The organism is Pseudomonas sp. DC3200b2 (genome assembly GCF_049895785.1).
Lineage (GTDB): Bacteria > Pseudomonadota > Gammaproteobacteria > Pseudomonadales > Pseudomonadaceae > Aquipseudomonas > Aquipseudomonas massiliensis.
Genome location: NZ_JAFCTA010000006.1, coordinates 56,683 through 171,649, shown reverse-complemented (window position 1 = coordinate 171,649; position 114,967 = coordinate 56,683). Strand labels below are relative to the sequence as shown.

104 protein-coding genes and 1 pseudogene (1 of these 105 cut by a window edge) are annotated in these 114,967 nt (G+C 62.4%); 58 read left to right on the top strand and 47 right to left on the bottom strand.

All coding sequences use genetic code 11. From position 1 onward, the window contains the following. Positions 1–644: 644 nt before the first annotated feature. The 15 genes from ACP691_RS18015 (at position 645) to moaE (ending at position 18,490) form a co-directional block, all read left to right on the top strand. A complete protein-coding gene (locus ACP691_RS18015) occupies positions 645–1,961 on the top strand; it encodes a nucleotide sugar dehydrogenase (protein ID WP_040261267.1) in 1,317 nt (438 codons plus the stop codon). Positions 1,962–2,063: 102 nt separating this feature from the next. After that, positions 2,064–3,545: a mannuronan synthase gene (alg8, locus tag ACP691_RS18010; RefSeq protein WP_040261266.1), complete on the top strand. Its 1,482-nt coding sequence runs from the start codon at positions 2,064–2,066 to the stop codon at positions 3,543–3,545. A gap of 34 nt (positions 3,546–3,579) precedes the next feature. Continuing rightward, on the top strand, positions 3,580–4,743 hold the full coding sequence (locus ACP691_RS18005) for an HlyD family efflux transporter periplasmic adaptor subunit (RefSeq protein ID WP_426152073.1): 1,164 nt from the start codon (positions 3,580–3,582) through the stop codon (positions 4,741–4,743). 15 nt (positions 4,744–4,758) lie between these two features. After that, positions 4,759–6,228, top strand: a complete 1,470-nt coding sequence (locus ACP691_RS18000; RefSeq protein WP_426152071.1) for an alginate biosynthesis protein AlgK — start codon at positions 4,759–4,761, stop codon at positions 6,226–6,228. Next, a complete protein-coding gene (locus tag ACP691_RS17995; protein WP_040261263.1) occupies positions 6,225–7,718 on the top strand; it encodes an alginate export family protein in 1,494 nt (497 codons plus the stop codon). The genes ACP691_RS18000 and ACP691_RS17995 overlap by 4 nt, the downstream gene beginning before the upstream one ends. A gap of 27 nt (positions 7,719–7,745) precedes the next feature. Next, positions 7,746–9,365 (top strand): mannuronan 5-epimerase AlgG, encoded by a 1,620-nt coding sequence (algG, locus tag ACP691_RS17990; RefSeq protein ID WP_426152068.1) that lies wholly within the window; start codon positions 7,746–7,748, stop codon positions 9,363–9,365. Positions 9,366–9,375: 10 nt separating this feature from the next. Beyond that, a complete protein-coding gene (locus ACP691_RS17985; RefSeq protein WP_426152066.1) occupies positions 9,376–10,818 on the top strand; it encodes an alginate O-acetyltransferase in 1,443 nt (480 codons plus the stop codon). A 13-nt stretch (positions 10,819–10,831) separates the two neighbouring features. Continuing rightward, on the top strand, positions 10,832–11,983 hold the full coding sequence (locus ACP691_RS17980) for a mannuronate-specific alginate lyase (protein WP_426152064.1): 1,152 nt from the start codon (positions 10,832–10,834) through the stop codon (positions 11,981–11,983). Positions 11,984–12,125: 142 nt separating this feature from the next. Further along, entirely contained in the window at positions 12,126–13,691 is a 1,566-nt protein-coding gene (locus ACP691_RS17975) for an MBOAT family O-acyltransferase (protein WP_426152063.1), read from the top strand. 9 nt (positions 13,692–13,700) lie between these two features. Continuing rightward, positions 13,701–14,849 (top strand): alginate O-acetyltransferase, encoded by a 1,149-nt coding sequence (locus ACP691_RS17970; RefSeq protein WP_426152061.1) that lies wholly within the window; start codon positions 13,701–13,703, stop codon positions 14,847–14,849. Positions 14,850–14,899: 50 nt separating this feature from the next. After that, positions 14,900–15,559 (top strand): alginate O-acetyltransferase AlgF, encoded by a 660-nt coding sequence (locus tag ACP691_RS17965; RefSeq protein ID WP_426152059.1) that lies wholly within the window; start codon positions 14,900–14,902, stop codon positions 15,557–15,559. A 101-nt stretch (positions 15,560–15,660) separates the two neighbouring features. Further along, the gene (locus ACP691_RS17960) at positions 15,661–17,112 is read left to right on the top strand and encodes a mannose-1-phosphate guanylyltransferase/mannose-6-phosphate isomerase (RefSeq protein WP_040261259.1); all 1,452 of its coding nucleotides are present in this window, start codon (positions 15,661–15,663) and stop codon (positions 17,110–17,112) included. Between the two features lie 199 nt (positions 17,113–17,311). Next, positions 17,312–17,782 (top strand): cyclic pyranopterin monophosphate synthase MoaC, encoded by a 471-nt coding sequence (gene moaC, locus ACP691_RS17955; protein ID WP_426152056.1) that lies wholly within the window; start codon positions 17,312–17,314, stop codon positions 17,780–17,782. Continuing rightward, on the top strand, positions 17,782–18,024 hold the full coding sequence (locus ACP691_RS17950) for a MoaD/ThiS family protein (RefSeq protein ID WP_426152275.1): 243 nt from the start codon (positions 17,782–17,784) through the stop codon (positions 18,022–18,024). The genes moaC and ACP691_RS17950 overlap by 1 nt, the downstream gene beginning before the upstream one ends. A 1-nt stretch (position 18,025) precedes the next feature. After that, the gene (gene moaE, locus ACP691_RS17945; protein ID WP_426152054.1) at positions 18,026–18,490 is read left to right on the top strand and encodes a molybdopterin synthase catalytic subunit MoaE; all 465 of its coding nucleotides are present in this window, start codon (positions 18,026–18,028) and stop codon (positions 18,488–18,490) included. 127 nt (positions 18,491–18,617) lie between these two features. Here the strand turns inward: moaE and rhlB are convergent, their stop codons facing one another. Together rhlB and ACP691_RS17935 are read right to left on the bottom strand one after the other, a co-directional pair. Further along, positions 18,618–20,090, bottom strand: coding sequence for an ATP-dependent RNA helicase RhlB (gene rhlB / locus ACP691_RS17940; protein ID WP_426152052.1), 1,473 nt, complete (start codon positions 20,088–20,090; stop codon positions 18,618–18,620). Positions 20,091–20,177: 87 nt separating this feature from the next. Next, a complete protein-coding gene (locus ACP691_RS17935; RefSeq protein WP_426152050.1) occupies positions 20,178–20,834 on the bottom strand; it encodes an alpha/beta hydrolase in 657 nt (218 codons plus the stop codon). A 435-nt stretch (positions 20,835–21,269) separates the two neighbouring features. On the opposite strand from ACP691_RS17935, the gene ACP691_RS17930 reads away from it, so the two are divergent. From ACP691_RS17930 to ACP691_RS17900, 7 genes are all read left to right on the top strand, one after another. Next, positions 21,270–22,298, top strand: coding sequence for an amino acid ABC transporter substrate-binding protein (locus ACP691_RS17930; RefSeq protein ID WP_426152048.1), 1,029 nt, complete (start codon positions 21,270–21,272; stop codon positions 22,296–22,298). A 157-nt stretch (positions 22,299–22,455) separates the two neighbouring features. Further along, positions 22,456–23,646, top strand: a complete 1,191-nt coding sequence (locus ACP691_RS17925) for an amino acid ABC transporter permease (protein ID WP_426152046.1) — start codon at positions 22,456–22,458, stop codon at positions 23,644–23,646. A gap of 9 nt (positions 23,647–23,655) precedes the next feature. Further along, entirely contained in the window at positions 23,656–24,753 is a 1,098-nt protein-coding gene (locus tag ACP691_RS17920) for an amino acid ABC transporter permease (RefSeq protein WP_426152044.1), read from the top strand. Between the two features lie 15 nt (positions 24,754–24,768). After that, complete coding sequence (locus tag ACP691_RS17915) at positions 24,769–25,533, top strand: amino acid ABC transporter ATP-binding protein (protein WP_040261250.1); 765 nt, start codon at positions 24,769–24,771, stop codon at positions 25,531–25,533. Positions 25,534–25,645: 112 nt separating this feature from the next. Continuing rightward, entirely contained in the window at positions 25,646–26,884 is a 1,239-nt protein-coding gene (locus ACP691_RS17910; protein WP_426152041.1) for a CynX/NimT family MFS transporter, read from the top strand. Further along, the gene (locus ACP691_RS17905) at positions 26,877–27,155 is read left to right on the top strand and encodes a GIY-YIG nuclease family protein (protein ID WP_426152039.1); all 279 of its coding nucleotides are present in this window, start codon (positions 26,877–26,879) and stop codon (positions 27,153–27,155) included. Before ACP691_RS17910 ends, ACP691_RS17905 begins: the two co-directional genes overlap by 8 nt. A 500-nt stretch (positions 27,156–27,655) precedes the next feature. Next, positions 27,656–28,588, top strand: coding sequence for a glutathione S-transferase family protein (locus ACP691_RS17900; RefSeq protein WP_426152038.1), 933 nt, complete (start codon positions 27,656–27,658; stop codon positions 28,586–28,588). A gap of 187 nt (positions 28,589–28,775) precedes the next feature. Here the strand turns inward: ACP691_RS17900 and yejK are convergent, their stop codons facing one another. Further along, a complete protein-coding gene (gene yejK, locus ACP691_RS17895) occupies positions 28,776–29,783 on the bottom strand; it encodes a nucleoid-associated protein YejK (RefSeq protein WP_426152036.1) in 1,008 nt (335 codons plus the stop codon). Positions 29,784–29,860: 77 nt separating this feature from the next. Here yejK and ACP691_RS17890 point away from each other — a divergent pair, with 77 nt between their 5' ends. Together ACP691_RS17890 and ACP691_RS17885 are read left to right on the top strand one after the other, a co-directional pair. Continuing rightward, complete coding sequence (locus ACP691_RS17890; RefSeq protein WP_426199746.1) at positions 29,861–30,202, top strand: DUF2845 domain-containing protein; 342 nt, start codon at positions 29,861–29,863, stop codon at positions 30,200–30,202. 359 nt (positions 30,203–30,561) lie between these two features. Beyond that, positions 30,562–30,843, top strand: coding sequence for an HU family DNA-binding protein (locus ACP691_RS17885; RefSeq protein ID WP_040261245.1), 282 nt, complete (start codon positions 30,562–30,564; stop codon positions 30,841–30,843). Between the two features lie 69 nt (positions 30,844–30,912). On the opposite strand, the gene rlmF is transcribed toward ACP691_RS17885, so the two are convergent. The 7 genes from rlmF to ACP691_RS17850 all read right to left on the bottom strand — a co-directional run bounded on the left by rlmF (position 30,913) and on the right by ACP691_RS17850 (position 38,565). After that, on the bottom strand, positions 30,913–31,833 hold the full coding sequence (gene rlmF / locus ACP691_RS17880) for a 23S rRNA (adenine(1618)-N(6))-methyltransferase RlmF (RefSeq protein ID WP_426152032.1): 921 nt from the start codon (positions 31,831–31,833) through the stop codon (positions 30,913–30,915). A 70-nt stretch (positions 31,834–31,903) separates the two neighbouring features. After that, complete coding sequence (locus ACP691_RS17875; RefSeq protein ID WP_426152030.1) at positions 31,904–34,750, bottom strand: valine--tRNA ligase; 2,847 nt, start codon at positions 34,748–34,750, stop codon at positions 31,904–31,906. A 161-nt stretch (positions 34,751–34,911) separates the two neighbouring features. Further along, a complete protein-coding gene (locus ACP691_RS17870) occupies positions 34,912–35,445 on the bottom strand; it encodes a DUF5384 family protein (protein WP_426152028.1) in 534 nt (177 codons plus the stop codon). Between the two features lie 7 nt (positions 35,446–35,452). Continuing rightward, complete coding sequence (locus ACP691_RS17865) at positions 35,453–35,959, bottom strand: hypothetical protein (RefSeq protein WP_426152026.1); 507 nt, start codon at positions 35,957–35,959, stop codon at positions 35,453–35,455. A gap of 220 nt (positions 35,960–36,179) precedes the next feature. Beyond that, on the bottom strand, positions 36,180–36,596 hold the full coding sequence (locus ACP691_RS17860; protein ID WP_426152024.1) for a DNA polymerase III subunit chi: 417 nt from the start codon (positions 36,594–36,596) through the stop codon (positions 36,180–36,182). A 9-nt stretch (positions 36,597–36,605) separates the two neighbouring features. After that, positions 36,606–37,034 carry a DNA polymerase III subunit chi gene (locus ACP691_RS17855; RefSeq protein WP_426152022.1) on the bottom strand — a complete coding sequence of 143 codons (429 nt, stop codon included), beginning with the start codon at positions 37,032–37,034 and terminating at the stop codon, positions 36,606–36,608. A 43-nt stretch (positions 37,035–37,077) separates the two neighbouring features. After that, the gene (locus ACP691_RS17850) at positions 37,078–38,565 is read right to left on the bottom strand and encodes a leucyl aminopeptidase (RefSeq protein WP_426152020.1); all 1,488 of its coding nucleotides are present in this window, start codon (positions 38,563–38,565) and stop codon (positions 37,078–37,080) included. A gap of 229 nt (positions 38,566–38,794) precedes the next feature. Between ACP691_RS17850 and lptF the strand changes: the two genes are divergently transcribed. Both lptF and lptG read left to right on the top strand, forming a co-directional pair. Then, the gene (gene lptF, locus ACP691_RS17845) at positions 38,795–39,913 is read left to right on the top strand and encodes an LPS export ABC transporter permease LptF (RefSeq protein ID WP_426152018.1); all 1,119 of its coding nucleotides are present in this window, start codon (positions 38,795–38,797) and stop codon (positions 39,911–39,913) included. Continuing rightward, positions 39,910–40,971 carry an LPS export ABC transporter permease LptG gene (gene lptG / locus ACP691_RS17840; RefSeq protein WP_426152016.1) on the top strand — a complete coding sequence of 354 codons (1,062 nt, stop codon included), beginning with the start codon at positions 39,910–39,912 and terminating at the stop codon, positions 40,969–40,971. Before lptF ends, lptG begins: the two co-directional genes overlap by 4 nt. A 115-nt stretch (positions 40,972–41,086) precedes the next feature. Here lptG and ACP691_RS17835 read toward each other — a convergent pair whose 3' ends face one another. The 15 genes and pseudogenes from ACP691_RS17835 to gap form a co-directional block, all read right to left on the bottom strand. Next, positions 41,087–41,299, bottom strand: coding sequence for a cold-shock protein (locus tag ACP691_RS17835; protein ID WP_426152014.1), 213 nt, complete (start codon positions 41,297–41,299; stop codon positions 41,087–41,089). A gap of 368 nt (positions 41,300–41,667) precedes the next feature. Further along, the gene (gene gcvT, locus ACP691_RS17830) at positions 41,668–42,789 is read right to left on the bottom strand and encodes a glycine cleavage system aminomethyltransferase GcvT (RefSeq protein WP_426152012.1); all 1,122 of its coding nucleotides are present in this window, start codon (positions 42,787–42,789) and stop codon (positions 41,668–41,670) included. A 32-nt stretch (positions 42,790–42,821) separates the two neighbouring features. Next, positions 42,822–44,198 carry an L-serine ammonia-lyase gene (locus ACP691_RS17825; protein WP_426152010.1) on the bottom strand — a complete coding sequence of 459 codons (1,377 nt, stop codon included), beginning with the start codon at positions 44,196–44,198 and terminating at the stop codon, positions 42,822–42,824. A gap of 15 nt (positions 44,199–44,213) precedes the next feature. Beyond that, a complete protein-coding gene (gcvP, locus tag ACP691_RS17820; RefSeq protein ID WP_426152008.1) occupies positions 44,214–47,072 on the bottom strand; it encodes an aminomethyl-transferring glycine dehydrogenase in 2,859 nt (952 codons plus the stop codon). A 12-nt stretch (positions 47,073–47,084) separates the two neighbouring features. Beyond that, complete coding sequence (gcvH, locus tag ACP691_RS17815) at positions 47,085–47,462, bottom strand: glycine cleavage system protein GcvH (RefSeq protein WP_426152006.1); 378 nt, start codon at positions 47,460–47,462, stop codon at positions 47,085–47,087. A 254-nt stretch (positions 47,463–47,716) separates the two neighbouring features. Continuing rightward, positions 47,717–49,231 (bottom strand): sigma-54-dependent transcriptional regulator, encoded by a 1,515-nt coding sequence (locus tag ACP691_RS17810; RefSeq protein WP_426152004.1) that lies wholly within the window; start codon positions 49,229–49,231, stop codon positions 47,717–47,719. 75 nt (positions 49,232–49,306) lie between these two features. Further along, entirely contained in the window at positions 49,307–49,666 is a 360-nt protein-coding gene (locus ACP691_RS17805; RefSeq protein WP_426152002.1) for a DUF5064 family protein, read from the bottom strand. A gap of 77 nt (positions 49,667–49,743) precedes the next feature. After that, positions 49,744–50,499, bottom strand: a complete 756-nt coding sequence (locus ACP691_RS17800; protein ID WP_426152273.1) for a methyl-accepting chemotaxis protein — start codon at positions 50,497–50,499, stop codon at positions 49,744–49,746. A gap of 102 nt (positions 50,500–50,601) precedes the next feature. Continuing rightward, positions 50,602–51,627 (bottom strand): annotated as a pseudogene (locus ACP691_RS17795) (HAMP domain-containing protein); the annotation flags it as partial. A gap of 372 nt (positions 51,628–51,999) precedes the next feature. After that, complete coding sequence (locus ACP691_RS17790; protein WP_426152271.1) at positions 52,000–52,410, bottom strand: YbaN family protein; 411 nt, start codon at positions 52,408–52,410, stop codon at positions 52,000–52,002. A gap of 55 nt (positions 52,411–52,465) precedes the next feature. Then, entirely contained in the window at positions 52,466–53,077 is a 612-nt protein-coding gene (locus ACP691_RS17785) for a biliverdin-producing heme oxygenase (RefSeq protein WP_426152000.1), read from the bottom strand. Positions 53,078–53,124: 47 nt separating this feature from the next. Continuing rightward, entirely contained in the window at positions 53,125–55,614 is a 2,490-nt protein-coding gene (locus tag ACP691_RS17780; RefSeq protein WP_426151998.1) for a TonB-dependent receptor, read from the bottom strand. A 143-nt stretch (positions 55,615–55,757) separates the two neighbouring features. Beyond that, positions 55,758–56,711 (bottom strand): FecR family protein, encoded by a 954-nt coding sequence (locus ACP691_RS17775; RefSeq protein ID WP_426151996.1) that lies wholly within the window; start codon positions 56,709–56,711, stop codon positions 55,758–55,760. A 10-nt stretch (positions 56,712–56,721) separates the two neighbouring features. Continuing rightward, positions 56,722–57,255, bottom strand: a complete 534-nt coding sequence (locus ACP691_RS17770) for an RNA polymerase sigma factor (protein WP_426151994.1) — start codon at positions 57,253–57,255, stop codon at positions 56,722–56,724. Positions 57,256–57,329: 74 nt separating this feature from the next. Next, positions 57,330–58,331 carry a type I glyceraldehyde-3-phosphate dehydrogenase gene (gene gap, locus ACP691_RS17765; protein ID WP_426151992.1) on the bottom strand — a complete coding sequence of 334 codons (1,002 nt, stop codon included), beginning with the start codon at positions 58,329–58,331 and terminating at the stop codon, positions 57,330–57,332. Between the two features lie 261 nt (positions 58,332–58,592). On the opposite strand from gap, the gene edd reads away from it, so the two are divergent. The 10 genes from edd (at position 58,593) to ACP691_RS17715 (ending at position 70,762) form a co-directional block, all read left to right on the top strand. Then, positions 58,593–60,419, top strand: a complete 1,827-nt coding sequence (gene edd / locus ACP691_RS17760) for a phosphogluconate dehydratase (RefSeq protein ID WP_426151990.1) — start codon at positions 58,593–58,595, stop codon at positions 60,417–60,419. Continuing rightward, complete coding sequence (locus ACP691_RS17755; protein WP_426151988.1) at positions 60,416–61,372, top strand: glucokinase; 957 nt, start codon at positions 60,416–60,418, stop codon at positions 61,370–61,372. The genes edd and ACP691_RS17755 overlap by 4 nt, the downstream gene beginning before the upstream one ends. A gap of 54 nt (positions 61,373–61,426) precedes the next feature. Continuing rightward, positions 61,427–62,146 (top strand): response regulator, encoded by a 720-nt coding sequence (locus ACP691_RS17750; RefSeq protein WP_426151986.1) that lies wholly within the window; start codon positions 61,427–61,429, stop codon positions 62,144–62,146. A gap of 34 nt (positions 62,147–62,180) precedes the next feature. Continuing rightward, entirely contained in the window at positions 62,181–63,581 is a 1,401-nt protein-coding gene (locus ACP691_RS17745) for an ATP-binding protein (RefSeq protein ID WP_426151984.1), read from the top strand. Between the two features lie 130 nt (positions 63,582–63,711). After that, positions 63,712–64,950 (top strand): AGE family epimerase/isomerase, encoded by a 1,239-nt coding sequence (locus ACP691_RS17740; RefSeq protein ID WP_426151982.1) that lies wholly within the window; start codon positions 63,712–63,714, stop codon positions 64,948–64,950. Between the two features lie 120 nt (positions 64,951–65,070). Continuing rightward, the gene (locus tag ACP691_RS17735) at positions 65,071–66,345 is read left to right on the top strand and encodes an ABC transporter substrate-binding protein (RefSeq protein ID WP_040261217.1); all 1,275 of its coding nucleotides are present in this window, start codon (positions 65,071–65,073) and stop codon (positions 66,343–66,345) included. 71 nt (positions 66,346–66,416) lie between these two features. Continuing rightward, complete coding sequence (locus ACP691_RS17730; protein WP_040261216.1) at positions 66,417–67,331, top strand: carbohydrate ABC transporter permease; 915 nt, start codon at positions 66,417–66,419, stop codon at positions 67,329–67,331. Then, positions 67,324–68,169, top strand: a complete 846-nt coding sequence (locus ACP691_RS17725) for a carbohydrate ABC transporter permease (protein ID WP_040261215.1) — start codon at positions 67,324–67,326, stop codon at positions 68,167–68,169. The genes ACP691_RS17730 and ACP691_RS17725 overlap by 8 nt, the downstream gene beginning before the upstream one ends. 4 nt (positions 68,170–68,173) lie before the next feature. After that, positions 68,174–69,334 (top strand): ABC transporter ATP-binding protein, encoded by a 1,161-nt coding sequence (locus tag ACP691_RS17720; protein ID WP_426151977.1) that lies wholly within the window; start codon positions 68,174–68,176, stop codon positions 69,332–69,334. 69 nt (positions 69,335–69,403) lie between these two features. Then, positions 69,404–70,762 (top strand): carbohydrate porin, encoded by a 1,359-nt coding sequence (locus tag ACP691_RS17715; protein WP_426151975.1) that lies wholly within the window; start codon positions 69,404–69,406, stop codon positions 70,760–70,762. A 46-nt stretch (positions 70,763–70,808) separates the two neighbouring features. Here ACP691_RS17715 and hexR read toward each other — a convergent pair whose 3' ends face one another. Further along, positions 70,809–71,663, bottom strand: coding sequence for a DNA-binding transcriptional regulator HexR (gene hexR, locus ACP691_RS17710; RefSeq protein ID WP_187375323.1), 855 nt, complete (start codon positions 71,661–71,663; stop codon positions 70,809–70,811). Between the two features lie 214 nt (positions 71,664–71,877). On the opposite strand from hexR, the gene zwf reads away from it, so the two are divergent. Together zwf and ACP691_RS17700 are read left to right on the top strand one after the other, a co-directional pair. Beyond that, positions 71,878–73,344 carry a glucose-6-phosphate dehydrogenase gene (gene zwf, locus ACP691_RS17705; protein ID WP_040261211.1) on the top strand — a complete coding sequence of 489 codons (1,467 nt, stop codon included), beginning with the start codon at positions 71,878–71,880 and terminating at the stop codon, positions 73,342–73,344. Between the two features lie 81 nt (positions 73,345–73,425). Further along, the gene (locus tag ACP691_RS17700) at positions 73,426–74,088 is read left to right on the top strand and encodes a bifunctional 4-hydroxy-2-oxoglutarate aldolase/2-dehydro-3-deoxy-phosphogluconate aldolase (RefSeq protein WP_426151973.1); all 663 of its coding nucleotides are present in this window, start codon (positions 73,426–73,428) and stop codon (positions 74,086–74,088) included. Positions 74,089–74,154: 66 nt separating this feature from the next. Here ACP691_RS17700 and ACP691_RS17695 read toward each other — a convergent pair whose 3' ends face one another. Continuing rightward, on the bottom strand, positions 74,155–74,388 hold the full coding sequence (locus tag ACP691_RS17695; RefSeq protein ID WP_426151971.1) for a DUF3820 family protein: 234 nt from the start codon (positions 74,386–74,388) through the stop codon (positions 74,155–74,157). 196 nt (positions 74,389–74,584) lie between these two features. On the opposite strand from ACP691_RS17695, the gene ACP691_RS17690 reads away from it, so the two are divergent. Further along, a complete protein-coding gene (locus tag ACP691_RS17690) occupies positions 74,585–75,040 on the top strand; it encodes a PA2169 family four-helix-bundle protein (protein ID WP_426151969.1) in 456 nt (151 codons plus the stop codon). Positions 75,041–75,067: 27 nt separating this feature from the next. Here the strand turns inward: ACP691_RS17690 and ACP691_RS17685 are convergent, their stop codons facing one another. Further along, entirely contained in the window at positions 75,068–76,594 is a 1,527-nt protein-coding gene (locus ACP691_RS17685; protein WP_426151967.1) for a sensor domain-containing diguanylate cyclase, read from the bottom strand. Between the two features lie 341 nt (positions 76,595–76,935). Between ACP691_RS17685 and ACP691_RS17680 the strand changes: the two genes are divergently transcribed. Beyond that, entirely contained in the window at positions 76,936–77,073 is a 138-nt protein-coding gene (locus ACP691_RS17680) for a hypothetical protein (protein ID WP_426151965.1), read from the top strand. A gap of 31 nt (positions 77,074–77,104) precedes the next feature. On the opposite strand, the gene ACP691_RS17675 is transcribed toward ACP691_RS17680, so the two are convergent. Further along, positions 77,105–78,016: a chemotaxis protein gene (locus tag ACP691_RS17675; RefSeq protein ID WP_426151963.1), complete on the bottom strand. Its 912-nt coding sequence runs from the start codon at positions 78,014–78,016 to the stop codon at positions 77,105–77,107. Positions 78,017–78,092: 76 nt separating this feature from the next. Further along, positions 78,093–79,664: a nitric oxide reductase transcriptional regulator NorR gene (gene norR / locus ACP691_RS17670; protein ID WP_426151961.1), complete on the bottom strand. Its 1,572-nt coding sequence runs from the start codon at positions 79,662–79,664 to the stop codon at positions 78,093–78,095. Positions 79,665–79,813: 149 nt separating this feature from the next. On the opposite strand from norR, the gene hmpA reads away from it, so the two are divergent. The 10 genes from hmpA to hemB all read left to right on the top strand — a co-directional run bounded on the left by hmpA (position 79,814) and on the right by hemB (position 91,116). Next, positions 79,814–80,983 (top strand): NO-inducible flavohemoprotein, encoded by a 1,170-nt coding sequence (gene hmpA, locus ACP691_RS17665; RefSeq protein WP_426151959.1) that lies wholly within the window; start codon positions 79,814–79,816, stop codon positions 80,981–80,983. Between the two features lie 401 nt (positions 80,984–81,384). Beyond that, complete coding sequence (locus tag ACP691_RS17660) at positions 81,385–81,891, top strand: disulfide bond formation protein B (RefSeq protein ID WP_426151957.1); 507 nt, start codon at positions 81,385–81,387, stop codon at positions 81,889–81,891. 555 nt (positions 81,892–82,446) lie between these two features. Next, complete coding sequence (cyoA, locus tag ACP691_RS17655; protein WP_426151955.1) at positions 82,447–83,379, top strand: ubiquinol oxidase subunit II; 933 nt, start codon at positions 82,447–82,449, stop codon at positions 83,377–83,379. 3 nt (positions 83,380–83,382) lie between these two features. Continuing rightward, positions 83,383–85,407 carry a cytochrome o ubiquinol oxidase subunit I gene (gene cyoB / locus ACP691_RS17650; protein WP_426151953.1) on the top strand — a complete coding sequence of 675 codons (2,025 nt, stop codon included), beginning with the start codon at positions 83,383–83,385 and terminating at the stop codon, positions 85,405–85,407. A 3-nt stretch (positions 85,408–85,410) separates the two neighbouring features. After that, positions 85,411–86,034, top strand: a complete 624-nt coding sequence (locus ACP691_RS17645) for a cytochrome o ubiquinol oxidase subunit III (protein ID WP_426151951.1) — start codon at positions 85,411–85,413, stop codon at positions 86,032–86,034. Then, positions 86,034–86,363, top strand: a complete 330-nt coding sequence (gene cyoD / locus ACP691_RS17640; RefSeq protein ID WP_040261201.1) for a cytochrome o ubiquinol oxidase subunit IV — start codon at positions 86,034–86,036, stop codon at positions 86,361–86,363. The genes ACP691_RS17645 and cyoD overlap by 1 nt, the downstream gene beginning before the upstream one ends. A gap of 10 nt (positions 86,364–86,373) precedes the next feature. Then, complete coding sequence (gene cyoE, locus ACP691_RS17635) at positions 86,374–87,264, top strand: heme o synthase (RefSeq protein WP_040261200.1); 891 nt, start codon at positions 86,374–86,376, stop codon at positions 87,262–87,264. 159 nt (positions 87,265–87,423) lie between these two features. Then, on the top strand, positions 87,424–88,650 hold the full coding sequence (gene alaC, locus ACP691_RS17630) for an alanine transaminase (protein ID WP_426151949.1): 1,227 nt from the start codon (positions 87,424–87,426) through the stop codon (positions 88,648–88,650). A 310-nt stretch (positions 88,651–88,960) separates the two neighbouring features. Beyond that, positions 88,961–90,124 carry a cyclopropane fatty acyl phospholipid synthase gene (cfa, locus tag ACP691_RS17625; RefSeq protein WP_426151947.1) on the top strand — a complete coding sequence of 388 codons (1,164 nt, stop codon included), beginning with the start codon at positions 88,961–88,963 and terminating at the stop codon, positions 90,122–90,124. Between the two features lie 17 nt (positions 90,125–90,141). Then, the gene (gene hemB / locus ACP691_RS17620) at positions 90,142–91,116 is read left to right on the top strand and encodes a porphobilinogen synthase (protein WP_426151945.1); all 975 of its coding nucleotides are present in this window, start codon (positions 90,142–90,144) and stop codon (positions 91,114–91,116) included. 269 nt (positions 91,117–91,385) lie between these two features. On the opposite strand, the gene ACP691_RS17615 is transcribed toward hemB, so the two are convergent. From ACP691_RS17615 to pyk, 7 genes are all read right to left on the bottom strand, one after another. Beyond that, positions 91,386–92,489, bottom strand: a complete 1,104-nt coding sequence (locus tag ACP691_RS17615) for an ATP-binding response regulator (RefSeq protein WP_426151943.1) — start codon at positions 92,487–92,489, stop codon at positions 91,386–91,388. Continuing rightward, on the bottom strand, positions 92,489–94,243 hold the full coding sequence (locus ACP691_RS17610; protein WP_426199744.1) for an ATP-binding response regulator: 1,755 nt from the start codon (positions 94,241–94,243) through the stop codon (positions 92,489–92,491). The genes ACP691_RS17615 and ACP691_RS17610 overlap by 1 nt, the downstream gene beginning before the upstream one ends. Beyond that, a complete protein-coding gene (locus ACP691_RS17605; protein WP_426151939.1) occupies positions 94,236–95,216 on the bottom strand; it encodes a SpoIIE family protein phosphatase in 981 nt (326 codons plus the stop codon). Before ACP691_RS17605 ends, ACP691_RS17610 begins: the two co-directional genes overlap by 8 nt. Continuing rightward, positions 95,207–95,605 (bottom strand): anti-sigma regulatory factor, encoded by a 399-nt coding sequence (locus ACP691_RS17600; RefSeq protein WP_426151938.1) that lies wholly within the window; start codon positions 95,603–95,605, stop codon positions 95,207–95,209. Before ACP691_RS17600 ends, ACP691_RS17605 begins: the two co-directional genes overlap by 10 nt. Further along, positions 95,565–95,987 (bottom strand): STAS domain-containing protein, encoded by a 423-nt coding sequence (locus tag ACP691_RS17595; protein ID WP_426151936.1) that lies wholly within the window; start codon positions 95,985–95,987, stop codon positions 95,565–95,567. Before ACP691_RS17595 ends, ACP691_RS17600 begins: the two co-directional genes overlap by 41 nt. 8 nt (positions 95,988–95,995) lie before the next feature. Then, complete coding sequence (locus tag ACP691_RS17590; protein WP_426151934.1) at positions 95,996–96,835, bottom strand: STAS domain-containing protein; 840 nt, start codon at positions 96,833–96,835, stop codon at positions 95,996–95,998. Between the two features lie 117 nt (positions 96,836–96,952). Beyond that, the gene (gene pyk, locus ACP691_RS17585) at positions 96,953–98,404 is read right to left on the bottom strand and encodes a pyruvate kinase (protein ID WP_040261191.1); all 1,452 of its coding nucleotides are present in this window, start codon (positions 98,402–98,404) and stop codon (positions 96,953–96,955) included. 155 nt (positions 98,405–98,559) lie between these two features. Between pyk and ACP691_RS17580 the strand changes: the two genes are divergently transcribed. Both ACP691_RS17580 and ACP691_RS17575 read left to right on the top strand, forming a co-directional pair. Continuing rightward, positions 98,560–98,934 (top strand): tetratricopeptide repeat protein, encoded by a 375-nt coding sequence (locus tag ACP691_RS17580; protein ID WP_426151931.1) that lies wholly within the window; start codon positions 98,560–98,562, stop codon positions 98,932–98,934. Between the two features lie 163 nt (positions 98,935–99,097). Further along, a complete protein-coding gene (locus ACP691_RS17575; RefSeq protein WP_040261189.1) occupies positions 99,098–99,457 on the top strand; it encodes a PilZ domain-containing protein in 360 nt (119 codons plus the stop codon). Here the strand turns inward: ACP691_RS17575 and ACP691_RS17570 are convergent. Genes ACP691_RS17570 through ACP691_RS17555 form a run of 4 tightly spaced genes read right to left on the bottom strand, consistent with a single transcriptional unit; the run spans position 99,421 to position 103,271 of the window. Next, positions 99,421–100,674 (bottom strand): hypothetical protein, encoded by a 1,254-nt coding sequence (locus tag ACP691_RS17570; RefSeq protein WP_426151929.1) that lies wholly within the window; start codon positions 100,672–100,674, stop codon positions 99,421–99,423. The genes ACP691_RS17575 and ACP691_RS17570 overlap by 37 nt on opposite strands. Before the next feature lie 10 nt (positions 100,675–100,684). Next, positions 100,685–101,665, bottom strand: a complete 981-nt coding sequence (locus ACP691_RS17565; protein WP_426151927.1) for an AAA family ATPase — start codon at positions 101,663–101,665, stop codon at positions 100,685–100,687. Next, complete coding sequence (locus ACP691_RS17560) at positions 101,662–102,738, bottom strand: DUF4350 domain-containing protein (protein ID WP_426151925.1); 1,077 nt, start codon at positions 102,736–102,738, stop codon at positions 101,662–101,664. Before ACP691_RS17560 ends, ACP691_RS17565 begins: the two co-directional genes overlap by 4 nt. Next, on the bottom strand, positions 102,735–103,271 hold the full coding sequence (locus ACP691_RS17555) for a DUF4129 domain-containing protein (RefSeq protein ID WP_426151923.1): 537 nt from the start codon (positions 103,269–103,271) through the stop codon (positions 102,735–102,737). Before ACP691_RS17555 ends, ACP691_RS17560 begins: the two co-directional genes overlap by 4 nt. Before the next feature lie 200 nt (positions 103,272–103,471). Here ACP691_RS17555 and sbcB point away from each other — a divergent pair, with 200 nt between their 5' ends. After that, on the top strand, positions 103,472–104,902 hold the full coding sequence (gene sbcB / locus ACP691_RS17550; RefSeq protein WP_426151921.1) for an exodeoxyribonuclease I: 1,431 nt from the start codon (positions 103,472–103,474) through the stop codon (positions 104,900–104,902). 42 nt (positions 104,903–104,944) lie between these two features. On the opposite strand, the gene mvaT is transcribed toward sbcB, so the two are convergent. Next, the gene (gene mvaT / locus ACP691_RS17545; RefSeq protein ID WP_426151919.1) at positions 104,945–105,325 is read right to left on the bottom strand and encodes a histone-like nucleoid-structuring protein MvaT; all 381 of its coding nucleotides are present in this window, start codon (positions 105,323–105,325) and stop codon (positions 104,945–104,947) included. A 265-nt stretch (positions 105,326–105,590) separates the two neighbouring features. Here mvaT and purU point away from each other — a divergent pair, with 265 nt between their 5' ends. Next, complete coding sequence (gene purU, locus ACP691_RS17540; protein ID WP_040261182.1) at positions 105,591–106,442, top strand: formyltetrahydrofolate deformylase; 852 nt, start codon at positions 105,591–105,593, stop codon at positions 106,440–106,442. Continuing rightward, positions 106,442–106,702 (top strand): hypothetical protein, encoded by a 261-nt coding sequence (locus ACP691_RS17535; protein ID WP_426151916.1) that lies wholly within the window; start codon positions 106,442–106,444, stop codon positions 106,700–106,702. The genes purU and ACP691_RS17535 overlap by 1 nt, the downstream gene beginning before the upstream one ends. Here ACP691_RS17535 and ACP691_RS17530 read toward each other — a convergent pair. From ACP691_RS17530 to ACP691_RS17510, 5 genes are all read right to left on the bottom strand, one after another. Beyond that, positions 106,680–107,675, bottom strand: coding sequence for a lysylphosphatidylglycerol synthase transmembrane domain-containing protein (locus tag ACP691_RS17530; protein WP_426151915.1), 996 nt, complete (start codon positions 107,673–107,675; stop codon positions 106,680–106,682). The genes ACP691_RS17535 and ACP691_RS17530 overlap by 23 nt on opposite strands. Further along, on the bottom strand, positions 107,672–108,448 hold the full coding sequence (locus ACP691_RS17525) for a DUF2334 domain-containing protein (protein WP_426151913.1): 777 nt from the start codon (positions 108,446–108,448) through the stop codon (positions 107,672–107,674). The genes ACP691_RS17530 and ACP691_RS17525 overlap by 4 nt, the downstream gene beginning before the upstream one ends. Beyond that, a complete protein-coding gene (locus tag ACP691_RS17520; RefSeq protein WP_426152269.1) occupies positions 108,441–109,535 on the bottom strand; it encodes a glycosyltransferase family 4 protein in 1,095 nt (364 codons plus the stop codon). The genes ACP691_RS17525 and ACP691_RS17520 overlap by 8 nt, the downstream gene beginning before the upstream one ends. A gap of 158 nt (positions 109,536–109,693) precedes the next feature. Continuing rightward, positions 109,694–111,166 carry an inorganic phosphate transporter gene (locus ACP691_RS17515; protein ID WP_426151911.1) on the bottom strand — a complete coding sequence of 491 codons (1,473 nt, stop codon included), beginning with the start codon at positions 111,164–111,166 and terminating at the stop codon, positions 109,694–109,696. Between the two features lie 164 nt (positions 111,167–111,330). After that, positions 111,331–111,537, bottom strand: a complete 207-nt coding sequence (locus ACP691_RS17510; RefSeq protein WP_084596189.1) for a hypothetical protein — start codon at positions 111,535–111,537, stop codon at positions 111,331–111,333. 458 nt (positions 111,538–111,995) lie between these two features. On the opposite strand from ACP691_RS17510, the gene pcaR reads away from it, so the two are divergent. The 3 genes from pcaR to ACP691_RS17495 form a co-directional block, all read left to right on the top strand. Continuing rightward, positions 111,996–112,838, top strand: coding sequence for a pca regulon transcriptional regulator PcaR (gene pcaR / locus ACP691_RS17505; RefSeq protein ID WP_426151909.1), 843 nt, complete (start codon positions 111,996–111,998; stop codon positions 112,836–112,838). Between the two features lie 275 nt (positions 112,839–113,113). Beyond that, positions 113,114–114,460 carry an MFS transporter gene (locus ACP691_RS17500; RefSeq protein WP_426151907.1) on the top strand — a complete coding sequence of 449 codons (1,347 nt, stop codon included), beginning with the start codon at positions 113,114–113,116 and terminating at the stop codon, positions 114,458–114,460. A 161-nt stretch (positions 114,461–114,621) separates the two neighbouring features. Further along, on the top strand, positions 114,622–114,967 hold the 5' portion of the coding sequence (locus ACP691_RS17495) for a CoA transferase subunit A (protein WP_426151905.1). 512 nt of this gene lie beyond the right edge of the window; the window shows 346 of its 858 coding nt (coding positions 1–346); the start codon lies at positions 114,622–114,624; the stop codon falls past the right edge of the window.

Below are 114,967 nucleotides of genomic sequence, written 5' to 3'. Positions count from 1 at the left end.
GGGGTTTTGAACGTTCAAGTCATTGATTAGCAAGGAATTTTTTGTTGTTCTGTGGCTGTTGTCAGCGCCGCCTGTGGGAAAAATCTACTCAAAAATCGTATGAGCGGTTCTAGTGCTCCGGAACTTCCCGGGGTATCTGTAGCTCATACGACGCGTACCGAGGCTCTGAACGTGTGAGAGATGACGTACAAAGGAGAAGTTGGAGCGGCTGGAGGTAGCGATCCAGGCGTATGACTTGATGGGAACTGTCTGAACAGCCCGAAGGTTGATCTCAGGAGAGCGCGCACCATTACTACCCTCAACGCAAGGCCAGTTTCGAATTTGCGAGGCAAATTCATGCACACGGCTTGATGCTTGATTCGCAAGTCATAACAACAGTGCGAAGGCAAGTAGCGAAAGAAAGTGAGCCGTTTTGTAATAAAGGCTGGCTACATTCCAGGGCGAACCATTTAGTCACGGTTCAAGGGTGCCCTTGTTGAGTGCACATTCTGGGGCACTCGGACTAATTATGCCTGCATGAGGTGTGTGACAGTCGGAATGACACGTCAGTTGTCACGCATCCGAGTGCCCGAATATTGCTGGTTAATTAACCCCTAGTCGGCTCCTGAGTTGGGTCGACGTGATAAACACATGAGGTGAATGCGATGCGTATCAGCATCTTTGGTTTGGGCTATGTTGGCGCGGTATGTGCGGGTTGCTTGACCAACCGTGGTCATGATGTCATCGGAGTCGACGTTTCGCAGGTCAAGATCGACCTTATCAACCAGGGCAAATCCCCTATCGTCGAGCCCGGCTTGGAAGAGCTGCTGAGCGATGCGCGCAAGAATGGCCGCCTGAGCGGTACCGTCGATTTCAAGGCAGCCGTACGTGACACCCAGATCTCCATGCTGTGCGTCCCTACGCCGAGCAAGAAGAACGGCGACCTCGAACTGAACTACATCGAAGCCGTGTGCAAGAGCATCGGTGAAGTCCTGAAAGAAAAATCCGAGCGCCACACCGTGGTGGTTCGCAGCACCGTGCTGCCAGGCACCGTGAAGAACGTGGTCATCCCGACCCTGGAGCAGTACTCCGGCAAGAAGGCCGGCGTCGACTTCGGTGTGGCGGTCAACCCTGAATTCCTGCGTGAAAGCACCGCGATCGCTGACTACGACCACCCGCCGATGACCGTTATCGGCGAACTGGACAAGGAGTCCGGTGACCTGCTGGAGTCCCTGTACAGCGAGCTGGATGCTGAGATCATTCGCAAGCCGGTCGAAGTGGCCGAGATGATCAAGTACACCTGCAACGTATGGCACGCCACCAAGGTGACCTTCGCCAACGAGATCGGCAACATCGCCAAGGCCGTCGGCGTCGACGGTCGCGAAGTGATGGAAGTGGTCTGCAAGGACAAGGCCCTGAACCTGTCTGCCTACTACATGCGCCCAGGCTTCGCTTTCGGTGGTTCCTGCCTGCCCAAGGACGTGCGTGCCCTGACCTACCGCGCCAGCGCGCTGGACGTCAAGGCCCCGCTGCTCAACTCGCTGATGGTGAGCAACGAGCAGCAGGTCCAGAACGCCTTCGACGTGATCAGCCGCTACGGCAAGCGCAAGATCGCCCTGCTGGGCCTGAGCTTCAAGGCTGGCACCGACGACCTGCGTGAAAGCCCCCTGGTCGAGCTGGCCGAGCGCCTGATCGGCAAAGGCTTCGAGCTGAGCATCTACGACAAGAACGTAGAGCACGCTCGTATCCTGGGCGCGAACAAGGAATACATCGAATCGAAGATTCCTCACGTTTCCTCGCTGCTCAAGTCGGACTTCAACGAAGTCGTGAACGGCGCAGAAGTGTTGATCCTGGGTAACGGCAGCAAGGACTTCGCGGACCTGGCTCACAACGTACCCGAGGGCAAGCAGGTATTCGACCTGGTCGGCTTCATGAAGCAGGCCACCAAGGCGGATGTCAGCGCAGAAGGTATCTGCTGGTAACAGCTATGACCGCGGCGGGCCTTGGGCCCCCGCGGTTCTTTACGCCTGCCTTAACACTTTCGAACGCCGATCCGGGCGGTCGATGAAGAGACGGATGCGGATATGTCAGGGCTAAAGCACGGCCTGCTCCAGGCTGCTGGATGGCTGTTTTACTTGTGTCTGCTGATGGGCCTGGCGCTCGCGCTGCCCCCATCGCTATTCAATCCTGATTCCAAGGATTTCATTTTCCTGATTGGCGCCGTGGGTATCTGGCGCTACTCGATGGGTGCCATGCACTTCGTGCGCGGCATGCTGTTCCTTTATGTGGTCTACCCGTACCTGCGACGCAAGGTGCAAAAGCTGGGCGCCGACGCGGACCCGTCCCACGTCTTCCTGATGGTCACCAGCTTCCGTATCGACGCCAGCACCACGGCCGCCGTATACCAGTCGGTGATCCGCGAAGCGATCGACAGTGGTTACCCCACTACCATAGTCGCATCGCTGGTGGAAATGTCGGACGAAATGCTGATGAAGTCCCTTTGGGCCAAGATGAACCCGCCGGAGCGGGTGAGCCTGGACTTCGTGCGCATCGCCGGTACCGGCAAGCGCGACGGCCTGGCCTATGGCTTCCGCGCGATTTCCCGCCACATGCCGGACGAGAACGCGGTAGTCGCGGTGATCGACGGCGACACCGTGCTCAACGAGGGCGTGGTGCGCAAGACCGTGCCTTGGTTCGCCCTCTGGCCGAACGTCGGTGGCCTGACCACCAACGAGTTCTGCGAAGTGCGCGGCAGCTACATCATGAGCGAATGGCACAAGCTGCGCTTCGCCCAGCGCCATATCAACATGTGCTCCATGGCCTTGTCCAAGCGGGTGCTGACCATGACTGGCCGGATGTCCGTCTTCCGCGCCTCCGTGGTCACCGACCCGATGTTCATTGCCGACGTGGAAGCCGACTCGCTCAAGCACTGGCGCCTGGGAACCTTCCGCTTCCTGACCGGTGACGACAAGTCGAGCTGGTTCAGCCTGATGCGCCTGGGTTATGACACCTTCTACGTGCCCGATGCGACCATCAATACCGTGGAGCATCCGCCGGAGAAGAGCTTCGTCAAGGCCAGCCGCAAGCTGATGTACCGCTGGTACGGCAACAACCTGCGCCAGAACTCCCGTGCCCTGGGCCTGGGGATTCGTCGGCTGGGCCTGTTCACCATGGTGGTGCTGTTCGATCAGCGCGTGTCCATGTGGACGTCGTTGCTCGGCCTGACCGCCGCCCTGATCGCGACCTTCAAGTACAGCGTGGCCTTCCTGCTCGGTTACCTGCTGTGGATCGGCATTACCCGCCTGATCCTGACCATCCTGCTGTCCCTCAGTGGGCACTCGGTGGGGCCGGCCTATCCGATCATTCTCTATTACAACCAGATCGTCGGCGCGCTGATGAAGATCTACGTGTTCTTCCGCCTCGACCGACAGTCCTGGACCCGGCAGCCCACCACCAACAAACGCGATCTCGCCAGTTTTCAACAATGGTTCAACACCTGGTCGTCTCGGACCATGACCTTCTCGGCGGGCAGCATCTTCGTTGCTTTCCTGTTCGCGATCGTCTGACCAGCCCTCAATGGATTAAGTAGGAAAATTAGCCATGAATACAGCCGTCAACCCCAATGTGGTCCATGAGTCCGAAGCCCAGCGCCAGCATGCCCGGGTTCGCATGCCAGCTAAGATCCGTTTCATCGGCCCGAATCGTGAAACCCAGGAAGCCAAGGTCGAAGACCTGTCGGCCGGTGGTTTCTCCTTCATGCCCAAGAAGCCCCTGGTAGAAGGCGAGCTTTACCGCGGCCGCCTGATGTTCGTGGTCGACAACCTGGGCCTGGGCATGGACGTCGAGTTCCAGGCCCGCTCCATCGAAGGCAACGGTCGCGTCGGCGCCCAGTTCCAGAACCTGGACCAGGCCGACATCTCCACCCTGCGTCACCTGATCACTTCGCACCTGTCTGGCGAGCTGGTCACCATGGGTGATGTACTCGGTACCCTGCAGCGTGACAACTTCACCAAGGCGCGCAAGCGCAAGGCCGCCTCGAACGACATGTCGTTCTTCGGCCGCTTGCGGGCAGTGACCTTCAGCCTGGGCATCTTCCTGATTGGCCTGGTCGCCTTCGGCTATATCTTCAAGTCCGTGTACAACCTGTACTTCGTGACCCACGCTGAATCCGGTATCGTCGCCGCGCCGGGCATGAACATCACCATGCCGCGCGATGGCACCGTGTCCAGCCTGGTCGGTGCCAACGGCGTTGCGCCAAAAGGCTCGCCGCTGGCCACCTTCAGCACCAGCATGCTGGACGTGCTCAAGGGCCACCTGGAAGAGCAGGACCTGACCCCGCAGAAAGTGACCGAACTGTTCGGCAAGCAGATGACCGGCACCCTGACCTCGCCCTGCGACTGCATCGTGGCTCAGCAGCTGGTTGCCAACGGCCAGTACGCCAGCAAAGGCGACGTGATCTTCAACCTGGTACCTCGCAACGCCACTGCCAACGTCGAAGCCCGTTACACCTACCGCCAGATCGACGACGTTCGCCCAGGCACCAAGGTGGACTTCCGCGTAGCCGGCGACGATCAACTGCGTTCCGGCCAGATCGTCAACGCTACCGCCCTGAAGGTAGACGACCTCTCTACCGACATGCGTGTGACCATCAAGCCTGATCAGCCCCTGGACGTGAAATTCGCTGGCCGCCCTGTCGATGTATCGAGCACCCATGGTCCTTCCCTGGACTGGCTGATCGACAAAGCCATGGCCCACGGTTTCTAAGTGAGCGCCAGGAGAATGAGCGTGGCTGACACCTTACGACACTTGCATCGGCCGGCCCTCCTGGGCCTGGCCGTTGCTCTGGGCCTTGCCGGTTGCGCCGGGCTGCCGGACCAGCGCCTGGCCAACGAAGCCATGAAAAATGGCAACGTGGCCCTGGCGCAACAGAATTACCAGCAATTGGCGGACCTGGGGTACGCCGATGCCCAGGTCGGCCTGGCCGACATTTGGGTAGAAAGCGGTGACCCCGCGCAACTGGCCAAGGCCGAGGCGACCTACCGGGCAGCCGCCGCGACTTCCCCCCGCGCCGCGGCGCGCCTGGGCAAGTTGCTGGCAGCCAAGCCCAACAGCACCGAAGCCGAGCGCCACGAGGCCGAAGGCCTGCTCAAGAACGCCTTCGCCAGTGGCGAGGGCGGCACCCTGATGGCCCTGGCCTTGCTGTACATCCAGTACCCGCAGAGCTTCCCAGGGGTCAATGCACAGCAGAAGATCAACGAGTGGAAAGCCGCGGGCTACTCTGAAGCCGGCCTGGCCCAGATCATTCTCTATCGCGTGCAGAACACCTACGACCAGAACCTGGCCGAGGTAGAGCGCATCTGCAAGGCGGCGCTGGACACCAACGACGTCTGCTACGTCGAGTTGGCCACCGTTTACCAGAAGCAGAACCGCACTGAAGACCAGGCGGCACTGGTCAAGCGCCTGCAGGATGCCTTCGCCGCTGGCAAGGTCATCCCGGCGCGGGTAGACGCCGTGGCCCGGGTCATCGCCAACCGCGAGCTGGGCACTCCAGACCCGAAAACGGCCCAGGCCCTGCTGGAAAGCGCCACGGGCACCTACCCGGGCGCCTGGATCAGCCTGGCCCAGTTGCAATACGACAACCCGGACCTGGGCGATACCGACCAGTTGCTGGGCTACATCGAGAAGGGCCACGACGCCGACCCGAGCCGCGCCGAATTGCTGCTGGGCAAGATCTACTACGAAGGCAAGGTGGTGCTGCCCGATGCCGCCAAGGCCGAGGAGCACCTGAAGAAGGCCACCCCGGACCAGGTCAGCGCCTACTACTACCTGGGCCAGATCTACCGCCGTGGCTACCTGGGCATGGTCGAGCCGCAGAAGGCGGTCGACAACCTGCTCATCGCTGCCCGGCGCGGCCAGAACAGCGCGGACTTCGCCCTGGCGCAGTTGTATTTCAACGGCCGTGGCACCGTGCCGAACCCTGCCAATGCATACGTGTTCAGCCAACTGGCCAAGACCCAGGCGCTGGCTACTGCTCAGCCGCGCCAGGAAGTCCTGGACCTGGCTAAAACCGTCGAAGAACAACTACCGCCGCAGCTCAAGCCTCAGGCTCAGCGCCTGTTGCAGCAGGAAGTCGCCTCGCGCGGCGTGGCCCCGGCCCCTGGCATCACCTCCATGGTGCCGCAGGACGATGTCGCGCCGGAGAAGGACGACCCGCAACAGATAGCCGTCGGTGAAGGTGAAGATCTATGATCCTGAATAAATGGACCCTGGCCGGCATTGGCCTGGGCTTTGCAACACTTTGGTCGTGCCCGACCCTGGCGGCCCTGACCGCCACCGATAACTTCGGCCTGGAAGTCAAGATCACCGGTCAGTCCGAAGACGACCGTGACCTGGGCACCCGCTCCGGCGGCGACGTCACCGGTATCGGTATCGACCTGCGTCCCTGGGCTTATGGCCAGTGGGGCAACTGGAGCGCCTATTTCATGGGCCAGGCCGTGGCCGCGTCGGACACCATCCAGACCGACCCCCTGCTGCAGCCGGACGACAACGTTTCCGGATCGAGCAACAGCCGCTACTACAGCAAGGACCGCGAAGCCGACGACAGCTACCTGGCCCTGCGCGAATTCTGGGTTGGCTACAACCGTCTGCTCACGCCTTACCCTGGCGAGCAGGTCAAGTTCGGCCGTCAGCGCCTGCGCCAGGACGACGGTCAGTGGCACGACAACTACATCGAGTCCCTGACCTGGAACCTGGACACCACCCTGCTCAAGGCAGACGTGGGCGTGGGCCAGCGCTTCAGCGACTACCGTACCGACTACTCGCGCCTGTCGCCCAACGACAAGGACCGCACCCATGTCTGGGGCGATGTGTCCTACCAGTGGGCGCCAAGCCAGTGGGTAGGCCTGCGCGCGCATCACGTGCATGACGACGGTGAACTGGCCAATGCTGGCGAGGAAATCGACGACCTGGACAAGACCAGCAACGGCAACCTGACCTGGGTTGGCCTGGAAGCGACCAGCGATGCCTATAACCATCGCAACACCAACCAGCTCAACTACTGGGGCAGCCTGACCTGGCTGACCGGCAACCGCGATACCTTCAACCGTACCGACACCGACGGCATCGTCACCGCCGGGGATACCTACGGCGAGCATGTCAGCGGCTGGGCCACCGACCTGGGTGTGCGCTGGCGCCTGGACCCACAGTGGCAGGTAGGCGCCGCCTACGCCCGGGCCAGCAAGGAATACGAGCAGAACGGCCTGCAGAGCAACCGCTCCAGCTGGACCGGTACCCGCTCGCGCATCAGCCGTTTCGGCGAAGCCTTCCAGGCTGAACTGGCCAACGTGCAGACCGCCTCGGTGTTCGCTTCCTGGGAAATGCAGGAAGACTACGACGCCAGCCTGATCTACCACCGTTTCTGGCGGGTAGACGGCGACTCGGCCATTGGTGGCAGCAACATCAACGCCGCCTACGAATCTACCGACGCTACCTCCGGTGACATTTCGCTGTCCACCTTGCCGCTCAACGACGGCGAGAAGGACCTGGGCCAGGAAGTCGATCTGGTTGTAACCAAGTACTTCAAGCAGGGCCTGCTGCCGGCCAGCCTGAGTCAATCCTTCGATGAGCCTTCCGCGCTGGTTCGCCTGCGCGCCGGTGTGTTCAAGCCGGGCGACGCCTATGCCGGCAGCGTGGACAACTATATGCACCGGGCCATCGTCGACGTGATCTGGCGTTTCTGATCGGTACCGCCAAGGGAGTGCAATGAGATGAAGCATCCACATAGCAAGGCGCGGCCGCAGGTGCGCAAGCGCGCCTGGCCCGTTGCGCTGCTGGCCGCAGCCCTGCTGGTCGCCGGCGGCACCGCCCTGGCCAACACCGCGCCGGCGACCCAGGCCGCCGCGGCCAAGCCCGGTACCACCAAGGAGCTGCAGGTCGCCAAGACCTACAGCGTCGCCTCCGCGCCCACCGAGCCATTGAACCTGGCGGCGCCCAAGCTGCCCGACCTCAGCGGCTACACTGCTGCCGCCGCGCATGCCAAGGTGGACCGTAGCAAGAAGGGCAAGGTGGCCATGCGTCGCATGATGCAGGAACTGCCGCTCAAGGCCTTCATCGGCGGCGACAACAAGATGATGGCTTGGGTCGGGAAACAGCGCGGCATCCCGCAGGCGATCTTCATCGACGGCGGCTATGTCAACTTCGCTGACCTTGGCAAGGCCGTGCCCAAGCAATACCTGCGCGAGACCTCGCCTGGCGTATGGCTGGCGCGGGTGCCTATCGTGGTGTCCCATGGCGCCACCCTGGAAATCGACGGCCGCGTGAAAGACCTGCGGTTGTCCCAGGACGGCGGCTCGTTCATCGTCAACGACGGCAAGCTGTTTACCTTCGACACCAAGGTGACGGGTTGGAGCGAGGCGAAGAATGACCAGGCCTGGTTCAAGGAGAAGGACGAGTTCCGTCCCTTCCTGGTGTCCTGGGGCGGTACCGAGACCTACATCGTGAATACCGAAATGAAAAGCTTCGGTTACAACGAAAGTAAGTCGTACGGCGTGAGTATTTCCCAGTACACGCCGAGCATGAAGGCGCAGATGAATCGCACCGAGCCTACCGGCTGGATCATCGGCTCCACCTTCTCGGACATGTGGTATGGCTACTACTGCTATGAAACCCAGGGTTTCGTGGTCAAGAGCAGCACCTACCATGACAACATCATCTACGGCATCGACCCGCACGACCGTTCCCACGGCCTGATCATCGCGGACAATACCGTCTACGGGACCAAGAAAAAGCACGGGATCATCATTTCCCGTGAGGTGAACGACAGCTTCATCATCAACAACCGCAGCTACGACAACCACCTCTCGGGCGTGGTACTGGACCGTAACAGCGTGGGCAACCTGGTGGCCTACAACGAGATCTACCAGAACCACACCGACGGCATCACTTTGTACGAGAGCGGCGACAACCTCCTGTGGGGCAACAAGCTGGTAGCCAACAAGCGGCACGGTATCCGTGTGCGCAACAGCACCAATATCCGTCTCTACGAGAACGTGGCGATGGCCAACGGCCTGACCGGCGTCTACGGCCACATCAAGGACCTGAGCGATACCGACCGTGACGTGCGCCTGGACCCCTTCGACGCCGAAGTGTCGATGATCGTGGTCGGTGGCGAGCTGTCCGGCAACGGGACCAACCCGCTGGCCATCGACTCGCCCTTGAGTATCGAACTGTATCGCGTGGCAATGCTGGCACCCGCCAAGCAGGGCGGCATCAGCTTCACCGGGATCCTGGGTGAACACCAGACCGAGATCCTGGATCTGCTGGTACGCCAACAGAAAGCAGTGCTGATCGACCCCGTCGAAAAACAGACAGACATGGCGCAGGATTAAGGAACATCCCATGCATTCACATTTGATTAAGCTGCTCAGCCTGTCGGGCCTGGCCGCTGCCCTTTATGCGTCGGGCAGCGCGCAGGCCGCCGAAGTGCAGCCTCCTGTGTTCACCGCGCAGCCCTGCTGCCAGCTCTGCCCGGCCGCGGCCGATGCGAAGAACTACGTTACCCGTTACCAGCGCAACTTCACCACCCTGATAAAAGGGGAGGGCGATTGGCTGTTCCGTACCGTGGAAGACCTGCGGACCGAGTTCAAGACCTCGCCCGAAGGCTACCGCCGGATGAAACAGTTGCATGACGCCTTCAAGGCGCGCGGCGTGGAGGTGGTCATTGTGTACCAGCCCACCCGTGGCCTGGTGGATCGCGCGCACATGCTGCCCGCCGACCGCGAGCGCTTCGACTACAACACCGCGCTGAAGAACTACAAGGATATGCTCGGCCGCTTCCAGGCCATGGGCTACCACGTGCCGGACCTGTCGCCCTTGACCAATGAGCAGCAGGCCCACGACTTCTACTTCCGCGGCGACCAGCACTGGACGCCCTACGGCGCCGAGCGCACCGCCAGGATCGTTGCCGAAACCATCAAGAAGGTGCCGGGCTATTCGGACATCGCCAAGAAGGAGTTCGAAACCAAGGTCTCCGGGCGCATGGGCAAGACCGGCACCCTGCAGAACATGGCTGGGCAGCTCTGCGGGACCAGCTACGCCATCCAGTACATGGACACCTTCAGCACCGAACCCAAGGGTGCGGCCGGTGACAACGATCTGTTCGGCGATTCCGCCAGCCCGGACATCACCCTTGTCGGTACCAGTCATAGCGGCAAGAACTACAACTTCGCTGGCTTCCTGCAGCAGTACAGCAACGCCGACGTGCTCAACGTAGCCTTCCCTGGCGGTGGCTTCGAGGGTTCGATGCTGCAATACCTGGGCAGCGATGAGTTCCAGAAGAAGCCGCCGAAGATTCTCGTATGGGAGTTCTCCCCGCTGTACCCGCTGGACCAGGAAACCATCTATCGCCAGATGATGGCGCTGATGGGCGATGGCTGTGACGGCAAGACCGCCGAGCTCACCGGCAGCGGCGTGGTGAAACCCAACCAGACCACCGAGTTGCTGGTCAACGGCCAGAACGGCATCAAGGACCTGGAAAACTGGAACCATCAGGTCGATATCAAGTTCGCTGACCCGGCGGTCAAGAACATGAAAGCGACCCTTTGGTACATGAATGGACGTCACGAAGACATCAAGATCGAAAAACCCACCACGGCAGACACCGACGGGCGCTTTGCCTTCGAGCTGCGCGATGATGCGGACTGGCCGAAGATGAACCTGCTGGCCGTGGAAATCCACGGGCCGGAAGACGCTACGGTCGGGCCACAGAAAGTCGAGGCGAAGATCTGCAAACGCAACGTGTTCCCCGGTGTGACCACGCGCAACGCGCAAGCCGGACTCTGAGGGCTGAATGCTTATGTTGACTTCTCGTGTTACACCCCGGGCCGCCCGCCGTTTCCTGGCACCGGCCCTGCTGGGTCTTGCCATGTTCGGTTCCGTGGCGCATGCCGCGGGGCTGGTGCCTCCCAAAGGATATTACGAGGCGATCGAGAAGCCAGGGAAAGGCGGGGATTTCCAGTGTCCGGCCGCGCCAGCGCCTTACACTGGGTCGCTGCAGTTCCGCAGTAAGTACGAAGGATCGGACAAGGCTCGCGCGACCTTGAACGAGGTTTCGGAAAAAGCCTTCCGTGATTCCACCAAGGACATCACGACACTGGAGCGAGGCATCAGCAAGCAGGTGATGCAGTTCATGCGCGACGGCAAGGCCGCCGAGCTGGATTGCACCCTGAACTGGCTCAGTACCTGGGCTGACGCCAATGCGCTGATGTCCAAGGACTTCAACCATACCGGCAAGTCCATGCGCAAATGGGCCCTGGGCAGCATGTCGTCCTCGTACCTGCGGCTGAAATTCTCCGAATCCCATCCCCTGCAGGGCCACGAGGCTCAGGCCCAGAAAATCGAAGCCTGGTTCAGCCGCCTGGCTGACCAGGTAGTGAGCGACTGGAGCAACCTGCCGCTGGACAAGATCAACAACCACTCGTACTGGGCCGCCTGGTCGGTGATGGCCACGTCCATCGTCACCGACCGCCGTGACCTGTTCGACTGGGCGGTGAAGGAGTTCAAGGTTGGCGCCAGCCAGATCGATGACCAGGGCTTCCTGCCCAACGAGCTCAAGCGGCGCCAGCGGGCACTGGCCTACCACAACTATGCCTTGCCACCCTTGGCCATGATCGCCAGCTTCGCCCAGGCCAACGGCGTGGACCTTCGCCAGGAAAACAATGGCGCCCTCAAGCGCCTGGGCGACCGCGTGCTGGCCGGCTCGAAAGATCCCGAAGCGTTCGAGGAAAAGAACGGCGAAGAGCAGGACATGACCGATCTGAAGGTCGACAGCAAATACGCCTGGCTCGAACCCTATTGCACGCTTTATGACTGCTCGCCGGACACCATCGAGCGTAAGCGCCAGATGGAACCCTTCAAGACCTTCCGTCTGGGTGGCGATCTGACTCGTACTTTCGACCCGGACCACGAAAAGGGTGACAAGGGCGACAAGGCCGAGAAAGGGTCCTGACAGGCCCGGCTTCACAATAAACGAGCACCGCGGGTCAGTTCAGGCGTCTGGCCCGCGGTGCATTTCTCTCCAGCCCTTCGCTGGGGGGGTATGGGGGGGCTGTCTTCGGCTCCCAGTGTAGGAAAAACAAGGAGAGATCAGGATGGTTTTCTCATCCAACGTGTTCCTGTTCCTGTTCATGCCGATTTTCTTCGGCCTGTACTATCTGAGCGGAACGCGCTATCGCAACTTGCTGCTGCTGGTAGCCAGTTATGTATTCTACGCCTGGTGGCGCGTCGATTTCCTCGCGCTCTTTGCCGCCGTGACCCTGTGGAACTACTTCATCGGCCTGCGCATCGGCGCCAACGGAGTGCGCACCAAGGCGTCCCAGCGCTGGCTGTTGCTGGGCGTGGCCGTGGACCTGGCCGTGCTGGGCTACTTCAAGTACGCCAACTTCGGCGTCGATAGCCTCAACGCGATCATGACGTCGTTCGGCCTGGAGCCGTTCATCCTCACTCACATCCTGCTGCCGATCGGTATCTCGTTCTACACCTTCGAGTCCATCAGCTACATCATCGATGTGTACCGTGGCGATACCCCCGCGACCAAGAACCTGATCGACTTCGCGGCCTTCGTGGCGATCTTCCCGCACCTGATCGCCGGTCCCGTGCTGCGCTTCAAGGACCTGGTAGACCAGTTCAACCACCGCACCCATACCCTGGACAAGTTCTCCGAGGGCGCGACCCGGTTCATGCAGGGGTTCATCAAGAAGGTGTTCATCGCCGACACCATCGCGGTGGTGGCCGATCATTCCTTTGCCTTGTCCAACCCCACCACCGGCGATGCCTGGCTGGGCGCGCTGGCCTATACGGCGCAGCTGTACTTCGACTTTTCCGGTTACAGCGACATGGCCATCGGCCTGGGCCTGATGATGGGCTTCCGCTTCATGGAAAACTTCAAGCAGCCCTACATCAGCCAGTCGATCACCGAGTTCTGGCGTCGTTGGCACATCAGCCTTTCCACTTGGCTGCGGGACTACCTCTATATCACCCTGGGCGGCAACCGTGGCGGCACCTTCGCCACCTACCGCAACCTGTTCCTGACCATGCTGCTCGGCGGCCTGTGGCACGGGGCGAACTTCACCTACATTATCTGGGGCATGTGGCACGGCCTGTGGCTGGCCATCGAGCGAGCCCTGGGCACCGACGCCGCGCCGCGCCGCTTCAATCCCATCAAGTGGGCCTTCACCTTCCTGCTGGTAGTGCTGGGCTGGGTGATCTTCCGTGCCGAGAACCTGCATGTGGCCATGCGCATGTACCAGGCCATGTTCAGCTTCGGCCAGTGGGAGCTGTCCGAGCTCAACCGCGCCAGCCTCACCGGCCTGCAAGTGGCGACCCTGATCGTGGCTTATATCACCATGGCCTACTTCGGCCTGCGTGACTTCTACAAGGCGCCGATCAACGCCCGTGCCCAGAAAGCCGAAGCCAGCGACAAAGCTGTCGAGGCCAATGGCCCGGCGACCGCGCAGCCAGGGCAGATCAAGGCCGTGCCGGGTGACCAGCCTGCCATCGTTCAGGCCCACGTCCCAGGCCATCAGGTACAAGCGGCCTACTGGGTAGCCGACTGGCCGCGTTACCTCATGCGTACGCTGATTCTGCTGCTGTTCGTGGCTTCGATCCTGAAGCTGTCAGCGCAAAGCTTCTCGCCTTTCCTTTACTTCCAGTTCTGAGTGCCGACCATGACCCGTTCATTACGCATTCTCTACATCGCGATCTTCTTTGGCATCCTGGTGCTGATGGGGCTCTGGTCCCTGGTAGCGTTCACCAGCTTCGATCGAACGCCGCAAATGACCTTCCTCAACGGCAAGCTGGCCAAGGCCGTGGAAACTCACTATGACGAGGAGTTTCCCATCAAGCGGCTGGGTACCAACCTCTGGGCGGCGGTGGACTACAAAGTGTTCAACGAAGGCCGCCCAGGAGTCATCCTGGGCAAGGACCAGTGGCTGTTCACCGATGAAGAGTTCAAGCCTGTCGCTAACCGTGACCAGATCGAGCAGGAAAACCTCGCGCTCATCCGCGGCGTGCGTGATCGCCTGGAAGAAAAGGGCATCAAGTTGGTGATGGCGATCATCCCGGCCAAGGCGCGCCTGTACCCCGAATACTTCGGCGACAGGCAGCCGGCCAGCATGCATCGTGATCTGTACGAGCAATTCCATGCGCAGGCCCAGCAGGCGGGCATCTTCGCGCCGGACCTGATGGGGCCGTTGCAACAAGCCAAGCAGAGCGGCCAGGTCTTCCTGCGGACCGATACCCACTGGACCCCAATGGGAGCGGAAGTGGTGGCGCGCAATCTTGGCGCTGCCATTGCGTCGCAATCCCTGATCAATACCGCGCCAGTCAAATACGTGACCGAAGCGGAACAGGCGAAGCCGTACAAAGGCGACCTGACGACCTTCCTCCCGCTGGATCCTTTGTTCACGAATTTGCTTCCGCAGCCTGATAGTTTGCAACAAAAGACCACCCATGCTGTCGAAGGCGCAGGTGACAGCGGCGATGCGCTGTTTGGCGATGCCACTGTCCCCGTGGGGCTGGTAGGTACCAGCTACAGCGCGAACGCGCACTGGAATTTCCTTGGCGCGCTCAAAGAGGCGCTCAATAGCGACGTCGTCAACTATGCCGAGGAAGGCCACGGCCCGATCCTGCCGATGCTCAAGTATCTGCAGAGTGACGGGTTCAAGAACAACCCGCCGCAGGTTCTGGTTTGGGAGTTTCCCGAGCGCTACCTGCCTATGAAGAATGACCTCAGTGGTTTCGATCCCGCGTGGATCTCCCAACTGAAGAAGGCCCAAGATAACAATCAGAATCTGGCCGTGGGCCAGAGCCACTGATTATTTTCAATCAAACGGCACATATTTCATATCAGCCGCGAGGAATACATATGCCTGTACAGACTTTGAAAGCCGCCATTCGCACTTCCCGTATCGCCAAGGCTTGCGCCGTGGCCGTAGGCCTGGGGCTGCTGTCTACCCAGGCATTCGCCGGAGGCGATGGCGCCCTGTACAAGACTGCTCCGGCAGGGTCCGCATTTGTCCGTGTCTACAATGCCGGCGGTCAGGAAATCACCCCTAGCGTCGGTACCGCCAAGTTCAAGGGCGTATCGCCTGCATCCGCCAGCGCCTATTCATACCTGCCTGGCGGGAGCTATACCGCTCAGCTTGGCTCGCAGAGCCTGCCAGTCAACTTGGCCAGCAATAAATATTACACCGTGGTCGGTGGAACTTCTCAGCCAAAGTTGGTCGAAGAGTCCAAGTTCGACAACAAGCAGAAAGCGCGGGTGGATGTCCAGAATTTGACGGACAAACCTCTGACGCTGAAAACGGCCGATGGCAAGACTGAAGTCGTCGCCGCCGTCGCTGCTGGTGGTTCTGGCAGTCGTGAAATGAATCCTGTGAAAGTTAATCTGGCACTCTTCGATGGCGCTAACAAAGTTGTCGATCTGAAGCCTGTAGCGCTTGAGCGTGGTCAGTTCACTTCTCTGTTCGTTACCGGTTCCGGTAGTAACGTCAAGGCCGATTGGGCCCTGCCTGTTTCCGAATAATGCCTTATACGCGGCTGCTCAACGCAAGCAGCCGCTTTGAATAAGAAGACACGGCGGCACTCGCGGTCCAACTTCATTTACGAAATTCTTGGAGAAACACTATGATCCCGGTGATCTTGTCAGGTGGTAGCGGCTCTCGTCTGTGGCCGTTGTCGCGCAAGCAGTTCCCGAAGCAATTCCTGGCGTTGACGGGCGAGCACACGCTCTTCCAGCAGACCCTGGAACGTCTGGTGTTCGAAGGCATGGATAAGCCTCTTGTGGTTTGCAACAAGGACCACAAATTCATCGTCAACGAACAACTTTCGGCTCTCAAGCTGGAAACCCAGGGCATCCTGCTCGAGCCCTTCGGCCGTAATACCGCGCCGGCCGTAGCCTTGGCCGCGATGAAGCTGGTCAACGAAGGTCATGACGAGTTGATGCTGGTCCTGCCGGCCGACCACGTGATCGAAGACCAGAAAGCCCTGCAGCGCGCCCTGGCCCTGGCCACCGTAGCCGCCGAGCGTGGCGAGATGGTGCTGTTCGGCGTTCCGGCCAGCCGCCCTGAAACCGGCTACGGCTATATCAAGTCCACCAACGACGCATTGCTGCCAGAAGGCGTGAGCCGCGTTTCTCACTTCGTCGAGAAGCCGGACGAGAAGCGTGCCCAGGAATTCGTGGAGCAGGGCGGCTACTTCTGGAACAGCGGCATGTTCCTGTTCCGCGCCAGCCGCTTCCTGGAAGAGCTGAAGAAGCACGATCCGGATATCTACGACAACTGCCTGTTGACCCTGGAGCGCAGCAAGCGCGACGGCGACAACATCGAAATCGAAGAAGCCAGCTTCGCCTGCTGCCCGGACAACTCCATCGACTACGCGGTGATGGAAAAGACCCAGCGCGCCTGTGTGGTGCCGCTGAGCGCCGGCTGGAGCGACGTTGGCTGCTGGAAATCCCTGTGGGAAGTCCATGCCAAGGATGAAAATGGCAACGTCACCAAGGGCGACGTGGTCATCCAGGACAGCCGCAACTGCATGGTCCATGGCAATGGCAAGCTGGTGTCGGTGATCGGCCTGGAAAACATCGTGGTGGTGGAAACCCGCGACGCCATGATGATCGCGCACAAGGACAAGGTCCAGGGCGTGAAGAACATGGTCGCCACCTTGAACGACATGGGCCGCAGCGAAACCCAGAACCACTGCGAAGTGTACCGCCCTTGGGGCTCGTACGACTCCGTGGACCAGGGCGGTCGCTTCCAGGTCAAGCACATCACCGTCAAGCCGGGTGCCTGCCTGTCGCTGCAGATGCACCACCACCGCGCCGAGCACTGGATCGTGGTATCCGGTACCGCCGAGGTGACCTGTGACGAGAACGTGTTCCTGCTGACCGAGAACCAGTCGACCTACATCCCGATCGCTTCGGTTCACCGCCTGCGCAACCCAGGCAAGATCCCGCTCGAGCTGATCGAAGTGCAGTCCGGCAGCTACCTGGGCGAAGACGACATCGAGCGTTTCGAAGACATCTACGGCCGCTCCAACGCTGCCACCGCCGGCGTCTCGGTGAAGTCGATCACCCAGTAAAGGCCTTCTGTAGCAGCCGGCCTTGGCCGCGACCAGGCTAACCGATTCGTCGGCAAGACAGCATGGCCCGACCCGGCTGCTACCAGTGGATTCAGAAAGAGGCCCCGCGCCAAGCCCCATCGGCTTGCCGCGGGGCCTTTTTCGTTTCCGTGCACGGGGCGGCGGGCTAAACTGGGCCATGTTTTCCAGGAGCCAGCTCATGCTCACCCATCTAGATTCCCAAGGCCGCGCCAATATGGTCGATGTGACCGCCAAGGCCATCACCGAACGCGAGGCAGTGGCCGAGGCACGTGTGCGCATGCAACCGGCTACCTTGCAGATGATCGTGGAGGGCGCCCACCCCAAGGGCGACGTCTTCGCGGTCGCACGTATCGCCGGCATACAGGCGGCGAAGAAAACCAGTGACCTGATTCCCCTCTGCCATCCATTGATGCTCACCAGCGTGAAGGTGGAGCTGAGCGGGGAGGGCGCCGATGCGGTGCTGATCCGTGCCCGCTGCAAGCTGGCGGGGCAGACAGGGGTTGAAATGGAAGCCCTCACGGCCGCCAGTGTGGCTGCCTTGACGATTTATGACATGTGCAAGGCTGTGGACAAGGGGATGGTCATCGAGGCCGTGCGCTTGCTCCAGAAGCGCGGTGGCAAGAGTGGTGACTACCAGGTGCAGGCATGATGACGGTCAGGGTGCTGTATTTCGCGCGCTTTCGCGAGGCCATGGGCAAAGACGCCGAGCAGGTGCGGGGTGAGTTCATGGATATTCGCGCGCTGAGAGCCTTTTTGGTGGCGCAAGGAGGGCATGACGTACTGGCCGAAGCCAACCTGATGTGCGCCCGCAATGAAGAGCTGTGCCAGCTGGACGAGCCTGTGCTGCCCGGCGACGAGATTGCCTTTTTCCCTACCGTGACGGGAGGTTGAGATGGCCGTTCGCGTGCAGCGTATCGCCTTCGATCCCGGTGCCGAGCTCAATGGCGTTCATCAGCGGCAGCTAGGTGTTGGCGCGGTGGTAAGCTTCACCGGTTATGTACGCGACTTCAACGACGGCCAGGACGTGGCCGGCCTGTTTCTCGAGCATTACCCGGGCATGACCGAAAAGGCCCTGGAGAAGATCGTGGCCGAGGCGCAGGGCCGTTGGCCCTTGCTCAATGTGGAAGTACTGCACCGTGTCGGTGAGCTCGCCCCGGGAGAGCCCATCGTTTTCGTGGCCTGTGCCAGCGCGCATCGCCAGGCAGCCTTCCAGGCCTGCGAATTCATCATGGATTACCTCAAGACCCGCGCCCCCTTCTGGAAGAGGGAAACCACGCCCGAAGGGCCCCGGTGGGTGGAAGGGCGGCAAAGCGACCAGGATTCGGCCGAGCGCTGGCTGCCGGCGAACAAGCCCTGACGAAGTCTTCGCAGGGTAGGAGCTAGCGGTAGCTAGCGAAAGGCATTGAGCTGAACATTCGCCGACTCCGCTGGCTCCCACCGGCGCCAATGGCCCAAGTCCATTGGCCTCCCCCGACAGCTTGTGCCTATGTACGCCGCCCCACAGGCTTGAGCAGCGCTTCGGGCGGCATCTCACAGCTGATCTTGCGGCCCAGCAGCGCCTCGATGGCAGGCAGTTGGTAAGCGTCATACTCCCCAGCGAAGCTGATCGAAACCCCGCTGGTCCCCGCGCGGCCGGTGCGGCCGATCCGGTGAACGTAGTCGTCCGGGTCTTCCGGCAGGGTGAAGTTGATCACGTGGCTGATGCCTTCGATATGAATGCCCCGTCCGGCCACGTCGGTGGCTACCAAGACCTGCACCTGGCCCGCGCGGAAGGCTTCCAGCGTCTTGATCCGTTTGTGCTGGGGCACGTCACCGGACAGCTGGGCCGCATTGATGCCGTCCTTGACCAGGCGCTCCTCGATGCGACGTACTTCATCCTTGCGGTTGGCGAACACCATCACACGGTCCCAGCCCTGGCTGGTCACCAGGTTGTAGAGCAGCTTGTACTTGTCACTGCTGGCGACGGCGTAGACGTGCTGTTCAACCGTATCGCTGGCTACCTGCTCCGGCTCGATCTCGACGATCGCCGGCTCCGTAGTCCACTGGCGCGCCAGGTTCATCACGTCCTCGGTGAAGGTGGCCGAGAACAGAAGGGTCTGGCGTTCGCTCTTGGGTGGCGTCTGGCGGATGATCTGCCGCACCTGGGGGATGAAGCCCATGTCCAGCATGCGGTCCGCCTCGTCCAGCACCATCACTTCGACCATGTCCAAGTGCACTTCGCCGCGCTGGTTGAAGTCAAGCAGGCGACCCGGGGTGGCCACCAGAATGTCGCAGAAGCGCGACTCCAGTTGCTTGAGCTGCTTGTCGAAGTCCATCCCGCCGACGAAAGTCATCACGTTCAGGCCGCTGTACTTGGTGAGCTGGGCGGCATCCTTGGCGATCTGCACCACCAGTTCCCGGGTAGGCGCGATGATCAGCGCACGGGGCTCGCCCATGTAGCGTTCCGCTGGAGGAGGTGTCTGCAATAGCTGGCTGATGGTGGAAATCAGAAAGGCCGCGGTCTTGCCGGTGCCGGTCTGCGCCCGGCCGATGGCGTCACGCCCTTTGAGGGTGAAGCCCAGCACCTGGGCCTGGATCGGCGTGCAATAAGGGAAGCCCAGGTCATGGATGGCGCGCATTAGTTCAGGGCGCAGGGGGAAGTCATGGAAGCGCGTCTTGCCTTCCTGGGGCTCGACCTGGAAATCCTCGGGGTTCCATGGCTTCGCAGGCGCCTTGGCCGCTACGGTACGGGCCTTGCGGGGCCGCTCGGGAGGTGTTGCGGGTACGATAGGGGCGGTGGGTGCCGGTGCCGCTCCGGCATGGCGTTTGGCGGCGCGGGGCGCCTGCTGGGGTTCGCGAGCGGGGGCAGTCACTGCCGGTGCCGGCCGTGCTGGACGCGCCTCGGCGGGAGAAGCAGGTGCGGCGGCGAGCGGCTCAGCCTCACCCTTGCCGAACATTTTCTTGAGTGCTTTGAGCACGGTCATCTCGTCATTAATTGTAAGGAAAGGTTCGCTGGCAGTGTAATGCAAGAATCGAGCGCGGCGTAGTGCCGCGCTCCGAGCGGCTCAACCCAGGCGGGCTGTGAGCCAGGACGCGATGTCGCTGATTTCCTGTTCGATCACCGCGTGTTCCATGGGGTACTCCTGCCAGCTGACCTCTACGCCAGCGTCCTTGAGCTGGTCATGGGCGGCGCGGCCCATGCTGCGCAGGACCACACCGTCCTGGGTGCCATGCAGGCAAATGACCGGTATCGCCTGTTGGACGGCGCTAAGCGGCAAGACTTCGCCAAAGCTCGGGGCGTAGGTGGACAAGGCCATGACCCCTGCCAATGGGCGTGAGGCCTCGATATAGGCGGTATGCAGGACCACCGCGCCGCCTTGGGAGAAACCGGCCAGCACGATGCGAGTATCCGCGATGCCCTGGGCGTTCTGCTCATCCATCAGCTTCAGCACCGTGTTGGCGGACGCGTCCAATTGCTGACGATTGATGGCCCGGGCCGGTGACATGGCCATGATGTCGTACCAGCTTGGCATCAGGTAGCCGCCATTGATGGTCACCGCCTGGGTAGGCGCCTGCGGTAACACAAAACGTGTGTGGGGCAGGCTACGCTGCAGCAGCTGGGCCGCCGGTTGGAAATCGAAGCGATCGGCGCCCAGGCCGTGCAACCAGATTACACAGCTGTCGGCGGGTGCCTGAGGCTCAACGATCAGGGTTTCGGTCATATCTGCTCCTTATTGGTGCAACAGGGTTCAAGTCGGTGCGCTCTGTGGTAACGGCGCAGTGGCATTTTGCTAATAAAACGTCGCCTTGCTGCAATTTTAACGCTTGACCGCTACTGAATGTTTCCTGGTCTGGCGGCATGGTACGTCCTTTGCTAAACCTGTTGAGCGATGTAGACGCGCCCGCTACCGGTAACACTCGCGATCGGGGGAGAGGCACGGTGGCCCACGGGCCAATCGGGCCCAAGCCGCGAGAGATGGGCTCCAGTCTACACGCACTCGCACGTTGTCCCGCTCGACCCAAAACGATGCCAGCACAGGGTCGAGGGCGCCTCACAAAGGTGCGGGGCAACACTGGGCTCGGGGCCCTAGGGTTGTCGTGTTGGCGGCCCACCCCGGCCAAGCTCGGACACAACAAGAGCCTTATTGGAGGTTTAAATGCAGATGTTGAAATCCACCCTGGCTGTACTGACCACCGCCGCCCTGATCGGGGCCAGTGGTTTCGCTCAGGCGGGAGCTACCCTGGATGGCGTGAAGAAAAAGGGCTTCGTTCAGTGTGGCGTGAGCGACGGCCTTCCGGGCTTCTCCGTGCCGGACGCTCAGGGCAAGATTGTCGGCATCGATGCGGATGTGTGCCGGGCCGTGGCGGCCGCCGTTTTCGGTGACGCCAGCAAGGTCAAGTTCAGCCAGCTCAACGCCAAGGAGCGCTTCACCGCGCTGCAATCCGGCGAGATCGACGTGCTGTCGCGCAACACCACCTGGACCAGCTCCCGTGACGCGGGCATGGGCCTGATCTTCGCCGGTGTCACCTACTACGATGGCGTAGGCTTCCTGGTGAACAAGAAGCTGGGCGTGAGCAGCGCCAAGGAACTGGACGGCGCCACCATCTGCATCCAGGCCGGTACCACCACCGAGCTGAACGTGTCGGACTACTTCCGCTCCAACGGCCTTAAATATACCCCCATTACCTTCGACACCTCGGACGAATCGGCCAAGTCCCTGGAAAGCGGCCGTTGCGACGTGCTGACCTCGGACAAATCGCAGCTCTACGCACAGCGCTCCAAGCTGGCGGCCAAGACCGACTTCATCGTGCTGCCGGAAACCATCTCCAAGGAACCCCTGGGCCCGGTGGTCCGCAAGGGTGATGACGAGTGGCTGAACGTGGTCAAGTGGAGCCTGTTCGCCATGCTCAACGCCGAGGAAGCCGGCGTGAGCTCCAAGAACGTCGAAGAGCAGGCCAAGTCCACCAAGAACCCGGACGTGGCTCGCCTGCTCGGCGCTGACGGCGAATACGGCAAGGACCTGGGCCTGCCGAAGGATTGGGTCGTGCAGATCGTCAAGCAGGTCGGCAACTACGGCGAGGTCTTCGAGAAGAACCTGGGCAAGGGCACCGCGCTTGAGATAGACCGCGGCATGAACGCGCTCTGGACCAACGGCGGCATCATGTACGCACCACCGGTACGTTGATTGCCAGGTCGCCAGCACAGCCGCTGGCGTAGCGAGCAGAAAGGAAGAACAAGGCAGGCGCAGTGACGCGATCAAACGCGCATGCGCCTGCCTTGGCGTTTCCAATCCCTGCTCGCCATTCGAACCGCTGTATCGTCCGTTTCATTCGGGGCATTTCATGCAAAAACACAACGGCGCACCCAGCGCGCAATCCGGGCGGTTTTCCCTGACCGATCCACGGGTGCGCGCCTGGGTCTTCCAGATCATTACCGTGGTCGCGGTGGTATCACTGGGCTGGTACCTGTTCGATAACACCCAGACCAACCTGCAGCACCGCGGCATCACCTCTGGGTTCGACTTCCTCGAGCGCAGCGCCGGCTTCGGTATCGCCCAGCACCTGATCCCCTATGTGGAGTCGGATACCTATGCCAGGGTGTTCGTGATCGGCCTGCTCAACACCTTGCTGGTGACCTTCATCGGCATCGTGCTGGCAACCTTGCTGGGGTTCGTGATCGGCGTGGCGCGGCTGTCCAACAACTGGATGGTAAACAAGCTGGCGACCGTCTACATCGAGGTCTTCCGCAACATTCCTCCCCTGTTGCAGATCCTGTTCTGGTATTTCGCCGTCTTCCTGACCCTGCCAGGGCCACGGGGCAGCATCAACATCGCGGATCGCTTCTTCATCAGCAACCGCGGGCTGAACATGCCAGGGGCCAATCCGGCCGAAGGGTGCTGGCCATTCATTGTCAGCCTGGCGATCGCTCTGATCGCGCTGATCCTGATGGTTCGCTGGGCCAACCGGCGCTTCGAGGCCACCGGCCAGCCATTCCACAAGTTCTGGGCAGGCCTGGCCATCCTCGTTGTGATTCCCGCCCTGGCATCCTTGCTGTTCGGCGCGCCCTTCCACTGGGAGGTGCCGGCCCTGCGCGGCTTCAACTTCGTGGGCGGCTGGGTGATGATCCCCGAATTGCTCGCGCTGACCCTGGCGCTGACGGTCTATACCGCGGCCTTCATCGCCGAGATCGTGCGTTCGGGCATCAAGTCGGTCAGCCATGGGCAAACCGAGGCCGCGCGCTCCCTGGGCCTGCGCAACGGGCCTACCCTGCGCAAGGTGATCATTCCCCAGGCGCTGCGGGTGATCATTCCACCCCTGACCAGCCAATACCTGAACCTGGCGAAGAACTCCTCCCTGGCGGCCGGCATCGGCTACCCGGAAATGGTCTCGCTGTTCGCCGGTACCGTGCTGAACCAGACGGGCCAGGCCATCGAAGTCATCGCCATCACCATGAGCGTGTACCTGGCCATCAGCATCAGCATTTCCCTGCTGATGAACTGGTACAACAAGCGCATCGCGCTGATCGAGCGCTAGGATTTTCCCATGACGACACATGTGTTCAAACCCGACCAGCCGCCACCCGTCAAAGCGGTGGGCGCCTGGGCCTGGATGCGCGCCAACCTGTTCTCGGGCTGGTTCAATACCCTGCTGACGCTGCTGGCGGTATACCTTGTCTGGCTCATCGTGCCACCGGTGCTCAACTGGGCCATCTTCGACGCCAACTGGGTAGGCACGGTCCGTGCCGACTGCACCAAGGAGGGCGCCTGCTGGGTGTTCATCCAGCAACGCCTGGGCCAGTTCATGTACGGCTATTACCCCAGTGACCTGCGCTGGCGGGTAGACCTTACCGTCTGGCTGGCCATACTGGGCGCCGCGCCGCTGTTCATTCCCAAGGTGCCGAAGAAGGTCAAGTACGGCATCGCGTTCCTGGTGGTCTACCCGATCATTGCCTGGTGCCTGCTGCATGGCGGCGTGCTTGGCCTGGACACGGTGCCGACCAGCCAGTGGGGCGGCCTGATGCTGACCCTGGTGATCGCCACCGTGGGTATCGCCGGGGCCTTGCCGCTGGGAATCGTGCTGGCGCTGGGCCGGCGTTCGAAGATGCCGGCGGTGAAGGTGGTATGCGTGACCTTCATCGAGTTCTGGCGTGGAGTGCCACTGATCACCGTTCTGTTCATGTCCTCGGTGATGTTGCCGCTGTTCCTTCCCGAAGGGATGAACTTCGACAAGTTGCTGCGGGCGTTGATCGGGGTGATCCTTTTCCAGTCGGCCTATGTGGCCGAGGTGGTGCGTGGCGGCATGCAAGCCATTCCCAAGGGCCAGTACGAAGCAGCCGCGGCCATGGGCCTGGGCTACTGGCGCAGCATGGGGCTGGTGGTATTGCCGCAAGCCCTGAAGCTGGTGATTCCGGGCCTGGTCAATACCTTCATCGCCCTGTTCAAGGACACCAGCCTGGTGATCATCATTGGCCTGTTCGACCTGCTCAACAGCGTCAAGCAAGCCGCCGCCGACCCCAAATGGCTCGGCATGGCCACCGAGGGCTACGTTTTCGCCGCCCTGGTGTTCTGGATTTTCTGTTTCGGCATGTCCCGCTACTCCATTCATCTGGAGCGCAAGCTGGACACCGGTCATAAGCGCTAAGCGTCAGGAGAGAACATGAACGACCCCATCAAGCAAGTCGCCGGCGCTGAAGGCATCATTCGCATGACCGGTGTGAACAAGTGGTACGGACAGTTCCACGTGCTCAAGGACATCAACCTCAACGTTCGCCAGGGCGAGCGGATCGTGCTTTGCGGCCCGTCCGGCTCGGGCAAGTCCACTACCATTCGCTGCATCAACCGCCTCGAAGAGCATCAGCAGGGCAGCATCATCGTCGATGGCGTGGAGCTGACCAACGACCTCAAGCAGATCGAGGCCATCCGCCGTGAAGTCGGCATGGTGTTCCAGCACTTCAACCTGTTCCCTCATCTGACCATCCTGCAGAACTGCACCCTGGCACCCATGTGGGTGCGCAAGATGCCGAAGCGCCAGGCCGAGGAGATCGCCATGCACTACCTGGAGCGGGTTCGCATCCCGGAGCAGGCGCACAAGTTCCCTGGGCAGCTTTCCGGCGGCCAGCAGCAGCGCGTGGCCATCGCCCGAGCCCTTTGCATGAAGCCGAAGATCATGCTGTTCGACGAGCCTACCTCGGCGCTGGACCCGGAAATGGTCAAGGAAGTGCTCGACACCATGATCGGCCTGGCCGAAGACGGCATGACCATGCTCTGCGTGACCCACGAGATGGGCTTCGCACGTACCGTGGCCAACCGGGTGATCTTCATGGACAAGGGTGAGATCGTGGAGCAGGCCGCGCCGGACGACTTCTTCGACCGCCCCCAGAGCGACCGTACGCGGTTGTTCCTCAGCCAGATCATCCATTGATCGCAACCGGTCGGGCCCGCGACGACCTGACCGGTTGATCCACTTCCCGCAGCAGGCGTAAAGTGCTGGGCCGTTTTATTACAAAAAACAAACCTGCCCAGCCGAGTTTCCTATGCCTGCCCAGAACGCACCCACCGATGCCGCCGTTGAACAGGGCGGCGTCTCCCGGCCCCGCGCCCGCATGGCCCTGTTGATCGCTGGCCTGATACTGGTGGCCCTGAACCTACGGCCAGCCTTGTCCAGCCTGGCCCCGCTACTGCACCAGGTATCCGACGATCTGGGCCTGAGCGCGGCGGCGGCTGGCCTGTTGACCACCCTTCCGGTGTTCTGCCTGGGCATCTTCGCGCCTTTGGCACCCATGCTTTCCAGGCGGTTCGGCGCCGAGCGCACCGTATGCGGCGTGCTGTTGCTGCTGGCGCTGGGCATTGCATTGCGTACCCAGTTCGGCGCCTTGGGCGTGTTCGCCGGCAGCGTAGTCGCCGGTGCCAGCATCGGCGTGATCGGGGTATTGCTGCCTGGCATCGTCAAACGTGATTTTCCGGCCCAGGCGGGCACCATGACGGGGGTCTACACCATGGCCCTTTGCCTCGGTGCCGCCGTGGCCGCTGGCAGCAGCGTGCCCTTGAGCGAGGCCTTCGGTGACAGTTGGCGCCTGGGCCTGGGCTTTTGGCTGGTTCCGGCAGTAATAGCCGCCGTAGCCTGGTGGCCCCAGACCCGCGCCAACCACCACGCCAACCGGGCGGCCTACCGCGTACGGGGGTTGCTGCGTGACCCGCTGGCCTGGCAGGTCACGCTCTTCATGGGCTTGCAGTCCTCGCTGGCCTATATCGTGTTCGGCTGGCTGCCCTCCATTCTCATCGACCGCGGCCTTTCGCCTGCCGAGGCGGGTTTGGTCACGTCCGGCTCGATCATCGTCCAGTTGGCCAGCTCCCTTAGCGCGCCCTGGCTAGCGACTCGTGGCAAGGATCAGCGGCTGGCCATCTTCCTGGTGATGGGCCTGAGCCTGGTGGGTCTGTTCGGTTGTCTCTATGCGCCGCTCAGTGGTCTCTGGGGCTGGGCCGTCGTGCTCGGGCTAGGGCAGGGCGGTGTCTTTGCGGTAGCGCTGACCCTGATCGTGCTGCGCTCTGCGGACTCCCACGTGGCTGCTGGCTTGTCCGGTATGGCTCAGGGGTTCGGCTACACCCTCGCTTCCATGGGGCCATTGGCCGTTGGCGTGGTGCACGACCTCACCGGCGGCTGGGCAGCCATGGGTTGGGTATTCGCAGTCATTGGGGTAGCGGCGTTGACGGCGGGCATGGGCGCGGGTCGGGCCCGACTGGTGGCGGTCCGCAGCGAGCGGGTCGATGGCTGAGACCGCCGTGCCCTGGTGCGTCTACCTGGTGCGAGCGGCCAATGGGTCGTTGTACTGCGGCATCAGCAACGATCCCTACCGGCGGTTCGCCGCGCATCAGGGCGGCAAGGGCGCGCGGTTTTTCCGTTCCAGCCCCGCGGTGGCTCTGGTGTATATCCAGGCCTGTGAGGCGAAGGGCGAAGCCTTGCGCGCGGAGCGGGCCATCAAGCGGTTGCCCAAGAAGGTGAAGGAGGCCATGGTGGCACAATGGCGGGGTGATCGGCTTGATTGATGCACTTCGGGTCGCTATGTGTAATGGTTAATGAGCACACGAGGCGACTCTGCCGAAATCCCTTCGTGAGCCTCGTCATTCAAGCCTGACTGGTTTGCGCGTCGGCGCCGCTGACGGTTTCGCCTTTACGGCGACCCCCCTTTGTTTCGGCAAAGGGGGGGCAAACCATCCGCGCTGTTCGTTCGGCCTCCGCCAAGGCGGGGGTCCCCTCCCTCCGGCATGGCTCGGGCTTGGGGCGCGTCGACAGGGCATCCCTGCCCTGGCGCCGCTCGCCCGCCTTCCCTGGCGGGCGCCCAGCTTCGCCATGCCTCCACTCGGCCGAGCCGAGGCGCATTCGGCGGCGCCTGGGCCATCTGTGCAAGGGACGGCCTACGCCGTCCAGTCTTTTCAAGGCGGCTGCCGTCAACACCAATGCAAGGGCGGACACCTAGGCGATGTGGGGTAGGCGCGGCCCATCCTTGCCGCTAAGCTGCAAGCCCACCCCCCGCCCGGATACCGCCATGAGCGCACCCATCCTGCACCACTATCCCACCTCACCCTTTGCCGAAAAGGCACGCCTGATGCTGGGCTTCAAGGGCCTGGCCTGGCAATCGGTGATCATCCCCGCGATGATGCCCAAGCCCGACCTCACCGCCCTTACCGGCGGTTATCGCAAGACGCCTGTGTTGCAGATTGGCGCTGACCTCTACTGCGACACCGCGCTCATCGCCCGGCAGCTCGACAAGGTCCAACCCACCCCCGCGCTGATCCCCCAGGGCCAAGAAGCGGTGATTTCCACCTTCGCCGCCTGGGCCGACTCGGTGGTGTTCCAGCACGCGGTGAGCTTCGTGTTCCAGCCTGAATCGGCCGCTGTACGCTTCGCTCGCTTCAGCGAGGAGCAGCGCAACGCCTTCCTGGCTGACCGTGCCCGCCTGTTCAGCGGTGGCACCGCCAGCCGGTTGTCCATCGAGACCGTGCGCCACCAGTGGCCGGTCATCATCGGACGTGTGGAACGGCAGCTTGCCGAGGGCGGGCGGTTCCTGTTCGGCGAGCCGACCCATGCCGACTTCGCCCTGGCCCATGTGTTCTGGTTCCTCAAGGGGACTCCGGTCACCGCCGGCCTGGTCGACCAGTACCCTGCCGTCAGTGCCTGGCTCGAGCGTGTGTTGGCCATTGGTCATGGCAGTCCCAGCGAGCTTGGCAGCGAGCAGGCATTGGAAATCGCCAAGGCGGCGAAGCCACTGGGCTTCCCGGAAATCGACTTTGTCGATCCCCGCGGCTTCAAGGCAGGGGATAAGGTAAGCGTCGCCGCCACCGACTATGGGGTAGATCCTGTCAGTGGCGAACTGGTGTACAGCGATGCGGAAGAGATCGTAGTACGTCGCGAAGACGAGCGCGCCGGCGTGGTGCATGTGCACTTCCCGCGGCTGGGGTTTGCCCTGAGTTCGCTGTGATGGCGTAACCAAGGTGGGAGGTCCGGTAGCTGGCGAATTCGGCCCCAGGATAAGGACCATTCGGCAGCTGTCGCTGCCTCCCACCGCCTTAGCCGAGCCGCTGATGTCGACCAGCGAAGCTGGCGAATTTTCCCTGGTAAACTGAGCGTTTGGCGCTGGACAGCGAGATGATCGGCCTGGCCCCCACCTAGTCCTTGCGCCGCTTGAGCTGATCCGCCAGTTGCGTGGGCACGCCCTTGATGGTCAGGGTGCCGGCGGCTTCGTCGTATTCGATCTTCGAGCCCAGTAAATGGGCTTCGAAGCTGATCGACAAGCCTTCGGCGCGGCCAGTGAAACGGCGGAACTGATTAAGGGTGCGCTTATCCGCCGGAATCTCTGGAGACAGGCCGTAATCTTTGTTGCGGATATGCTCGTAGAACGCCCGCGGGCGATCCTCGTCGATCAGCCCGGAGAGTTCTTCGAGTTCCACCGGTTCGCCCATGCGGGTCTGGGTGGTCGCGTAGTCCACCAGCGCCTTGGTTTTCTCCCGGGCTGCGTCCTCGGGCAGGTCTTCGCTTTCAACGTAGTCGCTGAACGCCTTGAGCAAGGTACGGGTTTCACCGGGGCCGTCTACGCCTTCCTGGCAGCCGATGAAGTCGCGGAAGTAGTCCGATACCTTTTTCCCGTTCTTGCCCTTGATGAACGAGATGTACTGCTTGGACTGCGCGTTGTTGCGCCATTCGGAGAGGTTGATGCGCGCGGCCAGGTGCAACTGACCCAGATCCAGGTGACGGGAAGGGGTGACGTCCAGGTCGGCGTTCACTGCTACGCCGTCGCTATGATGCAGCAGGGCGATGGCCAGGTAGTCCGTCATGCCTTGTTGGTAATGGGCGAACAGCACGTGGCCACCCACCGAAAGGTTGGATTCTTCCATCAGCTTTTGCAGGTGTTCCACCGCCACTCGGCTGAAGGCAGTGAAATCCTGCTCGTCATCCAGGTAGGCCTTGAGCCAGCCACTGAAGGGATAGGCCCCTGATTCGCCGTGGAACAGGCCCCAGGCCTTGCCCTGTTTGGCGTTGTAGCTGTCGTTCAGGTCCGCGAGCATGTCGTCCAGGGCCTGGGAGGGCTCCAGTTCTCGGTCGCGGGCGTGCAGCACGGCGGGGGTGCCGTCGGGCTTCTTGTCGATCAAATGGACGATGCAGTGGCGGATCGGCATGGGTGTCTCTGGAAAACCGAAAAGAACAAAGTGTACCGTAAGCGCTTACAGGCGGAATGGTGAAGGCAGAGAAACCCATGAGCAGGCTTGGCAAGCAAGGCCTCCCCGTAATGTTGCTGGCGTGGCTGGTCGCAGGCTCGCCCGCTCAGGCTACTACCTTGCGCTGCGGGCCCGCCCTGGTTGCCGAGGGCGACAACATGGCCTACATCAGCGCGACTTGTGGGGCGCCTCTGGCTTCAGCCAGCGAAGGCCCCGCGCTGCGCCCCAACGGCGTGCCGCGATGGAATGCCGCCAGGATCAGCGTATGGGTATACGGCCCCAACGGCGGTGCCTATCAGTATTTGCGCTTCGTCGATGAGCGCCTGGTGGAAATCGATCTGAGGCGCCAGCCTCCGGCTGCGCCATTGCTCCCTTGGTAGGAAGGAGCGTCGCATTACGGGCGAAGCGCCCGAACGCTGCGACCAGGTGTCACAGACTGTTACGGAAAATGGCTGTTTTTTAGCCAAAACCCCAATAAACGCGAATATTTACCGCCCTAGTGGCGGATATTTATCTGGCTCTGTGCTAGCTTTGCCGGCTCTTGCGCTGGAGCGCCAACGGTTTGCCCGATGGCCCCGGCGTTAGCCCGCTTACCGGTAGCCGTCAGCACGAACCAAACGACGCCCAGGGTATCTACATTGCCGATTGGCGAGACTGTATCCATACGCGGGCCCAAGGGCTGGGCCGACGGCTGATGTTGCTCCGGCAACCAACGAATTTGAAAGGGAAGGAATACTACATGGCACTTACCAAAGACCAACTGATCGCTGACATCGCCGAAGCTGTCGACGCGCCCAAGGCCGTGGCCAAGAACGCGCTGGAGCAATTGGGCCAGATCGTCGCCGACCAGCTGGAAAATGGCAGCGAGATCACCCTGCCAGGCATCGGCAAGCTGAAGGTCACCGAGCGTCCTGCTCGTACCGGTCGCAACCCGTCCACTGGCGCGGCTATCGAAATCGCTGCCAAGAAAGTGGTCAAGTTCGTGCCTGCCAAGGTGCTGACCGACGCGATCAACAAGTAAGTTGAGCGTGACCGGGAAACCGCACTGTGAGGTGCGGTTTTTTTTCGCCTGCCAAAAAGATCGGGCCTGTCAGCCGTTTGCGCGCTGCTCCGGCGTCTGGAAAGTCCAGGCCAGGAAACGGCTCTGCTTCTGGCCTTGTCCCATGGCGACAATGCGGGTGTCCAGGGCGCCAGCGCGGGCGATGCGCGCCTGCAGGGGTGGCAGGTTGCCGGCCTTGGATACCAGGCAGGTGAACCAGCCAATGCATTGGCCAACGGCAGGGCTTTCATCGATCATCCGGCTGACGAACTTCAACTCGCCGCCCTCGCACCACAGCTCCGTCTGCTGTCCCCCAAAGTTCAGCACAGGCAGCTTGCGGGCAGGATCTGCCTTGCCCAGGTTGCGCCATTTGCGCTGGCTGCCACTGAGCGCTTCCTGCGCGGACGCATGAAAGGGTGGGTTGCACAGAGTCGCTGCAAAACGCTCCTGCGGCTGCAGCAGTCCTGCGAAAATGTGCGCGGGTTGCGCCTGCCTGCGCAGTTCGATGACCTTGCCCAGGCCGTTGGCCTGCACGATGGTCTGTGCCGAGGCCACCGCCACGGGGTCGATGTCCGAGCCCAGGAAGCGCCAGCGGTAATCCAGGTGTCCCAGCAAGGGGTAGATGCAATTGGCTCCGGTGCCGATATCCAGCACGCGCACCGAGGCGCCTGTGGGAGGCGTGCCGCCGTGGTCTTGCGCGAGCAGGTCCGCTACGCCGTGGACATAGTCCGCGCGGCCCGGTACCGGCGGGCATAGGTAGCCCTCGGGGATGTCCCAGAATCGTATGCCGTAGAGTGCCTTGAGCAAGGCACGGTTGAAAACGCGGACCGCGGCTGGATCGGCGAAGTCGATGCTTTCCTTGCCATAGGGGTTGAGGATGACGTAGGCCGCCAGTTCAGGCGTGCCCTGGATCAACTTTGGAAAGTCGTAGCGGCCTTGATGGCGGTTACGAGGGTGCAGGGTAGGTTTCATCGCATGGGCCGGAAAGGAAACGCGGCCGGCCCTCTCCACCTGATGGAGAAGGCCGGCCGCGCTGAGGGCGTTAGAGTGCGCCGATACGAGCGTGCTGCTCGGCCAGCTTGGCCAGGGCCTGCTCGGCCTCGGCCAGTTTGGCGCGTTCTTTCTCGATCACCGCTGGCGGGGCCTTGTCCACGAAGGCTGCGTTGGAGAGCTTGCCACCCACGCGCTCGACCTCACCCTGCAGGCGCAGGATTTCCTTGTTCAGGCGCGCCAGCTCGGCGTCCTTGTCGATCAGCCCGGCCATGGGCACCAATACTTCCAGTTCACCCACCAGGGCCGTGGCGCTCAATGGCGCTTCATCGCCGGCTTCCAGCACGTTGAAGGCCTCGATCTTGGCCAGCTTGCGCAGCAGGTGCTGGTTTTCCTCCAGGCGCCGCCGGTCCTCGGCGTTGGCGTTCTTCAGGTACAGGTGCAGCGGCTTGCCCGGGCCGATATTCATCTCGCCGCGGATGTTGCGCACGCCCAGCATCAGTTCCTTCACCCATTCGATGTCTCGCTCGGCCGCCTCGTCGATGCGGCTGTCATTGGCCACTGGCCAGGGTTGCAGCATGAGCGTATCGCCCTGGGCCCCGGCCAGCGGCGCCAGGCGTTGCCAGATCTCCTCGGTGATGAAGGGCATGAAAGGATGGGCCAGGCGCAGGGCCACTTCCAGCACCCGTACCAGGGTACGCCGGGTGCCACGCTGGCGCTCCACGGGTGCGTTCTCGTCCCAGAGCACGGGCTTGGACAGCTCCAGGTACCAGTCGCAGTACTGGTTCCAGATGAACTCGTACAGGGCCTGGGCGGCCAGGTCGAAGCGGAACTGGTCCAGCTGACGGGTCACTTCCGCCTCGGTGCGTTGCAGTTGCGAGATGATCCAGCGGTCGGCCAGGGAAAGCTCCACCGGTTCGCCGTTCTGGCCGCAGTCCTCGCCCTTGTCCAGGACGTAGCGGGCCGCGTTCCAGATCTTGTTGCAGAAGTTGCGGTAGCCTTCGACCCGGCCCATGTCGAACTTGATGTCGCGACCCGTGGACGCCAGGGAGCAGAAGGTGAAGCGCAGGGCATCGGTGCCGTAGCTGTCGATACCTTCAGGGAACTCGGCGCGGGTCTGCTTGGCGATCTTGTCGGCCAGCTTGGGCTGCATCAGCCCGCTGGTGCGCTTTTGCAGCAAGGCGTCGAGGGTGATGCCGTCGACGATGTCGAGCGGGTCGAGCACGTTGCCCTTGGACTTGGACATCTTCTGGCCCTGGCCGTCGCGAACCAGGCCATGGACATAAACCGTCTTGAACGGCACCTGGGGGGTACCGTCCGGGTTCTTCACCAGGTGCATGGTCAGCATGATCATCCGGGCGACCCAGAAGAAGATGATGTCGAAGCCGGTGACCAGCACATCGGTGGGGTGGAAGGTCTTGAGGAAGTCGGTCTGTTCCGGCCAGCCGAGGGTGGAGAAGGTCCACAGGCCCGAGCTGAACCAGGTGTCCAGCACGTCGTTGTCCTGCTCCAGGGTCACCTCGGCGCCCAGGTTGTGCCTGGCGCGAACCTCTTCCTCGCTACGGCCCACGTAGACATGGCCGGCGTTGTCGTACCAGGCGGGAATGCGGTGGCCCCACCACAGCTGGCGGCTGATGCACCAGTCCTGGATGTCGCGCATCCAGGAGAAGTACATGTTTTCGTATTGCTTGGGCACGAACTGGATGCGACCGTCTTCCACCGCGGCGATGGCCTGCTCGGCCAGTGGCTTGGTGGACACGTACCACTGGTCGGTGAGCCACGGCTCGATCACGGTGCCGGAGCGGTCACCCTTGGGCACCTTGAGCGCATGGTCGTCGACGCTGACCAGCAGCCCGGCCGCGTCGAAGTCCGCGACGATGCGCTTGCGGGCCTCGAAGCGGTCCAGCCCGGCGTAGGCGGCGGGCAGGCTGGTGTCGATCCCGTCGTTGGGCGAGCCATCGAGGTTGAAGGCCTGCAGCGCCGGCAGCACCTGGGCGTTCTTGTCGAAGATGTTGAGCAGCGGCAGGTTGTGACGCTTGCCCACTTCATAGTCATTGAAATCGTGGGCGGTAGTGATCTTCACGCAGCCGGTGCCGAAGGCCGGGTCGCAGTAATCGTCAGCGATGATCGGGATGCGACGCCCCACCAAGGGCAGTTCGACGAACTTGCCTATCAGTGCCTGGTAGCGCTCGTCGTTGGGGTTAACCGCCACGGCGACGTCACCGAGCATGGTCTCCGGACGGGTGGTGGCGACCACCAGGAAGCTGGCGCCCTCGGCCGTGGTCGCGCCATCGGCCAAGGGATAGCGCAGGTTCCAGAGATGGCCCTTTTCGTCATGGCTCTCCACTTCCAGGTCGGAAATGGCTGTGTGCAGCTTGGTGTCCCAGTTGACCAGGCGCTTGCCACGGTAGATCAGGCCATCTTCATGCAGGCGCACGAAGGCTTCCTTCACGGCGGCGGACAGGCCGTCGTCCATGGTGAAGCGCTCGCGGGACCAGTCCACCGAGGAGCCGAGCCGACGGATCTGCCGGCTGATGTTGCCACCGGACTCATTTTTCCATTCCCAGACCTTTTCCAGGAAACGCTCGCGGCCCAGGTCGTGGCGGTTCTGGCCCTTGGCTTCAAGCTGACGCTCGACCAGCATCTGGGTAGCGATGCCCGCGTGGTCGGTGCCGGGCTGCCACAGGGTATTGCGCCCCTGCATACGGCGGAAGCGGATCAGCGCATCCATGATGGCGTTGTTGAAGCCATGGCCCATGTGCAGGCTGCCGGTGACGTTCGGCGGCGGGATCATGATGGTGTAGGGCTCGCCAGAGCCTTGGGGTGCGAAATAATTCTGCGATTCCCAGGTGTTGTACCAGGAAGTCTCGATGGCGTGCGGCTGGTAGGTCTTGTCCATGCGCGGCAGGGCCCTGTAAGGCAACGATTCGGGAAAGCCGGACAGTATAACGGCAAGGGGCGCCAGGGTGTAGGCGGCAGCGGAGCTGCCGAAAGGGAGGGCAGGTGAAGTCGGCCGGCATGGCAAGCGTTTTGCTGCTAATGCCGGCCTCCCGGCTCAGCTTAATTGCCGAACAATTTCTTGGACCGGTTGACCTCAGCCTCACCGGCGTTTTCCATTAGCGCCTTGGCCCCGGAACTGACGTTGCGGGTAGCATCGGCCTCAGACTGGATCACGTCGGTTTGAGCGGCGCTATGGCGCAGTTCGGCATCGATATAGTCGTTGGTACGGGCGGTGCGTGCTTTCATGGCTTCAAGCTTGAGTCGCCGCTCTTCCAACGCCAGTGCGCGATCTTCTTCTTCGAAGCGCTCGCTGCGCGCCTGCTGACGCTTGGCTTCCGCTTGCTCTTCCTTGCGCTCAGCCTGGCGTCTTGCCTGGGCTTGCTGTTCCGCCGCCAATCGTTTGCGACGATAGTCCGCGGCCTGTGCTTCTTGGCGAGCGCGCTCGGCATCGTATTGGCGCTTGAGCTCCGCCTGCCGTGCGGCCTCGGCCTCTTGCTGTTGTTGCTCGACTTGGTGCAACTGATCGAAGGGACTTTGAGCCATGGCTGGCAGGCTCAGGGCGCATAGCGCCAGCGCTAGATAAGCCTGTTTCATGGTTACCTCAGCCCTTGGCCGGCTCTGGACAGGTCGCGTTGGGCTGAATGCGAGATTCGTTAGCGGTTGTTTTGACCATCAACGAAATTTCCCCAGGCTTGAACTCGCAGAGCTTGCCTACCTGGGCGGAGGTAAAAATCTTGCCTTCATCGGCATAGCCGATAAGTACGCCAGGTACCAGGGTGGTGTCGTTGACCATGGAGCCTGCCAGAGCGCCAGCACCGCCGCCGGCCAGGCCGCCGACTATGGCCGTGTCGCGGTTCTTGCTGGCGCCCAGCGCGCCACCCGCCGCCAGGCCCAGCACGCCACCTACCAGCGTGGCGGCCTGGCGATTGCGTTCATTGGAGACCTTGATGCGAGTAGGGGAAACCGAGATGATTTTGACCGTCTTGGCTTCCTGCTGGTTGTTGACCTGAGAGGCGTCGAACACATCGGCCTGATACTGATCACCAGTGGCTTGGCAACCGGTAAGAATGGCGACGAGGGAGATTGCGAGCAAACCTTGCTTGAACATCTGTTACTTCCTTGACAACAAAAGGTAAGGGCCGGCCGATTTGCGCTCTCATCATGGAGCGCGGCCGGGCATCATCGAATGTCTCGACGATCAGGCAAGCTTAGCGAAAGAGGATCCGCTTGGTAAAGTTCGGATACATCTGAGCCCTTGTAAAGTTCCATGGAAACGGATTTTTCCGCTGGACATGGAATTAGCGCCAGCAAACGCGGACGAAAGCGGACTACGAGCCGGTTTCAGGCGTACCGACAGGACGTTCGATCAGGCGCTGCATGCGGGCTTCCAGGCGCCGCTTGATCTCGGTTTCGATATGGGGCGCGAAATCGTCGATGACGTCCTGCATGATCTTGCGGGCAGCCTCGCGCAAGTCGGCCTCCAGGTGCAGGAGCGTGTCCTGGCGGTTTTGTTCCGGGGTCGGCCGCGCGGGGGAAGCGACTTCAAGCAGCAGCGGCGCTTCGCAAAGGCGGTCTTCGGGGACATCCACGGCTTCGAACAGCAAGGGGATGGCCTCTTCCGGCGATGCCTCGACGGTTTCGGTGAGCACTGGAGGCTCCAGGGCATCGTCGCCCAGCAGGCGGCGGATGGACTCCAGATCGTCCAGGAGCTGGGTGGAGTCGGGAAGGGGGGCGGGTTTATCCATGGAGGCAACTCAGATACGCGTCAGGCGATGATCCTGCAAAGGATAGCCCTGTTCACGGTAGAAGCGGAAATTGTCCCGCGCCTGGGCACGCACGGCGGGGTCGGCGGTGACTACCTCGGCGACCCGGGTGAAGCGCGCCACGAAGTCCGGTACGGCCAAAGCAAGGTTGACCAGAAGGTCATGGGGCTCGCCGGTGGGCGTGCCCAGCCCCAGGGTAACGGGCGCGAGGCTCATGTCGTCTCCCGGGCTGTGAGGAACGAAACTCTCGCCCTTGAACCGCCAGAGCAGGCTGTCGAGTTCGTCACGCTGGGCTTCGTCCTGGCAATGCAGGTGCACCCGGTGACCCAGGCGCCAGGCCTTTTCCGTGAGTTTGCAGGCGAAATCCAGGCGCGCCGCGGGCAGCGGGCTGGGCAGAATATAGAAATCGACTTGGGTCATGTGTATCGAGGCCGCGCGGGAGTGCCCGCGCGGCCCTGGCTCCTTAAGCGCCGACGCGGTCGAGCAGGTACTGGGTCAACAGTGGAACCGGCCGGCCGGTCGCACCCTTGTCCTTGCCGCCACTGAGCCAGGCGGTGCCGGCGATGTCCAGGTGGGCCCACTGGAAGTTCTTGGCGAAGCGAGAGAGGAAGCAGGCCGCGGTGATGGTGCCTGCCTTGGGGCCGCCGATATTGGCGATGTCGGCGAAGGGGCTGTCCAACTGCTCCTGGTATTCGTCGAACAGCGGCAGTTGCCAGGCGCGGTCGTCGGCGCGGCGGCCCGCGGCGAGCAGGTCCTGGATCAGGCCGTCATCATTGCCCAGCAGGCCGGACGTATGGCCCCCGAGCGCGACCACGCAGGCGCCGGTGAGGGTAGCCACGTCCACCACTGCCTTGGGCTTGAAGCGCTCGGCGTAGGTGAGCGCGTCGCACAGCACCAGACGGCCTTCGGCATCGGTGTTGAGGATTTCCACGGTCTGCCCGCTCATGGTTTCGACAATGTCACCCGGCCGGGTGGCGGTGCCGCTGGGCATGTTCTCGGCGCAGGCCATCAGGCAGACCAGGTTGATCGGCAGCTCCAGCTCCAGCACCGCGCGCAGGGTGCCGAACACGCTGGCGGCGCCGCACATGTCGAACTTCATCTCGTCCATGTTGGCGCTGGGCTTGATGCTGATACCGCCGGTATCGAAGGTAATGCCCTTGCCCACCAGGACGTAGGGCTGTTCGTTCTTGCCGGCGCCCTGGTATTGGGCCACGATCAGCCGAGGCGGCTGGGCGCTGCCCTGGGCCACCGCCAGGAACGAACCCATCCCCAGCTGCTGCAGCTTCTTCTCATCGTGCACTTCGACCTTCAGGTTCTTGTGCTCCTTGGCCAGGCCCTTGGCAAGCTCGCCGAGGAACGTCGGGTGGCACACGTTCGGTGGCATGTTGCCCAGGTCGCGGGTGAGGGTCATGCCCAGGGCGATGGCGCGGGCGTGCTGGACGGCGCGTTCGACCTCGGCGACGTCGGCCTTGGCCGTGACCAGGGTGATCTTCCTGAGGGCGCGGGGGTCCGCCTTCTTGCTCTTGTAGCGCTCGAACAGGTAGGTGGCGTCGAGCAAAGTCTCGGCCAGCAGCCGAGCCTTGCCATAGGTGTCGCGGCCATTGACCGGCATTTCGTCGAGGGCCAGGGCGGCGTCGCTGCCCCCCAGGTTCTTCAGGGTCGAGGCCACGGCGGCGATCGCCTTGCGGAACGGGCGATCGCCCAGGCTTTCCTTGCCAATGCCCAGAAGCAGCACACGCTCGGCGCGCAAGCCCGGCAGGCTGTGCAGCAGGAGGGTCTGACCAGCCTTGCCTTCGAGGTCGCCACGCTTGAGCACCGCGCTGATGGCGCCGTTGCTTTGCTCATCGAGCTTGCGCGCAAGGGTGCCCAAGACACGGCCTTCGCTGACCGGTACCACCAGTGTTCCAGTCTTGAGCGTTTCGGCGTTCACGCTTTTAACAAGCAGTTCCATTTAGCGTCCTCAGTCAGTTGTTCGAATGCGGCGCGGCGCGGCAGCATGGCACGCGCGAGCATGAGGCTCAGTTTGAGCCCGAGCCTGACCCCCTGACAACCCTGGCCGCACGTCGCCAAGTGACAGGCACCCCCATTCACAGGATAATGCGCGCACTTTTTCCGTCGGGCCTGTGCGCGTGTCGCCCGAGTCCATGGCCGCTGAGGCGGGTAACCTCGGAGTGTCTGGTTTGATCGTTTTCCGTTATCTGTCCCGCGAAGTCCTGATCACGCTGAGCGCGGTAAGCGCCGTGCTGCTGGTGATCATCATGAGCGGGCGCTTCATCAAGTACCTGGCCCAGGCCGCCAGCGGCGCGCTGGACCCTGGCGTGCTGTTCCAGATCATGGGTTTTCGCCTGCCTGGCTTCCTGCAGCTGATTCTCCCGTTGGGCTTGTTCCTGGGCATCCTGCTGGCCTACGGGCGGCTGTACCTGGAAAGCGAAATGACCGTGCTGTCGGCCACGGGCATGAGCCAGCAGCGGTTGCTGGGCATCACCATGGTCCCGGCCGCGGTGGTTGCGGCGTTGGTGGCCTGGCTCAGCCTGGGCCTGGCGCCCCAGGGTGTCACCCGGGTGGCGCAGATTCTCAACCAGCAGGATGCGCTCACTGAATTCGACACTCTGGTGCCGGGGCGCTTCCAGATGCTGCGCGACGGTTCGCGGGTAACCTACACCGAAGAGCTTTCCGAAGACCGGGCCAACCTGGGTGGTGTCTTCATTTCGGAGACGCGCGCCTCTGGTGACGGCAAGAAGGATCGCGGGATTTCCGTGCTGGTGGCGGACAAGGGACGCCAGGAAGTACACGCCGATGGCAACCGCTACCTGATCCTCGAGAACGGCTACCGTTATGACGGCAATCCGGGGCAACCGGACTATCGGGCGATCAAGTATGAAACCTACGGGGTGATGTTGCCCAAGCCGGAGGTAAGCGAGGAAATCAGCGAGCGCGAGGCGATTCCAACGGCTACGTTGCTGGGCTCCAGCGAGCTGAGGGACCGCGCCGAGCTGCAATGGCGGCTGTCCTTGCCTCTGCTGGTCTTCATCGTGGCGCTGATGGCGGTTCCGCTTTCACGGGTCAACCCGCGCCAGGGCCGTTTCCTCAAGCTGTTGCCGGCGATCCTGCTGTACATGGCCTATCTGACCATCCTGATCTCGGTGCGCAGCGCCCTGGAAAAGGGACGGCTGCCCATTGGTCTCGGATTGTGGTGGGTGCACGCACTCTTCCTGGTCATCGGGGTAGCGATGATGGGCTGGCAACCCTGGCGGCTCGCCCTGGCGCGCCGGCGTAGCCGCGTGGAGTTGGCCCAATGAGAAAGCTCGACGGATATATCGGCCGTAGCGTCTTCGTCGCCATCCTGGCGGTGCTGGGCATCATCCTGGGCCTGGCGACCCTGTTCGCCCTGATCGACGAGCTGGGTGACCTGAGCGACACCTATACCCTTGGGAGCGCGGCCTGGTATGTGTTGCTGACCGCGCCGAGGCGGCTGTACGAACTGTTGCCGATGTCGGCCCTGATCGGCTGCCTGATCGGCCTCGGCAGCCTGGCCAGCAGTAGCGAGCTGACCATCATGCGCGCCGCCGGCGTATCGGTGGCGCGCATCGTCTGGGCGGTGATGAAGCCCATGCTGGTGCTGATGCTGGCCGGTGTGCTCATCGGTGAATACGTGGCGCCGCCAGCCGAGGACCAGGCCCAGGCCTCGCGTTCCCTCGCCCAGGGCGGCGGTGAAGCGCAGAGCGGCAAGCATGGGCTATGGCATCGCCAGGGCAATGAGTACATCCACATCAACACGGTGCAGCCCAACGGCCTGTTGTACGGCGTGACGCGTTACGAGTTCGACGACCAGCGTCACCTGTTGCGTTCCAGTTTCGCTCGCAAGGCGACCTACGAGCAGGACCACTGGCAGTTGAACCAGGTCACCACCACCGAGTTCAAGGGCGACCATACCGAAGTGGTCAGCCAGGACGCGCTGCGTTGGGATGTGGCGCTCACGCCTCAGCTCCTCGGCACGGTGGTGATGGCGCCCGAGTCGCTCTCGATCACCGGCCTGTGGGACTACATCCACTACCTGAGCGCTCAAGGTCTGAACAGCGGAAAGTACTGGCTGGCATTCTGGACCAAGGTACTGCAGCCCTTCGTGACGGCCGCGCTGGTGCTGATGGCGATCTCGTTCATCTTCGGTCCGCTGCGTTCGGTGACCTTGGGGCAACGGGTATTCACCGGCGTACTGGTGGGCTTCGTGTTCCGTATTGCCCAGGACCTGCTAGGGCCTTCCAGCCTGGTGTTTGGCTTTGCGCCACTGTTGGCGGTGGCGTTGCCAGCGGCGGTATGCGCCCTTGCTGGTGCCTGGCTGCTGCGCAGGGCAGGGTAGGCGCCAATCTTACGGGCGCGCCGATGCGCGCCCCATCTGGCAGCTGTGGCTGCACCTCACCGCACAAACAAAAAAAAGCCCCGGCACTTGCCGGGGCTTTTTCATGCGAAGCGGATCAGCCTTCGGCTTGAACTTCGTCTGCCTGCATGCCCTTCTGGCCTTGCACGGCTTTGAACGTGACTTTCTGGCCTTCTTTCAGGCTCTTGAAGCCGTTGCCTTGAATAGCGCGGAAGTGCACGAACAGGTCCGGACCATTCTCAGGAGTGATAAAACCAAAACCTTTTTCGTCGTTGAACCACTTGACGGTACCGCTCTGACGCTCGCTCATGTCTTATTCCTTGGAACTCAATGTTGATGTCAGCCACTTTCCAGTATGAAAGTTCGCTGTTTGCTGGTTGCAGGAAGTAGAGGCGTAGAACGGGTTGTAGCAAAGCCATCACGCTACTGCCCAGGTCACGAACCATAGCGACCCATGCAAACACAGTCGAGACGACTCTACGCCAACTCCAGTTACAAAAACAAGCCCCGAATCGGGATGCTTTCGTGCCTTTTCTTACCGTTTTTCTGCCTTGTTCCAAACAGGCCAGCAGTTGGAACAAACGCTTATATAAGCGTCGAATAGTTCCTGCGGTTTGCTATGCAAACACAGCGCCATGACGTGACTGTTACAAAAACCCGTCAAGGTGCCTATATAGCTTAGCCTCGGTAATACCGCTGCGCCACGAAGGGCATGGGTGCTACCGTAACAGGCACTGGCTTGCCCCTGACCAGTGCACGAAGTTGGGTACCTTTGCCACAGTAGGGCACTTCCAGCCATGCCATGGCCACAGGCGCGTTCAAGGTAGGGCCGAAGCCACCGCTGCATACCCGGCCCACCACGGTACCCTGCTCATCGATAACGTCGGCGCCTTCACGTACGGGTAGTTTGCCGTCTGGCAACAAGCCAACCCGTTTACGCGCGACGCCTTCGCGTTGCTGGGCGAAAATCCGGTCCGCGCCAGGGAAGCCACCCGCCCGCGTCCCGTCCTGGCGGCGTGCCTTGGAAATCGCCCAACCCAGACTGGCTTCCACCGGTGTCATTCCCGCGTTCATGTCGTGCCCGTACAAGCAGAGGCCTGCTTCCAGGCGCAGGGAATCGCGAGCGCCGAGGCCGATGGGCTGGACTTCCGGCTCCTGCAGCAGGCGGCGCGCCAGCGCCTCGGCACGAGCGGTAGGTACCGAGATTTCATAGCCATCTTCTCCGGTGTAACCCGAACGGCTAACCAGGCAGGCTACCCCCAGGAGTTCTACCTCGACGACCTGCATGAAGGTCAGGGTCGCCACCGCGGGTTGCAGGCGGCTCAGCACCGCCGCGGCCAGTGGGCCCTGCAAGGCCAGAAGGGCGCGGCTGTCGAACAGCGGCTCGATGCTCAGGTTGCCTGGCAGGTGCTGGCGCAGGTGGGCAAGGTCAGCCTCCTTGCAGGCTGCGTTGACCACCAGGAAAAGCTCCTCCGGCCCCAGCTTGGCCACCATGAGGTCATCCAGGATGCCGCCATCGTCATTGGTAAACAGAGCGTAACGCTGCTGGCCCACCGGAAGGTCCAGGATATCGACCGGCACCAGGCGTTCCAGCTCAGCGCAGGCGCCGGGGCCTGTGAGGCGAATCTGGCCCATGTGGGAAACGTCGAACAACCCTGCCTGGGCGCGAGTGTGCAAATGTTCCTTGAGCACGCCCAAAGGATATTGCACGGGCATCTGATAGCCAGCGAAAGGCACCATGCGCGCGCCCAATTCCAGGTGCAACGCGTGCAGGGGGGTTTGCAGCAATACATCGGACATCGGTGAGCTCCTTCTGCCGCGGCCATGGGCCGTCAGCATTCGATAATGTTGACCGCCAGGCCGCCGCGAGCGGTTTCCTTGTACTTGCTCTTCATGTCGGCGCCGGTCTGGCGCATGGTGCGGATGACCTTGTCCAGGGACACATGGTGCTGCCCATCGCCACGCAGGGCCATGCGCACAGCGTTGATCGCCTTGACCGAGCCCATGGCGTTGCGCTCGATGCAGGGCACCTGTACCAGGCCACCGATGGGGTCGCAGGTCAGGCCCAGGTTATGCTCCATGCCGATCTCCGCGGCGTTCTCCACCTGTTGAGGGGTGCCGCCCATCACCTCGCACAGCCCGCCGGCAGCCATTGAGCAGGCCACGCCTACTTCGCCCTGGCAGCCGACCTCGGCGCCTGAGATAGAGGCGTTTTCTTTATAAAGAATGCCGATGGCCGCCGCGGTCAGCAGGAAGCGGATAATGCCGTCTTCGGTCGCCCCGGGAACGAAGCGCATGTAGTAATGCAGCACCGCTGGCACGATGCCGGCCGCGCCGTTGGTGGGAGCGGTGACCACCCGGCCGCCGCTGGCGTTTTCTTCATTGACCGCCAGTGCATAGAGGTTCACCCAGTCCAGCACTGACAGGCTGTCGCGCAGAGCAGCCTCGGGATGGCTACGCAGTTGCCGGTACAGGCCCGCCGCGCGGCGTTTCACCTTGAGCCCCCCCGGAAGAATGCCTTCGTTTTCACATCCGGCGGCCACGCATTGCTGCATGACCTGCCAGATCTGCAGCAAGCCGGCGCGGGTTTCGCTTTCAGGACGCCAGGCGGCCTCGTTCGCCAGCATCACCTGACTGACCGAAAGGCCTTGCTCGGCGCAATGCGCCAGCAACTGCCTGGCAGTGGTGAAGGGCAGCGGCAGCACGGTGGTGTCGGCGACGATGCGGTCGGTGCCGACGGCGCTGTCATCCACCACGAAACCGCCGCCGACAGAGTAGTATTCCCGGCTGCGCACCTGCAGGCCGGCGCCATCCAGCGCGCGAAAGATCATGCCGTTGGGGTGGTAGGGCAGGGGCTTGCGGATCATCGCCAAGTGCTGCTTTTCCACGAAGGGGATTTCCCGCTCGCCCCCCAGCCGCAAGCGGCCGTTGGCGCGGATGGCCGTCAGGCGCGCCTCCAGGACACGGGTGTCGATAGTATCTGGCTGTTCGCCTTCCAGGCCCAGGAGCACGGCTTTATCACTGCCATGACCCTTGCCCGTGGCGCCCAGCGAGCCGTACAGCTCGACGCGTACCTCCCGCACCGACTCGAGCAGGCCATCCCGGCGCATGCCCTCGACGAAACGCGCGGCGGCGCGCATGGGCCCCACGGTATGGGAGCTGGATGGGCCGATGCCGATCTTGAACAGGTCGAACACACTCAGAGACATGATCCGCTCCGGCCTTCAGGCCTCTTGGTAGGCTTCGATAGGCGGGCATGCGCAGACCAGGTTGCGGTCACCGAACACATTGTCGACACGGGCAACCGGCGGCCAGTACTTGGTGCCGCGCAGGCTGGCCAGAGGATAGGCGGCCTGCTCGCGGCTATAGCTGTGGGCCCATTCCCCCAGCAGTTCCTCGGCCGTGTGCGGCGCGTTCTTCAGTGGGTTGTCCTCGGGGTCCAGGGCACCGCTTTCTACCGCGCGGATTTCCTCACGAATGCAGATCATCGCGTCGCAGAAGCGATCAAGCTCTTGCCTGGACTCGCTTTCAGTGGGCTCGATCATGAGCGTGCCGGCTACGGGGAAGGACATGGTCGGGGCGTGGAAGCCAAAGTCGATCAGGCGCTTGGCCACGTCGTCCACGCTGATGCCGCTGCTGTCCTTGAGCGGGCGCAGGTCGAGGATGCATTCGTGGGCGACCAGGCCGTTGCCGCCGGTGTAGAGCACCGGGTAGTGCTCCTCCAGGCGGCGGGCGATGTAGTTGGCGTTGAGGATGGCCACCTGGGATGCCCGCTTGAGTCCGGCGCCGCCCATCATGCGAATGTACATCCAGGTGATCGGCAGGATGCTGGCGCTGCCGAAGGGGGCCGCGCACACCGCGCCCTCCTTGCGGGCCAGTTGCTCGTGGCCAGGCAGGAAAGGCGCCAGGTGCGCCTTGACGCCAATAGGACCGACACCAGGGCCGCCACCGCCATGAGGAATGCAGAAGGTCTTGTGCAGGTTCAGGTGGGAAACGTCGCCGCCGAACTTGCCTGGCGCGCACAGGCCGACCATGGCGTTCATGTTGGCGCCGTCGATGTACACCTGGCCGCCGTTGTCGTGGATGATCTGGCAGATTTCGCCGATGCCTTCCTCGAAAACGCCGTGGGTGGAAGGGTAGGTGATCATCAGCGCGGCCAGGCGGTCCCGATGCTCTTCAGCCTTGGCGCGCAGGTCGTCGATGTCGACATTGCCTCGGGCATCGCACGCGGTGACCACCACGCGCATGCCGGCCATATGCGCCGTGGCCGGGTTGGTGCCATGGGCCGAGGAAGGGATGAGGCAGAGGTCGCGCTGGTGATCGCCACGGCTCAGATGGTAGGCACGAATGGCCAGCAAACCGGCATACTCACCTTGGGAGCCGGCATTGGGTTGCAGCGACACGGCGTCATAGCCGGTGGCGGCGCACAGCATGGCTTCCAGTTCTTCGGTCAAGGCTTGGTAGCCCTGGCTCTGCTCGGCCGGTGCGAAGGGATGCAGATGACCGAACTCGGCCCAGGTCACGGGAATCATCTCGCTGGCGGCGTTCAGCTTCATGGTGCACGAACCCAGGGGAATCATGGTCCGGTCCAGGGCCAGGTCCTTGTCCGCCAGTCGACGCAGATAGCGCATCAGTTCGGTTTCGGAGTGATAACGGTTGAACACCGGATGACTGAGGATCTCTCCCCGGCGCAGTTGAGCCTCGGGCAAGGCGCTGTCGGTACTGGCGCGCAGGGCTTCGAACTCGGGCAGGGTACCCTTGGCGAACAGCCCCCACAGGGCCTCCACATCGGTTTGACGACTGGTTTCATCCAGGGAGAGGCCCAGGCGTTGCTCGTCCACATGGCGCAGGTTGTAGCCCGCGTCTCGCGCCTTGGCATGCAGGCTGGCGGTATCGGCGCCGGTGCGCAGGGTCAGGGTGTCGAAGAAGTGGGTTTGCTCCACCACCACGCCCATCTGTGTCAGCCCCGCCGTCAGGATAGCAGTCAGGGCGTGGGTGCGCTGGGCGATTCGTCGCAGGCCTTCAGGCCCATGGTAGACGGCGAACATGCTGGCGATATTGGCCAGCAGTACCTGGGCGGTGCAGATGTTGCTGGTGGCCTTCTCGCGACGGATGTGCTGCTCACGGGTCTGCATGGCGAGGCGGTACGCCGGCTTGCCGAGACGGTCGATGGACACCCCCACCAGGCGGCCCGGCATGTCGCGCTTGTAGGCGTCGCGGGTGGCGAAATAGGCCGCATGAGGCCCGCCGAAGCCCAGGGGCACGCCGAAGCGCTGGGCGCTGCCAATGGCCACGTCGGCGCCGAAGTCACCGGGTGGGCTGAGCAACGTCAGTGCCAGCAGGTCAGCGGCGACCGCCACCAGGGCCTGGCTGCCATGGAAACGCTCGACGACCGCGCGGTAGTCCAGCAGGTCGCCATTGCTGGCCGGGTATTGCAGCAGCGCGCCGAAGAAGCCGCTGGTGTCTTCCAGAAGCTGTTCGTCGGCTACCACCACCTCGATTCCCAAAGGCTCGGCGCGGGTACGCAATACATCCAGCGTTTGCGGATGGCAGTGCACGGAGGCAAAGAAGGCCTTGGCGGCGCGGTTTTTCGACAGGCGCTTGCAGAAGGTCATGGCTTCGGCAGCGGCGGTGGCTTCATCCAGCAGCGAAGCGTTGGCGATAGGCAGCCCGGTGAGGTCGCTGACCATCGTCTGGAAATTCAGCAGGGCCTCCAGACGGCCCTGGGATATCTCTGGCTGATAAGGGGTGTAGGCGGTGTACCAGGCGGGATTTTCCAACAGATTGCGCAAGATGGGGGCGGGGGTGTGGGTGTTGTAGTACCCCTGCCCGATCAAGCTGGTGAGCAACCGGTTGCGGCCGGCGATGGCCTTGAGCGCCGCCAGGGCCTGGGCTTCGCTCTGGCCCTGGGTCTGCTCCAGCACGCTGGTGCCCTTGATGGTGTCGGGCACCACGGCGGCCGTCAGCGCGTCCAGGCTGTCGAAGCCCAGGGTAGCCAGGAGGGCGCGTTCATCTTCGGCGCCAGGCCCGATATGGCGGCCAATGAATTCGTTTTCGGTAGTCAGGGCAAGGTTGAAAGGCATGGTGGCGGCTCCTCAGGCTTGGGCGGCGATCAGCTGATCGTAGGCGGCTTGGTCGAGCAGGCCATCGAGCTGCGCGGCGTTCGCGGGAATGAAACGGAAAAACCAGCCATCGCCCAGGGGCGCCGAGTTCACCAGCTCAGGGCGGTCTCCAAGGGCCTGGTTCACTTCCACGATGGTCCCACCCAGGGGCATATTGATGCTGCTCGCTGCCTTTACAGACTCCAGCACAGCGACTTCAGCGTCAGCGAGATGATCGCCGGTGTCCGGCAGTTGCACGAAGACCAGGTCACCAAGAGCCTCCTGGGCGAAATCGGTGATGCCCACGGTGACGCTGCCGTCGGCTTCGACGCGCAGCCATTCGTGTTCCCGGGTGAAGCGTAAGGCGCTCATGCAATACTCCTGAAGGCCGATAAAGCCAAGGGCTCAAGCCAGTCGGGCAACCAAGCCCAGCGGGCGAATGAGTGCGTATTGCAATATGGTTGCCAACCCGGGCAACCCCTTGTTTTGCTAGGCTTCGTAAAAAGGTGAAGCGGCTTTGAAGTTCGGCTGTCTTGAAAGCTTTACAGGTTCCACCGCCAAGCCCAGCATTATCAGCCTGTCAGGCTGTATCGAATTCAATACACCGTAAAGAAATCGTGACAGTATCAGGCGCTGGGCGCGTGGGGAATACCGTACTTGCGCAAGCGATTGGCAATGGCCGTATGTGAGGTTTGCAAGCGGGCCGCCAGCAGGCGAGAGGAGGGATAGTCGACGTAGAGCCGTTCCAGCAGCGCGCGTTCGTAGTCTTCGACGGCTTGCTCCAGGCTTTGGATGTTCCGCTCATGGGTCTGGGCCACGGACGTTCCCGCGATGTCCAGGTCGCCAATATCCACCAGGCTGCCTTCGCAGATGGCTGCGGCGCGGAAGATCACGTTCTGCAGTTGGCGCACGTTGCCGGGCCAGCGGTTGCCCAGCAAGGCGGGATAGGTGCCGGGAGCCAGGCGGCAAACGGGGCGGCCGATCTGGGCGCAGGCCTGGCGCATGAACCAGCGCGCAAGCAGGAGAATGTCCTGGCCACGGTCGCGCAGAGGCGGCACGTCCAGGTTGAGCACATTGAGACGGTAGTAAAGGTCTTCACGGAAGCGTCCTTCGCTGACCATCTTGCCCAGGTCCCGGTGCGTGGCACTCAAGATCCGCACATTGACCTTCACCTCGCGTTCGCCACCTACCCGACGGAAAGTGCCGTCATTGAGAAAACGCAGCAGCTTGGCTTGCAGGTAGGGTGACATCTCGCCGATTTCGTCGAGAAAGACCGTGCCTTGGTGTGCCAGCTCCATCAGCCCTGGCTTGCCGCCGCGCTGGGCGCCGGTAAAAGCGCCGGGCGCATAGCCGAACAGTTCGCTTTCAGCCAGGTTCTCCGGAAGCGCCGCGCAATTGAGCGCCAGGAAAGGAGCCGCGTGGCGCGCGCTGGCCGCATGGCAGGCCCGGGCGACCAGCTCCTTGCCGGTGCCCGTTTCGCCCTGGATCAGCAAGGGCGCGTCCAGGGTAGCGATGCGCTGGGCCCGGACCTTGAGCTGGCGGATGGCGGTCGACTCGCCGAGCAAGGCTTCGAAGCCCTCGGCATGGTCGTGGTGAAGGGCTGCCAGGCGTTCGCCGATGCGGTGCGGCGGGTAGAGGGTGAGCAGCGCGCCGGCATGGGGAATGGGCGTGGCGTCCAGCAGGAGGGTTTCGCCCTGGATGGCCACTTCCCGCAAGGGCAGCCGGAAGTCCTGTTCGAGCAAGGCAGCCAACAGATTGGGATCATCGAACAGGTTTTGTACCGACAAGCCCGCGGGTTCGCTGCCATGCAGCGAGACCATCGCCGGGTTGGCCAGCAGCACCGTGCCTTGGGTATCCACCGCCAGCACCGGATCACTCATGGCGGCCAGCAGTGCATCAAGCTGCAAGTGTCGACGCTGCCCCGGCAGCATGTCTACAACGGTCACCGCACGCACGCCGGCCACGCTGAACAGCGCGTCGCGCAGCTCATCGAGCACGGCCGGGCTCAGCGTCGGCGCGTCGATGTACACGTTGGGAGGCACCATCTCGACGGCATCCAGGTTCAGGTTGCGCGCGCCTAGCAGGGCGAGCACTTCCTGGGTAATGCCGACGCGGTCTTGGAAGCTGACATGAATGCGCATGAGCGAAGAGGTGCGAAGCCGCTGAAGTCGCGGATTATGCCCGCTGGCGTCGGCCGAAGGAACCGGGCCGGGCGCTCAGGCCTTGCCCAGGTGCCGCGCATCCACAGGGTCGCCGCAATGGCGTCCGAGCTTTTGCTGGATATCGGCGAACATCTCGTCGTACTGCTTGTGCAGGCTGATGGGCACGACCTGGGTGGCAGGCAAACCATGACGACGGGCCAGATGGTCGATGCTACTGGCGAAGTTGAAGGCCAGGTCCGCCGCCAGGTCGAAGCTTTCGTCCACAGGCTGGCCGGCGATATGACCGGTTACCTGGAAATGCATCGAGGGCCCGTCCTGGCTGCTCGCTGGGGCATAGGTAATGATGAGTTCATAGGCTACGTCCGGCGGTTGGACGGGACTATGCTCCAGATGCAGGCGGCCGGGCTCGAACATGGTGAGGGTCCTGAATGCACACGCCCCGGATTGTCCGGGGCGTGTGGGGCAGCATAGACCCTTATGGCGGGATTGGGTCAGACCTTGAACTGATCCATCAAGCGCATCTGCTGGCTGGCCAGGGCATTGAGCTGGCTGCTCACCTGCGCCGACTCGGTGGCCTGCTCAGTCAGGGTCTCGGTCACCTGGCGAATGGCCGATACGTTACGGTTCACTTCCTCGGCCACCGCGCTTTGCTCCTCGGCCGCGCTGGCGATCTGCAGGTTCATGTCGCTGATCACGCCCACCGCCTCGCTGATGCGCGCCAGCGCCGACGAAGCCTGGAGAATCTGCGCGGCGTTTTCCTGAGCCTTGCCCTGGCTCGAATGCATGGTCGAAACCACGTCGCGGGTCGCGCTCTGGATGCGCTCGATCACGTGGCGGATTTCCTCCACTGAATCCTGGGTCCGCTTGGCCAGATTGCGCACTTCGTCGGCCACCACGGCAAAGCCGCGGCCGCTGTCGCCGGCGCGAGCCGCCTCGATCGCTGCGTTGAGCGCGAGCAGGTTGGTCTGCTCGGCGATACTGCGGATGACCTCGAGCACGGTGCCGATCTGTTCGCTGTTCACCGCCAGGGTTTCCACTTCGCTCACAGCCTTGCTGACTTCCACGGCCAGGCCGTTGATATCCTGGGTGCTGCGCTCGATGATGGTCATGCCGTCCCGGGCCGACTGGTCCGCGCCCCTGGCCGCAGTGGCAGCGTTGGAAGCGCTGCTTGCCACTTCCTGGGCTGTCGCGCTCATCTGGTTGGAAGCGGTGGCGACCTGGTCGATCTCGCGGAACTGTACCTGCATGCCTTCGCTGGTCTGCCGGGCGATTTCCGAAGACTGGTCCGCCGTGGAGCGCGCTTCGGTGATGCTGGTCTTGATCTGCGCGATGGTCGGCTGCAGCTTGTCCAGGAAACGGTTGAACCAGCTGGCCAGCTCGCCCAGTTCATCCTGGCGGCTATACCGGATGCGGCGGGTCAGGTCGCCTTCGCCACTGGCGATGTCCTTGAGCATCAGCGCCACGTTAGTGATCGGCCGGGTCACGCCCGAGGCGGTCAGCCACAGCAGCACCAGCCCCAGCAGCCCAGCCAGCACAGCCACCATGAGGGTTTGCAGAGTGCCGCTGGTTTGCGCGCTGTCGAGCATGTCCTGCAGCTTGAGGGCGTCGGCCAGCAATACCTGGCGTGGCAGATCAATGGCCACGCCCCAGGCAGGGGCGCCTTCTACTGGAGTAACCGGGTACACCGCGCGGATCAGGTCGCCCCGGGCGACCACCTTGGCGGTACCACCCTGCACCAGCTGGAGAATTTCCTTGCCTTCTTCGCCCAAGCTGGCGTCGATGCGCTTGCCCAGGCTGTCGGCAGCATCGCTGTTGGCCGCCAGGATGCCCTTGCTTGAAAGCACCATGATATGCCCGGCGCCGTCGAACAGCTCGGCCTTGGCCTTGGCGGCGCTGACCTGCAGCGAGTTCAAGGCCAGGTCAACCCCTGTGACGCCGACTACCTTGCCGCCTACCCGAACGGGTATGGCGATGGTGGTCATCAGCAGGGTCTTGCCATTGATGGTGTCGGCATAGGGTTCGAGCAGGCACAGCTTGCCGGTCTGCAGGGCGCAGGTGTACCAGGTGTTGTAAGGCAGGCCGCTGGCGTTGATTTCGTTTCTGACCAGATCGTCTTCATCGATGGCGGTGTTGCTATCGCTGCCGTCATAACGGCTCCAATAGCTGCCGAAGCGGCCGGTTTCGTTGGAACCATGGCTCAGGTCGCCAACGAAGCTAGCGTCCTGACCATCGAAGGCGTCTTTTTCGAATACAGCCCACACGCCCAGCACATCGGGATTGCGCTTGAAGCCCAACTCCAGGGCGCGATTGGCTTCTTCACGCACGGCTGCCTTATCCAGGCCGTGGCGGGGTCCGGCTCCGCTCAGTTGCCCCATCTGCTCAGCCATGTCCTGGGCCAGGGTAAGGTCCGCGCTGTAGGTTTTCTGCAGGGTAGCCGCCTTCTCCGCGGCCTGTGCCAGCAGCAGCTTCTCCACGCTCCGAGTCAGCATCTCTTCGCTGAAGGCGCCCACCATATGGTTGTTGGTACGGGCCTGATACAGGTTCATGCCTACCACGGTTGCAACCACGGCGATCAGGCAAAGCCCGGCCAGCAGGACGATCTTCAAGCGTATGGAGAGGGACTGGAACATGGAATGGGCTCGCGATAAGTGGCACGGCAGAGGGCGAATGGCCCTCCCAAGCCGACATTCGGCTACCTCATCGCATCGACTGGCCAGGAAAGATCTTGAAGATTTTCCGACGATCGGTCACCGGTTTTGGGATCCTTTCGGCGCTTCGGGCCTTGACCAGATCCAAAGATTGACCAATACCATGCCGCCGATGGCCGCGTAGATAGCCCAGTAGTGGCGCAGCGTCAGCCACATGATGATGGCGCAAGCGAGCATGCTTGCCGTGGCCGCCCATTTCGCCCGGCGGGTAATGATCTTGCCGTTGCGCCAGTTCCGAATGATCGGCCCGAACACGCGATGGTTTTCCAGCCAGGCGCTCAGCCGCGGCGAACTGCGAGTAGCCGCCCAGGCGGCGATAAGAATGAATTCGGTCGTGGGCAGGCCAGGGATGAAGATCGCAACTATGCCGATGCCCACGCAGACATACGCCAGAAGTGCGTAGAGCAGGCGGGCCAGACGGGAACGGGGCGCTGGAGGCTGGGTGGTCATCGACACCGGACATCGGTCAGGCCGGGCCACGCCTGAGGCGGGCCCGGTGGTGAATTCAAGCCTGTGCATCAGCATAGGCCGCTTGCAGCAAAACGGTGAAGCGTGTGAAAGCCGCTAAAGCACCGGCGTCGGCCAGCCTTTCTTCGGCTTCGGACAGGCTCAGGGCATCCAGGGTTTTCACGAAGGCCTTCCAGCCAGCGGCACGGCCGCCTTCGGGTTCGGCCAGGTGACGCGCGCCCTTTTCCGCGGACAGGCCCAGGGCTTCGGCCCGCTTGTAGAGGAAAGCGGCGCCGAGTTTCGACCCTTCGGAGACAAAAATCCAGCCCAGGGCTTCAGCCACGCTCAGGTCGGCGGGTGCGCCTGGCACCGCCACAGGGGGGCGCACGCCAAGGTCGGCGAGGTCCGCCAATGCCTGATCGACCCGGCAGCGTTGGGGCAGGCCGGGAAAGAGCGCTGTCAGGCGTTCATCGTTGTAAAAGGGCGCCAGCTCGGCCTGGAACAGGTACTGTGCCCTCAGAAATCGGCCAAAGCCTTGCAGGGTATCGAAAGCTGCCTTGGCCTTGACCAGGGCGTCGAGGGTTTCGTGGGGCGCGCGCGTGACCTGGCTCAAGCGCTGGGAGCGGGCGGCGCGAGTGGTTGGGCTGGCAGGGGCTGTCAGAGCGTTCATGGCGAGTCTCGTCAATGAGGGGGCCGCCGGGGCGGCCCCGGGTTGCGTTAGATGTTCCACACCAGGTTCACCGAGAAATTCCGGCCTGGCTGGGTGAGTCGGTCCAGGTTGGCCGGGGCGGTCACCGCCGCCTCGCCCACGCTGTCGTAGCCGCGTACGTTGTCCCACAGCCAGTATTTCTTGTCGGTGAGGTTGTAGAGCCCCGCGTTGAGGGTCAGGTCTTCGCTGATCTGGTAGTAGCCGGTCACGTCCAGGGTGCCAAAGCCGGGGGTCCTGAAAGCGCTGCCGCCGTCCGGGGCGTTGAGGCTGCTTTCGTCCACCCTGTCCTTGCGCCTGACCAAGGTCCAGCTCAGCAGCCCGCCATAGCGCGGCTGCTCGTAGCCCAGGCCGAGCACACCGGTGAGCGGGTTGATGCTGTTCAAGGGTTGGCCTGTGTCGTCATTGCGGCCATGGGCCCAGGCTACGGAACCCTGGGTGTAAAGCCCTTCGGGCGCGCCGAAGCGGTCCAGGTTCAAGCGGCCCTTGGCCTCGGCGCCGCGGATGGTGGCGTGCCTGATGTTCACGCTCTGGAACGTCTGCTCGTCGTAGCCGGCCTGGAGGCGATTCTCATCGATGAAGTCTCGGTACTTGTTATAGAAGACCGCCACTTCATAGCTGCCCGCGTCGAAATAGCCGCGCAGCCCGGTCTCCAGGCTTCGGCTCTTTTCCGGTTCGAGATTCGAATTGGGCTCGACCCGGTAGCCCCCTGCGCGGTTTTCGAAGCGGCCATACAACGCCTTGGCGGTAGGCGTGCGGAAGCCTTCTGCATATTGCGCATACCAGCGCGTTTCCTCGCTCAGGGCATAGGTGAGGCCAAGCTTGGGCGACAGCCGATGCCAGGTCTTGCGCTCAGCGCTGACAGGATCGGTGGGGTCGAGGGTACGCAGGAATGCCTCGGTCAGGTGAGGGGTAAGCCGCGTGTAGTCGTAGCGCGCGCCCGGCAGGAAGGTCCATTTGTTGTAACGGATCTCGTCTTGTGCGAACAGGCTGAACGTGTCCACGGTAGGGTTCGGAAAATCGCTTTCCGGCGCCAGGTAGTCAGCGCTGCTGCCAGCGCCTGGCGTGCAACCCCGGCCAGCGGCGACGCAGATGCCATAGCCGCTGCGCAACCCGCTGACCTTCTGCCGCTTCAGGGCAGTGCCGTAGGTGAGGTCATGTTCAGTGTTGCCAACGGAGAAAGCCTTTTCCAATTGGCCGTCGAACACCCACTGGTGTTCCTTGTAATAGGTGTCCCGGTGCCGGAGCACTTGCCGGGTGAAAGGCACGTAGAGCTCGTCTGTCTGCTCGTCCGTTTTGGCCAACTGGTAGTTCAGGCTCCACTTGGCCTGGTCAGCGAACAGGCTGTTGAGCCCCATGTCCTGAGCGATGCCGAAGCGTTCTCGGCTGACGCTGTCGTCGATGCTTCGCCAGCGGTACATGCCCAGGCCGGCGCCGTTGGTGAAGGGGCCACCGTAAGCGCTTTTCATATTCCCTTCGGTGTTGCGCTGGAAGTTTTCATAGGTCAATACCAGGCGACCCTCGTCCGCGTAGTTCCAGCCGGCCTTGACCAGAACATTGGTGGTACTGACATCTTCCGGGTTGGCTGCCGTACGGCTCAGGCCGGTGCCATGATTGCCCCCGTAAGATTCGGTTTCATGGCCATCGCGCCGGCTCAGGTGCAGCAAGCCATCGAAATCGCCGTGCCGGCCAGCCACGGTGGCGGACTTGAGCCAGCTGTTGTCCTGGGAGCTGTAGCCTGCCTTGAGGCGGGCACCGGCGTCCTTGCCCGGCTTGAGGATGTCCTCGGCATCCAGCGTGTAGTAACTCACCGCGCCGCCAATGGCGCTGCTGCCATAGAGCGCGGAATTCGGGCCCCGGACGATTTCCGCGCGCTTGAGGATTTCCGTGTCGACGTAGTCGCGCTGGGTCTGGGCGTAAGGGCCGAAGAAATAGCTGTCGGGCACGCTGACGCCGTCCACCTGGGTCAATACCCGGTCGCCATCGATGCCGCGTATATTGAAGCCGGTCAGGCCGGCGCGCTGCCCGGTGCCGCCCACGCTCACGCCCGGCTCGTAACGCACCAGCTCCTGCAGCGTGTCGACGCTATCGCGATCCAGGGCCTCACGGTCGGTAATGCTGACACTGGCCGGCACCTCGCTGGTGGCTTGCGCGCGCCGGGTGGCGCTGATGCTGATCGGCGCCAATTGCACAGCGCCTTGCCTTTCCAGAACCACGGATGCCGGGGCAACCTTGCGAAAGGAAAGACCGGTACCCGTAAGCAGCCGGGCCAGCGCTTGCTCCGCTGGCAGTCGGCCGTGCACATCGGCCGAGGCAAGGCCTTCGCCGAGTTCCGCTGGCAGGCCGAACTGCCAGCCTGTCGCACTACTGAAGGCGGTCAGCGCGGAAGAAAGTGGCTGGGAGGGAATGGCGAAATCCCGCGGGTTGGACTCGGCCACCGCCGGGGCACAGAAGGCAGCCAGGCAGGTCATGGCTGCGCTGGGAAGAAGAGAAGGGTGCATGAAAGCTCCGTCTTGATGCGAATAATTAGCATTGGCAAAAAGACGAGACGAACCAGCCTGTAAATCGCGTAAAAAAACTTGTGCCGCCGTCTAGCGGCAAGGCCCGGGTCGAGCCGCGGCGAAATTGAAGAACAGCGTCCGGATCAGTTGAGGATCATCAGCGCTGGCCATTCTCGCAGGCTGGCGGAAGTGACCTGGGCAAGGGCCCGCAATACAGCAGGCGGATCTTCGACGCTGTAGTTGCCCGTTACCCGCCGCTCATCCAGCGAGGCGCGCGTATTGAGAATCCAGCCGGGGTAATAGCGGCTCAGGTCGGCCAGCACCTCCCGCAGGGGGCGGTTGACGAACACCAGGCGACCATTGAGCCAGGCCAGGTCCTGCTCCGGTTGCAGCCGCGTCGGCGCCTCGAAGCCTGAGCGGCCCAGCCCGACACTCATGCCCGCGGACAAGCTCAGGTTTTCATGCTGGTTGCTGCGCAGGTCGACCCGGCCGCGTTGGACATGTACCCGGGCCTGGCCGTCCAACCAGCGCACCGTGAACGCACTTCCGTTGGCCTGTGCCAGCAGGGGACCGGCGCGCAGTTCGAGCGGGGCGCCACGGCTGGGCACGTCGAACCAGGCCTCGCCCTGCAGCAGTTGGGCGGCGCGTGCGTTGGGGCCTGCCTGGGCGGCCAGGGCTGATTCGGTATTGAGTACCACCTCGGTACCATCGGCCAGGTTGAAATGCTGCCGCTCGCCAATGCCGGTCATGTGATCGGCCTCCAGGCGCAAGGGCAGTTTGACCAGGGCCGCGACCCCGAGCACCAGTACGGCGGCGAGCGCCAGTCGGCGCCAGGGCAAGCCCGACACTGGCGTCTTTCGCGGCTTGGGCAGGGGAGTTGGCGGTGGCGCCGCCAGCCGGGACGCGGCCGTTTCCATCTCCGGGGCGGACCAGGCAGCACTGGCCTGGGCATAAGCGTCCAGGTGACCAGGATCCTCGGCCAGCCAGGCGTCAAAGGCCTGGCACTGGGCTGGCGTTGGGCATTGCAACAGGATCATCCAGTCCACCGCTTCCTGCAGGGCCTGTTCCGCTGACGCGGGCCGGAAGGAAGTGGGCATCAGCGAGTCCTCATGAAGATGGTTTGGAAACGGTCATTGGCTGCCGGGTGGCCTCCAGGCATAACAGCATGATCAACTTCAGTTCTTTCTGAACGGTGCTGGCCGAAACGCCCAGGGCGTCGGCGATCGCCAGGTAGCTCTGGCCATGGACACGGCTGCGCACGAAAATATCCCGCTGGCGCGGTGTCAGCCGTTGCAAGCTGGCTTCCAGGCGTTGCAGCAGGCGCTGCGCGTGGGCGGCGTCTTCCGCGCTGCTGCGTTCTTCAGGCACGGCCTCCAAGGCTTCAGGCGGCAGGGTATCGTCCAGGGTACGGGCGTGTCGACGCTGGGCGCGGAGATGATCCAGGGCCAGATTGCGGGCGGTCTGGAAAACGAACGGCTCCAGATGCTCTATAGGGCGCTCCGTCAAGGTGCGGGACACCCGGAGCCAGGTTTCATGAAGAAGTTCTTCGGCGATGCCCCGGTTGCGGACAATGCCTTGCAGGGTGCGCAGCAGGCTCAGGCGCTGGCCGAGAAAAACGGTGTTGAAGCGTGACTGTCTCACAGGACGACCTAACCGGGGCGACGGATGATAATGCTTCTCATCCACGCCCGAGGTCAAGACGATGCAGGCATCCTTTACTTGGCGTTACAAAGGGCCAGGCAGTTGTCCAACATGCGGTTGGAGAAGCCCCACTCGTTGTCATACCAGGCCATTACCTTGAGCATCCGCCCGCTGACCTTGGTGTGATTGGCGTCGAAGATGGATGACAGGGGATTGTGATTGAAATCGCAGGACACCAGCGGCAGTGAATTATAGCCCAGCACCTTGGAGCCCTCCGCGGCGGTTTTGAGCAGCTGGTTCACTTCGTCGGCGGTCACGTCACGCTTGACGTTCAGGGTCAGGTCCACCAGAGACACGTTGATCACCGGAACCCGTACCGCCATGCCGGTGAGCTTGCCGGCCAGCTGCGGCAGCACCAGGCCCACCGCCTCGGCGGCGCCGGTCTTGCTCGGGATCATCGAGTGGGTGGCCGAGCGGGCGCGGAAGGGGTCGCTGTGGTAGACGTCGATCAGGTTCTGGTCGTTGGTGTAGGCGTGGATGGTGGTCATCAGGCCCTGTTCGATGCCGATTTCACGGTCCAGCACCTGGGCCACGGGTGCCAGGCAATTGGTCGTGCAGGACGCGTTGGAGATCACCTGATGGGCCGCTGTAAGAATGTCGTGGTTCACCCCAAAGACCACGGTGGCATCGGCGCCCTTGGCCGGAGCCGAGATGATCACCTTGCTGGCGCCAGCCTGCAGGTGCGCGGCGGCCTTGTCACGGCTGGTGAACAGACCGGTGCATTCGAACACCACGTCGACCTTGTGGTCTTTCCAAGGCAGCTCAGCAGGATTGCGAATGGCCGATACGGCGATACGGTCGCCGTTGACGCTCAAGCCCGCCTCGTCATGTTCGACGGTGGCATCGAAGGTGCCGTGGACAGTGTCATATTTGAGCAGGTGGGCATTGATGGCGCTGTCACCCAGGTCGTTGATTGCGACGACCTGCAGGTCCTGGCGGTAGCCTTGGGTATACAGTGCACGGAGGATGTTTCTTCCGATGCGGCCGAAACCGTTGATTGCGATGCGAATGGTCATTGGCATTACCTACTGTCAGATTGTGGAACGTCTCCGCCGAGGTCCGAATCACGAAATCTGTTTTGTTGTTGGAATTACAAGATTATTCGCATAGAAATAGAAAACAAGCCTTTTTGATGGCAGAATTTTGTTTTATCTACAACGCGTGACCGGTACGGCTCTGTCTTTTGATCGACCCCTGGCCCTGAAGTTGAAAGTTTCCACGCCAGTCGATTCACTGCGTTGCCCGAGAACGGTCCTCTCCTGAGCCTGGAGTCCTACATGCATCCCCGCGTCCTCGAGGTTACCCAACGGCTGATCGAACGCAGCCGCCCCACGCGTGAGCGTTACCTGGCCATGATTCGCGCGGCCGCCACGGAGGGGCCTCAGCGCGGCAAGCTCCAGTGCGCGAACTTCGCCCACGGCGTAGCCGGTTGCGGTGCCGAGGACAAGCACCAGTTGCGCATGCTCAACGCGGCCAACGTGGCGATCGTCTCGGCCTACAACGACATGCTGTCGGCCCACCAGCCCTACGAGCGCTACCCCGAGGTCATCAAGGCGGCCCTGCGCGAGATGGGCAGTGTCGGTCAGTTCGCCGGTGGCGTGCCGGCCATGTGCGATGGAGTCACCCAGGGCGAGCCAGGCATGGAGCTGTCCATCGCCAGCCGGGAAACCATTGCCATGGCCACCGCCGTGGCGCTGTCGCACAACATGTTCGACGCTAACCTTTGCCTGGGCATCTGCGACAAGATCGTGCCCGGCCTGATGATTGGCGCGCTGCGCTTCGGCCACCTGCCGACCATCTTCGTGCCCGGTGGGCCCATGCCCTCAGGCATTTCCAACAAGGAAAAGGCCGATGTGCGCCAGCGCTATGCCGAGGGCAAGGCCACTCGCGAAGAGCTGCTGGAATCGGAGATGAAGTCCTACCACGGCCCGGGCACCTGCACCTTCTACGGCACCGCCAACACCAACCAGCTGGTGATGGAGGTCATGGGCCTGCACCTGCCGGGCGCCTCCTTCGTCAACCCCAATACGCCCCTGCGCGAGGCCTTGACCATCGAGGCGGCGCAGCAGGTGGTACGCATCACCAAGGCGAGCGGCAACTTCATGCCGCTGGGCGAGGTGGTGGATGAGCGTGCCCTGGTCAATGCCTGCGTGGCGCTGCATGCCACCGGGGGCTCGACCAACCACACCCTGCACCTGCCGGCCATGGCGATGGCGGCCGGCATTCAGCTGACCTGGCAGGACATGGCCGACCTCTCCGAGGTGGTGCCGACCCTGTGCAATGTCTATCCCAACGGCAAGGCCGACATCAACCATTTCCAGGCTGCCGGAGGCGTGGCCTTCCTCGTGCGCGAACTGCTGGACGCCGGCTTGCTGCACGAGGATGTGAATACGGTGATGGGCAAGGGCATGCGTGCCTACACCCGCGAGCCTTTCCTGGATGACGGTCGGCTGGTATGGCGTGACGGGCCGGCGGCCAGTCTGGACGAGGCGGTCGTGCGGCCAGCGACGCGGCCCTTCTCCAGCGAAGGCGGGCTGCGCGTGATGGAGGGCAACCTGGGCCGAGGCGTGATGAAAGTGTCCGCCGTGGCCCCGGAGCACCGTGTCGTCGAGGCTCCGGCCCGGGTATTCGAGGACCAGCAGCAACTGGCTGATGCCTTCAAGGCCGGCGAGCTGGACCGTGACGTGGTCTGCGTGGTGCGCTTCCAGGGGCCCCGCGCCAACGGCATGCCGGAACTGCACAAGATGACGCCCTTCCTGGGCGTATTGCAGGATCGCGGCTTCAAGGTCGCCCTGGTTACCGATGGACGAATGTCAGGTGCATCGGGCAAGATCCCGGCCGCGATCCATGTATGCCCGGAAGGGGTGGACGGCGGGGCGCTGGCGCGTGTGCGCGATGGCGATATCATCCGCGTGGATGGCTCGACCGGCACCTTGCAGCTTCAGGTGGACGTGGCCGAGTTCGAATCCCGCGAAGCCGCGGTGCCGACAGTGGATAGCAGCGTGGGCTGCGGTCGCGAATTGTTCAGTTTCATGCGAGTGGCGTTCAGCTCGGCCGAGCAGGGCGCCAGCGCCTTTACCTCGGCTTTGGGAGCCCTTAAATGACATTGGCACTGGTAGGCGACATCGGCGGCACCAACGCCCGTTTCGCCCTGTGGGAAAACGACGCGCTGCGTGCGGTCCAGGTGTTTTCCACCGCGGATTTCACCAGTCCGGAACAGGCCATCGCCAAGTACCTGCGTGACCAGAACCTGGCCAAGGGCGCAGTGAGCTCCGTTTGCCTGGCGGTCGCCGGGCCAGTGGACGGCGATGAATTCCGTTTCACCAACAACCATTGGCGGCTCAGCCAGAAAGCGTTCTGCGCCACCCTGGACGTTCAGCGCCTGCTGCTGATCAACGATTTCACCGCCATGGCCCTGGGCATGACCCGGCTGCGCGACGGTGAATTCCAGACGGTGCGCCAGGGCCGCGCCGATCCCCGTCGCCCTGCGGTGGTCATCGGCCCCGGCACCGGGCTGGGCGTGGGCACTCTGCTCAACCTCGGCGAAGGGCACTGGATGGCCCTGCCAGGAGAGGGCGGCCATGTGGATCTGCCCGTAGGCAACGAGCGGGAGGCTCGGATCCGTCAGCATATCCAGAACGACATCGGTCATGTGAGCGCCGAGACCATTCTCAGCGGCGGTGGCCTATTGCGTCTGTACGAAGCCATCTGTGCCCTCGATGGCCATGCGGCCAAGGCCAGTCAGCCTGCCCAGGTGACCGAGCTGGCCCTGGCTGGCGATGCCGTGGCGGCGCTGGCTATCGACCAGTTCTGCCGGTTCCTCGGGCGGGTGGCAGGCAATAACGTGCTGACCGTCGGAGGTCTTGGCGGGGTATATATCGTCGGCGGGGTGATTCCCCGTTTCATCGAACTGTTCCTGGCCAGCGGCTTCAACGAGAGCTTCGCCGACAAGGGCTGCATGAGCGGCTATTTCGGCCAGGTGCCGGTGTGGGTGGTAACGGCCGAATTTTCCGGACTTATCGGTGCCGGCGTGGCCTTGCGGGAAGGGCCGCGGTAAGCGTCTAATCACCCTCGAACGGGCGATGACCCGTGCTCAGGGGGAACCACTGCTTTGACCACTGCCGGCAAAACCATTCTCCTGGTCGACGACGACCAGGAAATCCGCGAACTGCTGACCGCCTACCTGGGCCGTGCCGGCTTCCAGGTCCAGGCGGTCGGCGATGGTCGAGGTTTTCGCGAAGCCTTCAATGCCTCGAGCGTGGACCTGGTCATCCTCGATATCATGCTGCCGGATGAAGACGGCTTCAGCCTCTGCCGCTGGGCCCGACAGCATCCACGCCAGGCCCAGGTGCCCATCATCATGCTCACGGCGAGTTCCGACGAGGCTGATCGCATCGTCGGCCTGGAACTGGGCGCGGACGACTACCTGGGCAAACCCTTCAGTCCCCGGGAACTGCAGGCGCGGATCAAGGCGCTGTTGCGGCGTGCCCAATTCGGCAGCGAGCGTGCCGGCGAACTGCTGGCCTTCGATGACTGGCGCCTGGACGTGGTCAGTCATCGACTGTTCCATGTGGATGGCGAAGAAGTGATCCTCTCGGGCGCCGATTTTGCGCTGCTCAAGCTGTTCCTCGACCATCCGCAGCAGATCCTCGACCGCGACACCATCGGCAACGCTACCCGGGGTCGTGAACTGATGCCTCTGGACCGCATCGTCGACATGGCTGTCAGTCGTCTGCGCCAACGTTTGCGGGACACCGAGAAGCCCCCTCGGCTCATTCGCACAGTGCGTGGCAGTGGTTATCTTCTGGCGGCCAACGTTGTTACGGCTTAGACGACCACCGCTGCCACGGTCCCTGCTGGGGCGCATGCTGCTGTTGACCCTGCTGGCGGTGTTGCTGGCGCAAACCCTCTCTAGCGTGATCTGGCTGTCGCAACTGCGGGAGACCCAGCTCGAGGGGCTGGTGACCAGTGCGCGTAGCCTGGCGCATTCCATGTCCGCCAGTGTGAGCTACTTCCGCTCGCTGCCATTGGCCTATCGTCCCCTGGTGCTGGACCAGCTGCGTAGCATGGGAGGTACCCGCTTCTTCGTCTCGCTCAACGACAAGCCGCTCAGCATGCGGGTAATCGGGCCCAGCCCCCGGCGCCAGGCGGTGATCGACGCGGTGGCTGCCGTACTGCATCAGCAACTGGGCGAGCAGGTGAGCCTGACGGTGCAATTCGTGACGCCCCAGGACCTGCGGATCTTCAATAGTGGGCTGGCGCTGGACGACCTGCCACGATCCTGGGCCCACTATGCCTTGACCCTGGAACCGGTGAACCCGCCGGTCATGGTCACCCAGATTCGCCTGGGCGATGGCGAATGGCTCTATATCGCCTCCCTGCTGCCCGAGCCCTACACCAGCCTCGACGAAGAAGGCCTCCCCGCCCAGCAGCTGCTGTTCATCGGCCTGACCAGCCTGTTCCTGCTGGTGTTCATCGGGCTGTTGGTGCATTGGCAGAGCCGCCCGCTCAAGCGCCTGGCGCGCGCGGCCCGTGAGCTATCCCTGGGCGCCGAGCCGGAAAAGCCCCTGGTGGAGGGCGGCGGCAGCGAGGTCGTGGAAGTCAGCCGAGCCTTCAATGCCATGCGCGAGCGCATCAGCCGATACCTGACGGAGCGCAGTCAACTGTTCAGCGCCATCTCCCATGACCTGCGCACGCCTATCACACGTCTGCGCCTGCGAGTGGAACTGCTGGAGGACGAAGCCTTGCACACGCGCTTCAATCGGGACCTGGACGAACTGGACATGCTGGTCAAAGGGGCGCTCCAGTGTGTCAAGGACACGGACATCCACGAGAACATCGAGCGGGTAGACCTCAACCAGGTGCTGGACTGCCTGGTCGAACCCTACATGGCGACGTCGGGCAACGGCCGCATCACCCTCAGCGGTCAGGCCCGCCGCGCCTACCGCGGCAAGCCCCTGGCGCTGAGGCGGTGCATGGGCAACCTGATCGACAACGCCTTGAAATATGGCGAGCGAGCGCACCTGTTCGTGGAAGACTCGGCCAAGGCGTTCGTGCTGCACGTGGACGACGAAGGCCCCGGCGTACCGGCGCAGCGGCTCGAAACCGTATTCGAGCCCCATGTGCGCCTGGCTACCAACCAGCCGGGTTACGGGCTGGGCCTGGGCATCGCTCGCAACATCGCCCACAGCCACGGCGGGGAAGTGAGCCTGCGGAACCTGCCGCAGGGAGGGCTAAGGGTTACGCTGTATCTACCACGAACCTGATTCGGCCCGAGCGCATCGAGGCCTTCCAATCGTCACCGAGCGGTGACGCGGCCTTGCGCCTTCGTTACCCGGCATCCGCTTGCGCTTGGGTACACTCCTGACGCGAACAATAACAAGTCGAAGGATCCTCATGGAAAAACCTGACCCTATCTTCAGCAGCTGGCTCGACTCACCAGCGCACCGCCAATGGCGTCTGGACGAAGCCTGGCGGCTGGCTCGCTTCGCCAAGGCCGCGCGTCTGGACGAGGGTTTCGGCCCCTTGGATGACGAGGGGCGGCTGGCCGATGACCGAGCCCAGACCCTGATCACCACCCGGATGACCCACAGCTTTGCCCTGGCCCACTTGAGTGGCCTGCCGGGTTTTGGCCCGCTGGTCGAACATGGCGTGCGGGCATTGCTGGGAACCTTGCAAGACCAGACCCATGGCGGCTGGTTCGCCCAGGCCCAGGGGGAGGGGGACGATGGCAAGGCTGCCTACCTGCACGCGTTCGTGGCCCTGGCCGCCAGCTCCGCCACGGTGACCGGCTGCGTTGGTGCTCAGGCCTTGCTCACTGAAGCGGTGAGAGTGATCGATACTCACTTCTGGCAGGAGGGCGAAGGCGCCATGGCCGAAGCCTACGACCGCGCCTGGAGCGTCCCGGAAGCTTATCGGGGCGCCAACAGCAACATGCACAGCGTGGAAGCCTTCCTGGCCCTGGCCGACGTTACCGGTAACCCGTTGTGGCTGAAGCGCGCGCTACGTATCTGCGAGCGGCTGATCCGTGACCATGCCATGAACAACCAGCATCGGGTGATCGAGCACTTCGACCAACATTGGCAGCCTCTGTTGGATTACAACCAGGCGCAGCCGGCAGACCCCTTCCGGCCCTATGGCAGTACGCCAGGGCACGCGTTCGAGTGGGCCCGCTTGCTGCTTCACCTGGAAGGCGCCCTCCAACGCCGCGGGCTGGACGCTCCGCAATGGCTCCTGGACGCGGCCCGCCAGCTGTTCGCCGCCGCCTGTGGCAGCGCCTGGGCGGCCGATGGCGCGCCTGGCCTGGTGTATACCCTCGACTGGCAAGACCAGCCGGTGGTACGCCAGCGTATGCACTGGGTCCATGCCGAGGCCAGCGCGGCGGCGGCGGCCTTGCTGATACGTACGGGAGAGCGCCACTACGAGGACTGGTATCGACGCTACTGGGACTTTACCGAGCACTATCTGATCGACCGCACGCAAGGCAGCTGGTATCACGAGCTGGACGAGCAGAATCGTCCCAGCGCCCAGGTGTGGGCCGGCAAGCCTGACCTTTACCATGCACTGCAGGCCGTTCTACTGCCTGGCCTGCCTTTGGCGGTAAGCATCGCCAGCGCCTTGGCAGGCCAGGGTTAATGTCACGACTTGGTGACATTTGAGCATCGTTTCGTTACCTGGCGCGCTAATGACCTTGCCTAAACTGCATCCAGCGCAAGCGCCAGACTTGCTACGGCATAACAACAACAAGGAATTCCGATGAACGCGATCAATCGCCTCGCCGCTGTCATTTCCCTCGCCACGCTCGCGCCCTTCGCGGCACAGGCCGCCGACGGCAAAGGCACTATCGAAGTTACCCACTGGTGGACCAGCGCCGGCGAAAGCGCGGCCATGGACGTTCTGCGCAACCAGGTCAAGGCCGATGGCTACGCCTGGAAAGACAACGCCGTGGCCGGCGGTGGTGGTGCCGCCGCCATGACCGTGCTCAAGACCCGCGCAGTGTCCGGCAACCCGCCAGGAGCCGCGCAGATCAAGGGGCCGGATATCCAGGACTGGGGCTCGCTGGGCCTGCTCACCGAAGACGGCCTGGATGACGTCGCCAAGAGCGAAGGCTGGGACAAGCTGCTGTCCCCGACCGTGGCCCGGATCGTTCAGTACGATGGTCACTACGTTGCGGTGCCGTTCAACATCCACCGGGTGAACTGGTTGTGGATCAACCCGGAAGCCTTCAAGAAGGCAGGAATCGACAAGGCGCCTGGCACCCTCGATGAACTCTTCGCCGCCGCCGAGAAGCTCAAGGCCGCCGGCATCACGCCGCTGGCCCATGGCGACCAGCCATGGCAGAACGCGACCGTGTTCGAAGACATCGTGCTGGCGGTCATGGGGCCTGAAGGCTTCCACAAGGCCTTCGTTGAGCTGGACCAGGGCACCCTGACCGGCCAGAAAATGGCCGACTCGTTCGCCGCGCTGAAGAAGCTTGCCGGCTACATGGACCCTAACCGTGGCGGCCAGGACTGGAACCAGGCCACCGCCCAGGTGATCCAGGGCAAGGCGGGCATGCAGGCCATGGGCGACTGGGCCAAGAGCGAATGGACCACCGCCAAGAAGGTGGCCGGCAAGGACTACCAGTGCATTCCGTTCCCGGGCACCGCGGGCAGCTATACCTATAACGTCGACTCCCTGGCCATGTTCAAGGTCAAGGACGCAGGTACGGTGGCGGCCCAGAAGGACGTGGCCAAGATTGCCCTGGGTACCCACTTCCAGACCGTGTTCAACCAGAACAAGGGCTCGATCCCGGTCCGTGGCGACATCGACATGAGCCAGTTCGACAGCTGCGCCCAGGCGTCGCGCAAGGACTTCGACGAAGCGAGCAAGGGTCAGGGCGCTCAGCCGAGCATGGCACATAACATGGCGACCAGCCTGGCTGTGCAGGGCGCGGTGTTCGACGTCGTAACGAACTTCATCAACGACAAGAACGGCGACCCCGCCTCGGCGGCCAAGAAACTTGGCGCCGCGATCAAGTCCGCTCAGTAATCGCTACCCGCCGCTGGGCCGTCCATGCATGGGCCGGCCCCACGGCCTTGCCTTCAAACGAGATCGATTCAATGACTGCTGTCGCTGCGTTGCCGCGAAAGGCCCCGTCGGCCCTGGATCGCCTGCAGGCCTGGCTGCCACGGCTGGTCCTGGCGCCGAGCATGGTGGTGGTTCTGGTGGGCTTCTACGCCTACATAGGCTGGACTTTCCTGCTGTCGTTCACCAACTCCAGCTTCATGCCCAGCTATAAGTTCGTAGGCCTGGCCCAATATGCCCGGCTTTGGGAAAACGACCGCTGGTGGGTGGCCAGCAAGAACCTGCTGGTGTTCGGCGGCCTGTTCATCGCTGTCAGCCTGGTGGTCGGCGTGTTGCTGGCCGTGCTGCTGGACCAGCGCATCCGCCGTGAAGGGTTCATCCGCACCATCTTCCTCTATCCCATGGCCTTGTCGATGATCGTCACCGGCACGGCCTGGAAATGGCTGCTGAACCCGGGCATGGGCCTGGACAAAATGCTGCGCGACTGGGGCTGGACAGGCTTCACCTTCGACTGGCTGATCAACCAGGACCGCGTCATCTACTGCGTGGTGATCGCGGCGGTGTGGCAGGCCTCGGGCTTCGTCATGGCCATGTTCCTGGCTGGCCTGCGGGGGGTGGACAGCTCCATCATCCGCGCTGCCCAGGTCGACGGCGCCAGCCTGCCCACCATTTACCTGAAGATCGTGCTACCGAGCCTGCGTCCGGTCTTCTTCAGTGCCTTCATGATCCTGGCCCATATCGCCATCAAGAGTTTCGACCTGGTGATGGCCATGACCGCTGGCGGCCCAGGCTATTCCTCGGACTTGCCCGCGGTATTCATGTACTCCTTCACGTTCAGCCGCGGCCAGATGGGCATGGGGTCGGCCAGCGCCATGCTGATGCTGGCGGGGATCCTGGCGATCCTGGTGCCTTACCTGTATTCGGAGCTGCGAGGCAAGCGCCATGACTAGTGCCACCCTCAAACCGGGGCTGACGCCCAGCCGCATCCTGATCTACCTGGTGCTTATCGGTGCCTGCCTGTTGTACCTGGTACCACTGGCGGTGATGCTGCTCACCAGCTTCAAGACACCCGACGATATCAGCAACGGTAACCTGCTGAGCATTCCAGAGGCTTTCACCACCATTGGCTGGAGCAAGGCCTGGTCGTTGGTCAATGGCTACTTCCGCAACTCGGTGGCGATCACCGTGCCGGCAGTGGTGATCTCAACGGCGGTTGGCGCCCTGAACGGCTACGTGCTGTCCATGTGGCGTTTCCGCGGTTCGCAATTGTTCTTTGGCCTGCTGCTGTTCGGCTGCTTCCTGCCGTTCCAGACGGTGCTACTGCCGGCATCCTTCACGCTTGGCAAGCTGGGCCTGTCCAACACCACGGCTGGCCTGGTGCTGGTGCACGTGGTCTACGGGCTCGCCTTTACCACGCTGTTCTTCCGTAACTTCTATGTCAGCGTGCCGGAAGCCCTGGTCAAGGCAGCCAGGCTGGATGGGGCGGGGTTCTTCACTATCTTCGGTCGCATCCTCCTGCCGATGTCGATCCCGACCATCATGGTGTGCCTGATCTGGCAATTCACCCAGATCTGGAACGACTTCCTGTTCGGCGTCGTCTTCGCCAGCGGGGATGCCCAGCCCATCACGGTCGCGCTGAACAACCTGGTCAACACCAGCACCGGGGTCAAGGAATATAACGTGGACATGGCCGCGGCAATGATCGCCGGGCTTCCGACACTGCTGGTGTACATACTGGCGGGCAAGTATTTCCTGCGCGGGCTTACGGCCGGCGCGGTCAAGGGGTGAGCACATGGCAACGCTTGAACTGCGTAACGTAATCAAGAGCTACGGCAGCGGCCTGCCGGACACGCTCAAGGACATCCAGCTGTCGATCGACTCCGGGGAGTTCCTGATCCTGGTCGGCCCTTCGGGCTGCGGCAAGTCCACCCTGATGAACTGTATCGCGGGCCTGGAGAACATTACCGGTGGCGCCATCCTGGTAGACGGCACCGACATCAGTGGCATGAGCCCGAAAGACCGGGACATCGCCATGGTGTTTCAGTCCTATGCGCTCTACCCGACCATGACTGTCCGGGAAAACATCGCCTTTGGCTTGAAGATCCGCAAGATGCCTGCCGCGGAGATCGACCAGGAAGTGGCCCGAGTGTCCAAGCTGCTGCAGATAGAACACTTGCTGACCCGCAAGCCGGGCCAGCTGTCCGGCGGGCAGCAGCAGCGGGTGGCCATGGGCCGTGCCTTGGCCCGGCGCCCGAAGATCTACCTGTTCGACGAGCCGTTGTCCAACCTGGATGCCAAGCTGCGGGTGGAGATGCGTACCGAGATCAAGCTGATGCACCAGCGTCTGCGCACCACCACGGTATACGTGACCCACGACCAGATCGAGGCCATGACCCTGGGTGACAAGGTGGCGGTGATGAAGGACGGCATCATCCAGCAATTTGGCACGCCGAAGCAGATCTATAACGACCCGGCGAACCTCTTTGTGGCAAGCTTTATCGGTTCGCCACCGATGAACTTCATCCCGCTGCGCTTGCAGCGTCGGGGGGATGGCCTGGTCGCTGTGCTGGACAGTGGCCAGGCACGCTGCGAACTGCCACTGGGCCTGAGCGAGGCTGGCCTGGAAGACCGCGACGTTATTCTGGGTGTCCGCCCGGAACAATTGATCGTTAACGGGGAGGCGGGTAGCGCCTTCCCAGGTGTTCGCGCGCAAGTCCAGGTGACCGAGCCTACCGGGCCGGATACCCTGGTATTCGTGACCTTGAACGACACCAAGGTGTGTTGCCGGGTGGCACCGGACGATGCGCCGGCGGTGGGGGAAGTACTGGAGCTGCGTCTGGATCCGGGCAAGGTCTTGCTGTTCGACGCGGCCAGCGGCGAGCGGCTGGGGCTGCAAGCCGCCACCGCGGGGCAGTCGTATGACGAGAAGGTGGCCGGTATCGGCGGCCGCTGAGCCAGGCGGATGCCAACATCCGCCGCACAACAAGAGTTCGTATAACAATAAAACGAGGGTAGCCAGGGAATGAACAAGCAAAACACCACCAAAGCGACCACACTGCGGTTGGCGCGTCAGCTGTCGGTGCTCGGCGCCATGGGCTTGGCGACCACCGCCTATGCCGCCAAGCCGTATGACGCGTCCCAATACGCCACAGGTGACTGGGGCGGCCTGCGTCATGAGCTGTACGACAAAGGCTATGACTTCATGTTCGAGTATGTCGGCGAGGCGGCCACCAATCTCAACGGTGGCTACAACGACGACCGCACCGCCCGCTATTCGGACCAGTTCGCCCTGGGCGTGCAACTGGACCTGGAAAAGATCTTCGGCTGGCATGGCGCCGAGTTCAAGCTGGCGATCACCGAGCGTAGCGGCCGCAACATCAGCAACGACCGGATCGGCGATCCGCGTGCTGGCACCTTGAGTTCCTCCCAGGAAGTCTGGGGCCGTGGCCAGACCTGGCGCCTGACCCAGATGTGGGTCAAGCAGACCTTCCTGGATGACAAGCTGGACGTGAAATTCGGCCGCTTCGGCGAGGGCGAGGATTTCAACAGCTTCCCTTGCGACTTCCAGAACCTGGCGTTCTGCGGCTCGCAAGTGGGTAACTGGATCGGTGACATCTGGTACAACTGGCCGGTCTCCCAGTGGGCCCTGCGCGTGAAATACAACATCACGCCTGAGTTCTACGCGCAGATCGGCGCCTATGAGCAGAATCCGTCCTACCTGGAAACCGGCAACGCCTGGAAGCTCAGCGGCAGTGGGACCAAGGGCGCCATCATTCCGGTGGAAGTGGTGTGGTCGCCATCGGTCAATGGCCTGCCGGGCGAATACCGCCTGGGCTACTACTACAGTACCGCCAAGGCCAACGACGTGTCCGAAGGCGAAGATGGCCAGTTGCAAGCCAGCAGCGGCGGCGCCTACGCTACCCACAGCAGCAAGCATGGCTGGTGGATCGTTGCCCAGCAGCAGTTGACCGCCCATAACGGTGACGCCAGCCGCGGCTTGAGCGTGTTCGCCAACGCCACCGTGCACGACAAGGCCACTACCGTGGTAGACAGCTACCAGCAGGTTGGCCTGGTCTACAAGGGGCTGTTCGATGGCCGTCCGAAGGATGACATCGGGGTGGGCATCGCCCGCATCCATGTCAACGACGACGTATCCGACAACGCTCGCCTGGCCAACGCCCTCAGTGGCATCCAGGACTACGACAACCCAGGCTTCGTACCAGTACGCGGCAGTGAATACGATGCCGAGATCTACTACGGCTTCCATGTCACCAACTGGCTCACCGTGCGTCCCAACCTGCAGTACATCAAGCGCCCAGGCGGCGTGGATGAAGTGGACAACGCCCTGGTCGCAGGCCTGAAGGTACAGTCCAAGTTCTAAGTGTCGCCACGACGCCGCCTGCCCGGGCGGCGTTGGGTCGGCGCGGCTATCCCTCCTCCAGGGGATAGCGGCTGGCGTTGAGGCTTTCCTTGATCTTGCGCAGGTGAGGCTGGAAATCGGCCCCGCGGCGCAGGGTCATGCCCGTAGCGAGCACGTCCAGCACAGTCAGCTGGATGATCCGCGAGGTCATTGGCATGTAGATGTCGGTGTCTTCCGGCAGCGGAATATTCAGGCTCAGGCTGCTCGCCTGTGCCAGGGGGGAGCCCGCCGCGGTCAACCCGAGCACGGATGCGCCATTCTCCCTGGCGATGCGCGCCACTTCCACAAGCTCTCGGGTGCGCCCGGTATAGGAAATGATCACGAAGAGTTCGCCGGTGTGTGCCACCGAGGCGAGCATTCGCTGCATCAGCACATCGGCATGGGCAGACACCGCCAGGTTAAAGCGGAAGAACTTGTGCTGAGCATCCAGGGCGACGGGGGCTGAGGCGCCCAGGCCGAAGAAGTGAATCTGCCTGGCCTGGATCATCATGTCCACCGCGCGGCTGATCAGTTGCGGGTCTAGCTGCTGGCAAGCGCTGTCCAGGGAGGCGATGGCGCTGGTGAAAATCTTCTGCGTATAGGCGGCGGGGTCGTCATCCTCGGCGACGGCACGGCTGACATAGGCCGCGCCGCTGGCCAGGCTCTGTGCCAGTTGCAGCTTGAGTTCGGGATAGCCGCTAACGCCGAACGAACGGCAGAAACGGTTGACCGTGGGCTCGCTGACCTTGGCGGCCTGCGCCAAGGCAGCGATACTGAACCGCGTGGCCTGTTGAGGGTTGCCGAGAATCACCTCGGCCACCTTCCGCTCCGCCTTGTTCAGCTCTTCGAGGCGCCCCTGGATCTGTTCCAGTAGGTTGCGCACGCGATCCATGTAATCTCCTGTGGTGGCCGGCTCGCGCCGTGGGTCGATTCCCGGCACGGCTGCCGTGGTAGGTGGTCTATCGTACTGATGGGCCACGACGATCTCCAGTATCGCCGCGGTGAGCAAGGCTTTGTTGTTTTATTACTACATTTTGACTTGATCGACGGGGTAAAAACCCGTAATACTCGTCCCACTTGATAAAAGAACCCATATCATGCTGTCGATTTCCGAACCTTGCACTTTCGCTCTCTTCGGCGCCCTAGGCGACCTGGCCCTGCGCAAGCTGTTCCCGGCGCTGTACCAGCTCGAGCGCGCCGGCCTTCTTCATCCGGATACGCGGCTGTTGGCGCTGGCGCGCGAGCCCGGCGACGCCGCGAGTCATCTGGCGGAAATCGACGAGCACCTGCATGAATTCGTGCCCGCCGCGGAATTGGACACCGACCACCTGGAGCGCTTCAAGGCGCGCCTGGAATACCTGCATGTGGATTTCCTCCTGGCCGAGGACTATGCCGTGCTGGCCGAGCGGGTCGGGCCAACAGCCCAGGTGATCGCCTATTTTGCCACCCCGGCGGCCGTCTATGGCGCCATTTGCGAGAACCTGGCGAAGGTCGGCCTGGCCGACCGCACCCGCGTGGTGCTGGAGAAGCCCATCGGCCACGACCTGGAGTCTTCACAGCGGGTCAACGACGCCGTGGCTCATTACTTCCCGGAAAACCGCGTCTATCGGATCGACCACTATCTGGGCAAGGAAACCGTCCAGAACCTGATTGCCTTGCGCTTCGCCAACAGCCTGTTCGAAACCCAGTGGAACCAGAACTATATCTCCCACGTGGAAATCACCGTGGCCGAGAAGGTGGGGATCGAAGGGCGCTGGGGCTATTTCGACAAGGCAGGCCAGCTGCGCGACATGGTGCAGAACCACCTGCTGCAGTTGCTCTGCCTGATCGCCATGGACCCGCCAGCGGACCTTTCCGCCGATGCCATCCGGGATGAAAAGGTCAAGGTGCTCAAGGCCCTGGCTCCGATCACGGGGGAGGGCTTGAGCACGCATGTGGTTCGTGGCCAGTACATCGCTGGCTACAGCGATGGGCGGGGTGTTCCAGGCTACCTGGAAGAAGAGAACTCCAATACCCAGAGCGACACCGAGACCTTCGTGGCGCTGCGCGCGGATATCCGCAACTGGCGCTGGGCGGGGGTGCCGTTCTACCTGCGCACGGGCAAGCGCATGCCACAGAAGCTGTCGCAGATCGTTATCCACTTCAAGGAGCCGCCGCACTACATCTTCGCTCCTGAACAGCGCCTGCAGATCAGCAACAAGCTGATCATTCGCCTGCAACCGGATGAAAGCATTTCCTTGCGTGTGATGACCAAGGAGCAGGGCCTGGACAAGGGCATGCATTTGAAGAGCGGGCCCTTGCAGCTCAATTTCTCGGATACTTACCGCAGCGCCCGTATTCCCGATGCCTACGAACGCCTGTTGCTGGAGGTAATGCAAGGCAACCAGAACCTGTTCGTGCGCAAGGACGAGATCGAATACGCCTGGCGCTGGTGCGACCAGTTGATCGCCGGCTGGAAGAAGTCGGGCGATGCGCCAAAACCCTACGCCGCGGGATCCTGGGGGCCAATGAGCTCCATCGCATTGATTACCCGCGATGGGCGTTCCTGGTATGGCGACATCTGACAGCGGGCCCGTCTGACGGGCCCTGTTTTTCCCACAAACCACTGGTTCAAGCCGGTGCCCCTGAGCCTAGGATCAGCCGTTATGACGCCTGAACAACAATCCCGCATGGCGGACAAGGTCAAACTCATCGATGAAATAGCCGAGCGTGCTCGGATCCTGCCGGTCATCGTCATCAATTCGGAAAGCGAGATTCTGCCTCTGGCCGATGCCCTTGCTGCCGGAGGCCTGACCTGCTTGGAGGTCACGCTGCGTTCGCAATACGGACTCAAGGCGATCAAGCTGCTGCGCGAGCACCGCCCCCACCTTACCGTAGGCGCTGGCACCGTGCTGGACCGGCAGATGTTCGCCGCGGTCGAGCAGGCCGGCGCCCAGTTCGTGGTTACCCCTGGGGCGACCCAGGACATGCTCGAAGCAGGTGTGGAAAGCGCCATCCCTCTACTGCCAGGCATCGCCACGGCTTCGGAAATCATGATGGGATATGCCTTGGGCTATCGTCGCTTCAAGCTATTCCCAGCAGAGATCTGTGGCGGTGTGGCGGCCATCAAGGCATTCGCCGGCCCGTTCGGCGATGTGCGGTTCTGTCCCACCGGCGGCGTCAACACGGGCAACGTCAAGGCGTACATGAGCCTGGGCAATGTCATGTGCGTGGGCGGTACCTGGATGCTGGACAAAGAGTGGATCAAGGCAGGGCAGTGGGACCAGATCGAGCAATGCAGCCGTGAGGCCGTGGCACTGTTTGGCTGAACCGTGAAAGGTTGTTTCATGGCTTTGAGGTGCGCTTGGTCGGCGCACCTTTTTTTTGCCCTGAATTCAGCGAGGGCCTGGCTGGCCCTGCTTGCGACGCAGGGGGGCCAGCAAATCGCCGAGCCCGTTATGGTCGATCTCATGCATCAGCGCCAGTAACTCTCCCAGCGAGCCATGGGGAAAACCTTGGCGGGCGAACCAGCCCAGGTAGGGCCCTGGCAGGTCTGCCAGTAGCCGACCTCGGTATTTGCCGTAGGGCATCTTAGTGCTTACCAGCAGTTCCAGCTTGTCGAAATCCATGGCTTCAAAACTTGTACAAAAGTTGATGATGACGTGCACTTTGCAAGGTACGACCAGGCCCATCTTGCAAAGCGAATGATGCAGCCGTTTGGCTATCCAGGCCAAGTCATTGATTCTTAGGGTTATTCAAGAAAGGGCTGACTTGGCACGTAGCATGCTCTTATCCAGATAGCCCTTACTCACAGGAGAAGAGAATATGACCAAGTCTGGCGAAAGCGTCGTTTCGGTACTGAACCGCCTGATCGAAACCTGCAAGGATGGTGAGGAAGGCTTCAAGGCCTGCGCCAATGATGTAAAGAATGCAGAACTCAAAACGCTACTGCTGAAGCATTCGGCCGAGTGTGGAGCCGCTGCGGGCGAGCTTCAAGCCGAAGTCACCGCTTTGGGTGGCAGCCCTGAGGATTCGACCAGCCTCAGTGGCGACCTTCATCGCCGTTGGGTAGACCTCAAATCCCTGATTACCGGTAAAAGCGAAGAAGCTGTGCTCAACGAGGCAGAACGTGGCGAGGACGTCGCCATGAAGGCCTACAAGGAAGCCCTGGCCGAGCCGCTGCCGGCCAATGTCTATGCCATCGTGGAGCGTCAGTTCCACGGCGTGCAACGTAACCACGATCAGATAAAGGCGCTGCGCAATATCGCTCGCGCCAGTTGATTGCGCTATTCCTCCCTGAAATCCCTCTTACGCCGGCACTGCCGGCGTTTTTTTCGCCTGGCCCAGGCTGCCTTGGCACACCCGGTTACGCCCCTCTCGCTTGGCCGTGTAAAGCGCGGTATCAGCCGCGCACATCAAGGTTTCGAGCGTTCGCGTGGCGGTGTCCGAAGCCGCGATGGCCGCCACGCCTATGCTGACCGTCAAGGGGCTCGTTTCGCCGCCCACGCCCAGGGCTTCGACTCTCATGCGAATGGATTCGGCCAGGACATGCGCGCTTTCCAGGCTGGTTTCCACCAGAACCACCACGAATTCCTCGCCTCCATAGCGCGCGGCGAGATCCCCTGGCCGGCTGGCTCCCTGGGCAATGATACAGGCGACGCTACCAAGCGCCTGATCGCCACCCTGATGGCCGTGCTTTTCGTTGAAGGCACCGAAGTGATCCACATCGATCATAAGGATGGCGAGGTCGCGTCCGCTGCGTAGTGCCCGTGCCCATTCCTTCTGAAGCGTCTGATCCAGAGTCCGGCGGTTGGCCAGGCCGGTCAGCGGGTCGGTCGCCGCCAGGGCGGCCAGGGATGCTTCCGAACGGCGTCCGCGCCTTAGCTCGCGACGGAACAGGATGGTAAGCCAGGCAATCCCCAGGCATAGGCACAGCGTGGCAAAGCAAATGGCCAGAGCCGTTCGCTCCCAGGCACCGAAGACATCGTCGTAACCCAGCGCAACGATCACTACCAAGGGCAACCCCGCCACCTGACCGTAGCTGTAGAGGCGCTTGGTGCCGTCGAGACTGGACATGGCCATGAACACGTTGCCTGATGGGTCTCGCACCATCCGTTGCATATTGGGGCGGTCCATCAGGTTTTTCCCGACGATGTCGCCCCCGGCGGGTTCCGGCTCGCGCGCTAGAATGTCGCCGTAAACATTCGCCAGGCTCACGCTACTGTCCTTTCCGATGTTGAGGGACTTGAACAGCTCACCGAAGTAATCCAGCCGCAGCACCCCGGAGGCCATGCCACGAAAGCCGCCGTCTGGTCCGGAGATACGACGGGTGAAAGCGATGCACCAGTCAAGCTGGCCCAACTGGTCCTTGAAAGGGCGGCTGATGTGTAGCCCAGGATCCGTGGAGGCCTGATGTAGCTTGAAGTTGTCACGTGCGCTGAAGTCGATTCCAGGCAGGTCATAGCCAACCGAGCTGGCTAGCGCCTGACCACGTTCGTTGATCCACAGAAGATCCCCGCGCAGGGGCATCGAAATGGCCCGCCCGAACAGGACCTGACGCTGAAGGGAAGGCGGGACCTGTACAAAGGTTGCATCCTGCGAAGCATCCACGATGCCTTGCAGGGAAAGGTCGTAGAGCTCCACGTTGCGCTTGACGTCGGCTTCGATCAACTGCGCCAGGTTCTTTGCGCCCCGCAGGGCAACCTCTCGGGCATTGTCGTATTCCTTGACCAGCAGGAAAGACACGATGCCGATAATGGCCAGAATCGCCAGAAGACTCCCGGTAACCAGCTTACGCTCGGCCTGGCGGGCACGGTGTACGAAGGTTCGCGGCATTGCTTGGGCTCATGGGAGGCGGGGCGGGGCCATTCTAGGCGTGCATGCTAGTCCCTACAAGCTGTCAGGGTAAGGCATAATGCCATCTATCGCCGCATGACTTGAGCCATACCCTGGAAGAAATGGAAGGATCCATTTCAGATCAAGGGTTTAGGCAAGGCTGTAGAAGTCTTGTTGAGGGCGGGGGCAGCATCCGCGGCGTTATTTGCCCGACGAACCGCTGTCATCTCCCTGATACCGGCGTTAAAGCGCAATTTCCTACAAGAGATAGGGATGTGCCTGATAGATATTCATGGCCAGGGCAATGGACACTCGGCACGTTCGTACCTGGAGACCTGCCCATGACCCCGACCATCAGTGTAGTTCCCGGCACCCTGCTGCTTGTACTGATCACCGGCGCGCAGCTGGTATGCCCACCTGCCGTTCAAGGGGTGGCGGCTTACCTCGTTACCCTTGGCGGCATTCTGGTGCGGCTATGAGCCAGGCGGAATGGGCTACCGCCATGGATCTTCACCGCTCTGTCTCTAACTGCGCGCCACTTGCGAGCACGCTACGGGCCGCCTTGATCAGGCATTCGGTAAGCTCCGGCGAGGAGAACTTGGTCAGCACGGCGTTCGCGCCGGCTTCCTCGGCACGTCTACTGTTCATGGCGCTGTCCAGGGAGGTGTGAAGCAGGATGTAAAGATCGTTGAAGTCCACGCTGTCACGCAAGGCCCGGGTCAGGGCATAGCCATCCATTTCCGGCATTTCGATGTCGGATACCAGAATATTGATTTGCTCGGCCGTACCCTGCAGGTCAAGCAGGCAGGTCATGGCATCCTTGGCGCTTCGCGCGGTGTGGCACTCGATACGCAGACTGCGCAGGGCCAGTATCGATTGCTGCAAGGCCACCTGACTGTCGTCGACTACCAGAATCCGCGCCTGTGCCAGCAAGTGCGCCTGCTCGGGCGTCAGGTCATGGCCGCCTGGCTCAACGCGGGGCGGGGCGATGCCATGGATTACCTTTTCGATGTCCAGTACCTGAACCAGCGCGCCGTCCACTTCGGTCACCCCGGTGATATAGGAGCGTCCTCCCGAGGCGAAGGGCGGCGGGCGGATGTCGGTGGAGCGGCAGTGAATGATCCGACTCACGCCCTGCACATGCAGCCCCTGGCGGGATCGACTGATATCGGTAACGATGAGGCACCCGCCCGAGGGGTCCGCCAGGGGCTGTTCACCAATGGCTCGGCTGAGGTCTATCACCGACAGGGTGGTACCTCGTAGCGTGGTGACTCCCTTTACATGGGAGTGGGCATCCGGCAGGCGTGTGAGCGCCGGGCAAGGGATGATTTCACTGACCTTGAGAAGGTTGATGGCCATCAACTTGCCGCTGCGCAAGGTAAACAGCAAGAGCGAAAGCGATTCGGCGCGTGGTTTGGACATGTCGACCTTCAGTAGCGATGCGGCGAACCGCAGGTAAGTACACAGTTTGTATCGGCCGCAGGCAAGGCGCCTTTAATCAGCGCAGGCCCAGGCGGCGGGCCAGGCGGCTGAGATTTGCCCGGTCCAGCCCCAGTTCCCGAGCGGCGGCGGTCCAATGATTGTCGTGGCGGCGCAGGCAATCCTCGATCATTCGCCTCTGAAGGCTATCGACTGCCTGGCGCAGGTCGCCGGCAGGCACCTCGGTTCGCTCGGTTTCCGCGCGCTCGGTGGTCACGGCGTCCAGGCGCATGACGGCGGCTTGCTGAAGCCCGGTGTCCAGGCCCAGGTCTTCCCGGGTCAGGGTAAGGATCCGCGGCCGGCTGGATAGCCGACCAAGAGCTGTCAGGGCGCAACGGCCGATCAGGTGTTCGAGCTCGCGCACGTTACCTGGCCAGGCGTAGGCCAGCAAGGCAGCCTGGGCATCCGTGTCCAGCCGGATACCACCGACTCCCAGGCGCGAGCGATTCTGTTCGAGGAAATACCCGGCAAGCAGCAGTACATCCTTGTTCCGCTCGCGAAGTGCCGGCACCCGCAGTGGATAGACGCTGAGGCGGTGATAGAAGTCAGCTCTGCAGCGCCCGGCCGTGACTTCGGCAGCCAGGTCCCGGTTGGTGGCGGCGATCAGCCGTACGTTCACCCGATGCTCGCGGTCCGAGCCCAGGCGTTGCAACTGGCCTGTCTGCAACACCCGCAATAGCTTGGCCTGCACGCTCAGGGGCAGTTCCCCGACTTCATCCAGGAACAAGGTGCCGCCGTCAGCCAGTTCGAACTTGCCGCGCCTGTCCGTGACTGCGCCCGTGAACGCGCCTTTGACATGGCCGAACAACTCGCTTTCCACCAGGGCATCAGGCAGGGCAGCGCAGTTCAGGCTGATCATAGCCTTTTTTGCGCGAGTGGAAGCTTTATGCAACGCCTGCGCCACCAACTCCTTGCCTACGCCTGTTTCTCCGGTGATCAAGACGGTGAGCTCGCTGGGCCCCACCAGCCTCACTTGGTCCAGGAGCGCGAGCATGGAAGGGCTACGCCCGATGAGTTCCTGGTTCGGCGCGCTGGCCTGGAGCAGGCCGTCCGCCCGTTCCCGCTCCAACTGTGCAGTGTCGGCCAGGCGCGCAATGTGTTGCTCGACAGTGACGATAGCGGCCGCGAGGCTGGCGAAGGCTTCGAGCGTGCCGGGTTCGATAGGATCGAAGCGCGCCGGGTCCAGCGCATCCAGGGTCAGCAAACCCCACGGCTGCTGATCGATCAATAGCGGGCAACCCAGGCAGTCATGCACTTCCAGGTGGTCATGCCGTCCGCTGATCAAGCCATCGTAAGGGTCGGGCAGAGGACTGTCCGCTGGAAAGCGGGTAGGCGAGGTTCGGCTCAACAGTACCTGGAAGCGAGGATGTTCGCTGATACGGAAGCGGCGCCCCAGGGTGTCCTCGCTTAGGCCATCCACCGCGACAGGTATCAGCCACTCCCCATCCAGGCGAAGCAATGCCGCGGCATCGCAAGGAAGCAGGCGGCGCATGGCATTGAGCAGACGTCGATAGCGTTCACTTTCAGGCAGCGTGAGCGAGAGATCGGAGATCAGCCCAAGCAGGGCTTGAAGCAGCGGTTTCGAGGTCATGATGACACGGCCTGGGTCAATTAGACTCCGTGGGGACTCGAGTCAATCTGACTAGAGGCCTGCCAATCCATTGTTAATCAAGGTTTTTTGAGCTGGCACGGAAACTGAAATGCAATACGCATGTGAATTCTGTCGAGTTGGAGGATAGCATGTTGAGTCCCGAACACCGTGCGATTGTAAAGGCTACCGTTCCGCTGCTGGAAAGCGGTGGCGAGGCCCTGACGACCCATTTCTACCAGATGATGCTGCGGGAACATCCGCAAGTACGCCCGCTGTTCAATCAGGCGCACCAGGCCAATGGCGACCAGCCAAGGGCCTTGGCCAATGGCGTGCTGATGTACGCCAAGCACATCGACCGACTGGAAGCCCTGGGCGGCCTGGTGGGCCAGATCATCAACAAGCATGTCGCCTTGCAGATCTTGCCCGAGCACTATCCGATCGTGGGAAGCTGTCTGTTGCGGGCGATCTCCGAGGTGCTGGGCCCGGATGTCGCTACGCCTGCGGTGATCGAAGCCTGGGGCGCCGCCTATGGCCAACTGGCCGATATCCTTATTGGGGCCGAAGAGCAGCTATATGAAGCAAAAGCCACCGCGCCAGGAGGCTGGCGTGGAAGCCGAATGTTCAAGCTGGCGCGCAAGGTTTCGGAAAGCACGGAAATCTCTTCTTTTTATCTGATGCCGGAGGATGGGGAGCCAGTGTTGATCGCGGCCCCTGGTCAGTACATTGGCTTGCGACTGTTCATCGATGGCGTGGAGCACCGTCGCAACTATTCGCTGTCAGCCCTGAGTGACGGCAAGGGCTATCGGATCAGCGTCAAACGTGTCGCCGACGGGGTGGTGTCCAGCTACCTGCATGATCACCTCGTCGAAGGCGACCGCCTGGAACTCTTCCCGCCAGCGGGCGACTTCGTGCTTCAGGCCAGTGATGGCCCACTGGTGCTGATCAGCGGCGGGGTAGGCATTACTCCAACCCTGGCCATGCTGGAGGCGGCATTGCCTACGGGACGCCCCGTGACGCTCATCCATTGCGCGCGAAATCGAGAGGTGCATGGATTCGGACAGTGGCTGGAGGAACAGGCCCAGGCCCACCCCCAACTGAAGCGTTTCTATTGTTATGTGCAAGGGGAGGGCGGCGATGCCCAGGGGCTGCTGGACAAGGAGTTGCTGCAGCGCTGGCTGCCGGCCGGGCGGGACTTCGATGTCTACCTGCTTGGGCCTACCGGGTTCATGGCGGCTACACGCCGTAACCTGCTGGACCTCGGGGTGGCGCAAGAGCGGGTCCGATATGAGTTCTTCGGGCCCGCCAAGGCACTGACCTGAGGCTTCACATAGCGAGCTTTGGCTTAGAGCGCACAGGCGCCGCGGAATGCGCCTCGGCTTGCCAATGGCCAGGCCGAGTGAAGGCATGGCGAAACTGGGTACCCGCCAGGGAAGCCGGGCGACGCCAGGGCAGCGGCCGGCCATCCGGTAAGTGCCGTCAGGAGAGACCGCCAGCGCGCTGATGCACCTACTCTTCACGCCCTGCTCAATGGCTTCGTGAATTTTCCTGGTCATGCCAAGAGGGTCGGTTCGCTAGCGTGCGAAAAATTCTTGAAATATCTTTTTTCGGCTTAACCACGGTTTAATCCGAGCTTCATTTACTGCCGGTCGATCAAGGATGCTAACTTAGCGCCCTTGCAAACGGCCCATGCACACGCACGCCCGGTAAATCAGGAAAACCCATGCATCACACCGAACCTAGGCTGGCGCGTGAACGGCGCTATCTCGTCCTGCTGGGCCTCATCTGCCTGGCATTGCTGGGCGGCGCGCTCTATCTGCAGATCGCGCTTGGGGAGGCGCCTTGCCCGCTTTGCATACTGCAGCGCTACGCCTTCCTGTTCATTGCCATCTTCGCGTTCCTCGGAGCTGCCATGCCTGGCAAGCGGGGGGTAACCCTGTTCGAAGCCCTGGTGGTAATCAGCGCCTTGGGTGGATTGGCCGCGGCGGGCCAGCATGCCTGGGTGCTGGCACATCCGATGGAAAGCTGTGGCGTCGATGTCCTGCAGCCGATCGTCGATGGGCTGCCGCTGGCCCGATTGCTACCCCTGGTATTCGAAGTGCAGGGGTTCTGCACTACTCCTTATCCCCCCATTCTCGGGCTATCCCTGGCGCAGTGGGCGTTGGTCGGCTTCATTGCCGTCGTGGTGCTGGTGCCCGTGGGTATCTGGCGTAACCGGCGGCTGTCATGAATCGTGCCTGCCGCAACAACTCGATCACGCGACAGGTCGGGCCAACCCTGCGATGAATCTTGCTGAACCCAGGCGCCACTAGGCGTCCAGCCGCTTCGGCGCAGGTGCGACATCGTGTCGCAACGGGTTGAAATACAGGTCGATTGTTGCATAATTAGCAATGTACTGTTGCTATATAAGTCATATTCATCGTGGGGCTAGCTCACTACAATCGCGGCAATTTCCGTATGGCCCCCCTCTCCAGGCCTTTGAAATCAAGGTATTCGCCTTTTTTTTCAGACCGGCGAGGCGTCGGCGGTATCCGGTTGTCTACCCTTCACGGTGTCGTTCCAACGGCTTCCCGCGGGAGTCCTGAAGGAATAAGGGCGCGATTTGGCGACTTGCCTATAATCCGACGAGTCAAAGCAATTTGAGCACTGCGACACAGGTGGCCTGCTTCAGCCATGGCTGTTCCAGGTTTCAGGTTTCGATAAAGAAAAATGCTGACGCTTGGCAGGACGAAGTGTTGGCGATCACAACACACATTGCATTGAAGCAAGCTTTAGAGGTCGTGAGATGAGTAAAAAGCGTTACCCCAGACTGTTTGGCATATTGCCCTTTTTCGGCATGCTTTTTCTCAGTGGGTGCGACTGGACCCTGCTCAATCCAAAGGGACAGGTGGGCATCGACGAGAGAAACCTGATTCTCCTCGCGTTCGGCTTGATGCTCACGGTGGTCATCCCGGTGATCGTCATGGCGTTGTGGTTCGCCTGGAGGTATCGCGCATCCAATCGCAATGCCACCTATACCCCTGAGTGGGCACACTCCACCAAGATCGAAGCCGTGGTCTGGGGCGTACCCCTGATCATCATCGCCATCCTGGGGTACGTGACCTACGTCTCGACTCACCACCTCGATCCTTACCGCCCGCTGGATTCCGAAGTCAAGCCGGTGCGCATCCAGGTCGTGGCGCTGGATTGGAAATGGCTGTTCATATATCCGGAGCAGGGCATCGCCACGGTCAACAAGATCGTCTTCCCGGCGCATACCCCGGTCAGCTTCGAGATCACTTCCGACGCGGTCATGAACTCCTTCTTCATTCCGGCGCTCGGCGGCCAGATCTACGCCATGGCGGGCATGCAGACCAAACTGCACCTGATCGCCAACGAGCGGGGCGACTACCAGGGCATCTCCGCGAACTACAGCGGGGCTGGCTTCACCGGCATGACTTTCCAGGCGCAAGCCACTACCCAGGAAGGCTTCGACGCCTGGGTGAGCGAAGTACGCAATTCACCGAAGAAGCTTGATTCGGCCGAATACGCAGCACTGGCCAAACCAAGCGAAAAGAACCCTGTCACCTTGTATTCCTCGGCTACGCCTGAGCTGTTCCAGACCATCATCGACAAGTATGAAGGCATGGGCGCTGGCCACGGGGCGCGCGAGAAGGGTGTGCTTGGCAAGGAAGGTAAGGAAGTAAGTGAGAATTCAGCTGCTGGGGCAGAGGAGTAAAAGATGTTCGGTAAATTAACTCTGGAAGCGATACCCTTCCACGAGCCGATAGTGATGGTGACCCTCGCCGTCGTTGCCGTGCTCGGGGCTGCGGTGTTCGCGGCGATCACCTACTACAAGAAGTGGGGCTATCTCTGGAAAGAGTGGTTCACCTCTGTCGACCACAAGAAAATCGGCGTGATGTATATCGCCGTGGCGCTCATCATGCTGCTGCGCGGCTTTGCCGATGCCATCATGATGCGTTCCCAGCAGGCCATGGCGGTGGCCGGTTCCACCGGTTACCTGCCACCTGAGCACTACGACCAGATCTTCACCGCTCACGGCACGATCATGATCATCTTCATGGCCATGCCTTTCATGATCGGCCTGATGAACATCGTGGTTCCGCTGCAGATCGGCGCTCGCGACGTTGCCTTCCCGTTCCTGAACTCCGTCAGCTTCTGGCTGTTCGTGGTGGGCGCGCTGCTGGTCAACATCTCCCTTGCGGTCGGCGAGTTCGCCAAGACCGGCTGGGTGGCCTACCCGCCACTTTCGGGCCTGCAATACAGCCCTGGCGTCGGTGTCGACTACTACATCTGGTCGCTGCAGATCTCCGGCCTGGGCACCTTGCTGACCGGCGTGAACTTCATCGTGACCATCCTCAAGATGCGTGCCCCGGGCATGACCTTGATGAAGATGCCGGTGTTCACCTGGAACTGCCTGTGCACCGCGATCCTGATCGCCGCCTCGTTCCCGATCCTGACCGCCACGCTGTTCCTGCTGTCGCTTGACCGTTATCTGGGTATGCATTTCTTCACCAACGAGCTTGGTGGCAACCCGATGATGTACGTCAACCTGTTCTGGGCCTGGGGTCACCCTGAGGTTTACATCCTGATCCTGCCGGCCTTCGGCATCTTCTCGGAAGTGACCTCGACCTTTGCCAAGAAGCGCCTGTTCGGTTATGTCTCGCTGGTCTGGGCGACGGTAGCGATCACCGTGCTGTCGTTCATCGTGTGGCTGCACCACTTCTTCACCATGGGCGCTGGCGCGAACGTCAACGCGTTCTTCGGCATCATGACCATGATCATCGCGGTGCCGACAGGGGTGAAGATCTTCACCTGGCTGTTCACCATGTATCGCGGCCGCATCGAGTTCAAGACCCCGATGCTGTGGACCGTCGGCTTCATCGTCACCTTCAGTATAGGTGGCATGACCGGCGTGCTGCTGGCGGTACCGGGCGCCGACTTCGTTCTGCACAACAGCCTGTTCCTGATCGCGCACTTCCATAACGTGATCATCGGTGGCGCCGTGTTCGGCTACCTGGCCGGCTTCACCTTCTGGTTCCCGAAAGCGTTCGGCTTCAAGCTCAACGAGCGTCTGGGCAAATGCGCTTTCTGGTGCTGGCTGGTGGGCTTCTACTTCGCGTTCATGCCGCTGTACGTGCTGGGCTTCATGGGCATGACCCGTCGCCTGAACCACACCGACAACCCGGAGTGGACTCCATGGTTCTACGTGGCCATGGTCGGTGTGCTGTTCGTCGCCGCGGGTATCGCGTTCCAGTTGCTGCAGATCTACGTTTCGATCCGCGATCGCAAGAAGAACATGGACGTCACCGGTGACCCGTGGGATGGCCGCACGCTGGAATGGTCCACCTCTTCGCCACCACCGTTCTACAACTTTGCCGAAGTACCGGCGGTTTCGGACCTGGACGCCTACTGGGGCATGAAAGAGCGTGGTGAGGCGACCGCCAATGCCGCCGACTACAAGCAGATCCACATGCCACGCAATACCGGCATGGGCTTCATCATGGCTGCCTTCAGCCTGGTGCTGGGCTTTGCGCTGATCTGGCACATCTGGTGGGCAGCCGCTATTGGCCTGGCCGGCATGATCATCACCCTGATCGTGCGCAGCTACGACGATGACATCGACTACTACGTGCCGGCGGCCGAAGTCGCCCGCATCGAAGGCGAGCGTCAACGCGCACTGGCCAACGCCCATGCCGGCGTGGTCGGCGGTACTCGTGTGAACTCCACGTTGGAGAAGGTTTGAACCATGGCTAATACCGTTCTGCACGGTGAAGTCGCCCATAGCCACGAGCATGGGCACGACGATCACCACGATGCCGGGGGCATGACTGTCTTCGGCTTCTGGATCTACCTGATGACAGACTGCATTCTGTTCTCCTGCCTGTTCGCCGCCTACGCGGTGCTGGTAGGGAACGTTGCAGGTGGCCCTTCCGGCCACGAGATCTTCGAGCTGGGCTATGTCCTGGTCGAAACCTTCCTGCTGTTGTTCAGCTCGATCACGTTCGGCTTCGCCATGCTGGCGATGCACAAGAACAACAAGAGCGGCGTGATGACCTGGCTGTTCATCACCTTCCTGCTCGGTGCTGGCTTCATCGCGATGGAAATCAACGAATTCCATCACCTGATCGAGGAAGGCTACGGCCCGGACAAGAGCGGCTTCCTGTCCGCCTTCTTCACCCTGGTGGGTACCCACGGCCTGCACGTTTCCAGCGGCCTGCTGTGGATGGCTGTGCTGATGGCTCAGATCAGCAAGAACGGCCTGACCACCACCAACCAGACCCGCATGAGCTGCCTTAGCCTGTTCTGGCACTTCCTGGACGTGGTCTGGATCTGCGTGTTCACCGTTGTCTACCTGATGGGGGCCCTGTAATGGCTAACAACCATTCCGCTGGCGGCGCGAGCCACGGCAGCTTCAAGTCCTACATGATCGGTTTCATCCTGTCGGTGATCCTGACAGTGATTCCGTTCGGGCTGGTGATGTTCCCGTCGATGCCCAAGGACACCATCCTGGCCATCATCCTGGTGTTCGCGGTGGTCCAGATCATCGTTCACCTGGTGTACTTCCTGCACCTGGATCGCTCCTCGGAGCAACGCTGGAACGTGATCGCGTTCATCTTCTCGGCCGTGATCATCGCGTTCCTGGTCGGCTTGTCGTTGTGGATCATGTTCAGCATCCATCACTTCATGCTGGCGAAGTAAGGTAGGTCGCATGTCCGTTAAGCACTTTATCCAAATCACCAAACCGGGGATCATTTTCGGTAACGTGCTTTCTGTGGCAGGCGGCTTCTTCCTTGCCGCGCAAGGGCATGTCGATCTCGGCCTGTTCCTTGCCACGGTGATCGGAACCTCGCTGGTAGTCGCCTCCGGTTGTGCGTTCAACAACTGCATCGACCGCGACATCGACGTGAAGATGGAGCGCACCCGCAACCGCGCTATCGTCCAGGGGCTGATTCCGGTCAAGGTAGCCCTGGCGTACGCCACCGTGCTGGGGCTGCTGGGGCTCGGCCTGCTCTACAAGCTGGCCAACCCCCTTGCCGCCCTGAGCGGGCTCGCGGGTTTCGTCATCTACGTGGGCCTGTACAGTCTTTACCTCAAGCGCAAGTCGGTCCACGGCACGTTGGTGGGCAGCCTGTCCGGTGCCATGCCGCCGGTGATCGGCTACGTGGCCGTGACAGGACGCTTCGATATGGCCGCGCTGACCCTGCTGGTCATGTTCAGCCTGTGGCAGATGCCGCATTCCTACGCCATCGCGATTTTCCGCTTCAACGATTACCGGGCTGCTTCCATCCCGGTACTTCCGGTAGAGCGGGGGATTTCAGTGGCCAAGCGGCATATCCTGTACTACATCCTGGCCTTCGTGCTCGCGACCCTGATGCTTACCCTCGGTGGTTACGCCGGGCTGAGCTACATGGCCGTGGCCGCGGCCATGGGCATGTACTGGCTGTACATGGCCTGGACCGGTTACAAGGCTACCGATGACCGGGTCTGGGCGCGCAAGCTGTTCGTGTTTTCCATCTTCACCATCACGGCCTTGAGCGTGATGATGTCGGTGGACTTCAAGGCGTCGGCCGACCTGCTGCTGACCTCCGCGCTGCCTTGAGCAGCGATGAGGTGAAAAAGCCGGGCCTGTGAATGGCCCGGTTTTTTTTATGGGCGCGCGCTGGACACGCAGCGAAGCGGGACGCTATCGTTCGCCTAGGCCAGGCAATGGCCAGCGTCGCTCGGACGGTTCCGGGCGCTTACGTATATCGAGACCACCATGCCCGAACTCCGTTCGCCGCGCCGCTTTGCGCGTATAGATCGCCTTCCGCCCTACGTTTTCAACATCACCGCCGAGCTGAAGATGGCCGCGCGCCGTCGCGGTGAAGACATCATCGACCTCAGCATGGGCAACCCTGACGGCGCCACGCCGCCGCATATCGTCGAGAAGCTGGTCAGCGTGGCCCAGCGGGAAGACACCCACGGCTACTCCACGTCCCGGGGCATCCCGCGCCTGCGCCGGGCAATTTCCCGCTGGTATGCCGATCGCTACGGCGTGGACATCGATCCTGAAAGCGAAGCCATCGTGACCATCGGTTCCAAGGAAGGGCTGGCGCACCTGATGCTGGCCACCCTGGACCAGGGCGACACCGTGCTGGTGCCTAACCCCAGTTATCCGATCCATATCTACGGGGCCGTGATCGCTGGCGCTCAGGTGCGCTCGGTGCCACTCGTGCCTGGCGTGGACTTCTTCAACGAGCTGGAGCGGGCTATCCGCGAGTCCATTCCCAAGCCGAAGATGATGATCCTGGGGTTCCCGTCGAACCCTACTGCCCAGTGCGTGGAGCTGGACTTCTTCGAGCGAGTGGTGGAGCTTGCCAAGCGCTACGACGTGCTGGTGGTTCATGACCTGGCCTACGCGGACATCGTCTACGACGGCTGGAAGGCGCCCTCGATCATGCAGGTGCCAGGCGCCAAGGATATCGCGGTGGAATTCTTCACCCTGTCCAAAAGCTACAACATGGCGGGTTGGCGGATCGGCTTCATGGTGGGCAACCCCGAACTGGTGTCAGCCCTGGCCCGCATCAAGAGCTACCATGACTACGGCACCTTCACCCCTCTGCAGGTAGCCGCGATCGCGGCCCTGGAAGGCGACCAGCAGTGCGTGAGAGACATCGCCGAGCAATACCGGCAGCGCCGGAATGCCTTGGTCAAGGGGTTGCACGAGATCGGCTGGATGGTCGAAAACCCAAAGGCGTCCATGTACGTCTGGGCCAAGATTCCGGAACCTTATGCCGGTATGGGTTCGCTGGAATTCGCCAAGAAGCTGCTCGCCGAGGCCAAGGTCTGTGTATCGCCCGGGGTCGGCTTCGGCGACTACGGCGATGATCACGTACGCTTTGCCCTGATCGAAAATCAGGATCGTATCCGCCAGGCCGTGCGGGGTATCCGCCAGATGTTCAGAACCGATGGAATGCTGGCCAAGCCGACGAAGACGACGGCGTAACGCAGGGCGTCCCGATGATGTGGGAAAGGCCTCGCATCGTCGGGCAGACGCCGTTTTCGGCTTATTGTTGCCGCTTCGGTAAGGTAGTTTTCTCCCGCTCGAATTGTGCGAGGCGGCGGCGCGGCCTTACGCTTGACCCGATAAAGACTCTATATTGGGTCAATTGCCGCGCTCTAGCGGCATCCACGATCAAGAGTGGGTACGCTTGCCACGACAAGGTAGCCACGCATAGACACCGACTCGGCCGGCCGTGGCTGTCTTCAGCAGGATTGGAATTCGCCAGATAGAACGTTTTGAACAGGGGATAGCTATGCATACCAAGCTTTCTGGTTCACCCGCTTCTGCCTCATCGTCTGAATCCGCTTCCAGTTCGTTACGCTTCGCTCAGCAACTGCTTGCGCGGGCCGGTATCGGCATGCATGGCGTTCAGCCCTGGGACATGACCATCAAGGACGCGAGCGTGCCGCAGCGGGCCTTGGCGGAGGGTAACCTGGGCCTGGGTGAAGCCTATATGGACGGAAGCTGGGACGCCGAGCGCCTCGACGAGTTCTTTGCCCGGCTGTTGCGAGCCGGCGTAGCGGATATGGTGAACCCCGCCGCGTTGATGTTCCATGCCGTGAAGGCGAAGCTGCTGAACCTGCAGAACCGGGAGCGCGCCTGGCAGGTGGGTGAGCAGCATTACGACCTCGGAAACGACTTCTACGAAAGCATGCTCGATGCCCGCATGACCTATACCTGCGGGTATTGGAAGGACGCGAGCAACCTGGAGCAGGCGCAGGAAGCCAAGCTGGAGCTGATCTGCCGCAAGCTGCGCCTGCAGCCCGGCCAGCGTGTGCTGGACATCGGTTGTGGCTGGGGCAGCTTCATGTCCTACGCCGCTCAACACTACGGGGTTGAATGTGTGGGAGTGACCATTTCCCGCGAGCAATGCGATTGGGCCAAGGCGCGTTACCCGGACTTGCCCCTGGAGTTTCGCCTGCAGGATTACCGCGATGTGGACGAGCAGTTCGATCACATCGTGAGCGTAGGCATGTTCGAGCACGTTGGCCGCAAGAACCATCGGGGGTACATGGAAACCGCGCATCGCTGCCTCAAGGATGACGGGTTGTTCCTGCTGCACACCATCGGCAAGAACCACCGCAACAGCACCACGGACCGCTGGATCGACAAATACATCTTCCCCAACGGCGACCTGCCCTCCATTGGCCAGATCGGCGATGCCATCGACGGCTTGTTCGTGGCCGAGGACTTGCACAATTTCGGCGCCGACTATGACAAGACCCTGATGGCCTGGTGCGCCAACTTCGAAGCGGCCTGGCCCAAGTTCGCGGAACGCATGGGCGAGCGCTTCTTCCGCATGTGGCGTTACTATCTCCTATCCTGCGCGGGCGCTTTCCGGGCCCGCGACATACAGCTCTGGCAGTGGGTATTGTCCAAGCATGGCGTACTCGGCGGCTATGAGCGCGTAAGTTGATCAACGAAGGTAATGAAATGAGCAACCTGTACCCCGTCAGCCGCCCACGCCGCCTGCGCCGCTCCGAAGCCCTGCGCTCGGTGTTCCAGGAGACGGAGTTCCGCCTCGAAGACCTGATACTGCCGATTTTCGTGGAAGAGGGCATCGATGATTTCGTTCCTATCACCAGCATGCCCGGGGTAAATCGCATTCCCGAGTCCCGGCTGGCCAGCGAAATCGAGCGCTACGCCCGCGCGGGGATTCGTTCAGTGATGACGTTTGGCGTGTCCCATCACCTCGACGAAACCGGCAGCGACACCTGGCGCGAGGACGGCCTGGTGGCGCGCATGGCGCGGATCTGCAAGGACACCGTGCCGGAGATGGTGGTGATGTCCGACACCTGCTTCTGTGAGTACACCTCTCACGGCCACTGCGGCGTGGTTCATGGCGATCACGTGGATAACGACGCGACCTTGCTCAACCTGGGCAGGCAAGCGGTGGTGGCGGCCCAGGCTGGCGCGGACTTCATCGCGCCCTCGGCGGCCATGGATGGGCAGGTGCAGGCCATTCGCGCCGCGCTGGACGCGGCTGGTTTCAACCAGACGTCCATCATGGCCTACTCCACCAAGTTCGCCTCCTCCTTGTATGGTCCGTTCCGTGAGGCCGGCGGCACGGCGCTCAAGGGCGACCGCAAGGCCTACCAGATGAACCCCATGAACCGCCGCGAGGCGGTGCGTGAATCCCTGCTGGACGAGCAGGAAGGTGCCGATGCGTTGATGGTCAAGCCGGCCGGGGCCTACCTGGACATCATTCGGGAGATCCGCGACGCCTCGCGTCTGCCACTGGCTGCCTATCAGGTGAGCGGTGAATACGCCATGATCAAGTTCGGCGCGGCCGCTGGGGCCATAGACGAGGCTCGGGTGATGCGGGAAAGCCTGGGCGCGATCAAAAGAGCCGGGGCTGACCTGATCCTGACCTACTTCGCCATGGACATCGCCCGCGACGGCCTGTGAGCGTGCCCGCTATCCGCTAAGCGATACCGGACCTACCCGCCGCAGCAGCCGCGCCGGGCCATGCTGGCTTGCGCGCATAGGCTTCAGATCAGGTTATGGCCTGATAGCGGCCAAGGCCGACGGGATAGCGGGCTTACCCGCTAAGCCCGCCTTGCTGGCGGCGGCATGGTGCGGTGTCAGACGTGGTCGCGGCCAAGGCCGGCTGCTACGGCGCGATACCTATTCCATCCCCGTAAGAGGCCGCCTCGGCGGCGGCTGCTTTCCCAGGCCTACAGGCTTAACGGTAGCCTGACTTGCACCCGAGCCTGGCCCTCGATGTTATCGAAGGCCACGTTCCCTCCACAGCTTTCACACAGCGCCTTCACGATGGGCAAGCCTAGGCCCCACCCCTTGGTGTCGCTACGCGTGGAAATGAAATAGGGGGTAGCCAGGTTGGAAAGGACTTCCTCCGGGAAGCATCCCTGGTTGGTCACGCTGAAGTGAATCTCGTTACCCTGCTGCCATTGCCTGACCTGGATGAGATGGTCTGGCGTGCCATGCTTGCTGGCATTGATCACCAGATTGTCGAGGATGCGAAGAAACGCGTTGCGGTCCCATTCGACCAGGGTGTCGATCGCTTCCAGGCGGGCTTCGATGGGCTGGGGCACCTGCAGTCGAAGGTTGTCCAGCGCCTTTTCGAACAGTGGCCCTACCACCAGCGTCTCGGCGGTCAGCTTGATCCCGCCGCCCATGGCTACGTGGGAAATGTCCAGCACATTGCCAATCATGCGGTCGATGCGCTTGAGGTTGTCCTCGAGGATCTGCAGCAGCTCTTCCGTGCGCCGGGCCGGGTTTTTCTTCATCAGCCCGGCCACCATGGTCGCCGCGGCCAGTGGCGATCGCAGATCGTGGCTGAAAGAACGCATGAACCGCTCGAGCATGATCTTTTCCGCCCGCAGGCTTTCGCTGCGAGCCACCGCCACCTGGCGCCGACGCTCGACGCGTTCCAGGCGGTTATCGGATTTGACCAGGCTGGCGATGGTGGCAAGCATTTCTTCAGCGTCGATCGGATGGGTCAGATAGGCGCGCGCGCCCTTGTTCAAGCCCATGGCCTTGTCCGCGCCGCTGATGAAGGTCGCGGAAATGTTGATGATGGCCGGCACATGCTCGCTGCCCAGCTTATTCTCGGCTTCGCGAATCAGCTCGAAGCCGCTCATGTCCGGGAGATTGATGTCCAGGATCACCAGGTCGATGCTGGCGTCCATGAGTGCCAGTCCGTCGGCGCCGTTGCTCGCCTCGAGCACCTCGTAGCTCGCTTCGCTGTCCAGGATCTTGCGCAGTACGTAGCGGTTGGCTTGCATATCGTCGATGATCAATATTCGCCGAGTGCGCATCAGGCAATTCCCCCGGTAAGGCGGCGCAAATGGCGTAGCACCGATTCGGTATAGGCTGGCTGGCCCTTTTGCAAGACCCCCGCGCTCTGGCTCGCCAGGGTGGCACGCTCAGCCTCGTTCAAGGGCTTGGCCGTGTTGATCAATACTCGCGCGTGCATCGCCCAGTCCATGCTTTCCAACAGGTCCGCCCCGTAGATGTCGGGAAGCTCGAGATCGAGGAAAATGATGTCCGGCCGCACCGCATGAAGTTTGTCAATACTGTCCCCAGCCGAGTTCGCCTCGATGATCAAGGGATTATAGGGCTCCAGCAAATGCCGTAGCAGGTAGCGGTCGCCTTCGTTGTCGTCGATGATCAACACGCTGAGCCCTTCGAGTGACAGCGGGTGCGCGTCGTCTTCGCCTTCCTGCAGATGACGCGCGACGCTGACGCTGAAGCGGCTACCCTTGCCAGGCACGCTGGTGACGCGTATCTCTCCGCGCAACAGCACAGCCAGGCGCTGGGCGAGGGGCAGGCCCAGGCCGTTGCCCTGGACCTGGGTAAGGCCAGGCATGCGGATGCGAGCGAACTCTTCAAAGATCCGCCCCAGGTTTTCCTCGGAGATACCCACGCCGGTATCCTCGACCATCAGTTCGATGGCGTGCTCGTTGGGCTGGAACACACGTACCGTGACATTGCCCATCGGCGTGTACTTGAACGCGTTGCTGATCAGGTTCCGCATGATCTGGAACAGGCGGTTGCGGTCGGTTTCCAGGATCACGGGATGGTCGAGGGGGATGATGTCCCAGCTCAGGTGGGGGTATCGCAGGGCCAGGGCCGCGGTGAACTGGCGCAATTGCTCGGTGAAACTCTGCAATGTGAAGGTCGTGGGCACCACTTCCATGCGCCCCGATTCGGCCTGGGCCAGGTCCAGCAGTTCGTTGACCATCTCAGCCAGCTCACCCGCGGCCGCTGCGATGAAGCCAACCTGCTTGAGCTGCTCGGGGTTCAGCTCGCCATCGGTGCCATTGAGCAACAGCTTGGAAATGTTCTCGATGATGTTGATGGGGGTGCGGAACTCGTGAGTCATGTTGGAAAAGAAGCGACTCTTGGACTCGCTGGCATCCGTGAGTTCCTGGGCGGTTTTTTCCAGTTCCGAGTAAAGCGCCACCACCCCCTTGTTGGTGGTTTCCAGCTCCAGGTTGGTGGCCTCGAGCTCTTTCTGCTTGCTCTGCAGTTCCGCGGTGGTCAGCAATAGCTCCGAGCCCTGTTCCTGCAGGGCCACGAAGGGGTCAGCGAAGCCGCCACTGGCCAGGGTGCGCCGCAAGGCCTCGATCTTTTCAATGTCGGGGAAGGGCAGGGCGGGGTGTACCGCCTTGCCGCCTCGAATATGAGTGCCGTTCGGCCCAGTGTCCACTTGCCAACGGTCCAGCAGCCTTTGGGCACCCAGCATGCCTACGCCCATGCCTGTCGGCGAGACATAGCTGCCGTCGAGCACTTGGGACAACTGGGATATCCCCGGGCCCTGGTCGATGGCATCGAACATGATCGCCACTGCCAGGCCGCGAGCGTCACGCTCCAGGTAAAAGTGAAACGCGCCGCTGCTGGCGTACTGGTAGACATTGCGCGCCAGCTCCGATACCGCAGTGGCGAGACGAATCTGGTCCAGTGGGGAAAGCCCTAGCCAGCCCGCAATCTGCTTGGCGCATTGACGGCATGCGACCACATCCGTTTCCGCTTGGATCTGCAGGCTGGTCAGCCGACGAAGTTCAGTCAATTCGGGCCACCAGTACGGTGGAATCGTCGTTGTGACGGCGAAAATCCCGGCTCAGCAGGCCGGCGATCACTTCAGGGTGGCGCGTGGCCAGGCCTGGGTAGTGATGAGTGTCCAATCGGGTCTTGATCCCGTCACTGGTGAGAATGAGCACGTTACCGCGGTCCCAGGGGTAGGAAAAGGTATGGGTTCGACCCATGCGGTAGCCGACGGTGCCGTTCGCGGACATCATTGCGCGGTTTTTCTCGCCCAGGATCAGGCCGGCGATATTGCCCATGCCGCAATACAGTACTTGCCGCGCCTCCGGTTTGATCTCGGCGATCCCGACCGCGCCTCCGCGAGTGGGCATCAGGGCCGTATGCAGGTGCCCCATCAGCTGTTCAAGGGGGTGGGCGGGGTCATGACCCATGAATACGTCCCGTGCCCGCGCGCTGGCCGCGTTGGCGGCGTGGCCATGGCCAAGGCCATCGCAGATCATCAGCCGCCGACCCTTCACGGCCCAGGCATCGCCCGCCACGGTTTCCCCTGGGTAGGGCAGGCATACAGCGCCATGGCTGAGGTCGGCAGGCCCGGGCTGCAGGTCGAACCCGGCGAACACCACCGTGCCTTGATCGGGTTGGGAAAAGATGTCGAAATGGTCAGCCAGGCGCCGGACAGACCCCAATCCCACCCCCATGGTCCCGATGGAAGAATAATGGTCGGTCAGGCACTGGCTGACATTGGCCATGCCCGCGCCGCTATCGATGGCCAGCAGGCGCAAGCCGTGGCTAGCCTGACGATAGACCAGTTGGCCGTGCCCACCGTGCAGCACCAGGTTACGCCCCAGTTCTTGTACCACCAGGGTAAGCCTGCCCAGAAGCTCTTCGTCACGGCTGAGCAGGCTGGCCTGGCGCACTACAGCCCGGCGGGCCGCATCCACGTGGGCCAGGTCGCTGACCGCAATGGCCAGACTACAGGCCTGGCTGTCTACTTCCATTTCCACAATTCCACGGTAGTACCCGCGCCCGCGGCGCTCTGGATGCTGAAATGGTCCACCAGACGACGCGCGCCGCTCAGACCTAGGCCAAGGCCGTTGCCGGAGGTATAGCCGTCTACCATGGCCTGGTCCAGGTCAACGATGCCCGGCCCCTGGTCCTCCACCACCAGGCGCACGGCCGGGCGGCCTTCGCGCAGGGTGCGCTCGAGCAGGCATTCGCCGCCCCCCCCATAGATGAGCGCGTTACGCGCGATCTCGCTGGCGGCGGTCACGATCTTGGTCTGGGACACCAAGCCCAGGCGGGCCTCTTCGGCCGCCTTGCGTACACGCTGGCGGATAACGACGATGTCAGTTTCCTGTTTCAGCGGGAGTGTCTCTGTTTTCGTCACTCTCGACCCCTGCGACCAGATCATCGTTCACGTTCTTTTCCAACCAGCCCATGCCTTTCTCGACATTGAGCGCGGTGGCGATTCCGGGCAGCGATAAGCCCAGCTCCACCAGGGTGATGGCTACCGCCGGTTGCATGCCCACCACAATTACCTTGGCGTCGAGAATGCGCGACACGTTGGCAATGTGGGAAAGCATGCGACCGATGAACGAATCCACGATTTCCAGAGAAGAGATGTCGATCAGCACGCCTTTGGCGCTGTGGCGAACGATCTGTTCGGTCAGGTCTTCCTGAAGGTCCATGGCCAGTTGGTCATGCATGTCTACCTGAATGCTGAGCAACAGGTAGCGCCCCATCTTGAGGATCGGAATCTTGTCGACCATAGGAAACCTCAGCGTGACGTGGCGCTGACGAGGCGAACGTTCAGCTCCTTGAGGGCCAGTTGGAAGGCATCGGCCAGCGATGCCTTGGTGATGACATCGCCGAGCTCGACGCCAAGGTGCACGATGGTGGCAGCGATCTGTGGGCGGATACCACTGATGATGCAGCGCGCGCCCATCAGCTTGGCGGCAGTGATGGTCTTGATCAGGTGCTGGGCGACCATAGTGTCCACCGTAGGCACGCCCGTGATGTCGATGATGGCGATGTCCGATTCGGTTTCCAGGATCTTTTCCAGCAATGCTTCCATCACCACCTGGGTACGGTTACTGTCCAGGGAGCCGATCAAAGGGACGGCCAGCACCCCCTGCCAAAGCTGTACCACGGGCGTAGAGAGTTCCAACATGCTTTCCTGCTGTTCGCGAATCACCTGTTCGCGGCCGGCCAAGAAGTGCTCCATGCTGTAGAGGCCAAGGCGGTCCAGCAGACGACTGATGAGCAACTGCAAGGTATTGGCGCCCGGCTCCTCCTGGTTGGCCAGGGCAAACAGAGGCTCTTTCAGCGAGAATACGAAGGTGGCGGTTTCGCTAGGGGTGAAGCCCTGACGGCTTTGCGCCTGTGAGAGGCGTTCGAGCAAGGCGCGCACCGGTGCCCAAGGCGTGGTGGTGATCTGATCGCCACCTTCGGCCACCGCGCGGACGAACGCCTTGAGCAGGTCGCCGGAGTTTTCCACCATGGTACGGTCGTCGATCAGGTCAGAGCGGATGCCGGCCTGGCGCTGGGCCGCGATCCACTGATCGAGAATGGCGCTTTCGTGCTGTTTGAGGAGTTGGGCAAGCGCAGCGACGGTCATTGAGGCCTTCCTGTTGAGGGATCGTCTGAAAAACGAGCCACAGTAACAAGAAGGCCTGGCAAACAGAAGCATCTTGGCAAAAGCCCGGGGCGAGCCCCCGGGCAGGGTTGCCTTGGGTCAGACCAGTTGGTCGCCCACGTGGAGGATTTTCATGCCGTTGGTACCGCCAATGGTGTGGTAGCTGTCACCCTTGGTCAGGATCACCCAGTCACCGGCTTCCACCAGGCCACGCTTGAGCAGCTCGTCCACCGCCGCCTGGCTCACCTTGCCCACTTCATGGGCGGAAGGGTCGAACGGTACGGTATAGACGCCACGCATCATGGCTACCCGCGCCTGGGTTTCCCGATGGGGGGAGAAGGCGAAGATCGGCACCGAAGAACGGATGCGTGACATGATCAGGGGGGTGTAGCCGCTCTCGGTCAGCGCGATGATTGCCTTCACGCCGGGGAAGTGGTTGGCCGTGTACATGGCCGCCAGGGCGATGCTTTCGTCGCAACGGTCGAACTGGGTGTACAGGCGGTGGCTGGACTTCTTGCTCGTGGGGTGTTTCTCGGCGCCCAGGCAGATCCGCGCCATGGCCTGCACGGCCTCGATGGGGTATGCCCCCGCGGCGCTCTCGGCCGAGAGCATCACGGCATCGGTGTAGTCCAGCACGGCGTTGGCCACGTCGGAGACTTCGGCGCGGGTAGGCATGGGGTTCTGGATCATCGACTCCATCATCTGGGTCGCGACTATCACCGCCTTGTTGTTGCGGCGGGCGTGCTGGATGATCTTCTTCTGGATGGCTACCAGCTCGGCGTCACCGATTTCCACGCCCAGGTCACCACGAGCCACCATGACGGCATCACTGGCGCGAATCAGGCCATCGAGGCTTTCGTCATCGGCAACCGCTTCGGCTCGCTCGATCTTGGCCACCAGCCAGGCGGTGCCGCCAGCCGCATCGCGTAGCTCCCGGGCGTATTCCATATCGGCCGCATCGCGCGGGAAGGAAACGGCGAGGTAATCCAGCTCCATCTCGGCCGCGAGCTTGATGTCCGCCTTGTCTTTCTCGGTCAGCGCCGGCGCGGTCAGGCCGCCGCCGCGACGGTTGATCCCCTTGTGGTCCGACAGTGGGCCACCGACGATCACGATGCAGTGCAGGGCGTCGGCGTCGGCGCGCTCGACACGCATCACCACGCGGCCATCATCGAGCAACAGCTCGTCGCCCACGCCACAGTCCTTGACCAGGTCCGGGTAGTCGATGCCGACCACCTGCTGGTTGCCTTCGGTCAGCGGATGGCTGGTGGAGAAGGTGAAGGGGTCGCCTACCTTGAGCTCGATCCGCTTGTTGGCGAATTTGGCGATACGGATCTTCGGCCCCTGCAGGTCGCCCAGGAGCGCGACATGGCGGCCATGGCGGGCGGCGATGTCACGGATCAGGCGAGCGCGCGCCTTGTGTTCATCCGGAGTGCCGTGGGAGAAGTTGAGGCGAGCAACGTCGAGCCCGGCGAGAATCAGTTGCTCAAGGACCTCGGGCGAATTGCTGGCAGGGCCCAGGGTGGCGACGATTTTTGTACGGCGTACGGTCATGCAGTGGCTCCTTGGTTGACGCGCGAGGAAAGGCTACTCCTCAATTGCGCTGTAGTCATTGACAGCGTGCACTACCTGAGCACGATGCGGCGGTGCGTGGCATTGAAGAAATCCAGGCCGTGGCCGATACAGCTGACACGTTAAGGGAGGTTTCCATGCGAACGCTCATTGTGATCACCGCGCTGGCCGCCATGGCTGGCTGCACCCGCTGGTCCATGGACCAGCACCTGAACAGCGCTTACCGCGCATATGACGCCGGCGATTGCCAGAAGGTCATGCTCGAATTGTCCCAGGTAGACCGTAAAAGCAGGGCGCGTCCGTACATACGGCCGGAAAGTGCCATGCTTCGGGGGCAGTGCCTGGAGCGGCAGAACCTGTTCCCGGATGCGGCCCAGACTTACCAGTTCATCATTTATCAGTACCCGGGCAGCGAGTATGCCTTCCGTGCCAAGGCACGCCTGGACACCCTTCAACAGTTGGGTCATTACCCACCGGCGGCCGTTCCCCTGGCGCAGCCCGCTGGGCATTGAACGCCCCTTGGACACTGGTACATGGCGATGTGATATTGCACGGGCCCGCGCCGGGGCCGGCGCGCTGGCTCTGCGCGTACTTTGAGTTAAGCTGTGAACCTGAAGGCACTTTAGCCGACCCGCGTCAGTCCCAATAATAGGGCGAGGAAACAGTGAACCGGCCATGTATATCGAACGACGCATAGAGCGGCATCAATTGCCGTACTACCTGAAGGTGTACAACCGTTATACCGATCGTCCGATCGGCTATCTCGGGAACGTTTCCGAGTCCGGCCTGATGCTGATCAGCACGGTGCCACTCTTGGTGGGCCCGGATTTCGAGCTGCAGTTGAAGGTGCCCGCCCACGACGGCGAGCTGCAACTGATCAACCTCACCGGCAGTTGCCTCTGGTGTCAGGAGGATGCTACTCCCGGCTACTACGATTCCGGCTTCATGCTCTTGCAGGTGCCGGTCGAATATGAACAGTTGGTGGGCGCGCTGCGACGTTATTTCAGTTTCCTGCCCATGAGCGCCTCGGCCTGAGGCGCGGATTGTCCATTCCACTCAGCGCCCGAGGCCGTCCGGGCGTACCAGCGGATGACCGCCTGGGTGAGTTGCCCGGCAACGCCGCTGTATACTTCCAGGCCCACACTGGCCAGGCGTTCATGCGCCCTGTCTCGCTGCCCCTGAGTCTGCCTGGCCAGGCAATAAGCCTGGGCTGTCCGGGCATCGCGCAACGGTTGTTCCAGCTGCGAGGTCAGCCGTTCATCGACCAGGTCGGCGATCAATAGCCGACGTCCTGACGCCAGTTGCTTGAGCGGGGCAATCAAGGCAAGCGTGTCGAACGAGAGTCGGGTGATCCATAGCACATGACTACCGGGCCCGCAGCGTTGCAGCAGACCTCGTATGGCTGCCGTCGGGTCGTTGGGCTGGACGCTTGGCTGCACTTCGCCCAGACGGCGATACAAACGTTGCAATTGCGCCGGGCCTCCGGCTGAAGCCAGGCCTGCGCGCCGCTGGCCAGGATCGAGTTGCAGTCCACAACGTCCGCCCAGGCTCAGTGCCAGGTCCGCGACTGTCATGGCGATGTCTCTTGCCTGATCCAGCCCTTTGACGCCGTCCCACGCGCTGGCCAGGCTGGGCGGAGTATCCAGCCAGATCACCAGTTCGCCCGCCGACATCGCGTCCACGCCGGGCTCCGGCTCCAGGGAGGCCGTCAACGCCTGTTCGCCTCCGGCGCGGGCCAGGGTCCCCAGCTGGTCCAGATCCGCGCCGACCAGGGTCCGCTGAGGCAGGCTCAGGTAACGGCGCAGGCTCCACAGGCCCAAGGGGCCGCTGACATACAACTGGCAACGATCGAACAGCAAGAGGCCGCGGCTCCTGGCCGTCAGCTGGTAGTGGAAGGTCGCGCTGTGCCCGCCAGGCACGACGATTCGCTGGGAGGCCGGCTCCAGCTCGGCCACGGCCCGGCTGGGCAGCCTTTCCTGAAAATGCAGATGCAGCCGGTTGCGCTGGGGGTTGGCCAGATGCACCTTGATCGAGGTCGGACGCTGGTGGGGGAGGTGGGGCGGCAGCTCCCGACGGATTTCCGGCAGTGGATAGCGGGCCGCGAGGAACAGATCGGCCGCGCTGGCCAGCGCAACAAGGCCTGCCAGCGCCACTGCCCAACCAGGCATGGACATCACCCCGGCTTCGCCTGCCAGGACCAGGCAGCCGATGGCTGCGCTTAGCAGGCAAACCCGACCCCGTGGCTGGATCATTCCGACATCCTCATGGGCGTGGCGCCGCGACCTGGTCGAGCAGTTCGCTCAACACTTGCCGCAGGGGAAGCCCGTCCAGGCGTGGCGCGTCGGCCAGGCGGACCCGGTGGCTCAGCACTGCCCCGGCCAAGGCTTTCACGTCGTCCGCGACGCTGTAGTCTCGTCCTTGCAGCAGCGCCTTGGCCTGGGCGCAGCGGATGAGTGCGATAGCCGCGCGAGGGCTTGCCCCAGTGGCCAACAAGGGGGCGAAGCGTGTGGCGCGAACGATGTTCGCGGCATAGGTGACCAGGGTGTCCGCCACCTTCACTTCGCGGCTTCGCCTGCGCAGGGTCGCCACGTCTGTAGCGTTCAGCACAGCCTCGGGCGCAGCCACGTCAAGCATGCTGTCAGCCGCCGACAGGGCAATTTCACGTACCAGACGGGCTTCTTCATCCAGGGACAGGACATCAAGCGTGATCGATAGGGTGAAACGGTCGGCCAGGCCTTCGCTGAGCGGCAACGTGCCGGTGACGTCAGTCGGCTGACGGCTACCGACAAGCATGAAAGGCGCCTGGCTGCCGGGCCCACCTGATCGCGCGCCAGCCGCGACGCTATCCATGGCATGGCCCAGCCTGGCCTGGACGCGCGGGCTGGCCTGGTGCAGCCCGGTCAGTAGCCTGACCTCGCCGGTCGGCGCCGAAGCGGGGCCCCAGACGCTCTGTAGGTGCGAGAAACTATCGACCGACGTTTCCAGCATGGGCGCCTCGCTGAATTCAGCGCCAATGGAGGCCGCCAGGGCTTGGGCTGCCAAACGCTTGCCAGTACCTGGCGGGCCTTCCACCAGCACATGGCCACCGGCCAGCAAGGCCACGAGCAGCCCCTCCGTGGCGGCGGGCTGGCCTACCAAGGCCATGTTCACTTCCCGCGCCCATGCCGTGGTCAGGTCAATGCCGTTCGGCATGGGAGGTTGCTCAGGGATGGCGTGATCTTCAGTAGGCGGTAGTGGGCTCATACGGCATTCCTGATGGCTTTCAACTGTTGAACCTGTCGTAGAAAGGCGGTTGGCTTCAAAGCCCTGCCACGGTGGGGTTGGAGTGCCTGCGCGATGTCAGCGGTGGACATCCCGCTGCGCTTGGCCAGCCATTGCCACTGGGCGGCGACCGGCCAGTGAGCGAAAGGGGGATGGCGGTATCCTGCCCGGCGCAGGAGGTCTTCACGCAATCCCTGCAGCAAGGCTTCGCCACCGGCGGTCCGATAGGGTGGCGGGGCGGGCATGCTCGCCGTGCGGCGTGCCCGCCCGAACTGGCGAGGCCATGCCCACCAGCCTAGCAGCCCGAGGGTACAGAACAGCCAGCCAAGGGTGAGGGGGAAACGGTCGAGTACCTCGGCCAGGCCGCCGACTGAGGGGCGGTACTGCAGTACCACGTTACGCCCCTGGTTGAGGTACCAGAGCAACCAGGCATTGTCGAACTGCTCGATGGCAGGGTTGCGCCATAGCCCGGTATCGCTGACTACAGTGAGCGTGCCCGCGCCCAGGTTCAACTGCAGCATATGCGTGCCCTGAGGGCTGTTGGCCCAGGACTGTGCCAGGTCGTCGGCATCTTCCAGATGCCTGCCTGGGGCGAAACCCAATAGCATCGGTCGGGTTGCGGTCTCCAGATAAAGCGCCGTCAAGGTGGAATGGGCGGGCAAAGGAGCGGCACCCGCGCTGGCGTATGCATCGAGCAGGCGAATATTGAGCGGGCCGAGCAAGGGGTCGTTGCCGTTCTGGCTGAGCGAAGGCAGGCCCTGGGCGCTGACCAGCAGGCGCCCGCCAGCATAGACCCAGGCCAGCAAGGACTGCGCCTGGCTGGCGCTCATCTGGTCACGACTGCCGAGCAGCATCAGGCTCAGGGCGCGCGGCGAATACAGGCTCAAGGGCTGCAGGTCCTGGGTCCGAATCACCTTGAGCCCCTGAACCTCGAGAAAGCGGGCACCGGCGCTGAAGGGGTCGTCCGCGCGCAGGGCCCAGGCCGCGCTCAACAGCGCCGCCCCCGCCACGGCCAGTAGCGAAGCGACCCAGTGATTCGGCAAACCCCGACTCATGCTGGGTCATCGCTGGGGAAAAGGTGCCGCCAACCTTCGCAAAGTTGGGCCCAGGCGGCATCGTCAGGCGCCAGGCCGGCATAGCGCGCCTTGAGCCACTGGTCCTGGAGATGATGAGTGAAGGCTTCCAGGCCACTCAAGCGCAGGCCCCGGACCAGCTTCAGCAGTTCGGTCTCGGTGGTGCCCGGCGCCCAGCATAGGCGGTAATCAGTGGCGAGCCTGGAGAGTAGGCCCTGGTACAGCAGGTCGACAGCGGCGAGTGGGGCGACCCTCCGAGCTTGCTGGGCCTGGCCAAGCGTTTTCGTCGAGGGAACCGGTGCTTCCAGGGGTGTGTAGCGCACCGGGCCGGCATCCAGAGCGATACGTTCACGTCGCCAGCGGGCCAGGCAGAGGCCGCCGGCGGCCCCCAGGAACGCCATGATCCCCAAGACATAAAGCAGGGTGAGGGCCCAGGAAGGCAGGGGCGCGGTGTCCAGCAATGCCTGGGTGATAGCCGCGCGGGAGGCTTCGGCGCTCAGCTGCGGCTCAGCCATGGCTCCCGGTGCGCTCAGGACGAGCAAGCCGGGCATCGTTAAGGGGCGCAGGTATGAAGAATATGAACCTCTGAACGGCATGGTCCGCTCGCGGCAAGGGTGAGCCTGCGATGCTAGCCAGCCCCAGGCGCTCAGGCAACTGCTGGCCGGGTCTGGATGCAGGCCGTAAACTGCGGCCTTGTTTGCACCGGGAAACTTCAGTGACCAACAGCCTCTTCTGGTACGACTATGAAACCACTGGCATCGTGCCTAGTCGCGACCGGCCGCTGCAAGTGGCCGGAATTCGCACCGACCTGCAGCTCAATGAGATCGATACGCCGCTCAATATCTACTGTCGCCTGGCCGATGACATTCTGCCTCACCCCGCCGCCTGCCTGGTCACCGGCATTACTCCCGGTCGCCTGCGCGAGCGTGGCCTGTCCGAGGCCGAGTTCATGGAGCGCATCCATGCCCAGATGAGCCAGCCGGGCACCTGCGTCGCCGGCTACAACAGCCTGCGCTTCGACGATGAAGTCACGCGTTACAGCCTTTACCGCAATTTCCATGACCCTTACGCCCGTGAATGGCAAGGCGGCAACAGCCGCTGGGACCTGATCGACCTAGTGCGCGCCGCCTATGCGCTGCGCCCGGAGGGTATCGAATGGCCCCAGGTGGATGGTCAGGTCTCCCTCAGGCTGGAGCTGCTCACCGCGGCCAACGGCCTGGCCCATGGGCAGGCCCACGATGCCCTGTCCGACGTGCGCGCGACCATCGCGCTGGCACGGCTGTTACGCGAGCGCCAACCTCGTCTTTTCGATTGGCTTTTCGAACTGCGTAACAAGCACAAAGTCATCGAACGCGTGCAATTGATGCGGCCTTTGCTGCATGTCTCCGGTCGCTTCGGCGCGGAGCGCAATTATGTGGGGGTGGTGCTTCCCTTGGGGTGGCATCCGCGTAACCGTAATGCCCTTATCATTTGTGATCTATTTCACGACCCTCGGGTACTCTGGGAAGAGGAGTGGGAAGTTTTGGCGCGCCGGTTATATACTCGTCGCGATCAGTTGCTGGAGGGGCAGTTGCCCGTACCGCTGAAGTTGATCCATGTGAACAGGTGTCCGGTGATTGCCCCATTGGCCGTGTTGGCGGAAAAAGATCGCGAGCGCCTGCAGCTCGATTTTACCCTTTATGAAAATCATGTTAAGGGCTTGCGCGAGGCCCAGCATGTATGGACGGAAAAACTCAACCGGATCTACGCCAGCGATGCCTTGGCTGGCAGTGATGATCCGGAGCAACAGCTGTATGCCGGTTTTATCGGTGATCGAGACCGCCGCTTGTGCCTGAAAGTTAGAGAGTCGGCTCCCGAGGCGTTGGCGGGGCAGACCTGGATGTTTGACGATCCGCGGCTGCCTGAATTGCTGTTTCGCTATCGAGCCAGGAACTATCCCCATACCCTGGACGGGGAAGAACGCGCGCGCTGGCTGGAGTTTTGCCGCCAACGCTTGCTCGACCCCGGCCTGGGGGCGCCGCATACCCTGGGCAGCTTCCAGCAGGCCCTGGAAGACGCGCTCAAGAGCACGACCGAGCCCCAGCGCGCCCTGCTAGTACAGTGGCAGCAGTATGTGAACGGGCTGTGCTTGAAACTCGGGCTATAAAAAAACGCCGGCGAGCCGGCGTTTTGGGGGAAACCTTCGGTATTAGCCCAGCAGCGTTGCCCAGCTTTCCACTTCGTCGCTGCCCCACTTGGCTTTCCATTCTTTCAGGGTCTTGTGGTTGCCGCCCTTGGTTTCAACCACTTCGCCATTGTGAGGATTCTTGTATTGCTTGACCTTGCGCGCGCGCTTGGTGCCGGTGGTTTTAACCGGGGCGTTGCGGCTGGGTTTGGAAGTGCGGGACTCCGGATCCAGCAAGGCGATGATGTCACGCAGTGACTTCTGATATTCGCCCATCAGTTCACGCAGTTTGGCTTCGAATTCCAGCTCGGTTTGCAGATTCTTGTCCTGGGACAGGCTTTGCAGGCGAGCCTGGAGTTCCTTGATGGCTTCTTCGGTGTGACGGTATTCGTTGATCAGTGACATGAGACTACCTATTAATGGGGTGTCGATTCGCGCCGATAATAAACACAGCAGTAACTAGAGTAAAGATTAAACTGGCCAGGCGCAGGTCATTTGAGAAAGTGTTTTACCCCAATTTATTTCGAAGTGTTTATAAATGCCTGGGTCGAGACGGACCTCATAAACCTCCTTGACGCCAACCGCGGATGGCACGTGCCTCGCCGATACTGCAGTTTTTCACCGCAGTGGTAGAATGGCGCTCTTTTCTCGATGTACTGGAGCTTTACCGATGCGCACTTTTCGGCTGGTGATCGCCTGCCCCGACGGCGTTGGCATTGTCGCCAAGGTCAGCCATTTCCTTGCCTCGCACAATGGCTGGATCACCGAAGCCAGTCACCACTCCGACGAGCAGAGTGGCTGGTTCTTCATGCGCCATGAGATTCGCGCCGACAGTCTGCCGTTCGGCCTGGATGAATTCCGCGAAGCCTTCGCGCCTATTGCCGAAGCCTTTTCCATGGTCTGGCAGATCACCGATTCGGCCTGCAAGAAGCGCGTCGCCCTCATGGCGAGCCGGGAATCCCACTGCCTGGCCGATCTCTTGCACCGCTGGCATAGCCAGGAACTGGACTGCGACATCGCCTGTGTGATTTCCAACCATGACGACCTGCGCAGCATGGTGGAGTGGCATGGCATTCCTTATTACCACGTACCGGTGAACCCGCAGGACAAGCAGCCGGCCTTTGCCGAGGTGTCGCGCCTGGTGGCCGCGCATGGCGCGGACGTGGTGGTGCTGGCCCGCTACATGCAGATCCTCCCGCCCCAGCTGTGCCAGGACTACGCCCAGCGAGTGATCAATATCCATCACAGCTTCCTGCCCTCGTTCGTGGGCGCAAAGCCTTATCACCAGGCCTCGGCGCGCGGGGTCAAGCTGATTGGCGCCACCTGTCACTACGTTACCGAAGAACTGGACGCCGGCCCGATCATCGAGCAAGACGTGGTGCGGATCAGTCATAGCCATAGCACCGAAGACATGGTCCGCCTGGGCCGGGACGTGGAGAAGATGGTCCTGGCGCGCGGGTTGCGCTATCACCTGGAAGATCGCGTGCTGGTTCACGGCAACAAGACCGTGGTCTTCGACTGATGGGCGACCCTCGGGACCGGGCAACGTCCTCGGCCCCGCCCACCCTGGGCGAGGGCTGCACGGCGCGCTACGATCCCGCGGCGCTGAGCGAGGGCGATGGCACGACCTTCCCTGGCGCCGCGCAGCTGTGGCAAGCGCTGGTCCAGGGCGGGGAACACCAGGCAGTTGCCGGGGATGGCGAACCGGAACAGGTCAATGCCACGCCTGACGCCGGGACGGCGAGTGAGGCCGATGACCTTACGCCTGGCGCAGCGCCATGAGGCGTCGCAACAGGGGCTTGCCCACCATCAGCACGAACACCGGCGCTCCTGCCAGCAGATAGAAGTAGAACGTCACGACTCGCCAGATGAGAATTGCGGCGGCCGCGGTGGGCTTGCCCACCAGCGGTGTGAGCAGGGCCGCGCTGGTGAGCTCCGCGGCACCGGCGCCGCCTGGCAGGAGGCTGAACTGGCCCGCGCTCAGTGACAGGATCTGCACCAGGAAGCTCCATGCCCATTGCAGGTCTGCTCCCAGTCCGTGCAAGGCCAGCCAAAGCACGCTGAAGCGCAAGGCCCAATGAGCGCAGGTCAACAGGAAGGCCAGCGCCAGGGACGTTCTGGGCATGCCGGCGGTGTCCTTGAACGCATGGACGAAACCTAGCCAGCGACGTGCCCAACGCCAGCGGCGCGGCCGGGACATGCGCAGGCGTTTCAAGACGAACCCGCTGAACTGGACGAAGCGCCGCTGGTGCCGCGCCATGGTCCAGCAGGCCAGCAAGGTGGCCACCATCAGAATGGCGCTGCTGCCCAACAGCCACTCCATTCGGCTATTGAGCTGGTGGAACACGGCGTAGAGCAATACCCCGGCAATGGCCATGCAGAAGAACAGCAGGTCGCTGAGCTGATCCATGGCGAAGACGGCACCGCTGCGCGCGGCAGGGATACCCTGGCGGTCGAGCAGGGCAACCAGGGTAAGCGGTCCGCCGCTTCCACCGGGCGTAGCGCAGATCGCAAACTCCGTTGCCATCACCATGCCAATGGTTCTCGGCAGGCTCAAGGCCTTGCCCTGGGCTTGCAGCAGCACTCGCAGGCGAATGGCGTTGAGCGTCCAGCACAGCAGAATCATGGCGAACAGGCCGAGCAGCAATGCCAGTGGAAAGCCCCTCAGCTGGCTCAGCAGGTCGGCCCCACCCAGGGCCCAGGGCAAGGCCACTCCGGCGGCCAGGGCCAGGACGAGCCAGACTAGACGCTTCATGCGGCCTGGGCCGCGGCGCCTCGCTGGGCGAGCCAGGCCCGTTTGGTCGTCGCTACCCGGCCCTCCGCCAGCAGATGGCGCAAGGTGTCGAGCCAATACGCCCGGGAATCGGCGAAGCGCATATCTACCGGGTGCAGACCCAGGCGCAGGGAGGGTGCTTCACGCCAGCGCTTGAGCTGCCAGTCGCTGACGGCCCGCGAGAACGAGCGGCGCCAAGCGGTACCGGCGCTCCATACCAGCCCAGGGGCCCGGATCTTCTCGAAGCTGGGCAAGCGGTAGAAGTGCTGCGGGTCGCTGGTGTAAGCCAGCGGGAGCTGGCGCAGCGCCTGCCGGGTACCTTGGCTCATCAGCCAGGCGGGGGCAACGAACCCATGCAAGGGCCAGCCCAGCCGGTGGAAGAGCTCGATACCCTGGTTCAGCCGCTCCAGCGCCTGTTGCTCGGCGAGGGTGTAGAACTCGCCCTCCCAGGTATACACCCGGCGCATGAACCATTCCTTGGGCGTGCGAGGCGGCGGCGCGTCATCGGCGTGGTAATAGCCATGCAGGGCCAGCTCGTCACCGGCTGCCAGGCGACTTTCCATGACCTGTAGGAAGGTCCGGTCGTGCTCCAAGGGGTTGCGATGATGGAAGTTCGGTACCACCAGGTGCGTCATCACCACGCCGCCCAAGGCGTCAACGGCCTCGACGAAGGGTCGGTAGTCTGGCCAGGTCTCCGGGGCCACGTCATGCAGTACCAGGAGCACGCTGCGTGCTGGGTGATCGAGCTTAGCCATGGACCACCGCCGGCATGCCATAGCTGCCCTGAACAGCCCGGTAATGCCCCAACAGGCCATTCACGACGGTATCCCAGGCGAACTCGCGCTCCGTATAGGCGCGGGCCCGCCGGCCCCAGGCGGCCGGGTCTTTCTGGAACAGCTGGCGTACAGTCTCGGCCATGGCGCCGGCATCGTTCGGCGGGCACCGCAGGCCCCCTTCTTCACTGACGAATTCCTTGAAGGCGCCAGCATCTACCGCTACCACCGGAATGCCACTGGCCATGGCCTCCAGGATCACCAGGCCAAAGGTTTCCTGGTTGCCGGCGTGGAGCAGCGCGTCGGCACTGGCCATCAGCCTGGCCACTTCATGGATGGGGCAGAAGTGATTGATCACGGTCACGTTGCCAGGAACATTGGCGGGCATGTTCGATCCCACCAACAGCAGATGGTAGTCCGGGCTCAAGTGTTTCATGCACTCAAGCAGCACGGGAATGTTCTTTTCCTTGGAGCCTCGCCCGGCGAAGATCAGCAAGTGAGCATTTTCAGGTATGCCCAGTTCCGCCCTGAGCCCTGGGTCACGCCGGGCCGGATTGAACGTTTCCAGATCGACGCCCAGGCGCTGGACGTGGACCTCTCTCACGCCCAGACGGCGGAGCTTGTCCGCCATGACCTTGCTGGGTGCCAATACACGGTCGAAATTGCCATACAGCTTGCTGACATAGGCTTCCACATTGGGCGTGAACCAGTTGCCCATGCGGTTGCTCACCAATAGGGGGAGGTCGGAGTGGTAGAACCCGATGACAGGTACGTCCAATTGGCGCCGCGCATCGAGGGCCGCCCAGGCGGTGAGGTAGGGGTCGCCCACTTCGATCACGTCCGGCTGCAGGTCGCGGAGCACGTTGCACCAGGGCGCCAGGCGCAGGGGAAAACGGTAGCCGTTGCCAAAGGGCAGCGCTGGCGCCGGCACCCGGTATACGCCGTTCTCTTCGCTCAGGCTGGGGCCCGGAATCAGCAGGCTATGGCGGATGTCGGCTCTACCGGTCAGGCGACGATGTTTGGCATCAAGATAGGTCCTGACCCCGCCACTGGCCGGGGCGTAGAACATGGTGATGTCAGCGATGTGCACGATCAGCTTCCTTAGGGCCGTGGTCCATTACATGGACCTTCATGACCATTGGATGTTCGATCGGCGGCTTCGGTTAACCTGCGGTGACCTGTCGCGTGGAAGAGGGGTGAGCCGCCGGAGACCGGCGGCTCGCGGGTTCAGGCCATGACCTTGGAGGCCAGCCAGAACAGCCCGGCGGCCAGGGCCATGGTAGCGGGCAGGGTAAGTACCCAGGCCAGCAGGATGTTCTTGACTGTATTGCCCTGCAGGCCGCTGCGGTTGGCGACCATGGTGCCGGCCACGCCCGAAGACAGCACATGGGTGGTGGACACGGGCAGGCTGAATACGTTGGCCAGGCCAATGGCGAAGGCGGCGGTGATCTGTGCCGACATGCCCTGGGCATAGGTCATGCCTTGCTTGCCGATCTTCTCGCCGATGGTCAATACCACGCGCTTCCAGCCGACCATGGTGCCGATGCCCAGCGCCAGGGCCACGGCGAAGATCACCCAGAACGGGGCGTATTCGGTAGTGCTGGTCAGGTCCTTGCGCAGCTTGTCCAGATCGGCCTTCTCACGTGCCTCCAGGGCAGGCAGCTTGCTGACCTTGCGAGCGGTATCGTCCAGGCAGAGCAGGAAGCGACGGGTTTCGATGCGTTTGTCCGCGGGCAGGTCATGATAGTCCGCTACCCCGTGCAGGTTATCCTGCAGGGCGGCGAGGGTGGGTTCTGTCTGCCGCGGGTCGCACTCGAACTGCTTCGGCAGGTCGCCGGGCAGGCTCTTGCCCAGGGCCAGGTACTCGCCCAGGGACGCGGCGTTGCGCTGGTAGAACTGTGCCAGGTGCAAGGTAGCGTCACGGGTGCGCTCGATTTCATAGGTGCTGCTGGTCAGGTTCAATACGAACTGACTCGGTACGATGCCTATGAGCACCAGCATGATCAGGCCGATGCCCTTCTGCCCATCATTGGAGCCGTGCACGAAGCTGACGCCCAGCGCGGAAAGCACCAGCACCAGGCGGTTCCAGAAAGGCGGATGCTTCTTGTCGTCGAGCTTGCGTCGCTGGTCCGGGGTCTTGTGCATCTTGGACAGTGGCCGCCAGCGCTTGAGCCCTATCAGCATCAGCCCCGCGACCGCGAAGCCGGCAATGGGCGAGACCACCAGCGAGGCGCCTATGTCGATCGCCTTCTGCCAGTTGACGCCTTCGCCCAGCGCGATGTGGTTGATCATGGCATTGGCCAGGCCGACGCCGAGGATCGAGCCGATCAGGGTGTGGGAACTGGAGGCCGGAATGCCGAAGTACCAGGTACCCAGGTTCCACGCAATGGCCGCGGCGAGCAGCGAGAACACCATGGCCAGGCCCTGGCCGGTATTGACGTTGATCAGTAGCTCGACCGGAAGCAGATGCACGATCGCATAGGCAACGCCAACACCCCCGAGCAGTACGCCAAGGAAATTGAAAAGCCCCGACAGCACCACCGCCAGATGCGGCGGCATGGCCTTGGTATAGATGACGGTCGCTACCGCGTTCGCGGTGTCATGGAAGCCATTGATGAATTCGAAGGCGAGGACGAAAGCCAGCGCCAGGAACAGGCTTATCAGGACCCAGGCGTCCAGTCCGCTGAATAATTCGATCATGAAGGTTTGTGACCAGCCGATAAGGGGGCCGGATTATGACAGAAAAATTGCTGAGCCGATGCCCTTCGCTGCCGGCCGGCCCTGGGAAGGCTCTGGCCTGTCATGATCGAGCCAATGGCGGCGCCTACTGTGTACGCGCCGCCATTGGCTACAGGAGCCTCAAGTTACCCGGCCAGAGCAGGGTCGCTGAGCTCCTTTTCAATCTTCTGGATTTCCTGTTGGAATGCCTGGTCCAGCAAACTCGCGCGTTTGCGCCAAGGTTTGCGTTCTGGATCAGGTTGCGCAGCGTAAGTAGTCACTTCGCCGCCGTAGACGTCCTTGTACCGTTTCTCCTGGCGCTCGAGTTCCGCGCGCAGTTCGTCTTTGGTCACTTGCTTACCTATATCAGGGTGGATTGCTGGACGATACCCTCGCGAGCGAGGCCTCATCAGGCCGGGGCCGCAGGGGCGGTGCCCTTGTATTGCACCATTGAACCGTACGGCGCCAACGTTAGCGCCTGAAGTTGGGCAAGGTCAACTTGGCCTGGTATCAAACTATTAGCCTGGCCAAACTAACCTTAACCAACTTGCAGTTGGTATCGGATAGAACTTGGATCCTCGAACCCGCTGAAAAGTTTAAACAGGTTCGATACAAATCTATCCGCACATAAAAAATGCCCCGCTGGAGCGAGGCATGCCTGACTTCCCTGGTGGGTACCTGACCAGTATTCCCAGGAAGTCATCAGCACCCTCAAAGGTATAGTGAGCTTGGGGAAGGGGTCAATTGCGATTATCGGGCGATCGTTCGATAATCGGCCTCAGGTTCGTATCCGAAACGCCTGGAGGGCTCCATGAACGACCAATTGCGCACCGCCTTCAGCTCCCTGGCTCCTCCGATCGTTGCGTCTCCCGCCAAACGCATCCAGGCCTTTGCCGGAGATCCGGACTTCATGACCTCTCTGGCCCGAGGCCTGGCCGTGGTCCAGGCGTTTCAGGAGCGCAAGCGGCACCTGACCATCGCCCAGATCAGCCATCGCACGGAAATTCCCCGCGCGGCGGTGCGGCGGTGCCTGCACACCTTGATCAAGCTGGGATACGCCACTACCGATGGCCGCACTTACTCGCTGCTGCCCAAGGTGCTTACCTTGGGGCATGCCTATCTGTCATCGACGCCGCTGGCGGTATCCGCCCAGCCTTATCTGGACCGCATGAGCGAGCAGTTGCACGAGGCCTGCAACATGGCCACCCTGGAAGGGGAAGACATTCTCTACATCGCTCGTAGCGCCACTACGCAACGGCTGATCTCGGTCGATCTCTCCGTGGGCGGACGGCTGCCGGCCTATTGCACGTCCATGGGGCGTATCCTGCTCTCGGCACTGGATGACGCCACCCTGCGCGAGTACCTGCTCAACGTGGACCTGCAGCCCAAGACCAGCAAGACGTTGACCGACCGCGAAGAACTGGCCCAGTGCCTGGAGCAAGTGCGCCAGCAGGGCTGGTGCATCGTTGACCAGGAGCTTGAACAGGGCCTGCGCTCCATCGCGGTACCGGTATATGACGCCTCCGGGCAAGTGCTGGCGGCCTTGAATGTGAGTACCCACGCTGGCCGGGTGAGCCGTAGCGAGCTGGAGCAGCGTTTCCTGCCCATCATGCTGGCGGCCAGTCGTGACCTGAGCAGCCAGTTGTTCCAATAGGGATTCGTTCGATCATCGAACGGATAAGCGTTTATCGAATTGACCCCTCGGCGGGGCCCTCGTAATGTCGCTGCACCGGCGCTGATTTCGCGCTGGCCCATAATAAAGCGAGAGGCCCGGCCCATGAATCGAATGCTTTCGCAGCCCCCTCCGCGCGTCTGTCGCCGCGGCTTGCACCGCCCCTGACAACACTTCACCACAACTCATCGCGCAGTGCTCACGGGCTAGACTGAACCTGTGCGCTTACCTGCGCGTGTCACAGGTAAATAAGAACAATGAACCGCCCACAAGATGCCATCGGCCAGTGCCTCGATGTCCAGACCTTCATCAACAGCCAGCCCTTATCCCGCTTTCAGTGGCGGGTCGTGATCCTCTGTTTTCTGATTGTATTCCTCGACGGCCTGGATACGGCCGCCATGGGCTTCATCGCGCCGGCGCTGTCCCAGGATTGGGGTTTGGCCAAGGGGAGCCTCGGCCCGGTGATGAGCGCCGCGCTGGTGGGGATGGTCTTCGGTGCCCTGGGCTCCGGCCCCTTGGCGGACCGCTTCGGCCGCAAAGTGGTGCTGGTGGTGGCCGTCGCGGTATTTGGCGTCTTCAGCCTGGCTTCGGCCTACAGCACCAACCTGGATCAGCTGATGATCCTGCGCTTTCTGACCGGTCTGGGCCTTGGCGCGGGCATGCCCAACGCCACTACGCTCTTGTCCGAATACACCCCCGAGCGGCTCAAGTCGTTGCTGGTCACCAGCATGTTCTGTGGCTTCAACCTGGGCATGGCTGGTGGCGGGTTCATCTCCGCCAAGCTGATTCCCGCCTACGGTTGGCACAGCCTGCTGTTGCTCGGCGGCGTCCTGCCGCTGATCCTGCTGGTCGTGCTGATGGTCTGGTTGCCGGAATCGGCGCGTTTTCTGGTGGTGCGCAAGCGTGGAGTCGAAGCGGTGCGCAAGCTGCTTGCGCCCATCAACCCAAGCGTGGTGGCCCAGGCCGGAAGCTTCAGCGTGCCAGAGCTGGCAACGGTCAAGTCGCGCAATGTACTGGCGGTGATCTTCTCGCAGTCCTACAAGGCCGGGACCCTGCTGCTGTGGCTGACCTATTTCATGGGCTTGGTCATCGTTTATCTGCTGACCAGCTGGTTGCCCACCCTGATGCGTGACAGCGGCGCCAGCATGGAACAGGCAGCGTTCATCGGCGGGCTGTTCCAGTTCGGTGGCGTGCTCAGCGCCGTGGCGGTTGGCTGGGCCATGGACCGTTTCAACCCGCACAAGGTCATCGGCACCTTCTACCTGCTCGCGGGTCTGTTCGCCTACGCCGTGGGCCAGAGCCTGGGCAACATGGCCTTGTTGGCGACATTGGTGCTGATCGCAGGCATGTGTGTCAACGGCGCGCAGTCGGCGATGCCCTCGTTGGCGGCGCGTTATTACCCGACCCAGGGCCGCGCCACTGGCGTGTCCTGGATGCTGGGTATCGGCCGCTTCGGCGCGATTGTCGGCGCTTCCAGCGGTGCCGCGTTGCTGGGAGCCGGATGGACCTTCGCCCAGGTGCTCACCGCATTGCTGGTGCCTGCAGTGCTAGCCACCGCCGCAGTCTTGATCAAGGGCAAGGTCAGCCACGCTGACGCCACCTGAGCCCCTTTTTGTTCGGTGATCGAACTAATATTCGATTATCGGATTGTTCGTGGGCGTGGTGAGTCTTAATCTGCTCCCACGTCCTGGTTCTATACCCCACCCGGCAGCAGGTCGCCGTTGGCGGCCTCTTCATACAGACTCACTGAAGGAGTCCTTGCGACATGGCTGAACTACTCTCCCTCCACGAGGCCGTGAAGCAGTTCGTCAATGACGGCGATACTGTGGCCCTGGAAGGGTTTACTCACCTGATTCCTACCGCCGCTGGCCATGAGCTCATTCGTCAGGGCAAGAAAGACCTCACCCTGGTGCGCATGACGCCTGACCTGATCTACGATCAGCTGATCGGCGCCGGCTGTGCACGCAAGTTGATCTTCTCCTGGGGCGGCAATCCGGGAGTGGGCTCGCTGCACCGCCTGCGCGACGCCGTCGAAAAACAATGGCCCCATGCACTGGAAATCGAAGAGCACAGCCATGCCGACCTGGCCAATGCCTATGTGGCCGGTGCCT

Coding starts and splice junctions, on each gene's coding strand:
- ACP691_RS17535 (WP_426151916.1), top strand. CDS start 106,442: ATGGGCGACCCTCGGGACCGGGCAACGTCCTCGGCCCCGCCCACCCTG.
- moaE (WP_426152054.1), top strand. CDS start 18,026: ATGGCCGTTCGCGTGCAGCGTATCGCCTTCGATCCCGGTGCCGAGCTC.
- ACP691_RS17980 (WP_426152064.1), top strand. CDS start 10,832: ATGTTGACTTCTCGTGTTACACCCCGGGCCGCCCGCCGTTTCCTGGCA.
- ACP691_RS17605 (WP_426151939.1), bottom strand. CDS start 95,216: ATGGAAGTAGACAGCCAGGCCTGTAGTCTGGCCATTGCGGTCAGCGAC.
- ACP691_RS18005 (WP_426152073.1), top strand. CDS start 3,580: ATGAATACAGCCGTCAACCCCAATGTGGTCCATGAGTCCGAAGCCCAG.
- ACP691_RS17530 (WP_426151915.1), bottom strand. CDS start 107,675: ATGAAGCGTCTAGTCTGGCTCGTCCTGGCCCTGGCCGCCGGAGTGGCC.
- ACP691_RS17615 (WP_426151943.1), bottom strand. CDS start 92,489: ATGCGCACTCGGCGAATATTGATCATCGACGATATGCAAGCCAACCGC.
- ACP691_RS17970 (WP_426152061.1), top strand. CDS start 13,701: ATGACCCGTTCATTACGCATTCTCTACATCGCGATCTTCTTTGGCATC.
- cfa (WP_426151947.1), top strand. CDS start 88,961: ATGCATACCAAGCTTTCTGGTTCACCCGCTTCTGCCTCATCGTCTGAA.
- hmpA (WP_426151959.1), top strand. CDS start 79,814: ATGTTGAGTCCCGAACACCGTGCGATTGTAAAGGCTACCGTTCCGCTG.
- ACP691_RS17660 (WP_426151957.1), top strand. CDS start 81,385: ATGCATCACACCGAACCTAGGCTGGCGCGTGAACGGCGCTATCTCGTC.
- ACP691_RS17595 (WP_426151936.1), bottom strand. CDS start 95,987: ATGGTCGACAAGATTCCGATCCTCAAGATGGGGCGCTACCTGTTGCTC.
- ACP691_RS17925 (WP_426152046.1), top strand. CDS start 22,456: ATGCAAAAACACAACGGCGCACCCAGCGCGCAATCCGGGCGGTTTTCC.
- ACP691_RS17905 (WP_426152039.1), top strand. CDS start 26,877: ATGGCTGAGACCGCCGTGCCCTGGTGCGTCTACCTGGTGCGAGCGGCC.
- ACP691_RS17965 (WP_426152059.1), top strand. CDS start 14,900: ATGCCTGTACAGACTTTGAAAGCCGCCATTCGCACTTCCCGTATCGCC.
- ACP691_RS17555 (WP_426151923.1), bottom strand. CDS start 103,271: ATGGCTGAGCCGCAGCTGAGCGCCGAAGCCTCCCGCGCGGCTATCACC.
- ACP691_RS17935 (WP_426152050.1), bottom strand. CDS start 20,834: ATGACCGAAACCCTGATCGTTGAGCCTCAGGCACCCGCCGACAGCTGT.
- algG (WP_426152068.1), top strand. CDS start 7,746: ATGAAGCATCCACATAGCAAGGCGCGGCCGCAGGTGCGCAAGCGCGCC.
- ACP691_RS17805 (WP_426152002.1), bottom strand. CDS start 49,666: ATGTTCGAGCCCGGCCGCCTGCATCTGGAGCATAGTCCCGTCCAACCG.
- lptG (WP_426152016.1), top strand. CDS start 39,910: ATGAGAAAGCTCGACGGATATATCGGCCGTAGCGTCTTCGTCGCCATC.
- ACP691_RS17560 (WP_426151925.1), bottom strand. CDS start 102,738: ATGAGTCGGGGTTTGCCGAATCACTGGGTCGCTTCGCTACTGGCCGTG.
- gcvT (WP_426152012.1), bottom strand. CDS start 42,789: ATGTCCGATGTATTGCTGCAAACCCCCCTGCACGCGTTGCACCTGGAA.
- ACP691_RS17870 (WP_426152028.1), bottom strand. CDS start 35,445: ATGAAACAGGCTTATCTAGCGCTGGCGCTATGCGCCCTGAGCCTGCCA.
- ACP691_RS17735 (WP_040261217.1), top strand. CDS start 65,071: ATGAACGCGATCAATCGCCTCGCCGCTGTCATTTCCCTCGCCACGCTC.
- ACP691_RS17745 (WP_426151984.1), top strand. CDS start 62,181: ATGCTGCTGTTGACCCTGCTGGCGGTGTTGCTGGCGCAAACCCTCTCT.
- ACP691_RS17860 (WP_426152024.1), bottom strand. CDS start 36,596: ATGGATAAACCCGCCCCCCTTCCCGACTCCACCCAGCTCCTGGACGAT.
- ACP691_RS17740 (WP_426151982.1), top strand. CDS start 63,712: ATGGAAAAACCTGACCCTATCTTCAGCAGCTGGCTCGACTCACCAGCG.
- ACP691_RS17780 (WP_426151998.1), bottom strand. CDS start 55,614: ATGCACCCTTCTCTTCTTCCCAGCGCAGCCATGACCTGCCTGGCTGCC.
- ACP691_RS17855 (WP_426152022.1), bottom strand. CDS start 37,034: ATGACCCAAGTCGATTTCTATATTCTGCCCAGCCCGCTGCCCGCGGCG.
- ACP691_RS17500 (WP_426151907.1), top strand. CDS start 113,114: ATGAACCGCCCACAAGATGCCATCGGCCAGTGCCTCGATGTCCAGACC.
- ACP691_RS17725 (WP_040261215.1), top strand. CDS start 67,324: ATGACTAGTGCCACCCTCAAACCGGGGCTGACGCCCAGCCGCATCCTG.
- ACP691_RS17515 (WP_426151911.1), bottom strand. CDS start 111,166: ATGATCGAATTATTCAGCGGACTGGACGCCTGGGTCCTGATAAGCCTG.
- cyoA (WP_426151955.1), top strand. CDS start 82,447: ATGAGTAAAAAGCGTTACCCCAGACTGTTTGGCATATTGCCCTTTTTC.
- ACP691_RS17675 (WP_426151963.1), bottom strand. CDS start 78,016: ATGTCCAAACCACGCGCCGAATCGCTTTCGCTCTTGCTGTTTACCTTG.
- ACP691_RS17825 (WP_426152010.1), bottom strand. CDS start 44,198: ATGTCTCTGAGTGTGTTCGACCTGTTCAAGATCGGCATCGGCCCATCC.
- ACP691_RS17890 (WP_426199746.1), top strand. CDS start 29,861: ATGAGCAGGCTTGGCAAGCAAGGCCTCCCCGTAATGTTGCTGGCGTGG.
- ACP691_RS17715 (WP_426151975.1), top strand. CDS start 69,404: ATGAACAAGCAAAACACCACCAAAGCGACCACACTGCGGTTGGCGCGT.
- mvaT (WP_426151919.1), bottom strand. CDS start 105,325: ATGTCACTGATCAACGAATACCGTCACACCGAAGAAGCCATCAAGGAA.
- ACP691_RS17910 (WP_426152041.1), top strand. CDS start 25,646: ATGCCTGCCCAGAACGCACCCACCGATGCCGCCGTTGAACAGGGCGGC.
- gcvP (WP_426152008.1), bottom strand. CDS start 47,072: ATGCCTTTCAACCTTGCCCTGACTACCGAAAACGAATTCATTGGCCGC.
- ACP691_RS17645 (WP_426151951.1), top strand. CDS start 85,411: ATGGCTAATACCGTTCTGCACGGTGAAGTCGCCCATAGCCACGAGCAT.
- ACP691_RS17695 (WP_426151971.1), bottom strand. CDS start 74,388: ATGGATTTCGACAAGCTGGAACTGCTGGTAAGCACTAAGATGCCCTAC.
- gap (WP_426151992.1), bottom strand. CDS start 58,331: ATGACCATTCGCATCGCAATCAACGGTTTCGGCCGCATCGGAAGAAAC.
- pcaR (WP_426151909.1), top strand. CDS start 111,996: ATGAACGACCAATTGCGCACCGCCTTCAGCTCCCTGGCTCCTCCGATC.
- ACP691_RS17790 (WP_426152271.1), bottom strand. CDS start 52,410: ATGACCACCCAGCCTCCAGCGCCCCGTTCCCGTCTGGCCCGCCTGCTC.
- ACP691_RS17930 (WP_426152048.1), top strand. CDS start 21,270: ATGCAGATGTTGAAATCCACCCTGGCTGTACTGACCACCGCCGCCCTG.
- ACP691_RS17985 (WP_426152066.1), top strand. CDS start 9,376: ATGCATTCACATTTGATTAAGCTGCTCAGCCTGTCGGGCCTGGCCGCT.
- ACP691_RS17885 (WP_040261245.1), top strand. CDS start 30,562: ATGGCACTTACCAAAGACCAACTGATCGCTGACATCGCCGAAGCTGTC.
- purU (WP_040261182.1), top strand. CDS start 105,591: ATGCGCACTTTTCGGCTGGTGATCGCCTGCCCCGACGGCGTTGGCATT.
- norR (WP_426151961.1), bottom strand. CDS start 79,664: ATGACCTCGAAACCGCTGCTTCAAGCCCTGCTTGGGCTGATCTCCGAT.
- edd (WP_426151990.1), top strand. CDS start 58,593: ATGCATCCCCGCGTCCTCGAGGTTACCCAACGGCTGATCGAACGCAGC.
- ACP691_RS17835 (WP_426152014.1), bottom strand. CDS start 41,299: ATGAGCGAGCGTCAGAGCGGTACCGTCAAGTGGTTCAACGACGAAAAA.
- yejK (WP_426152036.1), bottom strand. CDS start 29,783: ATGCCGATCCGCCACTGCATCGTCCATTTGATCGACAAGAAGCCCGAC.
- hemB (WP_426151945.1), top strand. CDS start 90,142: ATGAGCAACCTGTACCCCGTCAGCCGCCCACGCCGCCTGCGCCGCTCC.
- alaC (WP_426151949.1), top strand. CDS start 87,424: ATGCCCGAACTCCGTTCGCCGCGCCGCTTTGCGCGTATAGATCGCCTT.
- ACP691_RS17565 (WP_426151927.1), bottom strand. CDS start 101,665: ATGAGCCCACTACCGCCTACTGAAGATCACGCCATCCCTGAGCAACCT.
- ACP691_RS17960 (WP_040261259.1), top strand. CDS start 15,661: ATGATCCCGGTGATCTTGTCAGGTGGTAGCGGCTCTCGTCTGTGGCCG.
- alg8 (WP_040261266.1), top strand. CDS start 2,064: ATGTCAGGGCTAAAGCACGGCCTGCTCCAGGCTGCTGGATGGCTGTTT.
- cyoB (WP_426151953.1), top strand. CDS start 83,383: ATGTTCGGTAAATTAACTCTGGAAGCGATACCCTTCCACGAGCCGATA.
- rlmF (WP_426152032.1), bottom strand. CDS start 31,833: ATGAAACCTACCCTGCACCCTCGTAACCGCCATCAAGGCCGCTACGAC.
- ACP691_RS17730 (WP_040261216.1), top strand. CDS start 66,417: ATGACTGCTGTCGCTGCGTTGCCGCGAAAGGCCCCGTCGGCCCTGGAT.
- gcvH (WP_426152006.1), bottom strand. CDS start 47,462: ATGAGCGCCTTACGCTTCACCCGGGAACACGAATGGCTGCGCGTCGAA.
- ACP691_RS17920 (WP_426152044.1), top strand. CDS start 23,656: ATGACGACACATGTGTTCAAACCCGACCAGCCGCCACCCGTCAAAGCG.
- ACP691_RS17975 (WP_426152063.1), top strand. CDS start 12,126: ATGGTTTTCTCATCCAACGTGTTCCTGTTCCTGTTCATGCCGATTTTC.
- ACP691_RS17685 (WP_426151967.1), bottom strand. CDS start 76,594: ATGCCGCGAACCTTCGTACACCGTGCCCGCCAGGCCGAGCGTAAGCTG.
- ACP691_RS17575 (WP_040261189.1), top strand. CDS start 99,098: ATGTATATCGAACGACGCATAGAGCGGCATCAATTGCCGTACTACCTG.
- cyoD (WP_040261201.1), top strand. CDS start 86,034: ATGGCTAACAACCATTCCGCTGGCGGCGCGAGCCACGGCAGCTTCAAG.
- ACP691_RS17810 (WP_426152004.1), bottom strand. CDS start 49,231: ATGCGCATTCATGTCAGCTTCCAAGACCGCGTCGGCATTACCCAGGAA.
- ACP691_RS17525 (WP_426151913.1), bottom strand. CDS start 108,448: ATGGCTAAGCTCGATCACCCAGCACGCAGCGTGCTCCTGGTACTGCAT.
- cyoE (WP_040261200.1), top strand. CDS start 86,374: ATGTCCGTTAAGCACTTTATCCAAATCACCAAACCGGGGATCATTTTC.
- ACP691_RS17570 (WP_426151929.1), bottom strand. CDS start 100,674: ATGATCCAGCCACGGGGTCGGGTTTGCCTGCTAAGCGCAGCCATCGGC.
- ACP691_RS17680 (WP_426151965.1), top strand. CDS start 76,936: ATGACCCCGACCATCAGTGTAGTTCCCGGCACCCTGCTGCTTGTACTG.
- pyk (WP_040261191.1), bottom strand. CDS start 98,404: ATGACCGTACGCCGTACAAAAATCGTCGCCACCCTGGGCCCTGCCAGC.
- ACP691_RS17520 (WP_426152269.1), bottom strand. CDS start 109,535: ATGTTCTACGCCCCGGCCAGTGGCGGGGTCAGGACCTATCTTGATGCC.
- ACP691_RS17900 (WP_426152038.1), top strand. CDS start 27,656: ATGAGCGCACCCATCCTGCACCACTATCCCACCTCACCCTTTGCCGAA.
- ACP691_RS18000 (WP_426152071.1), top strand. CDS start 4,759: ATGAGCGTGGCTGACACCTTACGACACTTGCATCGGCCGGCCCTCCTG.
- ACP691_RS17800 (WP_426152273.1), bottom strand. CDS start 50,499: ATGCAGGTACAGTTCCGCGAGATCGACCAGGTCGCCACCGCTTCCAAC.
- ACP691_RS17700 (WP_426151973.1), top strand. CDS start 73,426: ATGACGCCTGAACAACAATCCCGCATGGCGGACAAGGTCAAACTCATC.
- ACP691_RS17915 (WP_040261250.1), top strand. CDS start 24,769: ATGAACGACCCCATCAAGCAAGTCGCCGGCGCTGAAGGCATCATTCGC.
- ACP691_RS18015 (WP_040261267.1), top strand. CDS start 645: ATGCGTATCAGCATCTTTGGTTTGGGCTATGTTGGCGCGGTATGTGCG.
- ACP691_RS17590 (WP_426151934.1), bottom strand. CDS start 96,835: ATGACCGTCGCTGCGCTTGCCCAACTCCTCAAACAGCACGAAAGCGCC.
- ACP691_RS17690 (WP_426151969.1), top strand. CDS start 74,585: ATGACCAAGTCTGGCGAAAGCGTCGTTTCGGTACTGAACCGCCTGATC.
- ACP691_RS17775 (WP_426151996.1), bottom strand. CDS start 56,711: ATGCCCACTTCCTTCCGGCCCGCGTCAGCGGAACAGGCCCTGCAGGAA.
- ACP691_RS17785 (WP_426152000.1), bottom strand. CDS start 53,077: ATGAACGCTCTGACAGCCCCTGCCAGCCCAACCACTCGCGCCGCCCGC.
- ACP691_RS17850 (WP_426152020.1), bottom strand. CDS start 38,565: ATGGAACTGCTTGTTAAAAGCGTGAACGCCGAAACGCTCAAGACTGGA.
- ACP691_RS17995 (WP_040261263.1), top strand. CDS start 6,225: ATGATCCTGAATAAATGGACCCTGGCCGGCATTGGCCTGGGCTTTGCA.
- ACP691_RS17580 (WP_426151931.1), top strand. CDS start 98,560: ATGCGAACGCTCATTGTGATCACCGCGCTGGCCGCCATGGCTGGCTGC.
- ACP691_RS17720 (WP_426151977.1), top strand. CDS start 68,174: ATGGCAACGCTTGAACTGCGTAACGTAATCAAGAGCTACGGCAGCGGC.
- ACP691_RS17950 (WP_426152275.1), top strand. CDS start 17,782: ATGACGGTCAGGGTGCTGTATTTCGCGCGCTTTCGCGAGGCCATGGGC.
- zwf (WP_040261211.1), top strand. CDS start 71,878: ATGCTGTCGATTTCCGAACCTTGCACTTTCGCTCTCTTCGGCGCCCTA.
- ACP691_RS17875 (WP_426152030.1), bottom strand. CDS start 34,750: ATGGACAAGACCTACCAGCCGCACGCCATCGAGACTTCCTGGTACAAC.
- moaC (WP_426152056.1), top strand. CDS start 17,312: ATGCTCACCCATCTAGATTCCCAAGGCCGCGCCAATATGGTCGATGTG.
- ACP691_RS17755 (WP_426151988.1), top strand. CDS start 60,416: ATGACATTGGCACTGGTAGGCGACATCGGCGGCACCAACGCCCGTTTC.
- ACP691_RS17865 (WP_426152026.1), bottom strand. CDS start 35,959: ATGTTCAAGCAAGGTTTGCTCGCAATCTCCCTCGTCGCCATTCTTACC.